Here is a 113,929-nt window from a genome sequence, read left to right on the forward strand (position 1 = left end):
GCAAGGCCGGCAACGGCCGGACAAAGTACGCGCTGCTGTCCACCGGGCCGGTGCCGTAAGTGATCGCCAGGTCGATGTCTTCCCCTGGCGCCGTGGCGTCGATCGGTTGTTCGTAGAGGTGCAAGGTGATGTGCGGATAGCGCGCGTAGAAATCCGTCAGGCGACTCATCAACCACTTTTGCGCCAGCTCGGCAGTCACCGCCAGGCGCAACACCGCCAGCGATGACGGGTCACGCAGTTCATCGCAGGCATCGCCGATCAGCTCGAAGGCTTGCTGCAGGCTTTGCATCAGGCGCCCGGCGGCCATCGTCGGGCGAATCTGCCGGCCCTCACGGATGAACAACGTCACGCCCAATTGTTCTTCGAGCTGGCGAATCTGATGGCTGACTGCGCTGTCAGTGACGCACAACTCCGCCGCCGCCCGGCCGAAATGGGCGTGACGGGCGGCGCATTCGAAGGTTCTGAGTGCGGCCAGAGAAGGCAGTCGTCGCATGGCAAAGGCTCCAATAGGAAGGCGCCCATGCTGCCCCGGCCATGGGTGGGCGTCCAGCGGGACCGCGTTATCGTTCTTCGCGAGCAGGCTCGCTCCCACAGGGGAATGCATTTCAAATGTGGGAGCGAGCCGGCTCCGGGCGGCGTTCCGACGAGGGGGCCTGCACAGCCACCGCATATCCAGCGCCATCACACTCACTTATGGGCAATGACTTCCCCCAAAACCCGGCGCATGTTGCCCCCTCAACCGGAGGGATTCGCCATGCTCAACGCGCTCAAACAGATCAACTCAACCTCGGCCTTTAACCGCTGGGCCGGTTTCGAAGTCACCCGCGCCGAGTTGTTCGCGCAAACCGGCGATCAACTGAAACGGGTGGCGACCGGCGATGCGATTCTGGTTCCGGTCTAGGCTGTCTGGATAAGCCCAAGACCCGTCGGAGGTTCCCATGCAGCTCGAAGGCTCCTGCCATTGCGGCGCGGTATCGTTCAGTTTGACCAGCGCCCACCCCTACCCGTATCAGCGTTGTTACTGCTCGATCTGTCGCAAGACTCAGGGCGGTGGCGGCTATGCGATCAACCTGGGTGGCGATGCCGGCAGCCTTAAGGTGCGCGGTCGCACGCACATCGCGATTTATCACGCACGACTCAAGGACGAAGGCGATAAACGCGCCCACAGCAGCACCGCCGAGCGGCATTTCTGTTCTCTGTGTGGTTCAGGCTTGTGGCTGTTCAGCCCCGAATGGCCGGAGCTGATTCACCCGTTTGCCTCTGTCATCGACACCCCGCTGCCGGTGCCGCCGGAGCACACGCACTTGATGCTCGGTTCCAAGGCGCCGTGGGTGGAAGTCGAGGCAAATCCTGGGGATCAGCAGTTCGACGTCTATCCCGAAGAATCCATCGCCGAGTGGCATGAGCGCCTGGGTTTAAGCCGCTAAGCCGGTTTTAAGATCGTTCCCACGCTCCGCGTGGGAACGATCATCATCTGTCAGTCGAGGTGCGCCCAGGTCATGCTAAACGACGCCCCGCCCCACGGCGAATCCGCCACTTCCACTTGCCCGCCATGGGATTGCGACACCCGCCGCACCAGCGCCAGGCCCAGGCCGAAGCCACCGGTGCGGCGGTCGCGGCTGGCGTCCAGGCGCGAGAACGGCTCGAAGATCTTTTCCCGCCCGTCCACCGGCACGCCGGGCCCGTCGTCGTTGACCCGCACTTCGTAGTCATCACCGTTGCGCACCAACGATACTTCCACCCGCTCATCGGCATAACGAATGGCATTGCGCAGCAGGTTGATCACCGCCCGGGCCATGAAACGCGGTTCGATGCGGACCTGATCGACCTGACACTCGACAATCAGCAATTGCACGCCGGCGGCTTCAGCTTCCAGCGCGACGCTGCCGACCACGCTGTCGAGCCAACTGCTGGCCTGAATGTTTTCCCGAGTGATCACCGTGGCGCCGCGCTCGAGGCTGGCATAGGTGAGCAGCTCGGACACCATCTCTTCCAGTTCGCCGAGGTCGGCGTACATGTCGGCAATCAGTTCACGGTTCTGGGCCGGATCGGATTGCTGCTTGAGTTGATCGAGTTCGAACGACAGCCGGGCAATCGGCGTGCGCAGTTCATGGGACACCGCGTTGGTCAGTTCGCGCTGATTGGCAATCAGGCCTTCGATGCGCGCCGCCATCAGGTTGAAGTGTTCGGCCAGGTCACGAATGTTCGAGCGCTTGGACAGCTGGATCCGCGACGACAGATCGTTATCGCCAAAACGCTCGGCCGCCAGACGCAGCTTTTCCAGATCGCGCCAATGCGGCCGTACCCAGAAAAGCAACACGAAACCGATCATCACCGCGATCATCAGATAAGCCGCGGCAATGTAGAACGGCATCAGACTCGGTTCGGCCGGCAGCTTGATGCTGAGCAGTTGCGAACCGTCGTCAATGCGCGAGATGAACTGCGTGTATTTGTCGCGAATCACCAGCAGGCCCTGGGCCAACTCGGCTTTCTCCTGCTCGGTCAGGGACAATGGGTCGGTCTCGACCAGGCTCAGGCCCAAGCCGTAGTGGGGGCGTACCGCTTCCAGTTGGCGCTCCCGGGCCGAACCGTCCAGACCGCGCAACTGCTCGGCCAGCGACCAGGCCTGGCCACGCACCGCCTCTCGGTTGTAGCTCTGCATCTGACCGTCGAGCAGCGCATCGAACGTGCGTTCGACGGTTTGCAGCCCCAGAACCAGGCCCACCGTCATCACCAGAAACAACCCTAAAAATAACCGCAGCATTTACAACTCCCACGCAAACGGATTGAACAGGTAACCCTTGCCCCAGATGGTCTTGATGCACACCGGTTCGCGCGGGTTGTCCTTGAGTTTGCCTCGAAGCTTGCTGATGTAGACGTCAACGCTGCGGTTGAGACCGTCGAACGCAATGCCACGCAGGCGGTTGAGGATGTCGTCGCGGGACAGGATCTTGCCGGCGGTGCTGGCCAGCAACCACAGCAGTTCAAATTCCATGGTGGTCAGTTCGATGCCCTCGCCCGCCAGCCGCACTTCCCGGCAGCTGCGGTCGATGCTCAGATGGCCGAATTCCAGAGCGCTGCACACGCCGCTCTCCGGCGTCTGGCGACGTTGCAAGGCGCGTAACCGGGCCAGCAGAACCGGCGGTTTGATCGGTTTGATCACGTAGTCATCGGCGCCGGACTCCAGCCCGAGGATGTGATCAAGGTCGTCTTCCTTGGCGGTAAGAATGACGATCGGCGTGTCGGAGACGCTGCGGATCTCGCGGCACACGTGCAGGCCGCTCTGGCCCGGCAGCATCAGGTCGAGCACGACGATTTTCGGTTTGAATTCGAGGAACGCCGCCAATGCGAGGTCGCCGCGATGCACCTGCCGGACCTCAAAGCCATGTTGCGACAGGAAATGCGCAATCAGCCCGGCGAGCTTCTCGTCGTCTTCCACCAGCAGTACTTTGCCAAAACCCAGGTTATCCATAACGCCCGTCTGCCAACCCTTGTGTGAAGTGGTCGGCATTATGGCGCCAATCGGTGACCGGACGGTTATCGCAGGCAGCAAAAACCGGCCACGGGGGCCGGTTTTCGAAGATGTTTCATTCTTTTAAGAGTTTTTAACAATTCAGACGTTTTGATCTTCACGCCGCTGCCGGCACACCGCTGTGGAAACGAAACTCCACGTCCGGCGACTCGATCAGCTCTTGCTCAGCGGCGCGGACCTTGTCGATCACTTGGGCGATGTCCTTGGCGTCTCCGTACTGGTAGGCCAGTTTCAGGTAACCCTGGAAATGTCGGGCCTCGCTTTTCAGCAGACCGAAGTAGAACTTGCCCAGCTCTTCGTCCAGATGCGGCACCAGCGCTTCAAAACGCTCGCAGCTACGAGCTTCGATAAAGGCGCCGACCACCAGGGTGTCCACCAGCTTTACCGGCTCGTGGCTGCGCACCACTTTGCGCAGGCCCGAAGCGTAGCGCCCGGCGGACAGCTGACGCAGCTCGATCTTGCGCTTTTTCATCAGGCGCATGACTTGTTCGTGGTGCACCAACTCTTCCCGGGCCAGACGCGACATCAGGTTGATCAGATCGACGTGGGAGTGATACTTGGCAATCAGGCTCAACGCAGTACTGGCCGCCTTGAATTCACAGTTCTTGTGATCGATCAGCAGGGTTTCCTGATCAGCCAGCGCGGCCTGAACCCAGCCATCGGGGGTGCGGCAGCCGAGGAACTCGTGAATTTCGGGAAGGATCATGGGGCTCACGGATAAGAGGTTGAAATCGAAGGGCGCCGATTATACCGGCCTGCCGGCAGACCACCAGTCGCGACCGTTGATATACATCAAGTCCCGAATAACCAGCCAGCAACTATAGTTGTCCAACGCAGTATTTTTTACTTCATGGAGATCCCGATCATGCAAGCCATTCGCAGCATTCTGGTGGTCCTCGAACCTGAACACTCGGAAAGCCTGGCGCTCAAACGGGCCAAACTGATTGCTGGCGTGACCCAGGCTCATCTGCATCTGCTGGTCTGCGACCGCAAGCATGACCACAGCGGCATGTTGGGCGTGCTCAAGGCCGCGCTGATCGAGGACGGCTACAGCGTCACCACCGAGCAGGCCTGGAACGAAAGCCTGCACGAAACCATTGTCGATGTGCAGCAGGCTGAAGGCTGCGGACTGGTGGTCAAGCAGCATTACCCCGACAGTCCGCTGAAAAAAGCCCTGCTGACCCCGGCGGACTGGAAGCTGCTGCGTTACTGCCCGACACCGGTGCTGCTGGTCAAAACCTCGAAACCCTGGACTGGCGGCGTCATTCTGGCGGCGATCGATGTCGGTAATACCGATGGTGAACACCGCACCTTGCACGCTTGTATTGTCGATCACGGTTACGACATTGCCAGCCTGGCCAAGGCCCATTTGCACGTAGTCAGCGCCCATCCGTCGCCAATGCTGTCGTCGGCCGACCCGACGTTGCAGCTCAGCGAAACCATCGAGGCGCGCTATCGCGAACAGTGCAAATCGTTTCAGGCCGAGTTCGACATTGATGACGAGCACCTGCATATCGAGGAAGGTCCAGCGGATGTGTTGATTCCGTTCATGGTCCACAAGCTGCAAGCGGCGGTGACGGTAATCGGTACCGTGGCTCGGTCCGGGTTGTCAGGGGCGTTGATCGGGAATACGGCGGAGGTGGTGCTGGATGCGGTGGAGAGCGATGTACTGGTGCTGAAGCCGGATACGATCATGGATCATCTGGAGGAGATCGTGACCCAGCATTAAGCAAGATCAAAAGATCGCAGCCTTCGGCAGCTCCTACATGAATCGCATCCCTCTGTAGGAGCTGCCGAAGGCTGCGATCTTTTGACTTTAACAATCAGCCGCCGAACGCGTCCTTGAGAAAACCCGGCGCAATGTAGCGCTGGTAATGCGCCTCGGAGAGCAAAAAGAACTCCCGATCAATGGCATCTCGCAGTTCCGGCAGGTTCCAGTCGCGAAACTCCGGCATCAGCACCATCCCGTAAGCTTCCAGGTTGTTGATGACCCGCGCCCCACGGGCGATCAGCTGATAAGCCCAGCAATATTCCGACTGATGCGGCACAAAACGGATCTTGCGCTGCTCCAGCTGCAGACGCAGGCGCTGGGGATCGAAAATCTCCAGCTTGCTGGCCATCACTTGGGACAGCAGCAGCTCAAGACGCAGCCACACCGCGCGTTTTTCCTCCTCGTTGTAACCATTCCAGTTGATCACTTCATGGTGGAAACGCTTGCAGCCACGGCACACCAAATCACCGTAAACAGTGGAGCAGAGGCCGACGCAGGGGGTCTTGATGGTCTGATTGGGCATAGGTTGGGAGAGCACGGGAAAGCAGAACAGGTCGGCATGTTAGCCCTTTGTCTAACATTGATCACCCCTCAATCTTGAGGGCCTAACTTACCTTTAATTTTTTTTTGCCGTAGAATCAGCCAGCCTTTTAAGGCGCCAATGTCCGTTAGAAGCTGTTTTCAAAGCGTCACGAGCACAGTCGTTCCTTCAGAGCGGTGTTGGCGAAGGGTTTTTCCAGCGGGGAAAAGCCCAACGCCAACCCTCATCAGCTCCCCGTTCTGCAGGCGTAAAACTTTGAAAGCAGCTTCTGTAAGGAATTGTCGGTAATTCTGGCTAAGTGGCCCACAACGCCACGCAGCGCATGAGTACGGCAATTTCGGGATGAGCGTCCCGGACACCCATTTGGGACCACTGATGAGGGTAATAACTGTGCTTGAAGCCTACCGCAAACATATCGAAGAGCGTGCAGCACTGGGTATCGTTCCCCAGCCGCTAAACGCCGAACAAACTGCAGGCCTGGTCGAGCTGCTGAAGAATCCCCCGGCTGGCGAAGAAGCTTTCCTCGTTGACCTGATCACCAATCGCATTCCGCCAGGTGTGGACGAAGCAGCCTATGTAAAGGCCGGTTTCCTGTCTGCCCTCGCTAAAGGCGAAGCAAAATCCCCTCTGATCGACAAGAAACGCGCTGTTGAACTGCTCGGCACCATGCAGGGCGGCTACAACATCGTGACGCTGGTTAATCTGCTGGACGACGCCGAACTGGCGCCAGTCGCCGCCAAAGAACTCAAGCACACCCTGCTGATGTTCGACGCTTTCCACGACGTCGCTGAAAAAGCCAAGAACGGCAACGTTCACGCTAAAGGCGTGCTGCAATCCTGGGCTGACGGCGAGTGGTTCAAAAACCGTCCTGTACTGGCCGACAAGATCAGCCTGCGCGTGTTCAAGGTCACCGGCGAAACCAACACCGACGACCTGTCCCCTGCTCCGGACGCCTGGTCCCGCCCGGACATCCCGCTGCACGCCCTCGCCATGCTGAAAATGGCCCGTGAAGGCATCGTGCCTGACGCCCAGGGCGTCACCGGTCCGATGAAGCAGATCGAAGAGATGCGCAACGCCGGCTTCCCGATCGCCTACGTTGGCGACGTGGTCGGTACCGGTTCTTCGCGTAAATCGGCGACCAACTCGGTGCTGTGGTTCTTCGGCGACGACGTTCCTTACGTGCCGAACAAGCGTGCCGGCGGTTTCTGCTTCGGCAGCAAAATCGCTCCGATCTTCTACAACACCATGGAAGACGCTGGCGCACTGCCGATCGAATTCGACGTTACCAACATGAACATGGGCGACGTGATCGACCTGTACCCGCATGCTGGCAAAGTCTGCAAGCACGGCACTGACGAAGTCCTGACCACCTTCGAAATGAAGACCCCGGTGCTGTTGGACGAAGTTCGTGCTGGCGGCCGTATCCCGCTGATCATCGGCCGCGGCCTGACCGACAAGGCCCGTGCCGAATTGGGCCTGGGCCCTACCGACCTGTTCAAGCTGCCTGAAGCACCTGTCGACACCGGCAAGGGCTTCACCCTGGCGCAGAAAATGGTCGGCAAGGCTTGTGGCCTGCCAGAAGGCAAAGGCGTTCGTCCAGGTACTTACTGCGAACCGAAAATGACCACCGTCGGCTCCCAGGACACCACCGGTCCTATGACCCGTGATGAACTGAAAGACCTGGCGTGCCTGGGCTTCTCGACCGATCTGGTAATGCAGTCCTTCTGCCACACCGCGGCTTACCCTAAGCCGATCGACGTGACCACCCACCACACCCTGCCAGACTTCATCATGACCCGCGGCGGCGTTTCCCTGCGTCCGGGCGACGGCATCATCCACAGCTGGCTGAACCGCATGCTGCTGCCGGACACCGTCGGTACCGGTGGTGACTCGCACACCCGTTTCCCGATGGGCATTTCGTTCCCGGCCGGTTCCGGCCTGGTAGCGTTTGCCGCAGCCACTGGCGTTATGCCGCTGGACATGCCGGAATCGATCCTGGTGCGCTTCAAAGGCAAAATGCAACCAGGCGTCACCCTGCGTGACCTGGTTCACGCCATTCCTTACTTCGCGATTCAGGCTGGCCTGCTGACCGTCGAGAAGAAAGGCAAGAAGAACGCCTTCTCCGGCCGCATCCTGGAAATCGAAGGCCTGGACAACCTGAGCATCGAGCAAGCGTTCGAGCTGTCTGACGCCTCGGCCGAACGTTCGGCTGCCGGTTGCACCATCAAGCTGTCGAAAGAGTCGATCACCGAGTACCTGAGCTCCAACGTCACTCTGCTGCGCTGGATGATCGGCGAAGGCTACGGCGATGCGCGTACCCTGGAACGTCGTGCTCAAGCGATGGAAGCCTGGATCGCCAACCCTGAGTTGATGGTTGCCGATGCTGACGCCGAATACGCTGAAATCATCGAAATCGACCTGGCCGACATCAAAGAGCCTGTGCTCTGCGCGCCAAACGATCCGGACGACGCCCGTCTGCTGTCCAGCGTTGCTGGCGAGAAGATCGACGAAGTGTTCATCGGTTCGTGCATGACCAACATCGGTCACTTCCGCGCTGCCGGCAAGTTGCTGGAACAGGTCAAAGGTCAGCTTCCAACCCGTCTGTGGCTGTCGCCGCCGACCAAAATGGACGCTCACCAGCTGACCGAAGAAGGCTACTACGGCATCTACGGCAAGGCCGGCGCGCGCATGGAAATGCCGGGCTGCTCGCTGTGCATGGGTAACCAGGCACGTGTAGAGCCGAACTCGACTGTTGTGTCGACGTCGACCCGTAACTTCCCGAACCGTCTGGGTGACGGCGCGAACGTCTACCTGGCTTCGGCCGAGCTGGCGTCTGTTGCTTCCATCCTGGGTCGCCTGCCGACCGTCGAGGAGTACATGGAATACGCTGGCAAGATCGACAGCATGGCGGCCGATGTTTACCGCTACCTGTCCTTCGACCAGATCGCCGAGTTCCGTGAAGCTGCTGCGAACGCCAACATCCCGGTCGTTCAAGCCTAACGCTGCAACGCAATAAAAAACGCCGCCCATCGTGAGATGAGCGGCGTTTTTTTATGCCGGCGAAAGATGCCCGTTTGCTTGAAGCGCTTGTTGCACAGCGCCGTCGACGCTTAAGCCACTGAGTATCACCTGCGCGAGTTCCTGCGGCGGTAACTGTGCGAGAACCGCCTTGGCCTGGTGTTTGAGCCGCGCCAGAATCAGCAGTTTGTCCTCGGCTCTCACTTGCATAAAGAACGCTTCCAGCGCCTCGATGCTGGTGCCATCCAGGTCGGGAGACTCCTCCAGACTGAGAATGATCGTATGAATCGGTGGGGATGCATGTCGGGCCAGGCGCAGTGCGCCACCCAGAATGCGCTCCACGTTTGCAAAAAACAGCGCCTCGCTCGGCCTGACGATTAACACACCGGGAATCTCGCTGGCTTGGGGATGGCGTTGTACGTCAACAAAATCATGACCGCCGCCCATTTGCCCCAGCACTTGAATATCTGCCGATGACATCTGTTTCAACATCAGCACCACACTGATCACCACCGCCACCAACAAACCGTCCAGTACTCCCAGCACCAGCACCGCCGCCACGGCGCAGATCACCAGCAGACGGTCACGGCGCCAAATGAAATAACGGCCCAAGGGCTGCAGGCTCAAGCCGCGCGCCAACGCATAAATGACGATGGCCGCCAGCACCGGCTCGGGGGTCAGGGCGATCCAGGGCAACACCGTCAAGACAATGAGCAACACCACCCCCGCCGCGACCGCGCCCGCCAGACGCGATCCAGCACCCGCCGCCTCATTGGCTGCGGTCGCAGAGTAACCGGCGCCCGCCGGCATGCCATGGAACAGGCCCGACAGCAGATTGGCCGCACCGAGTGCCAGCAGATCGCGGTTCGAGGACACACGGTCGCCGTGCTTGAGCGCAAACGAGGTGATCGATCCGTAAGACTCGGCATACAGAATCATCACCATGGCGAACGCCAGTTCGCCCAGGCGCAGCCAGTCGGCAAACGGCAACTCGGGAAGACGAGGCACTTCCAGGCTCAGATCGATCACGCCGATCAGTTTCACCCCATAGGCTGGCAAGTTCAGCCATTGGCCGGCCGCGATGCCGAGCGCCACCACCAGCAAACCTCCCGGCAAACGCCTGACCCGCGCGCACAGCCACAGCACCAGCAAGGACACCGCCGCCACGAGGGCGCCGACCCGGTTCCACTGCGGTAATTGCTCAAGCAGTTGCGGCACGAAACGGATCAGGTTGCCATTGCTCAAGTGCACATCGACGATGCTCGCTACTTGCTTGAGGATGATCGTCACTGCGAGGCCGAAGGCAAAGCCTCGCAGCACCGGTTTGGCAATAAACGACGTCACGCTGCCGAGTTTGAACAACCCGGCCAGCAGGAAAAATCCGCCCGTCACCAGCACCAGACCGATCGCCAGGGCCATGCGCAGGCCCGAGTCACCATTGGCCAACGTGGCTGTGGCGGCGGCCAGAACCGCCGCCGAAGAGGACGTCGCGGAAACGATGGCAAAGCGACTGGTGCCGAACAGCCCGTAGCACAGCAGACCAGCAAATAACGCAATGACACCCGCCTGTGGCGGCAACGCGGCAATGCTTGAATAGGCGACCGCCTCGGGCAACAACAAACCGGCAATCGACAACCCGGCCAAAACGTCCAGCCAGCGGTTTGGCCTGTCGGCACGGGGTTGTGCCAATGCGCCGTGGTCACGAGCCATGAAGCGTCTCCAGAGAAAGATAGACTGGCCGGGGAAAGTCCTCGGCAAACGCTCTATGACGCGTTTATGCCACCTCAAGCTTAATCGCTAAGCGCGCGGAATGTCGGCTCTGGGTCAGGTGTTAAGCGTTTTCAACGCAATAAAAAACGCCGCCCATCGTGAGATGAGCGGCGTTTTTTTATGCCTGCCCCCTGATCGTTCCCACGCAGAGCGTGGGAACGATCAGAGTGGAGGTCAGGCCGTCAGCGAATAGATCAACGCCGAAATCGCCACCAGGCCCACCGCCGTCACGAAGACGTTGGAAGCCTGACCGCGATAACGCGCCATGGCCGGAACCTTGCGGATCGCGTACATCGGCATCAGGAACAGGATCGCGGCGATGATCGGGCCACCGAGGGTTTCGATCATCCCGAGAATGCTCGGGTTCAGCGTGGCAACGATCCAGCAGACCACCAGCATGAAGGCGGCAGTCATGCGATCCAGGGTCTTCGGTGCCGGGCGCTTGCCACTCTTCACGATCAGACCTTTAAGACCTTCGCTGGCGCCGATGTAGTGGCCCAGGAACGACTTGGAAATGGCCACAAACGCAATCAACGGCGCCGCGAAGGCGATGGTCGGGTTGCTGAAGTGGTTGGCCAGGTACGACAGGATCGACAGGTTCTGCGCCTTGGCTTCAGCCAATTGCGCTGGCGACAGGGTCAGCACGCAACTGAACACGAAGAACAGCACCATCACCACCATCAAGGCGTGGGCGCGGGACAGGATCTGCGAACTGCGCTCTTCGGCGTGATCGCCATAACGACGCTTCTGGTCCACCGCGAACGCCGAAATGATCGGCGAATGGTTGAACGAGAACACCATCACCGGAATCGCCAGCCACAGCGTGTGCAGCAGTGCCGACGGTTCTGGCAGCGTCGACGCGGTGGCGAGGATGCCGCCGTTCCAGTGAGGAATCAGGAACACCGCGAGGAACAGCAACGCAACAATGAACGGATAAACCATCAGGCTCATGGCCTTGATGATCGCTTGCTCGCCGCAGCGCACCACCGCCAACAGGCCGAGGATCAGCACGAGCGACAGCACAGCGCGCGGTGGCGGCATGATGTGCAGTTGATGCTCGAGGAAACTGCCCACGGTGTTGGTCAGGGCCACGCTGTAGATCAACAGGATCGGGAAGATCGCGAAGAAGTACAGCAAGGTGATCAGCGCGCCAGCCTTGATCCCGAAGTGCTCTTCCACGACTTTAGTGATGTCCGCGCCTTCGCGTCCGGACAACACAAAACGTGTCAGGCCACGGTGTGCGTAAAACGTCATGGGGAACGCCAGCACCGCCAGGACCAGCAACGGCCAGAAGCCGCCCAGACCTGCGTTGATCGGCAAAAACAGCGTGCCGGCCCCGATGGCCGTGCCAAACAGGCCCAGCATCCAGGTGGTGTCATGGCGATTCCAGCTCTCAAGCGTCGCTGGTGTCGCCGATACATAGCGTTCGTCGACGCTATTGGCCTGATCATTCATCCGGTGGGATCTCCGCATTCCGGTCAGTTGCTACCCGGTCAGGACGAGTCGGAAAAATCCGACAGGCAGCGCCCTGGCCGAAACAGGGGCGCGATTGTCCGGGATTAATGAGCAGAAGCAAAGACTTAGCTGAGGAGTGGTTGTGCGGGTCAGATCCATTGCCGCCCTTTACTAAATAGATGTTTAAATAAATCTATTCAATAAAGGATTGCTGTCATGTAATTTCGATACTCACTGCTGACTGGCAGCCCTTACTTGAGGAGCCCTCTCATGCCACTCGTTCGCGTCGACATCAAGAAGCATCAAGACCCGACTTACGCAAAACGTGTCGGGCAATTGATCTACGCCGCCATGCACAGCGCCATTGGCGTGCCGGAGAACGATAATTTCCAGATTCTTGCCGAGCACGATGAACAGCATTTCATCTTTGACCCGGGATACCTGGGCATCGATCGCACCGATAATCTGGTGGTGATTCAGATCACCTTGAGCGAAGGCCGCACCATCGAGCAGAAAAAACTCCTCTACAAAACCATCGCCGAGAGCCTCAACGCGGAACTGGCGGTGCGCCTGGAAGATGTGTTCATCAATCTGGTGGAGGTCAAGAAAGAGAACTGGTCGTTTGGCAACGGCATTGCTCAATACGCCAGCTGATTTCTACCTTCTATATACCTGTGAGCCGCCAATGCCCCGAGTTTCCCGCAAACAAGCCGAACTCAACCGCGAGATCATCGTCGAGGCCGCCACGCGTCTGTTTCGCGAACGTGGCCTGCACGGGATCAGTGTCGTCGATGTGATGGGCGCGGCCGGCCTCACCCATGGCGGGTTTTATGGTCACTTCGAATCCAAGGAAGCGCTGGCAAAAGAGGCGTGCACCCGGGCGTTCAACCAATCCATGGAGCGCTGGAAGCAGAAAATAGAGGATAACGACGACAGCCTCTCGGCCCGAGAGAGCATCATCGCGCCCTACCTGTCCGCGGCCAATCGCGATAATCCGGGTGAAAGCTGCCCGGTCACCGCGTTTGCCGGCGACATGTGCCATGAAACCGCTGAAAGCGGATTGCACCAGACCTACACCCAAGGGCTGGAGGCATTGCTGCAGATGCTGACCCCGCTGATGGGCGCGGATCAGCCCGAAACCAATCGGCAAAAAGCGTTGGTGGACTATTCGCTGATGGTCGGTGCCCTGACCCTGGCCCGTGCAACCCGGGGTGACGCCTTGTCCGATGAAATTCTCGACGCAGCCCGGACTTTTCTCACCTCGGACACCGCCGTTGACACTCCCGTGACGCCGACTGCATGATCGGCCACATGAATATTCCTGCGCTGAACCTCACCCGCACCACCACGACCGCTTCCGGCGGGTCGTGCGGTGGCTGGCTGAGATAAACACAGCGCAGTGACCCCAAGGCCCCGCCAGCAATGGACGGGGCCTTGTTGTTTCTCCCCTCCGTTCGGCACTTTTCGTACGACACCAAGGAGAAACACCCATGTCATCAGCGCTGTTGATCATCGATATGCAGGTCGGTCTGTTCCACGGCCCGGAAAAACCCTACGACGGTGAACGGGTACTGGCGAACATCCAGCAACTCATTCGTCAGGCCAGGGCGCGCAACGTGCCGATCTTCGCGGTGCGCCATACCGGCCCTCAAGGTTCGCCCATTGAAGTCGGTAGCCCCTTCTGGCAGCTATTGCCCGCACTGGATCTGGATGCCAGCACCGACATCCTGTTCGACAAAACCCGACCCAACGCCTTTTACGCCACCGCGCTGGCGGAGCAACTGCGGGCTAGCGGGATCATTGACGTGCTCATTGCCGGAATGAAAACCCAATATTGCATCGACAGTACTTGCCGGGCAGCGGCTGAACTGGGGTTCAACCCCATACTCGTGGCCGATGCGCATACCTGCATGGACACACCGGCGCTGCCGGCCCGGTCGATCATCGATCACCATAACGCGACGTTGAACGGTGCCTTCGCAAAGGTGTTGAACACCGTGGATATGTAAGCGCTACGGAACGCTCCTACACTGAGGTTGCAGGCAATAAGCCTGCTATCTTTAGTAATGGCTAAACCGTTGCGGAATCAGCAATTTGAAGCAACGTTTTAAAGCTACGTTCGAGCCCCGACTTTCCGATGCCCACAGGAGCCCAGCATGCCCGCGACCGTTCTGGTACTGGTTGAAACCATCAATGATTACCTGCCGATTCTCGAACGTCAGGGTTTTCACCTGATTCTGGCTCCCACACCTGCCGAGCGCGCCGATGCCATCACACGGCATGGCGCGCAGATCGATGCGGTGCTGACCCGCGGCCCATTGGGCCTGTATGCCGACGAAATCGCCGCCCTGCCCAATCTCAAGATCATCTGCGTGATCGGCGCCGGCTACGAACACGTCGACCTGCAAGCCGCCGCCAACCGGGGCATTACGGTCACCAATGGCGCCGGCGTCAATGCCTCTTCAGTCGCCGACCATGCCATGGCGATGCTGCTGTCTCTGGTACGTGACATCCCCCGTTGCGATGCCGCCGTGCGCCGGGGTGAGTGGCCGAAAATCATGCGCCCTTCCCTGGCGGGCAAGCACCTGGGCATCCTGGGGCTCGGCGCGGTCGGGATGGCCATCGCCAAACGCGCCGCCCACGGCTTCGACATGACGGTCAGTTACCACAACCGCCAGCATCGCAGCGATGTGCCGTACAGCTTCCGCTCGACGCCCACGGAGCTGGCGCGGGAATCAGACTTTTTGGTCGTCGCCACCCCTGGCGGGCTGGGCACCAAACACTTGATCAACCGACAAGTACTCGACGCCTTGGGCCCCCAGGGGTTCATCGTCAACATCGCCCGAGCCAGTGTGATCGTCACCGCCGACCTGATCAGCTCGCTTGAGCAGCGCAGGATTGCCGGCGCTGCGCTGGATGTCTTCGACGCAGAACCCCAAGTACCCAATGCCTTCAAGGCGTTGGCCAATGTGATCCTCACCCCGCATGTCGCCGGCTTGTCCCCGGAAGCCACTCAAGGCACCGTGGAGCTGGTAGGTCGCAATCTGGTGGCGTTCTTCTCCGGCAATCCGGTATTGACCCCGATTGCCCTGCCAACGTCGATGAGCATGACCTGACGACCATTCAAACAGGTGTATCAAAAACAATGATTGCCCGGCAACACGCTCACCTATAAGGGCGTTTCGTGGTTGTGGGTGTTGGGTGTGCGCATTAGATTAGCCAATAGTCTCAGGCCTCCAGAATAAGCAGAAGGGATAAGCATGGCGCTTACTGACCAGTCCACCCGTATCCGCACCGGCGAAGAACTCGATGCCAGCCTGATCGATCCGTACCTCAAGGCCCACATTCCGGGCCTGAGTGGTTTGCCGCAGATCAGCCAGTTTCCAGGCGGTGCGTCGAACCTCACCTACTTGCTGGAATACCCCGAACAGGAGTTCGTCCTGCGTCGCCCGCCCTTTGGCCACAAGGCCAAGTCCGCTCACGACATGGGCCGCGAATTTCGCATCCTCAATCAGCTCCGTGAGGGTTTTCCGTACTGTCCGAAAGCCTACGTGCACTGCACCGATGAATCGGTGATCGGCGCCGAGTTCTATGTGATGGAACGGGTCAAGGGGATCATCCTGCGCTCCGAACTGCCGCCGGAACTGGGTCTGGATTCGGCGAAAACCGAAACGCTGTGCAAGAGCTTCATCGACAAATTCGTTGAACTGCACCGGGTCGACTACAACGCCTATGGCTTGGGCGACCTTGGCAAACCCGAAGGCTATGTCGCGCGGCAGATCAAAGGCTGGAGCGATCGCTATGAAAAAGCCCTGACCCCGGACGCGCCGAAGTGGGAAGCGGTCAAAGCCTGGCTCAACGACAAGATGCCGGCCGATCACCCGACCTCCAGCATCGTCCACAACGATTACCGCTTCGACAACGTGATCCTCGACCCGAACAACCCGATGGACATCATCGGCGTGCTCGACTGGGAACTGACCACCCTCGGCGACCCGCTGATGGACCTGGGCAACACCCTCGCCTACTGGATCGAAGCCGGCGACCCGGCCCCGGTGCAATTGATGCGCCGCCAGCCGAGCCACGCACCGGGCATGCTGACCCGCCGCGAGTTCGTCGATTACTACGCCGAGCGTTCAGGCATCCAGATCGACAACTTCGACTTCTACTACACCTACGGCCTGTTCCGCCTGGCCGGCATCGTGCAGCAGATCTACTACCGCTTCTTCCATGGTCAGACCCAGGACAAACGCTTTGCGCAGTTCATTCACATGAACAAACTGCTGGAGCAGATGAGCCTGCAAGTCATTTCCAAATCCAGCCTCTGATCGCCCGGCTCTGATTACATTCCCTGGCCCCAATAACAAGGAAAAACCATGTCCAAGACTCAGTTGTTCGACCTCGACGGCAAAATCGCATTCGTATCCGGCGCCAGCCGCGGCATCGGCGAAGCCATCGCCAAACTGCTGGCCCAACAAGGCGCCCACGTGATCGTCTCGAGCCGCAAACTCGACGGCTGTCAGCACGTGGCCGACGCGATCATCGCCGCCGGCGGTAAAGCCACTGCCGTTGCTTGCCATATCGGTGAAATGGAACAGATCAGCCAGGTCTTCGCCGGCATCCGCGAACAGTTCGGGCGACTGGACATCCTGGTCAACAACGCGGCGACCAACCCGCAGTTCTGCAACGTACTGGACACCGACCTCAGCGCTTTCCAGAAAACCGTCGACGTGAACATCCGCGGCTACTTCTTCATGTCGGTGGAAGCCGGCAAGCTGATGCGCGAAAACGGCGGCGGCAGCATCATCAACGTCGCCTCGATCAACGGCATCTCGCCGGGGATCTTCCAGGGCATCTACTCGGTGACCAAAGCGGCGGTCATCAACATGACCAAAGTGTTCGCCAAGGAATGCGCGCAGTTCGGCATCCGCTGCAACGCTCTGCTGCCGGGTCTGACCGACACCAAGTTTGCTTCGGCATTGGTGAAAAACGAGGCTATTTTGAACACCGCGTTGCAACAGATTCCGCTCAAGCGTGTGGCGGATCCGAGCGAGATGGCGGGAGCGGTGTTGTATCTGGCCAGTGATGCGTCGAGTTACACCACTGGGGTTTCGTTGAATGTGGATGGTGGGTTCTTGTCCTGATCCGATTTACCGGATGAACAAGAGGCAGCCTTCGGGCTAATACCGATCAGTTAAGCCAAAACGCGATCCGTAGCAGCTGGCGAAGCCTGCGTTCGGCTGCGAAGCAGTCGTGAAATCAGACGATGCGGTGTTTCAGGAAGACCGCAAACTCAGGTTTTACGACTGCTTCGCAGCCGAACGCAGGCTTCGCCAGCTGCTACGAATTGTGTCGCTCCTTAACTGATTGGCATTAGCCTTAGGGCTGCCTTCTTTTTTGCCCTAATTGATCGTTCCCACTGCGTGGGAACGATGACGATGACGAATTTTAATTCCATAATTTGCAAATAAGGAATATTTATTCCATTAATAGCCTTCCTGAAAACAAAATCCCAAAAGGACCCCGGCTATGCGCGAACTCGGTATCGGACTCATCGGCACAGGTTTCATGGGCCGCGCCCATGCCTTGGCGTTTCGCAACGTCAGTGCGGTTTTCGAACTGCCCCTCAAGCTCAAACTCGCCGCCCTGGCCGACGCCGATCCGCAGCGTGCCCGCCACTGCGCCGATGCCTGGGGCTTCGACTCCGCTCATAGCGACTGGCAACAACTGATCGATGACCCCAAGGTCAATCTGATCGCTATCACCACGCCCAATCACCTGCATTACCCCATGGCCATGGCCGCCCTCGCCGCCGGCAAACCGGTGTATTGCGAAAAGCCGTTGGCGGTGAATCTGGAACAGGCCGACGCCATGCGACTGGCGGCCAAAGCGGCAGGCGTGGTGACGCGGGTGGGTTACAACTATCAGCACAACCCGATGATCGCGCTCGCGCGGCAGCTGATTGAAAACGGCGACTTGGGTCAGATCATCAGTTTCCAGGGTGAATTCAGCGAAGACTTCATGGCCGATCCCGCGTCGCCCTGGTCCTGGCGTTGCGATGCCGATCATGCCGGTGGCGCACTGGCCGATCTGGGCAGTCATTTGTTGGCCATGGCCCGTTATCTGGTGGGCGATGTCGAGGCGGTGAGCGCCGACACCCAGACCGTGCACCGGCAACGTCCCGCCACGGCTGGCAGCCCGGAACACCGCAGTATCGCCGTCGACGATCAGGTCCATGCCTTGTTGCGGTTTGCGAATGGCGCCCGGGGCACGTTCAGCAGCAGTTGGCTCAAGCACGGCTACAAGAATCACCTGAGCTTTGAAATCAGCGGCACCCGAGGGACGTTGGTGTTCGATCAGGAACGCCTGAATGAGCTGCGTCTGTTTCGTGCCGGTCAGGACGGCTTCCAGCGCTTGCTGGCAGGGCCGAATCTGCCGGGCTATGCGGCGTTCAGTCCAGCCGCAGGGCATCAGTTGGGTTACAACGAACTCAAGACGCTGGAAGTCCATGATCTGGTGATGGCGCTGGCAGGCTTATCTCAGGGTGGAACGGATTTCGAGCAGGCGTGGGAAGTCGAACGCCTGGCGACGGCCATTCGACTGGCAGCGCAGGAATCGCGGTGGGTCAGGATCGAAGAGGTCTGAGCGAAACGCACGAATACCCGCCAGCAGCACAGCTGCTGCTGGCGGTTCAACGTGAGCCCATCGCCCCTTACTGAGTGACGCAACGAGTCAGCGTCGTTTCCCGGGTCACCTGCCCCTCAGCCCGCATATCGCCTTGCACATCGGTGTTTTCAGTGGTCTGGCAGGTGCGCACAGGCGGTGGAGGCGGCGCGGCGGGAGGTGGCGGTGGAGGACTCGCACAACCACCCAGAATCGCTAGCCAGAGTGCGAACGACAGTGTTGCAAAAATGCGTTTCCCAAGACTTTTCATAGGTTGACCCGCGGTAAGTGATCGACATATTTCCGCGACCCAACTGCCTCACCGCGAACCCGCGGACCGGTCACAGAAAAAATACTCTCGTATTCTTTATACGACCGCCGGCAAAACCTGACAGTTCCTAGGACGTCTCGCGACAATGCAATGTGTTGCTCTCAAGTTCATAGCGCAGCTCTTCGATCAACGCTGCCACCGCCTCCGGCGTTCTGAGCTTGGTCACGCTCAACCCACTGACCACCAGATCCACCTGACCCGACACAGGATGATAGAGCTTCACCGTCAGTGAATGATCACCGGTAACACTGCAGTCACAGGCCAACGGCGAAAAGCTCCGCTCCAGTTGCATACGCAATTGCGCCACATAAATCATCCCGCGGTTCCTGTCGCTGTTTTGAAAGGGACGCGATACCCGAAGACCTGTATCGCACCCTTACAGCCTAAGAACTGCCGTGTTCGGCCAGAACATGAATTTGCACCCCTTCGAGTAGTGCATTTGCACCTAACGCTGGGCCTTGGGCCGCCACTCGCTGGAGAACAAACCGCGCTCGCGAGCCCAGACAATCGCCTCGCTACGACTGTGAACGTCGAGTTTGGAATACACCGTCGAGACATGGTTGCGCACCGTGTTCGGCGCGAGTTTGAGCCGCGCGGCGATTTCCTTGTCGGCCAGGCCTTCGCAGATCAGGCCAAGCACATCGCGCTCGCGGGCAGTCAGGTCGGTGAAAGACACACTAGGCAACTGCGGCGAGTTGACGTTTTTCACGTTAGCGAGTTTCTCGATGAGCGTGCGGCTGAACCAGGAGGCGTCCTTCATGACCTCTTCGATCGCCGACACCAACTCCAGCTCTGTGCGTTTACGCTCGGTGATGTCCATAAACACCAGCAGGTAGCAGGGACTGTCCTGAATGTTCACGGTGTCGGCCGAGACCGCGCAATCGATCAGCCCGGCGCCTTTCTTGCGTACCCGAACATCGACACGATCCACGCTTCCGGTTTTTTCCAGTGCCGCAATCAGTCGCGCGCGGGCACCTGTGTCATCGATAAAATCGATCTGCGTTACCGATTTGCCAAGCACTTCTTCACTGGAATACGCGAGCGTATCGAGGAAGGCTTCATTGACGTCCATCACCACCTGATCGCCGGCGTTGCACACCAGGATCGGCACCGGGGTCAGTCGAAAAGCCTTGGCAAAACGTTCCTCGCTCTGGCGCAGTGCGACTTCGGCCTTATGCCGAGGCTCGATGTCGACGAAGGAAAACAGCATGCAGGCTTCGTCGTTCAGCTCAAGGGGCTGGCCGGCGACGATCACCTGTTTGCTGCCCCCTTCGTGTAACTGCAGCTGAGCCTGCATTTGCGGAATGGTCGCCCCTTCGCGCAACCGCTGCTTGGCCAGGTCTTTGTTTTCGGCGCCCTCCAGCACGTCCAGTTCATAAGTCGAATGGCCGATCACCTGATCACGGGCATAGCCAGTCATCTCCAGGAAGCCTGGGTTGACTTTGATGTAGCGCAAATCACTGAGGCGACAGATCACCGCCGGGGCCGGGTTGGCATTGAAGGTTTTTTCGAAACGCTGTTCGGCGCTGGCCCACTCCGTGACATCGTTCATGATCAGCACCAGCGACTCCGGCTCGCCAGCGCTGTCGGCCAACACCATGCTGCGCACGCTGTGAACCCAGGTGCGCTGTTCGTCGTCCGCCGGGGTCACCTCAACCAACACATCACTGAAGGACTCGCCTCGAGCGACGCGGCTGATCGGATAATTGTCGACCTGAACCGGATGATTATTGCGATAACGCAAGGCGAAGCGCTTGGCGTACTCCCTGGCATTCGCCCCCAGTTCGCTGAGTTGCCCGACGCCGTGCATGGCCAACGCGGCGTCATTGGCCCAGAGAAGGGTCTGGTCGAGCTCCAGCAGAATCACCCCATCGGACAGGCCGGCGATGATCTGCTGCAACTGACGGCGATTGGTTTCGGTGGTCAGGACATCCTGGCTCATTGGCTCTCCACGCGTACGGCGGTGCATTCATGCGCCGCCCTGTGAAGATTACGACCGCGGGGGGGTGGGATAGTGCAGATGGCTCACCCTGCCGGGCCTTGCGAACGCGATCCCCTGTGGCGAGGGGGCTTGCTTGCGTTGGGTCGCGCTGACGGGATCAGGCTCATGATCGCAGCCGCACGTTTGCCACTGCGTAGCGAGCCCGAAAATAGCCAGTTCGAGCGCCCAAGTGCACACGGCCGGAGGCGAGGGCGGAAAATTTCCCGGGGTGAGATCTTTGTGCTCGCCTATACTAAAAAGTTGAATAGTGCGAGTGAGTGCGATTAGCAAAGAATTGATAAATATGGAAATTTAAAGGTATGTGTAGCCTTGGAGGTTGCTGGTTAAAAAGCATTTCTCTGTGATGGTTTGGTGTCGTGACGAGGATTTGATATGAACGTCTTGTTGAAAGAACTTCAGGCCTATCATCATGAGGTGGCTATAAAAATCACTCAGATCAAAGAGTTGCTGAGGAAAATGAGACATGAATCCGATGGTGCTGAAGACTGCAAGCTGTTGTTCAAGATGCTGGAAGCCATGCACGGTGATGCAGAGCGACACCACCATGAAAATGAAGAACTAATTCGGCTGGCCTTGCTAGCGACTGAGGCTCCGATCCACCAACGGGTCAAGGATATCGAGCGAGATCATCAAGCATTTGGACGCATTGCTGGACAGTTGAAGATGTTGGAGGACACAACTCAGGAAACGAAAGTCATTGCTGACACTGTCGAGGACTTCATCAAAAAATATTTCGATCATATGGACTCAGAGGAAAATATTTTCTTTCCGGTGGCAGATAAGTGGCTGTCAGACGATCAGTGGCAGGAAATAAAGTGTCAATGGCATTAATTGGAGCTCACCGTATACCTTCAATATTTAGCGACTACTTAGTACTCGACCTCACTAAGTAATTACGCGGATACCCAGTAATTTGCCCCGAGTTTCATTGACTCACCGGGCGTCTTTATATCGACTGCTCCTCGTTGCAAGTCCCATCGCTTTGGCGCACAACGATGCTGCACTGAGTCACTGCACATCCAACAAACCCCGCAACCCCGCCAACTTCTCCGGGTTACGCATGATGAAAATCCGGCTCACCCGCCCCGCGTCATCAAAACCAAACGTCATCGATGCAGTGATGACCCCGTCCGCCTTGATAATCACGCCTTGTGCCCCATTGATTTCGCTGGGCAGCCATTCGCACGTCTGCCAATAGACGTGCAACGACTGGCCAATGAAATCCAGCACGCTGGAAATGCCCGACAACGTCTCACGAATGGCCGAGGCCTTGCCGCCGCTGTCGGCGCAGAGTTCGACGTCTTCACTCAGCATCGCGGTCAAGGAAGCGGTCGAGCCGCTGGCGATGGCGCTATGGAAAGCGCTGAGCAATTGGTCCTGACGCGCCGGTTTCGGCTGAAAGCGCGTTTGTCCGTTGCCCAGGCTGGCTTTGGCCCGGGACACCAGTTTGCGGCACGCCGCCTCTTGAACGCCGACCGTATCCGCGACCTGCGCGTAATCCATGTCGAAAATTTCGTAGAGCAGGTAGGCGGCGCGTTCCTTGGGGGTTAACCGCTCCAGCAGCAACAGGAACGCGGTGGACAGCGATGAGGCCAGTTCATGCCTGTGTTCGGGTGAATCCTGATGGGTGGTGTGAATCGGTTCCGGCAGCCAGGTGCCGATGTAATCAACCCGCGACTTGTGAGCCGAACGCAGCAGATCGATGCAGTGCCGCGTGCACGCCGTGGTCAGCCAGGCGGCCGGCGTGGCAATGGCGGCGCGGTCAGCCTCCAGCCATTTGATGAACAGCTCTTGCACGACATCCTCGGCTTCGGCGCGGGAGCCGAGGATGCGATACGCCAGACCAAGCAAAAAGGGCCGGCGCTGCTCGAACACAGCGGCGGCGTTTTCAGCGGAGTTCATCAATCAGTGCCTCGACACCTGCAAACGATTCCACAGGTTGATCAGGCCGATCTCGGCCGTCAAGGCACCGATTTGCGCGTCATTGAAGTGCTCGCGCAAGTCACCGCGCAGGCTGGCGTAATCGGTCTTTTCATCGAGTACGGTCAGGGCTTCGGTCCAGGCCAGGGCGGCGCGTTCGCAGGCGCTGAAATCGCTGACGTGGCGCCAGACAATCAGGCGGTCCAGCCGCTCGTTGGTTTCATTCGCTTCACGGGCCTCGCGGGTGTGCATCTTCACGCAGAAACCGCATTGGTTGATCTGTGAGGCGCGCAGGTGGATCAGATGCTTCAGGCTTGCAGGCAGGTCGTGATGGTCGAGGGTGACATGCACCTGAGTCAGGCTTTCGAAGACGTGAGGAATGGATTGCAGCAGGTTGATCGGTTGGGTGTTGGACGACATCGTGTGGCTCCACTGTTTGGGGGATTCAACAAAATGACGATCCAGCGTTATGGTTTGTGACGCGCCGACAAAGGCTTTGATCTTTTGGTCGTATCACCATCTCGCGGCGGCTGCCCTAAGCTCAAGTCGAAGAGTGATTTATGCTGTCCCTTACCTGCCAGGAGAGTTGCCATGATGCTGGATACGCTGCATTTCACGCCTTGGTCCGCGTTGGCAGGCGGTGCGTTGATCGGCTTGGCGGCCAGCGTGATGGTCGTAGCCAATGGGCGGGTCGCCGGGATAAGCGGATTACTCGGCAGTCTGCTAGCGCCAGGTGATTCGGGGCGAGGCGAAAAAGCCTTATTCATCCTCGGACTGCTGGCGGCCCCCCTGTTGTGGGCGCTGTTTCAGGTGTGGCCGACCATTGAATTCAAGACCGGTACGGTGGGGCTGATCATCGCCGGATTGTGTGTCGGGATCGGCACCCGTTATGGCTCTGGTTGCACCAGTGGCCACGGGGTGTGCGGTATTTCGCGGCTGTCACCACGCTCCATCGTCGCGACGTTGAGCTTCATGTTCGCAGGCTTTGTGACCGTGTTTGTCCTACGCCATCTGTTGGGGTTTTGAACATGAAAAAACTCACGGCGTTCCTTGCCGGCCTGTTGTTCGGCGTCGGCCTGCTGTTGGCCGGCATGGCCAACCCGGCCAAAGTGCTGGGGTTTCTCGATATAACCGGTATGTGGGACCCCTCTTTGGCGTTGGTCATGATCGGGGCGATTGCCGTGGCCTGGGTGCCGTTTCACTGGGCCATGAAACAATCCACGTCGTTGCTGGGGGCGCCGATGCAGTTGCCGGTCAGTCGTGAACTGGATCGACGCTTGATCGGTGGCAGCCTGCTGTTCGGAGTCGGTTGGGGCATTGCGGGCATCTGCCCCGGGCCGGCGCTGGTGCTGTTGCCGACGGGGCATTGGCAGGCGTGGGTGTTTGCGATCGCGATGCTGGCGGGGATGTTGATATTCAGCAGGTTGCAAGCGCGTCGTTAAGTCGCCTCGCCAAGTCAATGTCTAGAGATCGTAGCTTTCGGCCGCGCAGTCATTGCCGAAGGCTACGATTTTTTGCGTTTCAGGCCGCCAATTCTCCGCTGGCAATCGCCGCCGAAGCCGCCAGCATTGCCCGCAACAACACCGCACACCCGGCCGCCAGGTCATCCGGCGCGGCGTTTTCAATTTCGTTGTGGCTGATGCCACCTTCGCACGGTACGAAGATCATCCCGGCCGGGCCAAGTTCGGCGAGGAAGATTGCGTCGTGCCCTGCTCCGCTGACGATGTCCATGTGCGACAGGCCCAAGCCTTGGGCCGCGCCGCGTACCGCTTCGACGCAACCTTTGTCGAAGTACAGCGGCGGGAAGTCCGCAGTGGGTGTCAGTTCGAAGGTCAGGCCGTGTTCCTCGCAGGTGGTTTCGATGACTTCGCGGACTTCGGCAATCATTGAGTCCAGCCGTGCCGGTTCCAGATGACGGAAGTCCAGGGTCATGCGCACTTCGCCGGGGATGACGTTGCGTGAGCCGGGATAGGCTTGCAGACAGCCGACGGTGCCGCAGGCGTGGGGCTGATGACCGAGGGCAGCGCGGTTGACTGCACCGACGATCACCGAGGCGCCGACCAGGGCGTCCTTGCGCAGGTGCATCGGCGTCGGGCCAGCGTGGGCTTCGACGCCGCGCAATTTCAGGTCGAACCATTTCTGTCCGAGAGCGCCCATCACCACACCGATGGTTTTGCGTTCGTCTTCGAGGATCGGGCCTTGCTCGATATGGGCCTCGAAATAGGCGCCGACGGCATGACCACTGACCTTGCGCTCGCCAGCATAGCCAATGGCGTTCAAGGCTTCACCAACGGTGACGCCCTCGGCATCGACCTTGGCCAGGGTTTCTTCGAGGGTGAATTTTTCTGCGAATACACCGGAGCCCATCATGCAGGGGGCGAAGCGTGAACCTTCCTCGTTGGTCCAGACGACAACTTCCAGCGGCGCTTCGGTTTCCACGCCCAGGTCATTGAGGGTGCGCAGCACTTCGACGCCGGCCAGTACGCCGAAGCAGCCGTCGAACTTGCCGCCGGTGGGTTGGGTGTCGATGTGGCTGCCGGTCATCACCGGTGGCAGGTTGGGGTTGCGGCCGGGACGACGGGCGAAGATGTTACCCACAGCGTCGATGCTGACGGTGCAACCGGCCTCCTCGCACCAGTTGACGAAAATGTCCCGGGCCTGGCGGTCGAGATCGGTCAGGGCCAGGCGACAGACGCCGCCCTTGACCGTGGCGCCGAGCTTGGCCAGGTCCATGAGCGACTGCCACAAGCGGTCGCGATTGATGTGCTGATGGTTGGACTGCAGAACGTCTACGGCAGCGTTCATGATGATCTCCTCAGGCAGTTGTTGTAGGTTTCTTCAGGCATTTCTTGGGTGTCTTGGCGGCCGTCTTCGTCGGAACGCCGCCCGGAGCCGGCTCGCTCCCACATTTGGAATGCATTACCCCAGTGGGAGCGAGCAAGCTCGCGATGAGACCATCCCTCACACCGGAGATTTCGCAACAGACGGGCTGGGGCGCATCGAGCACAACCCGTAATAAATCAGCCCGCCCAGTGCCGAGCCGGTGAACCAGCCATAGCTGTAGAACCAGCTGAACGCATCGCTGCCGAGCGACAGCACCGTCAGCATCACCGGCACGCCGAAGGCGATAAACCCAAACCAGTTCCACGCCGGGTAAACGTCGTCGCGATAGAGGCCGGCCAGGTCCAGTTGCTGTTTCTTGATCAGGAAATAGTCCACCACCATGATCCCGGCGATCGGGCCCAACAGGCTCGAATAGCCCAGCAACCAGTTGGAATACACCGTCTCCAGGCTTAAATCCGAGACGATCAAACCGAGCTTCTTCAACAGCTCATGGGCCATCAGCGCCAAGCCGACCAGGCCGGTGAGCATCACCGCTGTGGTGCGGTTGATGTACTTGGGGGCGACGTTCTGGAAGTCGTTGGTCGGCGAAACGATATTGGCCGCGGTGTTGGTAGACAGCGTGGCGATGATGATCAGCGCCATGGCCAGTGCAACCCAGACCGGACTCTGGATATGGCCAATCAGGGTGACCGGATCGGAGACGGTGACGCCCACCAGTTTTACCGAGGCGGCCGTCATCACTACGCCAAGGGAAGCAAACAGGAACATGGTCAGGGGCAAGCCGATAATCTGCCCGACGATCTGATCCTTCTGGCTTTTCGCATAGCGGCTGAAATCCGGAATGTTCAGGGACAAGGTGGCCCAGAACCCGACCATGGCGGTCAGCCCGGCGGCAAAGTAACTGACCACGCTCGCGCCTTCCGGACGTTTGGCCGGGATCGCCAGCAACTCGGTCATCGACACGTTCGGCATCGCCCATGCCAACAGGCCCACACCCACCAATATCAACAACGGCGCCGAGAGGGTTTCCAGCCATTTGATCGAGTCCGCACCGCGAATCACCACCCACAGGTTCAAGGCCCAGAACACCATGAACCCGATCACTTCACCGGTACCGCCGAGGGATTTCCAACCGTCGAACACCGAGCCCAGAAACAGGTGAATGGCCAGTCCGCCGAACATCGTCTGAATGCCGAACCAGCCACACGCCACCAGCGCCCGGATCAGGCACGGAATGTTGGAGCCGAGGATGCCGAAGGACGAACGCAACAACACCGGAAACGGAATGCCGTACTTGGTGCCGGGAAAGGCGTTCAGGGTCAACGGGATCAGTACGATGATGTTGGCGAACAGAATCGCCAGCAGCGCTTCGCCGACGCTCAGGCCGAAATACGCGGTGAGCACGCCGCCGAGGGTGTAGGTCGGCACGCAGATCGCCATGCCGACCCACAAGGCGGTGATGTGCCATTTGTTCCAGGTTCGTTCGTGCACCTTGGTCGGTGCCATGTCGTGGTTGTAACGGGGGCTGTCGAGGACGTCACTGCCGGCTTCGAGCTCAAACAAGCCGTCGCGCTCGGTCACTTGCGATCTGATCTGTTGCATGGCCGCTCCACTGTTCTTTGAATTATTTTTTTGCTCATCAGGGGCTGGCGGCATCAATAAGCGTGCCGGGCACCCCGTCTGCGCATCGGGCAGTTCCACAAAAACATTGCAACTCACTGATATTTATCAGTTTTTATATATCGCTCCGATCAGTCCCCGGTTACTTGCCTGTTCACTCAGGCCGAATGCCAGGCAAGTTGTCCGAACCGTCAGGACTCAATCTGGTGCATGGGTCTTTTTTTTCAAAGTTGCGCATCAACCATAGACCATCCTCAAGCAGCTGATTTCACATAAGAAATCTCGTTCATTTTGAGAACCTGTCAAGTGCGTCAAAATGGTTCGAGGCCACACCATTTTGGTGATTTTCAGTTTTAATCGTTATTTATCAATGTGTTAAAACAGTAATAAGCTTATAAAAAATATTCTTGCTCATTCCATAAACTCAGACTAGTTTCTATTCCTGACAGCGCTGACAGGAATACACCTGTTTGCGCCGGCTTCATATAAAACATTTAGAACCGGCACAAGTCGGTCATTGCCTGCGAGGAACTCGGAATGTCTCTGTTGATCCGTGGCGCCACCGTTATTACCCATGATGAAAGTTATCGCGCCGACGTCTATTGCGCCGACGGCGTGATCAAAGCCATCGGCGAAAATCTTGACGTTCCGGCGGGTGCCGAAGTGCTCGACGGCAGCGGCCAATACCTGATGCCCGGCGGTATCGATCCGCACACGCACATGCAACTGCCCTTCATGGGCACGGTGGCCAGTGAAGACTTCTTCAGCGGCACCGCGGCAGGACTTGCCGGTGGTACGACGTCGATCATCGACTTTGTGATTCCCAATCCGCAGCAATCCTTGATGGAAGCCTTTCATCAGTGGCGCGGCTGGGCTGAGAAGTCGGCGTCGGATTACGGTTTCCATGTCGCGATCACCTGGTGGAGCGAACAGGTGCGCGAGGAAATGGCCGAACTGGTCAGCCAGCACGGGGTCAACAGCTTCAAGCACTTCATGGCCTACAAGAACGCGATCATGGCCGCCGACGACACCCTGGTAGCGAGTTTCGAGCGTTGCCTGGAATTGGGCGCGGTGCCGACCGTGCATGCGGAAAACGGTGAGCTGGTCTATCACCTGCAACGCAAGTTGATGGCCCAGGGCATGACCGGCCCTGAAGCGCATCCGTTGTCGCGCCCTTCGCAGGTGGAAGGTGAAGCGGCCAGTCGGGCGATCCGCATCGCCGAAACCCTGGGCACGCCGCTGTATCTGGTGCATGTCTCGACCAAGGAAGCCCTCGACGAAATCACCTACGCCCGCAGCAAGGGTCAACAAGTCTACGGCGAAGTCCTGGCCGGGCATTTGCTGCTGGACGACAGCGTCTACCAACACCCGGACTGGCAGACCGCCGCCGGTTATGTGATGAGCCCGCCCTTCCGTCCACGCGGCCATCAGGAAGCGCTTTGGCACGGTCTGCAATCGGGCAACCTGCACACCACCGCCACCGACCACTGCTGTTTCTGCGCCGAACAAAAAGCCGCCGGCCGTGACGATTTCAGCAAGATTCCCAATGGCACGGCCGGTATCGAAGACCGCATGGCGGTGCTCTGGGATGAAGGGGTGAACACCGGGCGTTTGTCGATGCAGCACTTCGTGGCACTCACCTCCACCAACACCGCGAAAATCTTCAACCTCTACCCGCGCAAAGGGGCGATTCGTGTGGGTGCGGACGCGGATCTGGTGCTGTGGGATCCGGAAGGTACTCGGACGATTTCGGCGAAGACTCACCATCAGCAAGTGGACTTCAACATCTTCGAAGGCAAGACCGTGCGCGGTGTTCCGAGCCACACCGTCAGCCAGGGCCGGGTGGTATGGGCCGATGGTGATTTGCGCGCCGAGCGTGGTGCCGGGCGGTATGTCGAACGGCCGGCGTATCCGGCGGTGTTTGATTTGCTGAGCAAGCGGGCTGAGTTGAACAAGCCGACAGCTGTGAAACGCTGAAAGCGGCCTTCGGCCTATCGCGAGCAGGCTCGCTCCCACATTTGAAACGCGTTCCCCTGTGGGAGCGAGCCTGGTCGCGAAGGCGGTAGCCCTGACGACGAAAAACTCAATGCCCATCAGAGGCAGTACCTCAATAACCGTGAGGCCAACACCGTGATCAAGACTCTGAACCACCTCCCGCATCCGCACGAGAATGCGGCCGCCCTCGCCGGCCATTTCACCGATCTGGCGCCACCGCTCAACGACCGCCAGGCCCATCTGGAAGCCTCGCGCTGTCTGTATTGCTACGACGCACCCTGCGTGAATGCCTGTCCGAGCGAGATCGACATTCCGTCGTTCATCCGCAATATCCACCAGGAAAACGTTCAGGGCGCCGCGCAGAAAATTCTCTCGGCAAACATCCTCGGCGGCAGTTGCGCCCGGGTGTGCCCGACGGAAGTGCTTTGCCAGCAAGCCTGCGTGCGCAACAACGACCATGAATGCGCACCGGTGCTGATCGGCCTGTTGCAGCGTTACGCCGTCGACAACGCACACTTCAGCGAACACCCCTTCACGCGTGCGGCATCAACCGGCAAGCGCATCGCCGTGGTTGGCGCCGGTCCGGCCGGTTTGTCCTGCGCTCACCGCAGTGCCATGCATGGTCATGACGTGGTGATTTTCGAGGCCCGGGAAAAGGCTGGTGGTCTCAACGAATACGGGATCGCCAAGTACAAACTGGTGGACGATTACGCGCAGAAGGAGCTTGAATTCCTATTGGAAATCGGCGGGATCGAAATCCGCCACGGGCAGAAACTTGGAGAGAACCTGACCTTAAGCGAACTGCATCAGCAATTCGATGCGGTGTTCCTTGGCCTTGGCTTGAACGCCAGTAAACAACTGGGCCTGGCCCACGAAGAGGCGCCCGGCCTGCTCGCCGCCACCGACTACATCCGCGAACTGCGCCAGGCCGATGACCTGACTCAACTGCCACTGGCTGATCATTGCATCGTGCTGGGCGCCGGCAACACCGCCATCGACATGGCCGTGCAAATGGCTCGCCTCGGGGCACGCGACGTCAATCTGGTGTACCGCCGCGGTGTCGAGGAAATGGGCGCGACAGGTCACGAACAGGACATCGCCAAGGCCAATCAGGTGCGACTGTTGACCTGGGCACAACCTGAAGAAGTGTTACTCGATGATCAAGGCAACGTGCGCGGCATGCGCTTCGCCCGCACCCACTTGGTAGACGGTCGCCTGCAAACCACCGGCGAAACCTTCGAACTGGCCGCTGACGCGATCTTCAAAGCCATCGGCCAGGCCTTCGACGCCAGCGCCCTCGCCGATCCGCTGGCACGCGAGCTCAAGCGTCAGGGTGAGCGGATTCAAGTGGACGAAAACCTGCGCACCAGCATCCCCGGCGTGTACGCCGGCGGCGACTGCACCAGTCTCGATCAAGACCTCACCGTGCAGGCCGTGCAGCACGGCAAACGGGCCGCCGAGGCGATCAACGCCCAACTCATGCTCAACGTGGAGGCTGCGTAAATGGCCGATCTCTCGATTGTCTTCGCCGGCATCAAAGCCCCCAATCCGTTCTGGCTGGCCTCCGCGCCACCGACCGACAAGGCCTACAACGTGGTTCGCGCCTTCGAGGCCGGCTGGGGTGGCGTGGTCTGGAAAACCCTGGGTGAAGACCCGGCGGCGGTCAACGTGTCGTCACGTTACTCGGCGCACTTTGGTGCCAACCGCGAAGTGGTGGGCTTCAACAACATTGAGCTGATCACTGATCGCTCACTGGAGATCAACCTGCGGGAAATCACCCAGGTCAAAAAGGACTGGCCGGACCGCGCGCTGATCGTGTCGCTGATGGTGCCCTGCGTTGAAGAATCCTGGAAATTCATCCTGCCGCTGGTGGAAGCCACCGGCGCTGACGGCATCGAGCTGAACTTCGGTTGCCCGCACGGTATGCCGGAGCGCGGCATGGGCGCGGCGGTCGGCCAGGTGCCGGAGTATGTCGAGCAGGTCACCCGTTGGTGCAAGACGTACTGCTCGCTGCCGGTGATCGTCAAACTCACGCCAAATATCACCGACATTCGCGTCGCCGCCCGTGCGGCCCATCGCGGCGGTGCCGATGCGGTGTCGCTGATCAACACGATCAACTCGATCACCAGCGTCAACCTGGAGCGCATGGTCGCCAATCCCGCCGTGGGCAGCCAAAGCACCCACGGTGGTTATTGCGGTTCGGCGGTGAAGCCGATTGCCCTGAACATGGTCGCCGAAATCGCCCGCGATCCACAGACCCAAGGCCTGCCGATCTCTGGCATTGGCGGCATTAGCAGCTGGCGCGACGCGGCGGAATTCATTGCCCTGGGCAGCGGCTCGGTGCAGGTGTGCACGGCGGCGATGCTGCATGGTTTCCGGATTGTCGAGGAGATGAAGGATGGTTTATCGCGCTGGATGGACAGTCAGGGCTACGCCAGCGTGTCAGAGTTTTCCGGGCGTGCGGTGGGCAACACCACGGACTGGAAGTACCTGGACATCAACTATCAAGTGATTGCCAGGATTGACCAGGAGGCGTGCATTGGTTGCGGTCGTTGCCACATTGCTTGCGAAGACACTTCGCACCAGGCGGTTGCGAGCCTTAAGCAGGCGGACGGCACGCACAAATATGAAGTGATTGACGATGAGTGCGTGGGGTGCAACCTGTGTCAGATCACGTGTCCGGTGCAGGATTGTATTGAGATGGTGCCGATGGAGAACGGGAAGCCGTTTCTGGATTGGAATCATGATCCGCGCAATCCCTACCATGTCAGCCCTTGAGCTCAGCGGCGCCTGAACTGACGCTTTCGCGAGCAGGCTCGCTCCCACATTGGAATGCATTTCAAATGTGGGAGCGAGCCTGCTCGCGAAGGGGCCGGCAGCCACACCGCAAACCTCAAGGCTCCAACCCAATCCCCCGCAAGATCACACTCGTCACCGTCTGCACCGCCCGCTCAAACTGCATGTCCGACAACGGCTGATGATCATTCAGAATATTCACCTGATGATCAAAGTCGGCGTAGTGCTGGGTCGACGCCCAGATCATGTACAGCAGGCTCGAAGGTTCCACCGGCAGGATGCGTTTATCATCCACCCACTGGCGAATTTTCGCTTCTTTCATCTTGGCCCAGTCGTACAGACTGACGTCCAGTTTCTCACCCAGCGTCGGCGCCCCATGGATGATTTCGTTGGCCCAGACTTTGGAGCCATAAGGCCGGCTGCGGGAGTGGTTCATCTTGGCGCGGATGTAGCTGCTGAGCACCACGCGCGGGTCGTCGAACATCTCGAAGCACAGCGCGTCCTGTTTCCACACTTCCAGCAAACCCAACAGCACGGCGCTGTACAGTTCACTCTTGGTGCTGAAGTAGTAATGCAGGTTGGAGCGCGGCAGTTGCACCTCGGCGGCGATGTCGGCCATGGCGGTGCCGCCGAAACCTTTTTCGGCGAAAACCTTTTCGGCCCCCAACAGAATTTTCTCGACGTTACTGCGACGAATCTCGATCTTGTGATTGCCCATGAGGGCTCCCTGACAACAGCGTTGCTCAAGACTAGCATCCGCTCTACCTCGCGGCGACAAGGGAAAACGAAACTTCGTACACCCAGCTTCTCGCAGGTAAACTGACCGCCTTTTCGAACCCGCCTCAGAGGTATTCCACGATGCTGCTCAAGAAAACCCTGACCACCGTCGCCCTGCTCGGCTCGTTGTTCGCCGCTTCATCGGTGTTTGCCCATGCCCATCTGAAAGAGCAGACCCCGGCCGCCGACAGCACGGTGAGCGCGCCGTCGGTGCTGCGCCTGGTGTTTTCCGAAGGTGTTGAAGCGACCTTTTCCAAAGTCACGATCAGCAAGGACGGCAGCAACGTTCCGGTGAAGAGCCTCGCCACCGAAGGCAGCGACAAGAAAACCCTGATCGTCACCCCGGCCGCACCGTTGGCAGCGGGTGCCTACAAAGTCGAATGGCACGCGGTGTCGGTCGATACCCACAAAAGCGAAGGCGCCTATAGCTTCAAGGTTGGCCAGTAATTCATGGCGAGCGCGATGGTGCTGTGCCGCTTTCTGCATTTCACTGTCGTGCTGATGCTGTTCGGGGCGTGGGTCTTCAAGCCTCTGCTGGTCAATGGCGACGCAGGAAATCTGGATCGGCGACTGATGAAAACAAGCCGCTGGCTGGCGGCGGTGGCGTTGATCACTGGCGTTAGCTGGTTGCTGCTGATCACCGCCAGCATGGCCGGTTCGTGGGACGCGGCATTCGATCCTCCGACCTTGCGACTGGTGCTCGGCAATACATTTTTCGGCCAGGTCTGGCGCTGGCACTTGCTGCTCAATGCGTTGTTGGTCGCGCTGCTGATGACGCCCTTGCGTTCAAACCGGCCCCTGCGAATCGGCCTCGCCAGCCTGCTGCTGGCCACCCTCGCCCCGGTCGGCCACGGCGCCATGCTCGACGGCCTCAATGGCCAATTGCTGATCCTCAATCAAATCATTCACCTGACCTGCGTCGGCGCCTGGCTCGGCGGATTGATGTTGTTGGTGATGATCCTGCGGCAGCCGACAGCGCATTCCATCAAAGCGACCTTGCAACGCTTCAGCGGCGTGGGTTACGTATTGGTGGCGGGGTTGGTGATGACCGGGCTGATCAACGTTCGTGTACTGACCGGGCAATTCTGGCCGACGCCGTTGCTGTCCGGGTTTGCGCTGATTCTGTTGATCAAGGTTGTGCTGGTCGCCGCGATGCTGGGTCTGGCGTTGTTCAATCGGCTGCGGATCAACGACTGCGAGCAGCGCCTGACTGCTCTGAAAAGCAGCGTCATCTTCGAATGGTTGCTGGGGATGGGAGCGGTGGCTGCCGTTTCACTTCTGGGCACCATGCCCCCGATGATCGTGAGCTAAACACAATCCAATGTGGGAGCGAGCTTGCTCGCGATGGCGGTAGAACAGACACCACTGCAGTGAATGTCAGACCGCTATCGCGAGCAAGCTCGCTCCCACAGGGGTTCTTCGACATACCACAAAATCGCACCAAGTCATCGTACAACTTCTGATTGACATTCCCCGTAACACTTGCAAATAATCCGCCCCGATGTTGTACGACGACGTATAACAAAAAATAAAAACAACAAGAAACACGGGAGCGTCACTGTGAGCAAGCTCGTCCGCAATTCCTCCGTCTGCACCCCTCGCCCAACCTTCGCACTCCGTCACACCCTGAGCCTGATCGGTTGCAGCAGCCTGGCCCTCGCGCTGCCCATGACCAGTCATGCCGAAGGCTTCGTCGATGACGCCAAAGCCACGCTGAACTTGCGCAACTTCTACATCAACCGCAACTTCACGAACCCGGCCTACCCGCAGGGCAAGGCTGAAGAGTGGACCCAAAGCTTCATCCTCGATGCCAAATCCGGATTCACCCAGGGTCCCGTCGGTTTCGGCATGGATGTGCTGGGCCTTTACTCGGAAAAACTCGACGGTGGCAAAGGCACGGGTGGCACCTCGTTGCTGCCGATTCATGACGACGGCCGCCCGGCCGATAATTTCGGGCGCCTGGGTGTGGCGCTGAAAGGTAAAGTCTCGAAAACCGAATTGAAGGTCGGCGAATGGATGCCGGTGTTGCCGATCCTGCGCTCCGACGACGGCCGGTCCCTGCCGCAAACCTTCCGCGGTGGACAGGTGACGTCCACCGAGATCAGTGGCCTGACGCTCTACGGCGGCCAGTTCCGCGCCAACAGCCCGCGCAACGATGCGAGCATGGAAGACATGTTCATGAACGGCAAATCGGCGGCCTTCACCTCGGACCGTTTCAACTTTGGCGGCGGTGAATATACGTTCAACGAGAAGCGCACCCAGGTCGGCGTCTGGTACGCGCAACTCAGCGACATTTATCAGCAGCAGTATTTCAACCTGAGCCACAGCCAGCCCATCGGTGACTGGACCCTCGGCGCCAACCTCGGCTACTTCATCGGCAAGGAAGACGGCAGCGCCCTCGCCGGCGACCTCGACAACAAAACCGCGTTCGCCATGCTCTCGGCCAAATACGGCGGCAGCACCTTCTTTGTCGGTCTGCAAAAACTCACCGGCGACGATGTCTGGATGCGGGTCAACGGCACCAGCGGCGGCACCCTGGCCAACGACAGCTACAACTCCAGCTACGACAACGCCAAGGAAAGATCCTGGCAGCTGCGCCACGACTACAATTTTGTGGCGCTCGGCATTCCCGGCCTGACAATGATGAACCGCTACATCAGCGGCGATAACGTGCACACCGGCACCATCACCGACGGCAAGGAATGGGGCCGCGAGTCAGAACTGGCTTACACCGTGCAGAGCGGTGCGCTGAAGAACCTCAACGTCAAATGGCGTAATGCGTCGATCCGCAAGGACTTCAGCACCAATGAATTCGACGAAAACCGCATTATCATCAACTACCCGATTTCGTTGCTGTAAGTCGGATCTTTGTAGCAGCTGGCGAAGCCTGCGTTCGACTGCGGAGCAGTCGTAAAATCAGCCGACGCGGTGCATCAGGAAAATCACGTGCGCAGGGTTTACGACTGCTTCGCAGTCGAACGCAGGCTCCGCCAGCTGCTACATCGATCGCGGGGCGACCAGACCCTCCGTCAATTTCAACCGATGACGCGTTGACAACGACCTGAAACCCTAACGATACTTCGACCTAGTCGTACGACAACCTACAACAAATTCAATAACAATGACTGCTTGTTCAGGGACTCCCATGACCATCACTACTCAAGCCCGCGCTCCTTTCAATCGTCTCCTCCTGACCGGTGCCGCCGGTGGCCTCGGCAAAGTCCTGCGCGAAAGCCTGCGGCCCTACGCCAATGTGATTCGCCTGTCGGACATCGCTGACATCGCCCCGGCCATCGATGACCGTGAAGAAGTCGTGCCCTGCGACCTGGCAGACAAGCAAGCAGTCCATCAGTTGGTTGAAGGCGTGGACGCGATCCTGCACTTCGGTGGCGTCTCGACGGAGCACTCGTTCGAAGAGATCCTCGGCGCCAACATCTGTGGCGTATTCCACATCTACGAAGCCGCTCGCCGCCATGGTGTGAAGCGCGTGATTTTTGCCAGTTCCAACCACGTGATCGGCTTCTATAAGCAGGATGAAGTCATCGACGCCCACTCCCCTCGCCGCCCGGACAGCTACTACGGCTTGTCCAAGTCCTACGGCGAAGACATGGCCAGTTTCTACTTCGATCGCTACGGCATCGAGACCGTCAGCGTGCGCATCGGCTCCTCGTTCCCGGAGCCGCTGAACCGCCGAATGATGAGCACCTGGTTGAGCTTCGGCGACCTGACTCAATTGCTCGAATGCGCGCTGTACGCCCCTAATGTCGGCCACACCGTGGTCTACGGCATGTCCGACAACAAGAACGTCTGGTGGGACAACCGTTTTGCCTCCTGCCTGGGTTATGAACCTCAGGACAGCTCCGAAGTGTTCCGCGAAAAAGTCGAATCCCAACCGATGCCGGCCGCTGATGACCCGGCTCGGGTCTACCAGGGTGGTGCGTTTGTCGCGTCCGGGCCGTTCGGCGACTGAACCCGCGCACACCACTTGATCCCAACAACAAAAACCCGAGGGAATGAGTTGTCATGCAAGCCGAATTGATTGTCGATTCCCGCAACGCAGTCGGTGAATGCCCGGTCTGGGTGCCTGAGGAAAACGCCCTGTATTGGGTCGATATTCCTGCTGGCGGACTTCAGCGCTGGAGCGCCGAAACCGGCCATGTCCATGCCTGGACAGCACCGGAGATGCTCGCCTGCATTGCACGTCACAGCAACGGCGGCTGGGTTGCCGGGATGGAAAGCGGGTTCTTTCATCTGCACCCCCACAACGACGGCAGCCTCGACAGCAACCTCCTGGCCCCGGTCGAACACGCCCGCACAGACATGCGCCTGAACGACGGTCGCTGCGATCGTCAGGGGCGTTTCTGGGCTGGCAGCATGGTGCTGAACATGGGCGCCAACGCGGCCGACGGCACGCTTTATCGCTACAGCGCCGGTCAACGCGGGCCACTCGAGGCGCAACTCAGCGGGTTTATCGTGCCCAACGGTTTGGGTTTCAGCCCCGACGGGCGAACGATGTACCTGTCTGACTCTCATCCTCTGGTCCAGCAAATCTGGGCCTTTGATTACGACATCGACAGCGGCACGCCGTCCAACCGCCGGCTGTTTGTCGATATGCATCAATTCCTTGGTCGTCCCGACGGGGCGGCGGTCGATGCCGAAGGCTGCTACTGGATTTGCGCCAATGACGCCGGGCTGATTCACCGTTTCACTCCCGACGGCCGACTGGACCGCTCCCTCGCCGTACCGGTAAAAAAACCGAGCATGTGCGCCTTCGGCGGCAGTCGCCTGGACACCCTGTTCGTGACCTCGATCCGCCCCGGCGGCGACCATGACGAACAGTCTCTGGCCGGCGGTGTGTTCGCCCTCAATCCCGGGGTGAAAGGTTTGCCGGAGCCGAAAGCGATATGACTCCGACATTGCTTGAACTCGAAGACGAATTCACCCACCTCACCCTCGCCCCGCAACTCGGTGGCAGCATCGTCAACTGGAGCGTGCGCGGCACGGGGCTGCCGCTGTTGCGCCACAGTGACGCACACGCGCTGAACACCGCCCTGCCCGGTAAGCTTGGCTGCTTTCCCTTGGCACCGTGGTCGAACCGAATTTCCGAAGGCGGCTTTGAATGCCCCGAGGGCTGGCTGGCCCTGACACCCAACAGCCTCACCGATCCCCTGCCGATTCACGGCAGCGCCTGGCAACAGCCGTGGCAGGTGGTTTCGCAGACGCACGATGAAGTCGTCCTGCAACTCGACAGCACCACGCCCTTCGCCTATCGCGCCCGGCAAAGATTCCATCTGAGCGAAGGCAAGCTGAGCATTGAATTAAAGGTCACCCATCTGGCCGAACGCCCTGCCTGGCATGGGCTCGGTTTGCATCCCTACTTTCCGCGTACCACGGGCACCCAGCTGCAGGCGCAAGCCCGGCACGTCTGGTTGTGTGACGGGACAAAACTGCCGACACAGCTCAGCGCGTTGCCGGCCGAATGGGATTTCCAGTCGCTCAAGGCGCTGCCCGACACATTGGTCGACAACGGCTTCTGCGAATGGGATGGTCACTGCCTGATCCGCCAGCCAGCGCTGGGCTATGAGCTGGAATGCCGGGCCACCGGCAGCGATTACTTCCTGCTCTACTGCCCGGTGGGCCTGGATTTTTTCTGTATCGAGCCGGTGAGTCACCCGGTCAACGCGCATCACCTGCCCGGTCGGCCGGGGTTGCGACTGCTTGAGCAAGGCGAGTCAGCCGAGCTCGGTTTCAGCCTGCACTATCGCTACCCCAGCAACTGACTCAGCACCGCGCGCAACTTGCCGGGTTTCACCGGTTTGTTCAGCAGCGGTGCGTCGAGTCTCTGCAATGAGAGCCGACACTGATCCGTGCGGTCGGCAGTGATGATGACCGCCGGAATTACCTGGTGGTAATGCTCACGCAAATGCCTGACCACATCACAGCCCACCACCCCGTGATCGAGGTGGTAGTCCGCCAGAATCAGTTCCGGCGGTCGCCCCTGCAAGGCGGCCAATGCGGAGAATTCATCAGTGGCCGTGACCACCTCGCAGCCCCACTGCCCGAGCAGCGCGCTCATGCTTTCGAGAATGCTCACTTCGTTGTCCAGCACCAGCAAACGCCGGCCCGGCAATGGATTGCCGGTGCCGGGTTGTGGTGCCGCCAGACTGATCGGCAGCGGAACCTCATGGGAAATCGGCACGTCGATGCTGAACATCGAACCGCGCCCCGGCAACGAATGAACCCCGACTTTATAGCCGAGGATCTTGGCGATGCGCTCAACGATGGCCAGCCCCAAGCCCACACCCTTGCGGTCGGAGGCGCGGCCGACGTCCAGTTGGTTGAACTCGAGGAAAATCGAATCCAGTCGGTCCGCCGCGATCCCGCGCCCGGTGTCCCAGACTTCCAGGCGCAGCATTTCACCCCGGCGTCTGGCCCCCAGCAGGATGCTGCCCTCGTCGGTGTAGCGGCAGGCGTTGCTCAGGAAGTTGCGCAAGATCCGCGTCATCAGGCGCAAGTCAGTGCTGATGGCGTAATCGCCCATGTGCACCCGCAGATTCAACCCTTCGGCTTGGGCCACTGACTGGAATTCCGACACCAACGGCGCGAGCAATTCATCGAGACGGTACAGCGCAATGTCCGGTTTCACCGCTGCCTGATCGAGCCGGGAAATGTCCAGCAAGTCGGTGAGCAAATCCTCCGCCCCTTCCAGCGCTTGATGCGTACGCTCCACCAGCACCTGTTCGACGTCGGGCAGTTTGCGCTCGCGCAGGGTCGAGATCAGCAAACGCGCGGCGTTGAGCGGCTGCAGCAGGTCATGGCTGGCGGCGGCGAGGTATTTGTCCTTGCTGCGATTGGCGGCCTCGGCGGCGTCCCGGGCGTCCCGCAAGGCTTGGGCGATCTGTTTACGCTGGGTGATCTGCTGTTGCAGGTTGCGGTTGGCTTCCAGCAACTCGTCGGTGCGCGCGGTGACGCGCTGTTCCAGTTCGTCGTTGAGTTGCTGCAGGCGCTGCTGGGCGAGTTTGCGTTCGGTGATGTCGGCGACAAAACCTTCCACCAGCCCTTCCTGATCGGGCTTGAGCAACAGGTTCATCAGCACGTCGAGGCTGCTGCCGTCCTTGCGTCGCAACTGGGTTTCATAGCCGTGCAGGCTGCCCTGGTGCCTGAGGATTTCGCCGATATTCTCCAACTCCTGTGCACCACCGATAAACAGGTTGCTCGCCAGATCTGCCAAGGAAAACAGCACCTCCTGGGGATTGTCGTAACCGAGCATCCGCGCCAGTGCCGGGTTGGCGGCGCGCATGCCTTCCAGGAGGCTGGCCTGAAAGATCCCGTGGACCGCGTTTTCGAACAGCCATTTGTAGCGATTGCGCTCGGCTTCCAGCTCGTCGAGGCGCGCAGCCAGTTCCGGGTAATGACTCTTGCGCGCCGAGTGGCTGCCTAATCCCAGTAACCCCGCCAGCGCCCGTTGCTGTTCGTCAGAGGGCTTCGCCATAGACGACCTCGACATCACGCTGACTGGACTCGCGCGGGTTGGTCAGGATGCACGGGTCGTGCATGGCGTGTTGCGACAGGAACGGAATGTCAGCCATGCTGACCCCGTGCAATCCGAGGGTTTCGTGGAAGCCGATGGCGTGTTTCAACGCAATCAGGTGCTCGACCAGACGCCCGCAAATCTGCCGGTGATTCAAGCCACGGCAATCGATGCCAAAGGTCTCGGCGATCACCTTGAAGCGCTCGGGCGCCGAGCTGTAGTTGAACGCCACCACGTGTTCCACCAGCACCGCGTTGCACAAGCCATGAGGCAAGTCGAGAAAGCCGCCCAGGCTGTGGGACATGGCATGCACCGCGCCGAGGATCGCGTTGGAGAACGCCAGCCCGGCCTGCATGCTGCCGAGCATGATTTTCTCGCGCAGGGCAATGTCGTTCGGGTTGGCGATCATTTGCACCAGATTGCCGTTGATCAGGCGCATCGCCTCGAGTGCGTGGGGATCGGTCAACGGCCCGTGCCCGGTGGACACAAACGCTTCGATGGCATGCACCAACGCATCGATGCCGGTACAGGCCGACAGGAACGGGTCCATGCTCAGGGTGGTTTCCGGGTCGATCAGCGACACGTCCGGGACCACCGCCTTACTGACGATGGAGAACTTCATGCGTTCTTGCTGGTTGGAGATGATCACGAATTGCGAGACATCGGCCGAGGTGCCGGCAGTGGTCGGAATCAGGATCAGCGGCGGGCTGGGGACGCGGATGGTGTCCACACCTTCGAATTCGAGGATGCTGCGCCCATGGGCGACGACAATGCCGATGCCTTTGCCGCAATCCATCGGGCTGCCGCCACCGACGGCCACGATCACATCGCAATGATTTTCCCGGTACAGATCGGCGCCGAGCATCACTTCTTCGACCCGCGGGTTGGGCGAGACTGCGCTGTACAGGAAATACTCAATGCCCTGGGCTTGCAGGCTGGCCTCGACATCGGCGACCCAGCCGGCAGCAATCACACCGGGATCGCTGACCAGCAGCACCTTGCGGGCACCAAAGGTTTTGGCGCAATTGCCGACGTTGTGCCGGCAGCCCGCGCCAAAGATGATTTCAGGTGAAACGAATTTACGCAGCTGGCTGAGACTCTGGCTCATTGGAAAGCCTGTTTTTATTGTTTTGGAAGGTAACGTCCACACTAAAGCATCCGGCTGTGAATGCAATCAGACCAATGGGTAGCAAGATCCTGTATCCCCGCAGATCCCTGTGGGAGCGAGCCTGCTCGCGAAGAGGCCGGCACATTCAACATATGCATCGCCTGCCCCACCGCCTTCGCGAGCAGGCTCGCTCCCACAGGGGTTTTGTGCCGTTTGATTCATCCGCGGTAGATCAGTCGCGAAGCCTTCTCGTTACGCAACGTCAGGTGTTCCATGCCCAGCCCCGGTGCGTCGGCTTCCTCGCGAGCCTTGAGAATCACACCGTGATGCGGTGACTTGCTGCACACCGGGTCAGTGTTGGCGGCGTCGCCGGTCAGCATGAATGCCTGGCAGCGGCAGCCGCCCAGATCCTTGTGCTTTTCATCGCAGGAGCGGCACGGTTCCTTCATCCAGTCATCGCCACGAAAGCGATTGAAACCGAAAGAATCAGTCCAGATGTGCTCGATACTGTGCTCGCGCACATTGGGAAACTGCACCGGCAACTGTCGGGCGCTGTGGCAAGGCAACGCCGTGCCGTCCGGGGTGATGTCGAGAAACAGATTGGCCCAACCGTTCATGCAGGTCTTGGGGCGTTCCTCGTAGTAATCCGGGGTGACGAAGATCAGCTTGCACGGGTGGCCCTGCGCTTCAAGACGCTCGCGGTATTCGTTGGTGATGCGCTCGGCACGCTGCAATTGTTCGCGCGTGGGCAACAGGCCAACCCGGTTGAGTTCGGCCCAGCCGTAGAACTGACACGTCGCCAATTCGACGAAATCCGCTTCCAGTTCCAGGCACAAGTCGATGATCTGCGCGATCTGGTCGATGTTGTGCCGATGGGTGACGAAGTTCAGCACCATCGGGTAGCCCTGGGCCTTTACCGCGCGGGCCATGGCGAGTTTCTGGGCGAAGGCCTTGCGCGAACCGGCGAGCATGTTGTTCACCGCTTCGTCGGCAGCCTGGAAGCTGATCTGAATATGGTCCAGCCCCGCGACCTTGAAATCGCGTACTTTCTGTTCGGTCAGGCCGATGCCCGAGGTGATCAGGTTGGTGTAGTAACCCATGTCCCGGGCGGCTTTTATCAGTTCGGCCAGGTCTTGACGAACCAACGGTTCACCGCCGGAAAAACCCAGCTGCGCGGCGCCCATCTCCCGGGCCTCGCGGAACACCCGGATCCATTCTTCGGTGCTCAACTCTTCGCCTGATTGGGCAAAGTCCAGCGGGTTGGAGCAATACGGGCATTGCAGCGGGCAACGGTAGGTCAGCTCCGCCAACAGCCACAGCGGTGGCCCCGGACGCGAGTCATTCGATCCAGAATTGAGCATGGGCCACCTCCAGAAACGCCAGCACATCTTCGTCGATCCCCGGTACGCCGGGGAAATTCGCAGACAGTAAATCAATGATCGCCGCGACGCTGCGCTGGCCGTCCATCAGATCGAGGATCTGCCCGGCACTGGCATTGAGTTTGATCATGCCTTCGGGATACAGCAGCACGTGACAGTCTTGCCGAGGTTCCCATTGCAGGCGAAAACCCTGACGCAGCGACGGTGATTGCTCGCGGTTGATCAGGCTCACAGGGCAATCCCCCGGTGCCAGACGTTCGAGTGGGTGACGGTGTGATATGGCGGGCGCTCCAGCTCGTAGGCCATGCTCATGGCATCGAGCATGCTCCACAGCACGTCGAGCTTGAATTGCAGGATTTCCAGCATGCGTTGCTGGCCTTCGACCGTGACGTAGTGCGCCAGGGTGATGCGCAAACCATGCTCGACATCCCGTCGCGCCTGACTCAGGCGAGTACGGAAATAGTCGTAACCGCCGACGTCGATCCACGGGTAATGGGCCGGCCAGATATCGAGCCGGGATTGGTGGATCTGTGGCGCAAACAGCTCGGTCAGCGAACTGCTGGCGGCTTCCTGCCAACAGGCGCGACGGGCGAAATTGACGTAGGCGTCCACGGCGAAACGGACACCGGGCAGCACCAATTCCTGTGAAAGGATTTGCTCGCGATCCAGTCCCACCGCTTCGCCCAGCCGCAGCCAGGCTTCGATCCCGCCTTCGCTGCCGGGTGCACCGTCGTGATCGAGTATCCGTTGCAGCCATTCCCGGCGCACGTCGCGGTCCGGGCAGTTGGCGAGAATCGCCGCGTCTTTCAGGGGGATGTTCACCTGGTAATAGAAGCGATTGGCGACCCAGCCTTGAATCTGCTCGCGGGTTGATCGGCCGGCGTACATGGCTTGGTGGAATGGATGGTGGATGTGGTAATAGGCGCCTTTGGCGCGCAGGGCCGCTTCGAATTCGGTGGGGGTCATTGCTTTGTCAGTCATTGCGGTTCTCCGGGGAACAACCGTTGGATTCTGCGGTGTCTGGACTGGCCCCATCGCGAGCAGGCTCGCTCCCACATTGGGATTGTGGTGTACACAAAATCTGTGTTCACACCGATCAACTGTGGGAGCGAGCCTGCTCGCGATGAGGCCATCCGCTACAGCTCGATACTCATGCCGTCAAACGCCACTTCGATCCCGCGCCGCTCCAGCAGCGCCCGCTCGGCCGAGTCTTCATCGAGGATCGGGTTGGTGTTGTTAATGTGGATCAGCACCTTGCGCTGGCGGGTGAAGCCTTCAAGGATCTCGAGCATGCCGCCAGGGCCGCTTTGCGACAGGTGACCCATTTCACTGCCCAGGTTCTGGCCGACTTCGCAGACTCGCATCTCGTCGTCGCGCCACAAGGTGCCGTCCAGCAACAGGCAATCGGCGCGTTGCATCCAGCTCAGAACCTCGTCGTCGACCTGTCCCAGGCCAGGCGCGTAGAACAGCGAAGCACCGCTGCGCCGGTCTTCGATAAACAAACCGATGGTGTCGCCCGGCTGCGGATTGCCGCGATTGGGCGAATACGGTGGTGCGTTGCTGACCAAGGGGATCGCGCGAAATCGCAGATGTGCGCAAGCGGAGATGCTGAACGGCTCGCGATCGAGCCCGACCGGTTGCCACTGCAACCCACCGTTCCAGTGCTTGAGCATGGTGAACAACGGGAAGCCGCTGCTCAGGTCTTCATGGACCCGTTCGGTGCACCAGACCGAATGCGGGCAACCCTCGCGCAGACTCAGCAGGCCGGTGCAGTGGTCGATCTGGCTGTCCAGCAGGACGACGCCAGCGATCGCGGTATCACGCACCCGGCGCGCCGGTTGCAGCGGCGCGAAACTCTCGAGTTGCGCGCGAATGTCCGGTGAAGCATTGCACAGCACCCAATCCACACCGTTGTCGCTCAGGGCAATCGAGGACTGGGTGCGCCGTTGGGCCCGCAGGCTGCCATTGCGCATCGCGGCGCACTGGCGGCAGTTGCAATTCCATTGCGGAAAACCACCGCCAGCGGCGGATCCGAGAACGCGAATGTGCATGGGCAATGCTCCAGAAGGCAGGCCCGGCCAACGCAACAGCTGGCCGGGTGAACAATCAGCGGTTGGCGAAATACATCGTCACTTCGAAGCCAATGCGCAGATCGGTAAACGCGGGTTTAGTCCACATGGGTCAATCCTCTTCTTATGCCGGACGATTCCGGTAAAGCCATTAATGCACGGGGGGCCAGGCACCCGAATGCTACTTTCGAACGAGGTGGCGGCGTGCATTGGTAGGGGGTGTTGCGGGGTTTTTTAGTACACACAAAACCAATGTGGGAGCGAGCCTGCTCGCGAAGGCGGCATGACATTCAACATCAATGTTGAATGTGCTGGCCTCTTCGCGAGCAGGCTCGCTCCCACAGGGGGTGTGTGGTGCTTGCTAGATTAGAAGAACCCCATCGGATTGATGTCGTAGCTCACCAGCAGGTTTTTGGTCTGCTGATAATGGTCGAGCATCATCTTGTGGTTTTCACGGCCGACACCGGATTTCTTGTAGCCCCCGAACGCGGCGTGGGCCGGGTACAGGTGGTAGCAGTTGGTCCAGACACGCCCGGCCTTGATCGCCCGGCCCATGCGGTAGGCACGGTTGATGTCGCGGGTCCATAGACCGGCGCCGAGGCCGAACTCGCTGTCGTTGGCAATCGCCAGGGCTTCGGCTTCGTCCTTGAAGGTGGTGATACCCACCACCGGGCCGAAGATTTCTTCCTGGAACACGCGCATTTTGTTGTGTCCCTTGAGCAGGGTCGGCTGGATGTAATAACCCGTCGACAAATCGCCCTCAAGACGCTCGGCCGCGCCGCCGGTGAGCAGCTCGGCGCCCTCCTCCTGAGCAATTTTCAGGTACGAGAGAATCTTGTCGTATTGCTGCTCGGACGCCTGGGCGCCGACCATGGTTTCAGTGTCCAGCGGGTTGCCGCGCTTGATCTTGACGATCTTCTGCATCACCACTTTCATGAAGTCGTCGTAGATCGACTCCTGCACCAGCGCTCGCGATGGACAGGTGCAGACTTCGCCCTGGTTGAAGAACGCCAGCACCAAACCTTCGGCGGCCTTCTCGATGAACTGTGGCTCGGCTTGCATGATGTCTTCGAAGAAGATGTTCGGCGACTTGCCGCCCAGTTCGACCGTGCTCGGAATGATGTTCTCGGCCGCGCATTTCATGATGTGCGCGCCAATCGGGGTGGAACCGGTGAAGGCGATCTTGGCGATGCGCTTGCTGGTGGCCAGCGCCTCACCCGCTTCGCGACCGAAGCCCTGGACGATGTTCAGCACACCGGCCGGCAGCAAATCGGCGATCAGCTCAGCGAAGACCATGATCGACAGCGGCGTCTGCTCGGCAGGTTTAAGTACCACGCAGTTACCGGCGGCCAGGGCCGGGGCGAGTTTCCAGGCGGCCATCAGCAGCGGGAAGTTCCACGGAATGATCTGCCCGACCACGCCCAATGGCTCGTGGAAGTGATAGGCGGTGGTCAGCTCGTTGATCTCGGCGGCACCGCCCTCTTGAGCGCGGATGCAACCGGCGAAGTAACGGAAATGGTCGGCGGCCAGTGGCACGTCGGCATTCAGGGTTTCGCGCACGGCTTTGCCGTTGTCCCAGGTTTCGGTGACGGCGAGGATTTCCAGGTTCTGTTCGATGCGGTCGGCGATTCTCAGCAGCACCAGCGAGCGGTCCTGCGCCGAGGTCTTGCCCCAGGCGTCGGCGGCGGCATGCGCTGCGTCGAGAGCTTTTTCGATGTCGGCGGCGCTGGAGCGCGGGAACTCGGCGATCACTTCACCGGTGACCGGCGAAGAATTGGTGAAGTACTCACCATTGACCGGCGGGACGAACTCGCCGCCGATGAAATTGCCGTAGCGCGGTTTAAACGTAACGACGGCGCCAGGTGTACCAGGTTGTGCGTAGATCATGGTGGGCCTCTGTCTGGGTCGATGCCTGTCGGGCAAACAGGCGATGAACCGATAGTAGAGAGCCCCACGCGTCAGACGAATGCGCCGTTGGCAGGAGGACTCTCGTTATTTGGTAGTAGATTCGCGCCAATCCCACTGTGGGAGCGAGCCTGCTCGCGATGGGGCCATTACATTCAACATAGATGTTGGCTGATGGACCGCTATCGCGAGCAGGCTCACTCCCACAGGGGTTATGCGGTGGATTTGAAGTTAGTGCTTGGCGACCAGGTCTTTCGGCAACTTGAAGGTCCAGAGCATGCCGCCCTGGTTGAAGTCCTTGATGCGCTTGGCCACTTCGCCGCCCCACAGCGGTACGGCGCCACCCCAACCGGAGAGGACCGAGACGTACTGTTCGCCGTCCATTTCCCAGGTCACAGGCGAGCCGAGTACGCCGGAGCCGGTCTGGAATTCCCAGACTTTCTCGCCGGTCTTGGCATTGAACGCCTGCAGGAAACCTTCCGGCGTGCCGGTGAATACCAGGTTGCCCTTGGTGGTCAGCACTCCGCCCCACAGCGGCGCGTAGTTCTTGTGACGCCACACTTCCTTGCCGGTTTTCGGGTCGATGGCGCGCAGCACGCCGATGTAGTCTTCATTCAATGGCTTGATGGTAAAACCGGCACCCAGGAACGCCGCGCCTTTCTTGTAGGCGATGCCTTCGTTCCAGATGTCCATGCCCCATTCGTTGGACGGCACGTAGAACAGCCCGGTGTCCTTGTTGTAGGCCATCGGCATCCAGTTTTTCGCGCCGAGGAACGCTGGGGCTACGAATACCGAACTGCCTTTGGCTTCGGTGCCGGGCGCGCCTGGACGGCTGGCTTCGTTGTAGATCGGCCGACCGTCTTTATCCAGGCCGGTCGCCCAGGTGATCTTGTCCACGAACGGGAAGCCGCGAATGAATTTGCCGTTGGTGCGATCCAGCACGTAGAAAAAGCCGTTACGGTCAGCGGTCGCCGCGGCTTTGATCTCTTTGCCGCCTTCGGTGTAGTTGAACGAGACCAGCTCGTTTACGCCGTCATAGTCCCAGCCGTCGTGAGGCGTGCTCTGGAAGTGCCACTTGATGGTGCCGTCGTCCGGGTTGAGCGCCAGACGCGACGACGAGTAGAGGTTGTCGCCAGGACGCAGGTGCGAGTTCCATGGCGCCGGGTTGCCAGTGCCGAACAGCAGCAGATTGGTTTCCGGGTCGTAGTAACCGCCGAGCCAAGGGGCAGCGCCACCGGTTTTCCACAGATCGCCGGGCCAGGTCTTGCCGGCTTCACCGCCGGAGATGCCGTTTTCTACCGCTTTGCCGTCCTTGTAGACGTAGCCCATGTGGCCTTCAACGGTGGGACGGGTCCACAGCAGGTCGCCGTTTTTCGGGTCGTAGGCTTCGATTTTACCAACCACCCCGAACTCGCCACCGGCGACACCCGTGATCAGTTTGCCGTTGATCACCAACGGCGCGGCGCTGATGGAATAGCCTTCCTTGTGGTCGGCGACTTTCTTGCTCCAGACGACTTTGCCGGTGTCCTTGTTCAAGGCCACAAGCTTGGCGTCGAGGGTGCCGAAGATCACCAAATCGCCGTACAGCGCGACACCACGGTTGATCACGTCGCAGCAAGGGCGGATGTCATCGGGCAGGCGCGCATCGTATTGCCAGAGCTTCTTGCCGGTGCGCGCGTCCACCGCAAACACCCGCGAGTAGGAGCCGGTCATGTACATCACGCCGTCCTTGATCATCGGCTGTGCTTGCTGACCGCGTTGTTTTTCACCGCCGAAGGAGAACGCCCAGACCGGCCGCAAGTCCTTCACGTTGTTGACGTTGAGCGTGTCCAGCGGACTGTAGCGCTGACCCTGGACGCCCAGACCGTTGGTGACGATCTGCTCCGGGTTCTTGGGGTCCTGGAGAATGTCTTGATCGGTGACGCCGGCCAGTGCGGTGCCGGACAACAGCATGGCACTGAGCAGCACGCTCAAGACGAAGGGTTGGCGACGTGCGGGTTGGGTCATGACGGCTACCTCTGCAGTTTTTTGTTATACCCGGGAAATTTTCCCGGTCTGGTGCAGATTCTTGGGCGCCGCCGCCCTTGGGACAATTGCCCGCAGTGCTGAGATTGCTAGTTCCTTAGTACCGGGTCGGATGAGATGAACACCTATAGATCGACACTAGTCCCCTGTGGGAGCGAGCCTGCTCGCGACGAGGCCCTCACATTCAGCATTGATGTCGGCTGATACACCGCCATCGCGAGCAGGCTCGCTCCCACAGGGGTTTTGTGTTGATCATTTGTGCGCGGCGGAATCGACACGGGTCATCTGCCCGCGCTCGTAACGCGGATACAAATGGCTGACGCTGCGGATCAGCTCGTAACGACTCAGGCTGATCCCGGCGAAACGTTCGGGAATGGGACTGCGGATCATCTCGGCCATGTCGCTGCCGTTGGCGGCGCCATCGCGCATGAGCTGGTCGAGCCAGGTCAGGTAGTCGCGCATTTGCTCGAACGGTTGTTGATTGCTGGCCACCGGCCCATGGCCGGGGACGATCAGCGTCCACGGCAAGCCTTGAAGCGTGGCGATGTCCGCCAGCCACACCGCCAAACCCGGACTGTTGGGCGTGGTCAGCGCCCGTTGGTAAAACACCAGGTCCCCGGCAAACAGCACGCCGGTTTTCTGGTCGAGAATAGCCAGATCCGCGCCCGTGTGCCCACCCAGGCCCAGCAGACGCAGATCGTGATTCCCAAAACTTCGCACACCGGGTGTCAGCGTCCGGGTCGGCAACACCACCTCGGTGCCGCGCATCCAGTCGCCCACCAGGCGATACATGTTCTCGGCCATGGCATCGCCCTGCTGGTGCAGCAGCTCAGTAGTGCCGGCCAGCGCCCCAATCGGCACGTCACTGAAGGCCTGGTTGCCGAGTACATGATCAGGATGATGATGGGTCAGCAGCACCTCGATCACCGGTTTGTCGGTGGTCGCAGCAATCGCCTTGCGCATCGCTTCGCCGTAGCGTTTCGACGGCCCGGTGTCGATCACCACCACACCCTGCTCAGTAACGATGAACGCGGTGTTGACGATGTTGCCGCCATTGGCCTTGGCGAAATTGTCGGTGCTGCCTTCCAGCAGCCAGGTGTCTTCGGCGATCTGTCGGGGCTTGAGTGTGTATTCAAGATCGGCCAAGGCCGGCAGGCTCAGACCGATGAACAACAGCAGCATCCAGCGCATCGCGCGCTCCTTTGGGTCAGGGTATGGCCGCATCGAATTGGTTGCCGCTGTTGTCGCGCAGCATCAGGCGCGTCTGCCCCGCCCCTTCGATGTCGAAGGCCAGGTTGGGGTTTTCGCTGACAGCAGGAAACAGCTCAAGACGCGCCAGCAGTTGATCGTTCTGATCCCGCAGTTCGGCATGGTTGATGAAGAATTCCGGGATGCCACTGACCATGCCGTTGTCCATCGGATGCGCCACCTGCAAACGCACGCGACTGAATTCGCCACGGGGATAACGACCGCCCAGCACTTCGCCGATGTGGTCCTCCCAACCTGGCTGGGTACGCACCACACTCGGCGCCGTGCAACCGCCGCCGGCCGCGTCGATCAGCGTCGAGCCGACATGCCACAACCCGTCACGGGTCAGCACCGCCGCGCGCAACGGCGTGGCCTGTTCGATACGGATGCGGATCGACAGCCAGGGCAGCACCCGGTCCAGCGGCTGGAAATCGACAATTTTCGGCAAAGGGTTGAGCTCTGCCCAGGCGAGGATTTTCACCACTTCGCCTTTGAACGAGCGCGCGTCGATTTCCAGTGGCACTTGCCGGGCGTCTTCGGCGAACGGAGGCGCCAGCAGCTTGACCCGCTCGTCGAAAACGAACGGCGCATCGCCGAGCATTTGCTTGTGATAGAAGGCCCACATCACCGAGGGCACCGGGTCTTTGCCCGGGTCGATGTCCACGGCGTGCTCGGCGATGGGTAACCAACAGGCCAACAGACAACCCACTCGCCAGTTCACTATTGATACATCTCGGGCACGTCATAGCGCAGGCCGTAATGACCATAAATGGTCTTGACCGAGCCCTCGCGGATCAAGACTTCCAGTGCCTCTTCCACGGCATAGGCTAGTTGACGGTTGCTTTCATGCACCGCCATGCCGATCTCCCAAAGCTGCTTGCCCATGTTCGGGTAGGCGTTTTCTGCCAGCGCCACTTGCGGGTCCGCCGCTTCATGCACTTGCCAGTCGATCTCGCCGCGCATGGCCATGACGGCGTCGACTTCACCGGCCTTCATGGCGGCAAATGCCTGGGGCACGCCGGGATAGTGGTGGGTTTTGCCGGCAAGCATGCCGTTGAACACCGAGGTCAGGTAGAACGACGGCACACTGTCGACTTCGACGCCGATCGGGTGGTGCTCGAACACGGCGACGCTACCGACTTTGTCCAGCCGGCGGCGGTCATAGGCAACCTGCCATTGTTCGTTCTGGTACGGCCCGAACATCACCACATGGCCGTTTTCCAGCTCACCCAGCTCATTGCGTTTCTGCGCGTAGTCGCGGTCGTACGGCACGCGCATCATCAGGTCGGCCAATTGCAGGTCGTGCAACTGACTGGCACGCCAGATGTAATCGCGCAGGTCGTCATCGAGCTTCTCGCCGGCCGGCGCCCAAATCAAAGTGAGCCGCACGCCGAGGGCCTTGGCCAATGCCTCGGCGAGTTCGACATCCACGCCACGGGCCTGGCCGGCGTCTTCAAAACTGTAGGGGGCGAAGTCCTTGTAGACCGCCACTTTCAGCTCCCCGGCGGCGATCATTTCGTCATAGGTACGGACCTGCGCCTGCACTGCCTGGCAGCACAGCAACACAGCGCTGATCAACACAGCGAGCAGGCGCATGGGTTACTCCTCGACGTGAACGCTGTCCAGATAAGTACGTACCGCCCACAAGGCTTCCTGGCTCAGGTAGTCGGCCATCTTCGGCATGTACACCCGGCCGTCACGCACAGCGCCGTGGCGCACCCGTTCGACGAACCATTCATCACCGGCATCAGCGACATCGAGCAAGCGCAAATCGGGGGCGATGCCACCGGATTTGGCTTCCAGGCCATGACAGGCCGCACAGTTCTGGTTGTACGCCGAGGAGCCGATTTCCAGGGCCTTATCGTGTTCCGGGGAGGTGCGGTAAGGGTTCACCGATGCCCAACCATCGGCATCGACCGATACGCCGGCGTCCTTGATTGGGGTCAGGCCCGGAGTTTCCACCGCTTGCGGCACCACGTTGCCGTGAGCCCAGACGGAACCTGCGCTGATAAAGCCGGCCAGCAGACCGGCAACGAGTAAGGCGTTGCGTTTTGTTGTCATTGTTATGCCCTCTTGGTTGCACGCAAAACCTCTTCGAAGAGGCTATGACCCCCATCTTAGGAAGGGCTTCGCGCAAGCCCCATGCTGCTTTGGTGGGCGCGGTCTAGTTCCTTGGTAGTAGGGCTTGTGGTGCATATCCGAATCAAGTGCCTGAGGGAATTCTTCCCGGCCGAAAGAAGCAGACAGATCAAAAGATCGCAGCCTTCGGCAGCTCCTACAGTTGATCGGTGTACACCGACCACTCAACAGGCCGAGCGTTAGCTCGCCTGCAGCTTTTGATGTTGACGCACCGCCCCTCGAGAGGCCGAGCGCAGGTTCTGCGCAGTGGGCTGATTGACGACAGTCGTGCCACTGCAACAACCCAGAGCGTGATCCGCCACGGGGCCGACACGCCTAGCGCCCCGGTGTCATGGGCAAGACCAGCAACGGCGCGGGACGCGGGCCGTGGAGCTTGTCGACGCCGATCAGGGTCAGGATCAACAGCAACGGCAGGAGCAGCGCTTTGAGAATTCGCATGATCGATCGCCTCCAGAGTGATGGCCGTTGTTGTCCATGCTAAAACCGCGCCACCCCGGGCGAGTTACTACCTTGGTACTGGCTCACTGGTACTTTCTGCATATTTCCTTCTGCCTCACAGCGTTCCTATGCTGGCGCTACCTGTAATGGAGTGCCTTATGCGCCAGCTTGCCCCTTACGCCCTGATCTATCTGTTGGCGATTGCCTGCGCCGCCGGGTTGGCGACCCAGAGCCAGGCCGCCGACGCGCCGTTGCAAGTGCAGATCGGCTACCTGGGCTATCGCCCTGACCCGGGCCCGTTGCTGTCGAACGTCATTCCCGAGCCGGTCGATGCCGGGTTGCGTGGCGCCGAACTGGCAATCACTGACAGCAACAGCACCGGGCGTTTCCTGAACCAGAGCTACAACCTGGTCAGCGCCAACGTTGACAATCCGGATGCCTTGGTCGAAGCGGCCAAGGCTCTACATGAACAAGGTCTGCGCCTGTTTGTCGTCAACGCACCGGCCGCCAGCCTGCGCCAACTCAGCGCCGTGCTACCCGACAGTTTGCTATTCAACGCCGGCAGCCCAGACGACAGCCTGCGCACCACCGACTGCCTGCCGAACGTGCTGCACAGCCTGCCGAGCCGGGCGATGCTCGCCGATGCGCTGGCGCAATTTCTGGTGGTGCGCAAATGGCAACGGGCGCTGCTGATCGTCGGCCCGACCCCGGACGATCAAGCCTATGCGGCCGCCCTGCGCCGCGCCGCCAAACGCTTCGGCCTGAAACTGGTCGCGGAAAAAGCCTGGAGTTTCGACAACGATCAGCGCCGCAGCGCCCAGGCCGACATGCCGCTGTTCACCCAGACCGCCGAGTACGACGTGGTGCTGGTGGCGGATGAACGGGGCGATTTCGGCGAATACGTGCCCTACCAGACCTGGTACCCACGGCCGGTCGCCGGCACTCAGGGTCTGACCCCGGTGGGCTGGCACAAAACCGTGGAGACCTACGGCGCCGCCCAGTTGCAGAAACGTTTCGAAGCCCTGACCGGACGCTGGATGAATGACCGCGATTTTGCGGCCTGGATCGCCGTGCGCAGCATCGCCAGTGCCGTGAGCAAACTGCGTCAGGTCGATCCGGTGGCGATCCGTACGCTTGAGATCAGCGATCAATTACCGCTGGACGGCTTCAAGGGTCGCAAGCTCAGTTATCGGCCGTGGAACGGCCAGTTGCGCCAACCCATTCCCATCGTGCAGCCCCGGGCGTTAGTCAGCACGTCGCCGCAAGACGGCTTCCTGCACCCCTTCAACGAAATGGACAGCCTCGGTTACGACAAGGCCGAAGTCACCTGCCGTTTTCCCTGACCCGATAATTAAAACAACAAGGAATCTGCCATGCGCCGCACCCTGCTTTCCTGCGCCCTGCTGCTCGCCGCCGGGCACGCCGCTGCCAGCACCGCCTGGGTCTCCAACGAAAAGGACAACAGCCTGAGCCTGATCGACCTGCAAACGCTGCAAGTCACCGACACCCTGCCCGTCGGCCAGCGCCCCCGCGGTCTGCTGTTGTCCCACGACAACAAGCTGCTGTACATCTGCGCCAGCGACTCGGACCGGGTCCAGGTGATGGACGTGGCCACGCGCAAGATCATCAAGGAACTGCCCTCGGGCAAAGATCCTGAACAGTTCGCCCTGCACCCGAATAATCGCTGGCTGTACGTTTCCAACGAAGACGATGCGCTGGTGACGGTGATCGACACCGAAACCTCCAAGGTGCTGAGCCAGATCAACGTCGGCGTCGAACCCGAAGGCATGGCCGTCAGCCCCGACGGCAAGTGGGCGGTGAACACCAGCGAAACCACGAATATGCTGCACTGGATCGACACCAGCACCCAGACCCTGGCCGATAGCACCCTGGTGGATCAGCGCCCGCGCTTCGTCGAGTTCACACCCGATGGCTCGAAGCTCTGGGCTTCGGCGGAAATCGGCGGCACGGTGACGATTCTCGACGTCGCCACCCGCAAGATCCTCAAGACCCTGACCTTCCAGATCAAGGGCGTGCACCCGGATAAGGTTCAACCGGTGGGCATCAAACTCAGTGCCGACGGCAAGTACGGTTTCGTCGCCCTCGGCCCGGCCAATCATGTGGCGGTGATCGACGCCAAGACCTTCGAAATTCTTGATTACCTGCTGGTCGGCCGGCGTGTCTGGCAGATGTCGTTCACCCCGGATCAAAAACAACTGCTGGCCACCAACGGCGTCAGCGGCGATGTGTCGGTGATCGACGTCGACAGCCTCAAGGTCACCAAGTCTATCAAGGTCGGGCGTTATCCGTGGGGCGTGGTGGTGACCCCATGAACGCACTCGAAGTCAGCGAGCTGAGTTTCGCTTATGGTGCGAAAGAGGCATTGCGTCAGGTGAATTTCAGCTTGGCGCCCGGCCGTTTCGCGGCACTGCTGGGGCCGAACGGCGCGGGCAAATCGACGCTGATTGCCCTGCTCACAAGGCTCTACGATGTGCAGCGCGGTGACATCCGCATCGGTGGTTGTTCACTGCGCAACGCAGCGCGCCCGGCGCTCAAGCAATTGGGCGTGGTGTTTCAGCAAAGCACGTTGGACCTGGACCTCAGCGTCGAGCAAAACCTGCGTTATCACGCCGCGCTGCATGGAATGTCCCGCCGCCAGACCGGCCTGCGGGTCGACGCCGAACTGGCCCGCCAAGCCTTGACCGAACGCCGTCGCGAGCGGGTCCGCGAACTCAATGGCGGGCACCGTCGCCGGGTGGAAATCGCCCGCGCGTTGCTGCATGAGCCACGCCTGCTGCTGCTCGACGAAGCCAGCGTTGGCCTCGACCCGGCCAGTCGGCTGGCGCTCAATCAACACATTCGCAGTTTGTGCCGCGAGCAAGGTATCAGTGTGCTTTGGACCACTCACTTACTCGATGAAGTACAGCCGAGCGACGACTTGTTGATCCTGCATCAGGGCCGGCTCGTCGCCAGCGGCCAAGCCGACGCCCTGAGCCTGGAGCACGGTGGTGACCTGGGTTCAGCCTTCACTCGACTGACGACCTCAGGAGCCGCGCAATGAATGCCTACTGGCAGTGTTTCAGCGGCATCGTGCTGCGTGAATGGCTGCGCTTTGTGTTGCAGCGCACGCGGTTTCTCAGTGCGCTGGTGCGGCCGTTGCTGTGGCTGCTGGTGTTCGCCGCCGGTTTTCGTGCGGCCCTCGGGATCGCGATCATCGAGCCCTACGACACCTACATTCCCTACGAGGTCTACATCATTCCTGGCCTTGCCTGCATGATCCTGCTGTTCAACGGCATGCAAGGTTCGCTGTCGATGGTCTACGACCGGGAAATGGGCAGCATGCGCGTGCTGCTGACCAGCCCCCTGCCCCGAACCTTCTTGCTGTGCAGCAAGTTGTTGGCCACTTCGCTGATCTCGCTGTTGCAGGTGTATGCCTTTCTGGCAATTGCCTGGGTGTACGGCGTGCAGCCACCGGCCATGGGGCTGTTGATCGCCTTGCCGGCGTTGCTGCTGGTGGCGTTGATGCTCAGCGCGCTGGGCCTGTTGCTGTCCAACGCGATCCGTCAGCTGGAGAACTTTGCCGGGGTGATGAATTTCGTGATCTTCCCGCTGTTTTTCCTGTCGTCGGCGCTGTATCCGCTGTGGAAGATGCGCGAGTCCAGCGAGTGGTTGTACTGGTTGTGCGCCCTGAACCCGTTCACCCATGCGGTGGAACTGGTGCGGTTTGCCTTGTATGAACGCTTCAATCCGTTGGCGCTGGCGGTGTGCGTCGGGCTGACGCTGGTGTTTGCCCTGCTCGCCGTACTCACCTTCAACCCGCAACACGCAGCCCTACGCAAAACCAACTGACAACACAGTTCCAATGTGGGAGCGAGCCTGCTCGCGAAAGCGGAGTGTCAGTCGACATCAATGCTGGATGTGATGGCCTCTTCGCGAGCAGGCTCGCTCCCACAGGGGGATTTGTGTTGAACAGTCCGAAATTACTACTTTAGTACTGGTTTCCCTGTCTATCGTCGCATTCCAATCGCACCGAGACTGGCATGTAATAGGTTCATAACTATAAGGATTGAACCCCATGCCGCGTGCCCGACGTCGTCTGCTACGCCCTTCTCTCGTTGCGCTGTCGCTGAGCCTGTTCCTGGGCGCCGCGCAGGCCGAAACACCGCTGTTCTCCACCGACGGTTATCGCATCGGCCTGTACCGCAGCCCGACCCCGAATCAAGTCCAGGGCGCCGGCATCATCGATACCGCGGCCCTGCAGACCCTGCTGACCCAGACACCGCGTCCGGTGCTGATCGACGTCTACCGCCGGCAGTGGTTGCAAGGACGTTTCATCGAGGACCAGCCCCACGAAAACCTCCCCGGCAGCCATTGGCTGGCCAATACCGGCGACGGTGACCTGACGCCCGACTGGCAGGACTATTTTGCGCGTAAGCTGAGCACATTGACCGCAGGTGATCTCGCGCAACCGCTGGTCTTCTACTGCCGCTCCGATTGTTGGCTGAGCTGGAACGCCGTGAAGCGCGCCGCCGCCATGGGCTATAAGACTCTGTATTGGTATCGCGACGGCCTGGACGCCTGGCAGGCCGCCAACCTGCCCGTAACGCCCGCCCAGCCCGAGCCCTTCCCCTGACCTTTATGCGTGCGAGTTGTTGCCACACCCTAATCAAAATAATGAGGTGAAAGGCTATGTACAAAATTCTGATTGCCGACGATCACCCGCTGTTTCGCGAAGCCATTCATAACGTCATCAGCGATGGTTTTCCGGGCAGCGAGGTGATGGAAACCGCCGACCTCGACAGCGCTCTGGTGCTGACACAGGAACACGACGACCTGGACCTGATCCTGCTCGACCTGAACATGCCCGGCATGCACGGCCTCAACGGCCTGATCAACCTGCGTAACGAGGCGCCGACCATTCCGGTGGTGATCGTCTCGGCCGAACAGGACAAACAAGTCGTGCTGCAAGCCATCACTTACGGCGCGGTGGGTTTCATCACCAAATCCTCGCCACGGGTGCAGATGACCGAAGCCATCCAGCAGATCCTCAATGGCAATGTCTACTTGCCGCCGGACATCATCCGCACGCAAAAATGCGGTACAAGGCGCATGAACGATGCCCCGAGCTTCCCACCTGAACTGCTCCAGGCCTTGACCCGCAAACAGTTGCTGGTGCTCGAACGCATGACCAAGGGCGAGTCGAACAAACAGATCGCCTACACCCTGGAAATCGCCGAAACCACGGTCAAGGCCCACGTCTCGGCGATCCTGCGCAAACTCAATGTGCACAACCGGGTGCAGGCGATCTTGAGTGCGGGCGACATTGATTTCGGGTCTTACTTACGCCGCTGAAACCGAGTCGCCCCTTTCGCGAGCAGACGCCAGTGAAATCAAGGCCTGCCGAGCAAATGACTCATTGCCGTCTTGAGCTTCATCGGCCGCACCGGTTTGTGCATCAGGGTGTGGCCCAGTTCGCGGATCTGCTGTTTGAGTTCGTTGCTGTAGTTGGCGGTGATCATCATTGCCGGAATCGCCGAACCGCGTCGGGCGTTAATCCGGGCCACGGCATCGACGCCGTTCTGATCGTCATTCAGGTGATAGTCGGCGATCAGCAAATCGGCTTCTTCGTGATAGTTGTCCACTTGCCGCGCCAGGTCCTGCTCCGACAGTGCCGTCACCACCAGACACCCCCACCCTTCGAGCAACGTGCGCATGCCGGCGCAAATGGCCGCGTCGTTATCCAGCACCCACACCCGCGCCCCACGCAGACGTTCAAGCATCGGCTCACTCATCAGCAGGCTCGGTAGCGCCTTGGGTGCGGTGGCGCTGAGCGGCACTTCAACCGAGAACATCGAGCCTTTGCCCGGCCATGAACGCACATGAATGCGGTGACCGAGAATCCCGGCAATCTTTTCCACGATCGCCAGGCCCAGACCTAACCCGCGATCCTGATCCGGACGCTGCACATCACCACGCTTGAATTCCTGAAAAATCTCTTCGAGGCGGTTTTCGGCAATGCCCATGCCGCTGTCCCAGACCTCAATCGACAGGCGCTGGTGATGACGCCGACAACCGAGCACTACACGACCGCTGTAGGTGTAGCGAATGGCGTTGCTCAACAGATTTCGAAGAATCCGCGCCAGCAACTGAATGTCGCTGCGCACCAGTGCCGAACAGGGGATGAAATGCAGCTCCAGGCCTTCACTGCGAGCCACCTGGGTGTACTCGGCCGCGAGGTTTTCCAGCAGTTCGCTCAGGGCAAACGGCGCAATGTCGGCCTTGATCACCCCGGCATCCAGTTTGGAAATGTCCACCAGCGTACCCAGCAGGTTCTCCACGTCTTCCAGGGAGTTGCTGACATTGCGCACCAAAATGGCATTGGCCACCGGCTCCCGCCGTTCGAGCAACGCGCTGGTGAACAGCCGCGCAGCGTTAAGCGGTTGCAGCAGGTCATGACTGACGGCAGCGAGAAACTTGGTCTTCGACAGGTTGGCCTGTTCGGCTTCGAGTTTGGCTTCACGCAGGCGAGATTCCGCCCGCCGACGCTCATCGATCTCACGCAGCAACTGGTCATTGAGCGTGGTCAGTTCCGCCGTGCGTTCGCGCACCCGCAACTCAAGATTCTGATAGGCCTGGTGCAGCGCTTCGGCGGTGCGGCGGCGTTCGGTGATGTCGCGGATCAGCACGAAAATCCCCACCACTTCCCCGGTGGCCAGGCGATTGGGTACGTAGGAGCGCAGCATGTAGCGCTCCTGGTTGTTGATGTTGGTTTCAGCGACCTCGAACGTCACGCTCTCACCGGCCAGGGCCCGGGCCACGTAGGCTTCCAGGCGCTGGTAATGCTGTTCGCTGTGGACTTCGCGCAGGCTCTGCCCAAGCATCACGCCCCGAGGCCAGCAATACCATTCTTCATACACCTTGTTGGTGAACTCGTAGACCAGATCGGCATTCAGGTAGGCAATCAGCGCTGGCACATGGTCGGTGATCAGGCGAATCCAGCGCTCGCTTTCACTCAGCGCTTCGGCGTGTTGGTAGCGTTCGGTGATGTCGGTGAAGGTGTTGACGAAACCACCGGTGGGCAACGGATGGGTGCGGATTTCCAGCACCCGGCCATCGTAGAGGCGCTGCTCGCATTCCTGCACGTGCCGCCCGTTCAGATCCCGACTGGCCGGGGTCAGCAGATTCAACTCGCTGTCGCCGATCACTTCGGCAAACGGACGATGGGCCGCCACCGGGGCCAGGCCGCTGAGCTCGAGGAAACGCCGGTTCCACAACTCCAGAATGCCCTCTGCGTTGACCATGGCCACGCCTTGGGACAGGTTGTCGACCGCCCGTTGCAACAAATGCGATTTCTGCGCCACGGCCTGCTCGCGGCGCACGGTTTCGCTGAGTTTGACGTCGGTAATGTCGGTGAACAGGATCACCCGCCCGCCTTCCTGGGTCGGCCGCTCGCTGACCTGCAACCAGCGACCGTCCTGCAGGCGATAGAGCAGGTTTTCGTCGGCATGCCCACGGGGCTCTTCAGTGAACAGCCCGGTGGCGGACATCAGCCGCTTGACCTCGGCCAGGCGCATGCCGGCGTTAATCCGCACCCGGCTATTGCCCCAGAACGCCTTGAAACGGCTGTTGAACAGCACGATTCGCTGATCGGCATCGAACAGCACAAAAGCGTCGGAAATGCTCTCGATGGCATCGATCAAGTGTTGGTGCGCAGTTTCCGCCCGCAGCCGCGCTTCGCTGAGCAAGTGGTTGCCTGACTTGAGTTCGGCCATGGCCTGGTTCAGGGCGTCGGTGCGTTCGCGCACCTGTTCGGCCAGCACCACCGAATGCTGGAACGCCGCGTACGGGTCATTGCCGCGGGTGATGCCGGACTCGATCCGCTCGATCAGCGCGCCATTGATGCGCTGCAATTTGTGGTTGTCGTGGCGCAGGCTGGCGATTTGCGCCTGAAGCTCAGCGATGTCCAGGGGACCGGCCTCGGGCAATGGCAACCCCGGTGAAGGTCTGGTTGATGTGCATGCCATTGAACTGTTCTCCGTAGGTGTTGAAACCCATCACCCGTTGGTCACGCAAAAACGTTCCGATCTGCTCCAGACTGCCGCCGTCTTCCAGTTCCAGACGCCTGAGAAAGCAGTCGCAGCCGATGGTCAGTAATAGATCGCCGAGGCGCTCCTGCAAGCCTTCGAACAGGGTTTGCAGATTCGGCAGCATCGGGCCTGGCGTCATGACGGTGAGGACGATGCCGTTTTCCACCGCGCAGTAGAAACTCAGGCTCAGGTCGGGATGAACCTGCTGAATTGCCCGTACGTAATACTGATCGTTGATCCGCACGGCCAAGGGGTGCGCGGCGAAGATCCGATGATCGAGCTCAGCCACCGGCACACCGATGTGCCGGGCGTACTCCTCGGCGGCCGGCTCGGCATTGAGTTCAAAGACCCGGCGCGAGGCGCTGTCGGCCCCGGTGACCACCAGTTTTTCCGCCCGAGGCAGGATGTGGTGAGTGGTGAAGACTTCGAAGTCGAGCCAGGTGTTGACCAGCACCACCACCGCCGCGCCGCTGTGAAACTCGCCATTAAAATAGACGTGGGTGTGGGTCAGCCGGTTGTCGTCACCAGCCGAGCCGCCGAAATGCGGGATATCGCCCAGTGCCGCGCTCAGGGCGGCAAGGACCATTTCTTCGCGACTGGACAGGCCATCGAGCAAGGTCAGGGCAAAGCTGTTGCCCTTGATCGGTGCCAGGGTGTTGCTGCGACAGCCACTGACCAGGCGCTCGACCATTTGCTGGGCGTCGATCAGGCTGAAACGCTCCATCTCGCAGATCAGTTCGGCGTCGATGGAAAAATGCCGGTGGTCGAAGCCCACCGCAGTCACGCAATTGCGACCGTAGCCCAGGGGTGTGATTTCCCCGGCGCTGGTGCAGCCCACCAAACGAATACCGCCGAAGCTTTGTTGCAAGGCCTGACCCAGCGCCTGCAAGTCGTACTCGGCGGAACAGAAAAACAGCACGAAGCCCAAGTGCGGATGCAACAACTGTCGCGCCAGCTCCTGAGCCACTTGCTGGGCATCGGTGGCCAGGGACATTGCACTGACCACACCTTCACTCTGGACCTGCTGCATTATCGCCTCCCGCAGGTGCGCCTGTATGAGGTTCGAGTGTACGAAGCCTGTGAGCTGCGACGTATGCTACTTGGGTAGCGGGTAGCCGCTTCGATGGGATGAGAGTCGGATAACCATTCAGGCGCGATCCACACTCCGTAGCAGCTGTCGAGCCTGCGAGGCTGCGTTCGGCTGCGCAGCAGTCGCAAAACCTGAGTGCGAGGTTTTCCTGAAACACCGCATTGTCTGATTTCACGACTGCTGCGCAGCCGAACGCAGCCTCGCAGGCTCGACAGCTGCTACGGAGCCGAGCTTAGGCTTCAAAAGCGGCTACGAGCTCACTCAGCACGATGGACTTACCAGGTCAGCACCGCCCCCACCGCAAAGGTGTCGGTGTCTTCGTCCTGGGCATTGGTATCGTGGCCGTTGATTGCGAACTGGTTGTACTCGGCCACCAGCTTGAGGTTGTCGTTGACGTCATGGAACAGCGCAATGCCGCGGGTCTCGTAGTCCGCGCCGCTGCCGACCACGCCGTTGCCGTCGTCGTTGGTCTTGCCGTAAGACAACGCCAGGCGGTTCTTGCCCAGTTTGTAGGAGCCCTGCAGCAGGTAACCGTCACTGTCGACATTGCGCAGGACCGGCTCGCCGGCGTTGTTGGTAAAGAACGGGTTGATGCCCTTGGCCTGGAAGCCGGAGCCGGTCAGCGACAGCCCACCCATCTTCGCCTGCACGCCATAGCCGACGCCTTTGGAGGTGACGGACTGGACGGTGGAATCGGTATTGTCCGACGTCTGGTAGCTGCCGTTGACCCAGCTATAGATCTTTGCCCCGGCGAGGTCGAACTGATAGGTGATCTCGCTCTCGGTACGCGGGTTTTCCTGGTAAGCCTTGCCTGTCGGACTGCTGTCGTTGGTGTCCACCGGGTCCATGATCCCCACGGCCACCCGCAATCCCTCCATCACCGGCGTGCGGTAGGTGATCTGTGAAGTCGGGAACGGATACGGATAGCCCGTGCCGATGTTGCCGAACGACACCCCGCCACCGTCCACCAGCCCCAGGGTATCGCTGACCTGGCCGTAACCGGCGAGCATTTCATCCAGCAGAATGTTGGAGCGGGCGAACAGGCCGAAGTCCTTGCCGATCAGCACCTCGCCCCACTCCGGGTTGGCCACGGTGCCGTAGAACTGCCGCACGTCGATGGCGGTGTCGGTGCCGTTGGTTTCGCTGTCGTTGATGGTCACCCAGAAGGAGGACCGGGCGCCGAGCTTGAGGTCATCGACCTGCTTGCTCATGTTGAAGCCCAGATAGTTGGGCAGAAAACCCATCTTCACCCGCGCCTGTCGCCGGTCGAACTGGTCGCCGGCACGGTCCACTTTGCTGTTCACATAGAAGGCGTTGATGTAGCCGTCGGTGGAAAACGTGGTCTGATCCTTGTCGTACAGCACGATCTCGGCTTCGGCCATCGTGCTCAAACCGAGGGTCGAGAGGCTGGCGATGAAGGCAGGCAAGAAACGATGCTTGAAGTTCTTATTGTTGTGCATGACGCGCTCCGCAGCGGGGGGACTGGATGTCGGAGGCGATTATCGAAAGCTGACCGGCGGCGTCATACGCTGCCTTGGAGGCGGATGTCAGGTGCTTTGGAGTGGCCGGTGATGCGCGGCAAGTTGGGTGTAAGACCGTCCGTCGACGAGGCCCGGAACTTAGGGTGTACGCCTGTGGAACGGACTGGCGTCCACAGGAACCGGTACTCGTTAGACGCCCGCTCTAAACAGCATGTAAGCGGCGACCACAACACAGATGCTGGCGAAGCTGATTTGCAATCCTCGGGCCGGGACTCGCGCGCAAAGCTTTCGGCCAATGATCATGCCGACGATGCTCGCGACGATAAACGCCACGCCCAAACCGTCGATTCGCACCCCGGCGTGAAACGCGCCGATCACACCGATGGCGGAAATCAGGCTGATCACCATCAACGACGTGGCGACGATTCCGCGCATCTGCACATCGGTCAGTTGCTTGAACGCCGGGACGATCAGGAAGCCGCCACCGACCCCGAGCAGCCCGGAGACCACACCGGTCACAGCGCCCAGAGCCGCGAGGGTCGCGGTGCACTTGGCGGTCCAGGAAAAGCGTCCGGTCTGCTGATCGAGCATGCAGTTCTTCTGGCCCCAGTTGGCGTGGCCGTGGTCGCTTGGACCTTCGTCCTGGCGCTCACGACGCAGCATCCGCCAGGCCACCATGACCATCAGCAGGCTGAACAGAATCATCAGGATTTTTTCCGGCAACTGATGGGCGAAGTAGATGCCGATCGGCGAAAAAATCGCCCCCAGCAGGGCGATCAGCAACGCTGCGCGGTAGCGCACCAGGCCATGGCGCAACCCGTCAATGGCGCCGACAGCCGCCGCACTGCCCACCGCGAACAGTGCGACCGGCGCGGCTTGCGTCATGGTCCAGCCCAACCCCAACACCAACGCCGGCACCGCAAGAATGCCGCCACCGGCTCCGGTCAAACCGAGTACCAACCCCATCACCACGCCAAAAAAACTCGCCAGCAACATAAAACACTCGTGATCTGCGAAAAAAGCCGGGAACGCCCGGTATCGATGACTGACAGGATAGAGCTCGCGCAGCTTTTTTCCTTCTTTGAATTGAATCGGGCTGGCCAGCGCAGGGAAAATGAAACTACCCTCATGACTTGTCCAGAAAGAAACGGCCACCATGTCCGCCTTGATTGAAGCTTTTTTAGACCCTGCCTCGTCGACCTTCAGCTACGTCATCTACGAGCACGATGGCGGGCACTGCGCCATCGTCGACCCGGTGCTCGACTACGACCCCGCTGCCGGGCGAACCGCCACCACCCAGGCCGACAAGATCATCGCCTTCGTTCGCCAACATCAGCTGCAGGTGCAATGGCTGCTGGAAACCCACGCCCATGCCGATCACCTGTCCGCCGCACCGTATCTGCGTCGGGAACTGGGCGGGAAGATTGCGATTGGTCAGTCGATCAGCAAGGTTCAGGGCGTGTTCAAGGCCCTGTTCAACCTTGAGCCGGAATTTCGCAGTGACGGTTCGCAGTTCGACCATCTGTTCGCGCCGGACGAATCGTTCATGATCGGCAACCTCAAGGCCACGGCCCTGCATGTTCCCGGCCACACGCCAGCGGACATGGCCTATCTGATCGACAGCGATGTGATTCTGGTGGGCGATACGCTGTTCATGCCGGACGTGGGCACCGCGCGCTGCGACTTTCCCGGCGGCAACGCCAACCAGATGTTTGCCTCGATCCACAAACTGCTGGCCTTCCCGGCCAGTGTCCGACTTTACGTCTGCCACGATTACCCGCCCGCAGACCGCGAACATCAGTGCATGAGCACAGTGGGCGAGCAGCGCAAAAGCAACATTCACATCCATGACGGTATCGACGAAGCCGCATTCGTCGCCATGCGCACCGGGCGCGATGCCGGGTTGGGTATGCCGACGCTGTTGCTGCCGGCGATTCAAGTGAATGTGCGGGCGGGGAATTTGCCGCCGGCCGAGGACAATGGCGTCACCTACCTGAAAATCCCTCTGAATAAACTCTAACGTTTGATCGTTCCCACGCTCCGCGTGGGAATGCATCCCCTGACGCTCTGCGTCACTTCCCGAAGCGGAACGCGGAGCGTCCCTGGCGGCATTCCCACGCGGAGCGCGGGAACGATCAATCTGCCCTAGGCGAGGGTCAGGCCGTTGGCCGGCAACGGCAGCGCCGTTTTATAGCGCACCTGCTTGAGCGCAAAGCTCGAGCGGATGTTGGCGACGCCGGGGACTTTGGTGAGGAAGTCCATCATGAAGCGCTCCAGCGACTGAATGGTCGGCACCAGCACCCGGATCAAATAGTCCGGGTCGCCGGCCATCAGGTAGCACTCCATCACCTCCGGGCGATCCGAGATCGCTTCCTCGAAATGCTGTAACGCTTCCTCCACCTGTTTTTCCAGGCTGACATGAATGAACACGTTCACATGCAGCCCCAGCAGCTCGGCATCCAGCAGCGTCACTTGCTCACGAATCAGGCCCAATTCTTCCATCGCCTTGACCCGGTTGAAGCACGGGGTTGGCGACAGGTTGACCGAGCGTGCGAGGTCGGCGTTGGTGATGCGCGCGTTCTCCTGAAGGCTGTTCAAAATGCCGATATCGGTACGGTCCAGTTTGCGCATGAGACAAAACCACCTGTTTTTTATGTTTATGCAGATTTTTTATCCTCAAATGATCGCCAACGCAACGAAACAGAGAGAAATATTCTTCTTGGCCCGGCCTATGATTGTTGTAGGACAAGATTTCTTTCATCGAAGAATGACCGTCAGCTCACTACAAGAAATTCACAAGATCGAGCGTAGAAGCCATGAACCAAGCGTACGAACCGCTGCATCTGCACGTTCCCGAACCATCGGGCCGTCCTGGCTGCAAAACCGACTTTTCCTACCTGCGTCTGACCGACGCCGGCACGGTGCGCAAACCCCCAATTGACGTTGAACCGGCCGACACCGCTGATCTGGCCAAGGGCCTGATTCGCGTGCTCGATGACGAGGGCAATGCCCTCGGTCCATGGGCGGAAGGCGTGCCGGCCGAGATCCTGCGTAAAGGCATGCGCGCCATGCTCAAGACGCGGATCTACGACAACCGCATGGTGGTCGCCCAGCGTCAGAAAAAAATGTCGTTCTACATGCAGAGCCTTGGCGAAGAAGCCATCGGCAGCGGCCAGGCCCTGGCGCTGAACGTCGATGACATGTGCTTCCCGACGTACCGCCAGCAAAGCATCCTGATGGCGCGGGAAGTGCCGCTGGTGGACCTGATCTGCCAGCTGCTGTCCAACGAGCGTGATCCGCTCAAGGGACGTCAGCTGCCAATCATGTATTCGGTCAAAGACTTCGGCTTCTTCACTATTTCCGGCAACCTCGCCACCCAATTTGTACAAGGCGTGGGCTGGGGCATGGCCTCGGCGATCAAGGGCGACACCAAAATCGCCTCGGCCTGGATCGGCGACGGCGCTACCGCTGAATCCGACTTCCATACCGCCCTCACCTTCGCCCACGTTTACCGTGCGCCAGTGATCCTCAACGTGGTCAACAACCAGTGGGCAATCTCCACGTTCCAGGCGATTGCCGGTGGTGAAGCGACTACCTTTGCCGGTCGTGGCGTCGGTTGCGGCATTGCCTCCCTGCGGGTCGATGGCAACGATTTCGTCGCGGTCTACGCCGCCTCTGCCTGGGCCGCCGAACGCGCCCGCCGCAACCTCGGCCCGACCATGATCGAATGGGTCACCTACCGCGCCGGTCCGCACTCAACTTCTGATGATCCGTCCAAATACCGTCCTGCCGACGACTGGAGCTACTTCCCGCTGGGCGACCCGATTGCGCGCCTGAAGCAGCACCTGGTGAAAATCGGTCAGTGGTCCGAAGAGGAACACGTCGCCGTCAGCGCCGAACTGGAAGCCGAAGTGATTGCCGCGCAGAAAGAAGCCGAGCAGTACGGCACCCTCGCCGGCGGCCAGATTCCAAGCGCCGCGACCATGTTCGAAGACGTCTATAAAGAGATGCCGGAGCACTTGAAGCGCCAGCGTCAAGAGTTGGGGATCTGACATGAACGATCACAACAACAAAATCGAGTTGGAAACCGCCATGACCACGACCACCATGACCATGATCCAGGCCCTGCGCTCGGCCATGGATGTGATGCTTGAGCGTGACGACAACGTCGTGGTGTTCGGCCAGGACGTCGGCTACTTCGGCGGCGTGTTCCGTTGCACCGAAGGCCTGCAGACCAAGTACGGCACCTCCCGGGTGTTCGATGCGCCGATCTCCGAAAGCGGCATCGTCGGCGTTGCCGTGGGCATGGGTGCCTACGGTCTGCGCCCGGTGGCCGAGATCCAGTTCGCCGACTACGTTTACCCGGCGTCGGACCAGATCATTTCCGAAGCCGCCCGCCTGCGTTATCGCTCGGCCGGCGAGTTCACTGCCCCGATGACCTTGCGCATGCCTTGCGGCGGCGGCATCTACGGCGGCCAGACCCATAGTCAAAGTATCGAGGCGATGTTTACCCAGGTCTGCGGCTTGCGCACGGTTATGCCGTCCAACCCTTACGACGCCAAAGGCCTGCTGATCGCCTCCATCGAAAACGATGACCCGGTGATCTTCCTCGAGCCAAAACGCCTGTACAACGGCCCGTTCGACGGCCACCACGACCGCCCTGTAACGCCGTGGTCGAAACACCCGGCCGCGCAAGTACCGGACGGTTACTACACCGTGCCGCTGGACGTCGCCGCCATCACCCGTCCGGGCAAGGACGTGACCATCCTGACTTACGGCACCACCGTTTACGTGTCGCAAGTGGCGGCTGAAGAAACCGGCATCGACGCTGAAGTCATCGACCTGCGCAGCTTGTGGCCGCTGGATCTGGAGACCATCGTCAAGTCGGTGAAGAAAACCGGCCGCTGCGTGATCGTTCACGAAGCGACCCGCACCTGCGGCTTCGGCGCCGAACTGGTCGCCCTGGTGCAAGAGCACTGCTTCCACTACCTGGAAGCGCCTATCGAACGCGTCACCGGTTGGGACACTCCCTACCCGCACGCACAAGAGTGGGCGTATTTCCCTGGTCCGTCCCGAGTGGGCGCGGCTTTGCATCGGGTTATGGAGGTCTGAATGGGCACGCACGTTATTAAAATGCCGGACATTGGTGAAGGCATTGCAGAAGTTGAATTGTCGGTTTGGCACGTCAAAGTCGGCGACATGGTCGTCGAAGATCAGGTACTCGCCGATGTCATGACCGACAAGGCGATGGTCGACATTCCTTCGCCGGTGAACGGCAAAGTGATTGCGCTGGGCGGTGTGCCCGGCGAAGTCATGGCGGTTGGCAGCATCCTGATCAGCATTGAAGTCGAAGGCGCGGGCAACGTTAAAGAGTCGGCTCAGCCTGCACCTGTAAAAGAAGTGCCGGTTGCGGCACCGAAAGTTGCCGTCGCAGTTGAAAGCAAACCGGTTGCCGCTGCAGCGCCGGGAGCTGCCGTATGCCAGGGCCCAATGGTTGCTCGCGAAGCGGATGAACGTCCGCTGGCCTCACCGGCCGTGCGCAAACATGCGCTGGACCTCGGTATCCAGTTGCGCCTGGTGCGTGGCACCGGCCCTGCAGGTCGGGTGCTGCACGAAGACCTCGATGCCTATCTGGCCCAGGGTCAGCAGCCGCAATCCACCGCTGCCGCCGCTTACGCCCAGCGCAACGACGAAGAACAAATCCCGGTCATCGGCATGCGCCGCAAGATCGCCCAGCGCATGCAGGACGCCACTCAGCGCGCCGCTCACTTCAGTTACGTCGAAGAAATCGACGTCACCGCCGTTGAAGAACTGCGCGCTCATCTGAACGAAAAACACGGCGCGACCCGCGGCAAGCTGACCTTGCTGCCGTTCCTGGTCCGCGCGTTGGTCGTTGCCCTGCGCGACTTCCCGCAAGTCAACGCCCGTTACGACGACGAAGCCCAGGTCATCACCCGCCTCGGCGCGGTGCATGTGGGCATCGCCACCCAAGCCGACATCGGTTTGATGGTGCCAGTGGTCCGTCACGCCGAAACCCGCAGCCTGTGGGACAGCGCTCAGGAAATTTCTCGCCTCGCTACCGCTGCCCGCAATGGCAAGGCCAGCCGCGATGAATTGTCCGGTTCGACCATCACCCTGACCAGCCTCGGCGCCTTGGGCGGTATCGTCAGCACCCCGGTGCTGAACTTGCCGGAAGTGGCGATCGTGGGCGTCAACAAAATCGTCGAACGCCCGATGGTCGTCAAAGGCCAGATCGTGATTCGCAAGATGATGAACCTCTCCAGCTCCTTCGATCACCGCGTGGTCGATGGCATGGACGCGGCGCAATTCATCCAGGCCATTCGTGGCTTGCTCGAACAACCCGCAACCTTGTTTGTGGACTAATTTTTAGTGGAGCAGGCATGCAAACTTTAAACACCACGCTGCTGATCATCGGCGGTGGCCCTGGCGGTTATGTGACGGCGATTCGTGCCGGTCAACTGGGCATCTCGACCATTCTGGTTGAAGGCGAATCGTTGGGCGGCACTTGCCTGAACATCGGCTGCATTCCGTCCAAGGCGTTGATCCACGTCGCCGAACAGTTTCACCAGACGCAGCACCACAGCCAGCACTCGGCGCTGGGCATCAGCGTGTCGGCGCCGACGCTCGATATCAGCAAGAGTGTCGAGTGGAAGGACGGCATCGTTGATCGCCTGACCACGGGCGTTTCGGCGCTGCTGAAAAAGAACAAAATCCAGGTTATTCAAGGTTTTGCGAAAGTCATTGACGGTAAAACCGTAGAAGTCGGCGACACGCGCATTCAGTGCGAGCACCTGGTGCTGGCCACCGGTTCGAAAAGTGTGAACCTGCCGATGCTGCCGATTGGCGGCCCGATCATCTCTTCTACCGAAGCCCTGGCGCCGACGTCTGTGCCGAAACGGCTGATCGTGGTCGGTGGCGGTTACATCGGTCTGGAGCTGGGGATTGCCTATCGCAAGCTCGGTGCCGAGGTCAGCGTGGTCGAGGCTCAGGATCGCATCCTGCCGGCCTACGACGCCGAACTCACACAGCCTGTGCATGACGAACTGAAAAAACTCGGCATAAAGCTTTACTTGAAGCACAGCGTCCAAGGCTTTGATTCTGTTAGTAATACACTGCAAGTTCTTGACCCGGATGGCGACATCCTGAACCTGGAAACCGATCAGGTACTGGTGGCCGTCGGCCGCAAACCGAACACCCAGGGTTGGAACCTCGAAGGTTTGAACCTGGACATGAACGGCTCGGCGATCAAGATCGACAACCGCTGCCAGACCAGCATGCGTAACGTGTATGCCATTGGCGACGTGAGCGGCGAACCGATGCTCGCGCACCGGGCCATGGCTCAGGGCGAGATGGTTGCCGAACTGATCAGCGGTAAATCCCGCGAGTTCAACCCGACTGCCATCGCTGCCGTGTGCTTTACCGACCCGGAATTGGTGGTGGTCGGCAAGACCCCGGACGACGTCAAGGCGGCTGGTCTGGACTGCATCGTTTCCAGCTTCCCGTTTGCGGCCAATGGTCGGGCGATGACGCTGGAATCGAAAAGCGGCTTCGTACGGGTCGTGGCTCGGCGTGACAATCATGTGATTGTTGGCTGGCAGGCGGTCGGTGTGGGTGTTTCGGAGTTGTCGACTGCTTTTGGCCAGAGCCTGGAAATGGGCGCCCGACTGGAAGACATCGCCGGCACCATCCACGCGCATCCGACACTCGGCGAAGCGGTACAGGAAGCGGCGCTGCGGGCCCTTGGCCACGCGTTGCACCTGTAACGACGAACGCAAAACCCTGTAGCAGCTGTCGAGCACCGCGAGGCAGCGTTCGGCGACGAAGTCGTCGTAATTCGCCCCACGCGGTCTACATAAAAGAACGCGATGGCCGGTTTTGCGACGACTTCGTCGCCGAACGCTGCCTCGGGGTGCTCGACAGCTGCTACATCGGGTGCATCGATGGTCGCAGAGATCGAATTGCGGGCTGCGTAACAGGCCCGGAATGAAGTATTGTTGTCCCCATCCAGAAAAACGTCAGAAGCCTTGAACCGTTTCGGCGGTTGTTAAGTGATAGAGGGTGTCATGGGTAACGAAAGCATCAATTGGGACAAGTTGGGTTTTGACTACATCAAGACAGACAAGCGCTATCTGTCGCACTGGCGTAATGGCGAGTGGGACAAAGGCACCCTGACCGAAGACAATGTGCTGCACATCAGCGAAGGTTCCACTGCCCTTCACTATGGCCAGCAATGCTTCGAAGGGCTGAAGGCCTATCGTTGCAAGGACGGTTCGATCAACCTGTTCCGCCCGGACCAGAATGCCGCACGCATGCAACGCAGCTGCGCGCGCCTGCTGATGCCACAGGTGTCCACCGAACAGTTCGTCGAAGCCTGCAAGGAAGTGGTCCGCGCCAACGAGCGTTTCATCCCGCCTTACGGCACCGGCGGCGCGCTGTACCTGCGTCCGTTCGTGATCGGCGTGGGTGACAACATCGGCGTGCGTACCGCCCCCGAGTTCATCTTCTCGATCTTCGCCATCCCGGTCGGTGCCTACTTCAAGGGCGGCCTGACCCCGCACAACTTCCTGATCTCCAGCTACGACCGCGCCGCCCCACAAGGCACCGGTGCAGCCAAGGTCGGTGGTAACTACGCGGCCAGCCTGATGCCAGGTTCCCAGGCCAAGAAAGCCCACTTCGCCGACTGCATCTACCTGGACCCGATGACCCACACGAAAATCGAAGAAGTCGGCTCGGCCAACTTCTTCGGGATCACCCACGACAACAAGTTCGTGACCCCGAACTCGCCGTCGGTCCTGCCAGGCATCACCCGTCTGTCGTTGATCGAGCTGGCAAAGTCGCGTCTGGGCCTGGAAGTGGTCGAAGGCGACGTGTTCATCGACAAGCTGTCCGACTTCAAGGAAGCCGGTGCTTGCGGTACTGCCGCGGTGATCACCCCGATCGGCGGCATCAGCTACAACGACAAACTGCATGTGTTCCACAGCGAAACCGACGTCGGCCCGGTCACCCAGAAGCTCTACAAAGAGCTGACGGGCGTACAGACCGGCGACATCGAAGCGCCAGCGGGCTGGATCGTCAAGGTTTGATTTGACGGGGCCTGATCCCAAGCGGCACATAACCCATCCATCGCTTTGGCGATGGGTGGGTTTTTTATTGCACAAAGAATGGCTATTCGGGGTTCGTACCCATTCCATAGCTCACTTGTTAAACTAGCCCATTTTTCAGAGCCGTAAGGCTAGGGGCTGCGCCGTGAATTTAGAAACTTTGACGATGCATTGGAAATCGGAAGTTTCAAACAAGAAAAAACCGGGAAGTCGCATCGGCCTGATCACCAATATTCTTAAACGAACCAGAAAGAGCAACACACTTAGGTACTTGTTTATATTTAGACTTGCGCAGTATTTAAATGCTCGAAAAGGTTTGTTCCGCGTTTATGCGAAACGACTGGAAAGAAAGAGCAATCTAAAGTACGGGGTTGACATAAATATTGATGCCCAAATAGGGCCCGGCTTTCGTATCGGCCATTTGCCTGGGATCGTCATCACTGGCCATGTTCAGATCGGCCGAAATTTCTTTATCCGTCAAAACACCACCATTGGCATAAAAACCATGGGATTACCTGAGTACGACCTCAAGATCGGCGATAACGTAAGTGTCGGGGCAAATAGTTGCATCATCGCGGACACCCTCTCAATTGGTGATAACGTAACTATCGGGGCCATGTCCTTCGTCAATAAAAACATTCCTGCAGGCACTACTTTTTATAACGCCCGATAATCGTGAGGTCCCTGGGGGTATCCCGGTCTATCTGAGCAAACAACCACTCCACAAACACCCGTGTCTGCGCCGTCACGTCCGGCGCAACACCGTAGTAATAACGCGGCAACGGCATTCGCAACTCGGGCAACGGGCAGATCAGGCGACCGCTCGAGAGGTGGGTGCCCAGCAAAGAGGTCGGGCACAAGGCAATGCCCTGTCCATCCACGGCGGCCTCAAGCACGAGGTGCATGTGGTCAAACTGCCGGGTGACCTGAGTGGCGGACTGGCCTTGACCAAAATGCAGGGCCCAGTTGTGCCAATCTTCGCGACGCGCCTTGGCGGTCAGTAACGTGTGCCGGCTCAGGGACGCGAGGTCTTCAAGGCCCTGGCGGTGAATCAGCGAGGGCGCCGCGACCAGCAACAGTTCGTCTTCGAAGAGGGCTCGCGCCTCAATTGCCGGTGCCCAGTCGTCACGACCACGGCGAATGACAATGTCGAACCCGTCGCGCGCATGATCGGGTGCCTGGGTTTGGGTCATCACTTGCGGTTTGATGTCCGGGTGCTGCGCAATGAAATCCTCCAGTCTGGGCGCTAGCCAAAGCATCGCAAAGGATGGACGGACATTGATCTTCACGGTCGGCAGCGAGGCGTGCTGCTTGAGTTCAGCCGCGGCGTTGGCGATCTGCGCCAGCCCGGCACTGACCTGCTCATAAAAGCGCTGACCTGCCGGCGTCAGCACCGATTGACGGATACGCCGCTCGAACAGCAGCACACCCAGGTGCTCCTCAAGCAATTTGATGTGCCGGCTGACGGCACTGTGACTGACATGCAGCTCCTCGGCCGCCAGGCTGAAACTTTGATGGCGAGCAGCAACGGCGAAGGCGCGAACAGCATTAAGCGGCGGTAGTGGATTTATCATGCGTCTAATTTAGTCACATATGCAGCGCAATTAAAACGTTTGTCACGCCCACGGCGTCACGCCAATCTGCTCGCACGCAGCCAGCGCCACCTGACGGAGCAAGACATGAACAGCTATGGACTCTTTCTACTGTTTGCCACCCTGACCATTTTGAGTCCAGGGCCTGGCGTGGTCCTGACCCTGTCCAATGCGGTGCGCCACGGCTGGACGGGGGCCGTGCCAGGCATTCTGGGGATCGCGTCGGGTGCGTTTATCGTCGCCGCCATCAGCGCCACCAGCGTCGGCCTGATCCTCAGCACCTCCGCCAACGCCTTTACCGCCTTGAAATTCGCAGGGGCCGCCTATTTGTTGTACCTGGGTTACAAAAGCTGGCGCTCGGCTGGTTTCAACACGCTGCTTGAAACGCGCCCCTCAAGCCCGGGCTATCGCTTCCTTGAAGCGGCTTCGATCCAGTTTTTGAACCCCAAGGCAGTATTTTTCTTTCTGGCGGTGTTCCCGCAATTCATCGACACCTCAGCGCACTTCTCTACCCAGTTTTTTAAACTGGTCGCCTCCTATGGCGTACTGGTGATCCTCGTGCATGGCAGCTATGCCATGCTCGCCAATGCCGCCAAAGGCTGGTTGTCGAGCCCGAAGGGTTCCTGGCTGGCGGCGAAAGTCTCGGGGGTGACCTTCGCCGGTTTCGGCGTGCTGATGGCCTCGGCCAGTCGCTAAGGTGCCGAACTGGCGTTCGCGCGACGCCGGGGCTCGGTGAATGCGGGTTGTGCTGTCGTTACCTGAACCGGCAGTTCAACAGCGAACCGGCTGCTGAGTTCCTTTCGCCCCGTCGCCGTCAACGCCAGCGCGCGGCTGTCCAGGTCCTGAGTCACCCATTTGCGCTTGATCGCCATTTGCAGCAACGCCGCCCCCAACGAACCGCCCAGATGCGGCCGACGCATGCTCCAGTCCAGGCATGGGCAAGCGAAGCGGCGGCGCAGCGTGCTCAAGTCCTTGACCTCGATACCCAACCCTTCAAATAACGCCTCGCCGCTGTCGCTCAGCTGATAAACCTGTTCATCGGTTTGCAGCAGCCACCCCGCTTCGATCATCCGGTCATGCAGCAGCACCGCCAACGTGCCGGCCATGTGGTCGTAGCACGTGCGGGCGAATTGCAGGCGATCCGGGGTACGCGAATTGAAGGTCGGCGCAGCGTTCTGGCCGATCACCATCAACGCTTCCAGCGCCTGGGCGACGCGCTTGTCCGTCAGGCTGTAATAGCGATGTCGGCCCTGCACGTGCAGCCGCACCAGCGCCAATTCCTTGAGTTTGGCCAGGTGCGCGCTGGCGGTGGAGGCGCTGACTTCGGCAATCGCCGCCAACTCGGTGCTGGTGCGGGCGTGGCCGTCCATCAGCGAACAGAGGATTTTCGTCCGTGCCGGTTCCGCGATAGCCGCGGCCACGTGAGAAACGCCGATGTCGTGCTGTTCTACGTTCATATTTCGCTCCCGGACGAATCAAGGCCCTTTCGGACTGGAGATAGTAGCAACACTTTTCCAACCACGAACAAGGCTGCGACCCATGGACCCGATCATCGCTGCGACTCACGCCGACCCTTATCCCTATTACGCGCAACTGCGCTCGGAGGGCGGGCTGGTTTTTCACCCAGGACTGAACGTGTGGGTGGCGAGTAGCGCCCGAGCCGTTGCTGCCGTGGTGGCGCATCCTGACTGTCATGTCCGGCCGTCCCACGAACCGGTGCCCAAGGCGATTGTCAGCGGGATGGCCGGCAAGGTCTTTGGTCTGTTGATGCGGATGAATGAGGGCGAACGGCAGCGTTGCCCAAGGTCGGCAATTCAGCCAGGGTTGGCGTTGGTTGATGTCCATGAAGTCAATGCACTGGTCGGCGCTCGCCTGATCACCCCGGGCGCCGATGGGTTGTACAAGGCGATGTTCCGCGGGCCGGTTTGCGTGGTGGCTGCATTGCTGGGCTTCTCTCCGGCTCAGGGTCGGGTTATCAGCGAGCTGACGGCGGACTTCGTCGCGTGCCTGTCGCCCCTGAGCGATCAAGCGCAACTGGAGGCGGCGCACGGTGCGGCGGAACAATTGAGCGGCTATTTCATTGAACTGCTGGATGACCCGTGCAATCAGAGCGCCCTGCTCGCCGGGATCCGCCAGCGCTTCGCGGCAACCTCTAGCGACTCCGAAATGCTGATCGCCAACCTGATCGGGCTGTTTTCCCAGACCTATGAAGCCACCGCTGGTCTGATTGGCAATGCGCTGTTGGCGTTGATTCGAAACCCGGCGCTGCACAGCGAATCGACACCCGTTGACGACTTGATCGCTGAAGTTCAGCGCTTCGACCCGTCGGTGCAGAACACCCGCCGGTTTGTCGCTGCGCCTTGTGAAATCGAGGGGGTAAGCCTGAACCCCGGCGACGTGATTCTGGTGCTGCTGGCTTCGGCTAATCGTGATCCGCAGCTCAATGACCATCCCGACGTCTTTCTTCTGGATCGTCCAGACCGGCGTAGTTTCACCTTTGGTGCGGGGCGGCATCAATGTCCGGGGCAGATATTGGCTCAGAGCATTGCCAGCGCTACGTTGAAGGAGATTCTGACGATGAAGCCTGCTTTGGATCGCCTGACCTGGCATTACCGGCCTTCGCTGAACGGGCGTATTCCGCTGTTTAGCGATTTGCCGTAAGACCGTGTCAACTGATCGTTCCCACGCTCTGCGTGGGAACGATCAAACGCGCCATCAATCAATGTGACCAACACGCTCCGCATCCGGCCAGAACAGTGCCGCCTGCCCCCGATGCTCACCGTGCTGATCGATCAGTGTCCAGATTTTGCCTTCATGAATCATGAAGGCATTGCCATTCCGATCCACCCGATAACCGCTGTAGCCATGAGCAATCCCGTTGGCCGTGACCTGTTCCAGCAACGTCTGGCGCATGGCCCGGTCCAGTGGCGAAGCGCTGAACCGTGATGGCATGCCGAGGAACTGCGAGCGATCGTATTTGAAACAGGCCAGCGTTTGTTCGTTGGCGTAGAAGAAGCACGGATCGGCTTCGGTGCCATGGGCCAGCAGGCTGTAAGGCGCATGCGCGTGTAACCAGTGCAAGCGCTCAGGTCCGGTCAGCGACTCAGGGGCTGGCAGGCTGTGGCCGGTCCAGCGTCGGTAAGCTTCGTCCAGTAGTTGAACAGCAGCTGCATATTCGTTGATTGACGACACGCGCCCTCCCACGCAAAGGCGTTGGTTTTAGATGCGCCGTAGCCTATCGAAACCCTGCTGAAAAATCCGCATCCACACCAGTCACGCCAGTCGATCCGCAACAAAATCGATAAAGGCTTTCAACTTGGGCAGTGATTTACGCGAGCGTGGATACACCATCTGTACCGGCTTGGGCGGCGGCGCATAGGCGTCCAGGATCCGCACGAGTTCGCCATTGGCCAAGGCAGCCGACACCAGGAAATCGGGCTGCATCAAAATCCCCTCTCCGGCCACGGCCGCCTGCAGCAGCACTTGACCGTCATTGCTTTTCAACACCGCCCCTTCAGGCCAGGGCACCTCGCTGGCGCCGCTTTTCAAAGGCCAGGCAAAACGGTTGTTCCAGGAGGTGTGGGTGAGGATTCTGTGTCGGTGCAGGTCTTCGGGGGATTGGGGTTCCTGCCATTTTTCCAGGTACCGGGGCGATGCGCAGATCACCATTCGATACGGTGGCAATGGCTTGGCCAGCAGATTCACGCCGATCAGTTCGGAAATCCTGAACGCCAGATCGAATGACGTCTCGTACAGGTCCACCACTTCATTGCTCAGAATCAACTCGACCTGGATCTGCGGATAACACTGCATGAACTCCGACACCAGAGGACCGACCAATGCCACGCCGAGGGTCATCGGTGCGGTGATTCTCAACAGGCCACTGGGCTCCGGGCTCGACGCCTCCACCCGGCTGAACGCGTACTTCACCTGTTCCAGTGCCCGCTTGGCCTCTTCATAAAACAACCGCCCTTCCCCGGTGATGGATTGGCGTCGGGTGGTGCGTTGAATGAGCTGGGTGTTGAGGGTTTTCTCCAGGCTCTGGATATGCCGTCCAACCATGACCGCCGACATCCCGACGTCACTGGCCGCATCGGCGAAGCTGCCCGCCTCGACCACGGCGACGAAAACTTCCATTTGCCTGAGTTTGCTCATGACCATGCCTTGCGAAGAGAGGAAAGTGAAAGCTCGATTAAGTACATCAGGTTAAAGGAGTAATAACCGGCAATGCGTTTATCGCGAAGGGCTTTCTCCATAGAGTCATATTATTAAAACGAACAACGAGGCTCCATTGATGCAAACCCTTCTGGACACGTCACTGAGTTCTTTTGCGCGGGCAGAGCTCCTGCAAGGCCCCACGCCCATTCAGCGCGCCGAACGCCTCGAACAACTGCTGGGCTTGAAGTCGCAGGGAGTCGGCCTGTTTCTCAAGCGCGACGATCATATGCTGATTGGCGGTGGCGGTAACAAACTGCGCAAACTCGAATTCCATATCGGCGCAGCGCTGGCGGCCGGAGTCGACACGGTGATCACCGTGGGCGGCATTCAGTCCAACCACGCGCGCCTGACCGCTGCGGTGTGTGCTCGCCTGGGCCTTGCCTGTGAACTGATCCTGACCCGCGCGGTACCTAAAACCGATGTGGATTACGAACTCAACGGCAACGTTCTGCTCGACCAGTTGTTCGGCGCACAGTTACAGGTGCTTGCCGGGGGCAGCGACTCACTCGCCGTGGCCGAAACACGGGCCACGCAACTTCGGGATTCGGGGCGCAACGTGCTGGTGATTCCCACGGGAGGCTCAACACCTCTGGGCAGTCTCGGGTATGCGCGCTGCGCAGCGGAGATCGCACAGCAAGAGACGGAACTCGGCCTCAGCTTCAATCAGGTCGTGGTGCCCAACGGCAGCGCCGGCACCCACGCCGGGCTCGCGGCGGGCTTCCAGTTGCTGGGCCGAGGCACCTCGATCGTCAAGTCCTATTCGGTTTTGTCCGATCGAGACAGTTCAGCGGCCAGAACCCGGCAATTGACCCAAGACGCATTGGCGCTGCTGGGCAGCAACACCGTCGTTCAGGCTGAAGAGATCGCCATTGACGGCAGTCAGTTGGGCGACGGTTACGGTCTGCCAACACCAGCCATGCAGGAAGCAGTTCGCCTGATGGCTCGCGCCGAAGGTCTGTTGATCGACCCGGTCTACTCCGGCAAAGCGTTCGCCGGGCTGTTGGCCGATCTCAGACTAGGACGCTACCGTTCCGGGGACAACGTGCTGTTCGTGATGACCGGCGGAATACCGGGTCTTTATGCCTACCGGGAAACCTTTCAGTCTTAGCGATCAATCGTCGCGGCCCTTTGGCCAACGGGATAACCAAACCGCTGACGTTAGTCGCCTTCGTATCATCACAGGCACAGACGACGGGTCAGATCATTCAGAAGCCATCGGCCTGCTTTCCCTAAAGAGCGATTTTGCATGTGCGCTGCGTAGATCGTCAGTGTGTCTGGTGTGCGCTGAAGTTCGGCGGTTAACTCAAGCGGTACGAGGCGTCCTGAAGCCAGATGATCCGCAATCAGATGCTCTGGCATTCGACACCAACCGAACCCGGCGAGCAAAAAATCCAGCCGCCGTGCCAGATCTACAAACCGCCACTGGTAACTGCCCGTCACCCCATAGCTAGGGCCGTCGGGAGAAACCGGATCGGAAAGTACCAGTTGCACATAAGGCTTCAGGTCTGCACTTGTTGCCCGACGGCCTAACATAGCCAAGGGATGCCCGCTGGCTACTACTGGCCTCAAGTCGACGCTGAGCAGCGGCAGTGCGGTGACATCGTCAGGCACTGTCGGAATCAATGTGCAAAGCGCCAGTGCCGCATCGCCGTTGCGCAATCGGCGCTCCGCGCCGCCTAAGCCTTCTGTAGAAAAACTCACTGCCAGATGCGGAAAAGCTTCACGGATAGCGCGCAGGCTTTCGATGAGCGGTGCGCTAGGGACTAAAGGGTCTATGGCGAGAGCCAACTCCGGCTCAACCCCGGCTGCCGTACTGGCGGCCATTGCTTCAAACTGGGCAGCGCTTGCCAGCACTGCGCGCGCTTGAACCACTAGCACTCTACCTACCTCAGTGAGCGTTGGACGATGGCCGCTCCGATCAAACAGCCTCACACCTTGAACTGACTCAAGTGTGGCAATCGACTGGCTAATGGCAGATTGAGCACGCCGCAGGTGACGTCCCGTTGCCGAGAAACTGCCTGTATCAGCAATGGTTACCAGGATCCGCAACTGATCCAAGCTGAGATTTCCGATCATGACCCATCACTTAAACAGATGGACTCAATCATATTTACATCACTCCTGCTTAGAGATCGCATTGGGTAGAGTGTGTCGCACATCGCCTAAAGCGACAACGCAAAACCTACCGCCGCGTCACCGCGCAGGAGTTACATCCATGTCCAGGCTTCTCAGCATTGAAACCAGCTCACGTGGGGATGCTTCAATCTCCCGGCAGCTCACTCGCCGATTTTTGGCTGCGTGGGAAGCTGCACACCCTAGGGGCGCGATCAAAATACGGGATCTAACGGACACTCCGCTTACGTTCGTGACGGCCCCCTGGTTACAGGCTTACTTCACCCCAGAAACCCAACATTCGCCTGAAATGAAAGCCGTGTTGCAGCTGTCCGATGAGCTTGCGGCCGAGTTGCTGGAAACCGATCACCTGGTTATTTCAACGCCGGTCTACAACTATAACGTCCCTGCGGCGCTCAAGGCGTGGGTGGATCACGTGGTACGGAAAGGCCTGACCTTGGGCTTTGATGGTAAAGGGCTGGTGACCGGTAAAAAGGCAACGGTGCTGCTCGCCTCGGGAGGTGTATACACCCACGACTCCCCGATTAGAGACCGTGACATTGCGACCCAATATTTGAAACTGATCCTGAATGTCCTTGGTATCACTGACGTCACCTTTATTGCGGCCGGCGGCGCTAAAGCTGTAGATCTCGGAGAAATCGGCATGCACGATTTTCTGGATACATTTGATCATCAAATTCAAAAGTCGCTGGTTTAGACAGCATCCAGATAGAAGGCGCTGGCGAAAAAATAGTGGCGAGGTGGCTTGATCAATGTTCAAAAAAAACCGCTCTTTCTGTGAGCAGATAGTGCGGTTCTTGTCATTTCAGCTAATACGCCAATCAATCATCGCGCGTCAGCACTTCCAGCAGTTCAATCTCGAAAATCAAATTCGAATGCGGGGGAATACCCCCATCGTCCGCTCGCCATAGGCCAAACGCGCAGGCACCCACAGCTTGCGCTTGCCACCGACCTGCATGCCCATAATTCCCTGATCCCACCCTTTGACCACCCGACCCGTGCCAATCACGCACTGGAAAGGCTTACCACGGCTATAGGAAGAGTCGAACTCGGTGCCATCTTCCAGCCAGCCACGGTACTGCGTGGTGATCAGCGCGCCTTTGACGGCGGCTTTGCCGTCGCCTAGTACAAGGTCGATTACCTGTAGTTCGTCATTCATTGCATGTACTCGCGTGTTCGTTTGCCCGAAAGGCTTATTGGGCGCCGTTTTCCCAGATTTGCGGTCGAATGGCAACCATTGCGATCACCTGGCGAGGGGGTTAAACCTGTTTCCCGCAGTGACCGTGAACTAAGATAAGCAACACCTACCCGCACGGATCAACACGCCATGACGGCAATTTCTGAATGAATCTGGTCTGGACCAGCGCAACCATCGGCTCACTGATGCTAGCCCTGATCGTCGCGTTGATCTGTCGCGAGCGCTCGCTACAAAAGCAGCTGGCCGAGTATCGCGTGCTGATCACCAGCCTGACTGACGGGCAAAACATCCGTCAGGACGGTGACGCCGAACGCTTCAAGCGCAGCCAGTACTTCGCCCGTATCGGCACGTGGGACTGGGATGTCGACACCGACAAGCTCTACTGGTCGGACGCGATCTACGGCATGTTTGGCTTCAAGATCGACGAAGTAACGCCCTCCTACGCACTGTTTTGCTCATGTGTTCATCCGGATGACCGGGCCAAGGTCCGGGCCGGGGAATTGCGCTGCCTGGAAACCGGCGACAACCATGACGAGGAATATCGGGTGGTCTGGCCCGACGGTACGATCCGCTGGCTTCGGGAAACCGGCAATGTGGTCAAGAACGACCACGATGCAACGATCAAGATGATGGGTGTGGTACGCGATATCACCGAGGAAAAAGCCTCCGCCAGCTACCTGCAACACCTGGCCCACTTCGACCCGCTGACCGGTCTGCCCAATCGTCTGGTGCTCGAAGAGCGTCTGTCCGAAGCGCTGGAACAGGCGCGCATCAGTGCCACGAGAGTTGCGCTGGTATTTGTCGACCTCAATGGTTTCAAGGCAATCAACGACCATTACGGCCATGCCGCCGGCGACCGGGTACTGATCACCACCGCCACTCGACTGAAGAAAATCCTGCGTTCAACCGATACCGTCGCCCGGATCGGTGGCGACGAGTTTGTGGTCATCCTTCAAGGTCTGTCTCAGGGCAACAGCCTGCAAGACGAAGCCCGCAGCATCTGCCAGAAAATCTTCGTCGAACTGTCGCCACCGGTGACCATCGGCAATGATCAACGGCACATCGGCACCAGTCTGGGGGTCGCGGTGTTCCCGGACCATGCGCCGAGCATGGACCGGTTGATTCATATTGCGGATCTGGCGATGTATGAGGCGAAGCGCAGTGGGAATAATCAGTATCGGTTGGGCACCGAAAGCCCCGTACGCGCTCACAGCGAATAGCCCTTCGACGGTTTAACGCTCCACTGGCGTGATATCCACAATCGTCCCATTGGTAATCATCACCATCATGTACTTGTCATTGATCTGCACCCACTGCGCCTGAGCCTTCGGGGCTTTCAGGCCTTTCTGCTTCCAGTTGCTCAAAGCTTTTTCGCTGCGCTGGTAAACGTCCGGGGCGCGATCACCCATCACCAGTTGGCGGGAGTTGTTAACCCCCGGCTGGACGGTTTTTTGCGGTGGGTCATCCGCTTGAACAATGGGACTGATACCGGCAACGCCGGCGGCGATGGCCAAGGCGGCGATGAGGGATTTGCTGTTCATGGGGTGATCCTCCTGTGATGTCGCGGTACCAGAACTCCGACTGCATAGGCAGCGAATCATTCCTTACGGACTACATTGATCCGTTTCACACATCAATGCATGCCAACAATGCAATTAACATATCGATCACCCTGCTCCACTATCCGCCCTAATAAGAACCGTGCACCGCGTCCAGGCGGTGCACGTCATAAAAGCGGTGGAGTACATGTCTATGACAACATCAACCCAACAGCCCGCGACTTCCGGTCGCTCCCGGGCCAGCGCGATTTTCCGGGTCACCTCGGGCAACTTCCTCGAACAATTCGACTTTTTCCTGTTCGGCTTTTACGCCACGCAGATCGCTGCCGTGTTCTTCCCGGCCAGCAGCGAGTTCGCCTCTCTGATGATGACCTTCGCGGTGTTCGGCGCAGGCTTTCTGATGCGGCCGTTGGGCGCCGTGGTGCTGGGCGCCTACATCGATGATGTGGGTCGGCGCAAAGGGTTGATCGTCACCCTGTCGATCATGGCCAGTGGCACGATTTTGATTGTGCTGGTGCCCGGCTATGAAACCATCGGGCTGTTCGCCCCGGCCATCGTGTTGATCGGCCGCTTGCTGCAAGGCTTCTCGGCCGGCGCAGAAATGGGTGGCGTCTCGGTGTACCTCTCGGAGATCGCCACGCCCGGCAACAAAGGCTTCTTCACCAGTTGGCAGTCGGCCAGCCAGCAAGTGGCGATCATTGTCGCGGCAGCATTGGGCTATGGCCTGAACCAGTGGATGGCGCCGGCGATGATTGCCGACTGGGGCTGGCGAATTCCGTTTTTCGTCGGCTGCATGATCGTGCCGTTCATTTTTTTCCTGCGCCGCAACCTTGAGGAAACCGAAGCGTTCGCCGCCCGTAAACACCGCCCGAGCATGGGCGATGTGTTCCGCACGTTGGCGCAGAACTGGGTGATCGTGTTCGCCGGGATGATGATGGTGGCCCTGACCACCACCGCGTTTTACCTGATCACCGTGTACGCACCGACCTTCGGCAAGACCGTGCTGCACCTGAGCACGTCTGATGCACTGCTGGTGACTTTGCTGGTGGGCGTTTCGAACTTCTTCTGGCTGCCGATTGGTGGCGCACTGTCGGACCGCATCGGCCGTCGTCCGGTGCTGATTACCATGGCCCTGCTGACCTTGGCCACGGCGTATCCGGCGCTGACGTATCTGGTGCAGGCGCCAAGCTTCATCAACATGCTGTTGGTGCTGCTGTGGTTGTCGTTCATTTACGGTTTGTACAACGGCGCGATGATTGCCGCGCTAACGGAAATCATGCCGGTCGAAGTTCGGGTTGCCGGTTTCTCCCTGGCTTATAGCCTGGCCACGGCGGTGTTCGGTGGTTTCACCCCGGCGATGTCGACCTTCCTGATCCAGTACACCGGCGACAAGGCTGCGCCCGGTTACTGGATGAGTTTTGCCGCGCTCTGTGCCCTGTGCGCGACGTTGTATCTCTATCGCCGTTCGACCGGTCGCTTGCAACCGTCGATGTCCTGACCCCTTTGAGAGCACATGACCATGAAGAAACTATTCAATTTTGCTGCCCTGATTTTGCTGGCCAGCCTGGGTCTGAGCACCGTCGCCCAGGCCGAAGAAATCCGCGTGATGACCTCCGGCGGTTTCACCGCGGCCTACAAAATCCTCGGCCCGAAATTCGCCGCCTCCACCGGCAACACGTTAGATACTGCCCTCGGCCCCTCGATGGGCAAGGCGCCGGAAGCGATCCCCAATCGTCTGGCTCGCGGTGAAAAGGCCGACGTGGTGATCATGGTCGGCTACGCCCTCGATGACCTGATCAAGCAAGGCAAAGTCGATCCCGCCTCACGGGTCGAGCTGGCGGACTCGCGGATCGGTCTGGTGGTACGTGAAGGGGCGCCGAAACCGGACATCAGCTCTGTCGACGGCCTGAAAAAGACCTTGCTCGACGCGAAGTCCGTGGCCTATTCCGACAGCGCCAGTGGCGTGTACATCGAGGAACAATTGTTCAAACGGCTGGGCATCGAAGACCAACTCAAACCCAAATCGACGATGGTTGCGAAAATCCCGGTGGGCTCGGTGGTTGCCACCGGTGACTATCAACTGGGCTTTCAGCAGGTCAGCGAGTTGCTGCCGGTGCCGGGCGTGAGTTTTGTGGCGAAGATTCCAGAGTCGGTGCAGTCGGTCACGCGTTTCGCCGCCGGCATTCCGGTCGGTGCGCAACACCCGGCGCAAGCCAAGGCGTTGCTGGATTACCTGGCCTCCACCGCCGCTCAACCGGAGGTGAAAGCCACCGGGCTGGACTCAGTCAGTCGCTGACCTGGACTTTCATTTCCACCACCAGCCGTTCCAGTTCCAGCGCCGCCGGGGTCAATGTGCGCCCCCGGCGCTTGATCAAACCGACACTGCGCATCACCTGCGGATCGGTCAGCGGCACCCGCGTCAGGATCGGGTGGTCCGCCGCCGGCATCGCCATCAAGGGCACCGCTGCCACGCCCAACCCCGCTTCGACCAAACCAATCATCGTCGTCACATGCCGGGTTTCGCAGATGCTCGACCGCTGCGGCACGATGCCCGCGAGCGCCTGATCCAGCAGAAAGCGATTGCCGGACGTCTTGTCCAGCGAGATGTAGTCCTGCTGATAAAACTCATCCCACGTCACGCTGGCGCGTCCGGCCAAGGGATGATCGCGCCGGCACGCCACCACATAACCTTCCTGCACCAGCGGCTCGAACTCCACTTCCGCCTCCAGGGTGCCCATGAAACTCAGGCCGAAATCCGCCTCGCCGTTGACCACCGCACTCAGCACTTCATGGGCGCTGGAATCGAGGACCTTGACCTTGATCCGTGGAAACTGCCGATGGTAGTGGGCGATCACTCGCGGCATGAAGTAGTAAGCCGCTGAAGGCACGCAGGCCACGGTGACGTGACCGAGGCGGGTCGAGGCGACTTCGCTGATGCCCAATAGCGCCACGTCCAGATCGTCCAACAGACGCTCGACACTCGGCATAAAACCGCGTCCGGCCTGGGTCAGGCTGACCTTGCGTGTGGTGCGTTCGAACAACCTCACACCGAGGGCGTCTTCGAGTTTTTCGATGCGCCGGCTCAGCGCCGGTTGGGAAATGCGCACCGCGTCGGCCGCCTTGCGAAAGCTGCCCTGCTCCACCACAGCGCGAAAGGCTTGCAGGTCGTTCAGGTCGAAGTTGATGGCCATGGTGCGCACTCGGGAACGGACAGATTGATCAGCCTATCGCATAAATGTAACTAATTAATGCAACATATAACTACATTTTCGTCGCCCTACAGGCCGCCATCGCGAGCAGGCTCGCTCCCACAATGGATCTGCGGTGGACACAGTATCTCTGCACCCCACAAACAAATGTGGGAGCGAGCCTGCTCGCGATGGCGGTGTGTCAGTCAGCAGAACTGTATGTTCATGGCTGACGCAACAAGCATCAGCCTTTATCCTTGTCACCCCCGCCATACCGAGTGAATGGAGTTTTTGTCATGCCCCATGAAGGCAACCTGTTGCAAGCCGCTGTCGTGTTTCTGTTCGCGGCGGTGCTCACCGTTCCCTTGGCCAAGCGCCTGCAACTGGGGGCGGTGCTGGGTTATCTGTTTGCCGGGGTGATCATCGGGCCGTCGGTGCTGGGCTTGATTGGCAATCCGCAAAGCGTCAGCCACATTTCCGAACTCGGGGTGGTGTTGCTGCTGTTCATCATTGGTCTTGAACTGTCGCCGCGACGTTTGTGGGTCATGCGCAAATCGGTGTTCGGCGTTGGCCTGGCGCAAGTGCTGCTGACGGGCTCGGTGATTGGTGTGCTGGCGTTGTTCGTGTTTGGCCAACCGTTGAACAGCGCGATCGTGCTGGGCTTGGGCCTGGCGCTGTCGTCCACGGCGTTCGGTTTGCAAAGCCTGGCCGAGCGCAAGGAACTGACCAGTCCCCACGGACGCTTGGCATTCGCGATTCTGTTGTTCCAGGACATCGCCGCCATCCCGCTGATTGCCATGGTGCCGTTGCTGGCGGGCGGCGATCACTCCAGCAGCGCTGGCGAAGGCCTCAATCACGGCTTGCGCGTGCTGGGCAGCATCGCGGTGGTGGTGATCGGTGGGCGGTACCTGCTGCGACCGGTGTTCCGGGTGGTGGCGAAGACCGGTTTGCCGGAAGTCTCGACCGCCACTGCGTTACTGGTGGTGATCGGCACGGCGTGGCTGATGGACCTGGTTGGCGTGTCCATGGCGCTGGGGGCGTTCCTTGCTGGGTTGTTGCTGGCGGACTCCGAATACCGCCACGAACTGGAAGCGCAAATCGAACCGTTCAAGGGATTGCTGCTGGGGCTGTTTTTCATCAGTGTCGGCATGGGTGCCAACCTCAGTCTGCTGCTGAGCGCGCCGATCACGGTGCTGGGCCTGACCCTGCTGCTGATCGCAATCAAACTGCCGCTGCTGTTTGTTGTCGGGCGACTGGCCGGTGGCTTGGGCAAGGTCAGTGCGATTCGCCTCGGCATCGTGCTCGCGGCCGGTGGTGAGTTTGCGTTTGTGGTGTTCAAGATCGGCCGCGACCAGGGACTGTTCGAACCAAATCTGTACGACTTGCTGGTGCTGACCATCACCTTGTCCATGGCGGTGACGCCGCTGCTGTTGCTGTTGTGCGCGCGACTGGTCAGCCCCAAAGTTCAACCGGTGGTGGTGCCGGAGAAATTCCGCGAGATCGATACCGACACGCCACGCGTGGTGATCGCCGGCATGGGCCGTATGGGACAGATCGTTGCGCGGATTTTGCGCGCGCAGAACATCAAATTCGTCGCCCTCGACACCTCGGTGGAAACCATCGAACTGTCGCGCAGCTTCGGCGGTGTGCCGGTGTTCTACGGCGACCCGATGCGCCCGGAGATCCTCAGTGCGGCCAAGGTCGAGCAGGCGGAATACTTTGTCATCGCCACCGACGACCCGGACACCAACATCAAGACCGCCGAGTTGGTGCACAAACTCTACCCGCACCTCAAAATCATCGCCCGGGCCCGTAACCGGCAGCATGTGCATCGGCTGGTGGACCTTGGCGCCGAGGCCATTCGGGAAACCTATTATTCGAGTCTGGAAATGAGCCGGCGCACGCTGGTCGGCCTGGGGCTGACCCAGGCTCAGGCCGATGCGCGGATCAAGCGCTTCAAGCATCACGACGAGCAGGTGCTGGAGGCCCAGCATGCGGTTTATGACGATGCGGCGAAGGTATTGCAGACGGCGCAGGAAGCCCGGGCGGAACTGGCGAGATTGTTTGAGTCGGATCAGTTGGGGGAGCAGGAATCGGGTAAGGCTTGAGATCCAGCCCCTCACCCTAACCCTCTCCCCAAGGGCGAGGGGACTGATCTGGGAGTTCTTTAGAGATACTGCGACCTGAATTATCGAGTCGAACTCAGGATTTGAAAGCAATGGAGATCTGCCCCCTTTCCCCCTTTCCCCCTCTCACCCGTGGGGAGAGGGGGCTGATCTGGGAGTTCTTTAGAAATACTGCGACCTGAATTATCGAGTCGAACTCTGGATTTGAAAGCAATGGAGATCTGCCCCCTTTCCCCCTCTCCCCCGTGGGGAGAGGGCTGGGGTGAGGGGATGGATCTAACTGACACACAACCATTCGAGCAAACCCATCCTATGACCAACACCAACCAACCCGCCCCCGCCCTGAAAGAAATCTTCAACCCCGACCGCCTCAAGCACATCGCCACCGAGATGACCTCCGTCTACCCCGCGTTCAATGCCAAGGCCTTCCTGAAACTGGCCAACGACGGGCTAGCCGAATTATCAATCATGCAGCGCATGGCCCGGGTCAGCGAGTGCCTGCATGCGGTGTTGCCGTTGAGTTATGAACAGACGCTTGAAGTGCTGCGCGCCCTCGCTCCGCGGCTGAACAGCGGCTTCGTCAGCATCTCATTACCGCATTACGTCGCGACGTACGGCGGACATGCTTTCGAACAATCCATGGACGCCCTCAAGTACTTCACTGCGTTCGGCTCCTCGGAGTTCGCGATCCGCCATTTCCTGCGCAGCGACATCGAACGCTCCCTGGCGGTCATGCACGATTGGTCCCTGGACGACAACGAACACGTCCGCCGCCTGGCCAGCGAAGGCAGCCGACCGCGCCTGCCATGGTCGTTTCGACTGGAACAGATTCAGGCTGACCCAACATTGGCGGCCGCGATCCTCGATAACCTCAAGGCCGACGACAGCCTCTACGTGCGCAAGTCCGTGGCCAACCACCTCAACGACATCACCAAGGATCATCCTGAATGGGTGCTGGACCTGATCGAAGGCTGGTCGCTGGACAACAAGCACACCGCATGGATCGCCAAACACGCCCTGCGCAGCCTGATCAAACAGGGCAACCAACGAGCGTTGGCGATCATTGGCGCGGGCGGCAAGCCTGAGGTCAAGATCATCGATGTGAAGGTGGAACCGGCGGTGATTCGTCTGGGTGAAAAAATCACCCTGTCCTTCGCCATGAAATCCACGATCCAGGACAGTCAGCGACTGGTGATCGACTACGCGATCGATTACGTCAAAGCCAACGGCAGCACGTCGGCGAAGGTGTTCAAGCTCAAGGCGCTGACGCTTCCCGGCAAGGCGACCGAGTCCATCGTCAGGAGTCAGCAGATCAAAGAACTCACCACCCGCCGGCATTACGCGGGTCATCACGCCGTGCACATTCTGGTGAATGGCGAGCGCCTGGCCAGCACCGGGTTCGAGATTATCGCTGACGCTGATTGACCGTATTGCCGGATCGACCGGGCAGCATGCGCGTCAAGGTGTTGTCACGGACCCAATAGTGATGGAACAACCCCGCTGCCGCGTGCAAGCCGATCAGCCAGTAACCGGCGCTGCCGAGCAATTCGTGCCAGTACTTGAACTGCTTGGCCAGGTCCGGATCGACCGCCACCGGCGAAGGCAGGAAGAACTCGAAATAAGGCATCGGCTTGCCACCTGCCGACAGCATCAGCCAGGCCAATAACGGCGTGGCGATCATCAGCCCGTACAACGCCAGGTGCATCAGGTGCGAAACGCCCGTCTGCCAGCCGGGCAGCGCCGGCGTAATCGGTGGACGCGGGGTGATCCGCCCGAGCAAGCGCACCCACACCAACACAAAAATGCTCAGCCCGAACAAGCCGTGCAACCCAAGAAACAATCCCTTCAAGGCGTGCCCCTTTGGCAACAACCCTTTGATTTCGATGCAGGCATACACGCCGACAAACAGCGCAAGCATCAGCCAGTGCAAGGTGATCGAGAGTTTTCCATACCGGTGAGCGAGTGCATTGCGGGTCATAACAGGCCTCGTGAACGTTATTGTGGCTGCCGAGTCATTCGCGCAGCCCGGTTCCGCTTTGTTGCCGAACCGATCGGCGCCACCCTGCCCGCCCAGTCTTAAGGCAATCTGAAGACAGGGCCGATCGGTCTTTGGCCACCTTCAGACTCCGTTAAGAAATGCCTCCGATACTTCTCCCATACTTACCCGGGGAGGCGTCTTCCAATGCCCGATTTCAACTGGAACATTCCTCTGCCCCTGCATTTCGGACAAGCCGAAACCCCGCAGATGAGTTTGGCCAGAGCCCTGCCGGACGAGCTCCTGCGTCCGGTCTTCGAAGCCTTTATCCAGCAACGTTTCCGTAAGGCCCACGGGGCCGACATCCGTCATTTCATGCCGGAGCTGTTTGGCATGAACAACGCGTCAGGTGAACTCTGTGCAGTGGCCGGCGTGCGTCTGGCGAGTAGCGAACCGCTGTATCTGGAACGTTACCTGGACGAACCGATCGATCCGCTGATCAGTGCCGCGGCCGATTGTGCAGTAGACCGCAGCGGCATCGTCGAAGTGGGCAACCTGGCTGCCAGCGACACCGGCAGTGCGCGAATGAGCATCATCGCCATCACGTACCTGCTGGCGATGGGTGGCCTGGAATGGGTGGCGTTCACCGGCAACATCGGCCTGGTGAACAGCTTTCATCGCCTGGGCCTGAAGCCCGTCACCCTCTGCGCTGCCGATCCCGAGCGGCTGGGCGACGACCGCCACAGCTGGGGCAGTTACTACGAGAGCAAGCCCTGGGTGCACGTTGGCAACATCCGCGCCGGCTTCATCCATTTGCGCAACATCGGGATGTTCAACCGACTGGGGTTGCCATCGTCCATCGAGGAATCCAGCCATGTCGCCTGAAATGGAGCGTTTCAAACAGACGCTGCGCAGCCATGCCCAGCGTAAGTCCAATGCCGTCGCCGTGTGGGGCGATCAACTGAAACTGGACTACGCCACGCTGTACGCAGAAGTGATGTATCGCCAGCAGCGTCTGCGCGATGAAAACGTCAAGGTGGTTGCACTGGCCCTGGACAATGGCGTCGAAGCCATGCTCTGGGACCTGGCTGCGCTGTTCGAAGGCCTGACCTGCCTGACGTTGCCACCTTTCTTCAGCCCGGCTCAACGCAAACATTGCCTGAAGCAAAGCCAGTCCGCCCTGGTGATTGCCGAGCCAGCACTGGAAACTGAACTGCAAATGGCCGGCTACGAAAAAACCGGCGAGTTCTGGCGCCGCATCTTCAGCGGCCCAAGTCGGATGCCCGAAGGCACCGCCAAACTGACCTTCACCTCGGGCACCACTGGCACCCCCAAAGGCGTGTGCCTGAGCGCCGAAAGCATTCTGCGGGTCGCCCGCGAACTGGATCAAGCCAGCAAACCCACCGATCCACAGCATCACCTCGCACTTCTGCCGCTGGCGATCCTGCTGGAGAATATCGGCTGCTATGCGGCGCTGTACGCCGGCGCGACGCTGAGCCTGCCCAGTCAGAAAGCCCTGGGTATTCAGGGTGCCAGCGGTGTGGATGCGTCGCGACTGCTCGGATGCCTGGCCACTCGCGCGCCCGAGAGCCTGATCCTCGTGCCGCAATTACTGCTGCTGCTGGTCAACGCCGCCGAGCAAAAAGCCTTCAACCCCCACGCGTTGCGTTTTGCCGCGGTGGGTGGCGCACGGGTCAGCGAAGAATTGCTGCATCGCGCGCAACGGATCGGTCTCCCGGTTTACGAAGGCTACGGACTGTCCGAGTGCGCGTCGGTGGTGTGCCTCAATCGGCCAGAAGCGCGCCGCCCTGGCAGTGTCGGCCGGCCCCTGCCCCACGTGGACATTCGCCTGGCTGACGACGGCGAAGTGCTGATCAAGGGCTCGACCTTGCTCGGTTATCTGGGCGAAGCGCCGCACACCGATGAATGGTGGCCCAGCGGCGATCTTGGCGAGTTCGACCCCGAAGGTTTTCTCTACCTCAAGGGGCGCAAGAAACATCAATTTGTCACCAGCTACGGCCGCAATGTGAACCCGGAATGGGTCGAGGCTGAATTGACCCAACGTCGTCATATCGCCCAGGCCTTTGTCTACGGCGAAGCGATGCCGAGCAACCACGCGCTGCTCTGGCCCCATCGCCCGGACTGCACCGACGAAGAACTGGCCGCCGCCGTGGCCCACGCCAACGAGGCCTTGCCCGATTACGCCCAGGTCCATCACTGGACGCGTCTGGATCAACCGTTCACACCCGTCAACGGTCTGCTGACCGCCAATGGCCGACCACGCCGGGACGCCATCGTCGAGCGTTACCGGGCGCAACTGACTGAAGCTGACTTTTCAGAGGAATCTGCGTCATGAGCTTTTTCGACACACTGCAAGAAGCCACCCATCAAGAACGCCACGAGCTGTTCAACCTGCCGATCATTCTCGACGCCCTCGAGGGCAAGGTCAGCCTGGAAAGCTACCGGGCGTTCCTGGCGCAAGCCTATTACCACGTACGTCACACCGTGCCCTTGATGATGGCCTGCGGCGCACGCCTGCCGGCGCGCCTGGAATGGCTGCGTAAAGCGGTGTGCGAGTACATCGAGGACGAATACGGCCACGAACAATGGGTCCTCGACGACATCGAAGCCTGCGGCGGCGACAAGGACGCGGTGTGCGATGGTCGTCCGTCCTTGCCGATCGAATTGATGGTCAGCTTCCTCTACGACCTGATTGCCCGGGACAACCCGGTCGGCCTGTTCGGCATGGTCAACGTGCTGGAAGGCACCAGCATCGCCCTGGCCACCCATGCTGCCGACAGCATTCGCGAACGCCTGGACCTGCCGCAAAGCGCTTTCAGTTACCTCAGTTCGCATGGCTCGCTGGATATCGAGCACATGCAGACCTATCGCCGACTGATGAACACCCTCGATGATCCGGCCGACCAGGCCGCTGTGATTCACGCATCCAAGGTGGTTTATACGCTGTACACCGACATGTTCCGCGGCTTGCCGCGCAACGGGGAGAACCTGCATGCACCTGTCTGAGGCTCGCGTGGTATTGACCGGTGCCAGCGGCGGTATCGGCCTGGCAATCGCAACCGCCCTGTGCTCCAGTGGCGCCCGAGTATTGGCGGTGGCTCGGCATCGGGAACCGTTGGAGCCTTTGCTCGAACGCTATCCGCAGCATTTGTACTGGGTCGGCGCCGACCTGACCTTTCTCGCCGACCGCCGCAAAGTACTGGCCGCAGCCGAAGCCATCGGCGGTATCAACCTGCTGATCAACGCCGCCGGGGTCAATCACTTCGCCATGCTTGAACAGCTCGATGACAGCGACATCAACACCATGTTGGCGGTGAACATCAGCGCGCCGATCTGCCTGACCAAGTTATTGCTGCCGCTGCTCAAGCAAGCTGAAAGCGCGATGGTGGTGAACGTCGGTTCGACCTACGGCTCCATCGGCTACCCCGGTTACGCCAGCTATTGCGCCACCAAGTTTGCCCTGCGGGGGTTTTCCGAAGCCCTGCGCCGGGAACTGGCCGACACCCGCGTCGGCGTTTTGTACGTCGCGCCACGTGCCACCCGCACCAGCATGAACAGCCCGGCGGCGCAGGCCTTGAATGACGCACTCAAATCCAATGTCGACGACCCGCAAAAAGTCGCCTCGGCGGTGATGCACGCCATTGCCGGTGACCGCCGCGACTTGTACCTGGGCTGGCCGGAACGCTTTTTCGTACGCCTGAACAGTCTGTTGCCAAACCTGGTGGATCGCGGCCTGCGCAAGCAGTTGCCACTGATCCGTCGCCTGAGTCAGAAGCCCGATAACGAGAATCTCAAGCCATGAAAAAACTCTTTGCCTGCTTGCTGATGGGCGCCTTGAGCCAAAGCGTCTGGGCGCTGGACGCCGCCGATCAGCAACGTCTCAATGGCATCCAGCAAAGTTGGGCGCACATTCAATACGAAGTGCCCGAGAATCAACGCACCGTGGCGTTTGAAAAACTCGCCGGCCAGGCCTCGGCGTTCACTCGCGACCGCCAATCGGTAGCCGAAGCCTGGATCTGGTCCGGCATCGTCAACAGCAGTTGGGCCGGCGCCCAGGGCGGGCTCGGTGCACTGAGCAAGGTCAAGGATGCGAAAGCTGATCTGGAGAAAGCCCTGGCCCTGGACCCAAAAGCCCTGCAAGGCTCGGCCTACACCAGCCTCGGGGCGCTGTATGATCGCGTACCGGGCTGGCCCATTGGCTTTGGCGACTCAGACAAGGCCGAACAGTTGCTCAAGCAGGCCTTGCAACTCAACCCGAACGGCATCGATAGTCTGTACTTCTGGGGTGATCACCTCTACCGTCAAAAACGCTACAGCGAAGCCCGGGCTGCGCTGCAAAAAGCCTTGCAGGCAGACCCAAGGCCCGGTCGGGAAACCGCCGACGCCGGGCGGCGCAAAGAGATCGAAGCCTTGCTGGTGGACGTGAACAAGAAACTCGACTGACAGGAGTCCGTGTGCGCTTATTACTGGTTGAAGATGACGTGGCCCTGGGCGAAGGCATCCATCAGGCCCTGGGCCGCGAAGGTTATACCGTTGATTGGTTGCAGGACGGCAGCAGTGCCTTGCATTCGTTGCTCAGCGAAAACTTTGATCTGGCGGTGCTCGACCTCGGCCTGCCGCGCATGGACGGGCTGGAAGTGCTGCGCCGCCTGCGTGACAGCGGTTCCAATCTGCCCGTGCTGATCCTCACCGCGCGGGATGCCACCGAAGACCGTATCGCCGGGCTGGATGCCGGCGCCGACGACTACCTGATCAAGCCCTTTGATCTGGCCGAACTCAAGGCGCGCCTGCGGGCCTTGCTGCGGCGCAGTGCCGGCCGCGCGCAGATGCTGATCGAACACGCCGGCATCAGCCTCAACCCCGGCACCCAGCAAGTCAGCTATCTGGGCGAGCCGGTCGCGCTGACGCCCAAGGAATATCAGCTACTCCACGAATTACTCTCGCCACCGGGCCGGGTCATGACCCGCGATCACTTGATGCAGTTGCTTTACGGCTGGAACGAAGAAGCCGAAAGCAACACCCTGGAAGTGCACATCCATCATCTGCGCAAGAAATTCTCCACCGATCTGATCCGTACCATTCGCGGTGTCGGTTATCTGGTGGAGGAGCGTCGATGACGTCAATCCGGCGCCGTACCCTGACGCTGATCATCGGCCTGATGCTCGCGGGTCTGGCGATGATCAGCATGTTCAACCTGCACGACAGCAATCATGAAATCGCCGAAGTCTACGATGCCCAACTCGCGCAGAACGCCCGGCTGTTGCAGGGTGTGATGCGCATGCCCATGGCCAGCAAGCAACACGCTGACCTGTATCAGGCCTTCAACAAGGCGTTGGGCGAGGCAGAGCCAAGAGTCGACGGCCATCCCTATGAAACCAAACTTGCCTTTCAGGTGTGGAATCGTCAGGGCGAAGTGCTGGTGCACACAGCCAGCGCGCCCTCCTTCACTGCGCCGCTGTCGGTGCCTGGTTTCAGCGACGTGGTGGACTTGAGTGACCGTCACTGGCGCGCGTTTGTACTTGAAGATAAACAGAATGACCTGCGGATCTGGGTCGGTGAACGTGAAGACGTGCGTTCGGACCTGGTGGAGCGAATTGTGCGCCATACCCTGTGGCCCAATGTGCTGGGCAGCCTGATTCTGGCTGCCTTGGTCTGGCTGGCCATTGGCTGGGGCCTCAAGCCCCTGGCCGACATGGCGGCGACGCTGCGGGCTCGGCACAGCGGCTCTCTGGAACCGCTGCAACTGACCCCGCTGCCCAGCGAGCTCGAGCCGATGCAAGCGGCGCTCAATCGCATGCTCGCGCAGATTCAGGAAGTGCTCGGCCGCGAGCGGCGCTTTATCGCCGACGCCGCCCATGAAATGCGCACCCCCCTGGCGGTGCTGCGGGTGCATGCGCAAAACCTGTTGGAGGCCGGCACCGAACAGGAGCGTCGGGAATCGCTGGCGTTTCTGATTTCGGGCGTGGACCGAGCCAGCCGGTTGGTCAACCAATTGCTGACCATGGCGCGCCTCGAGCCCACAGCCGTAACACCGGTGCTGCACACGATCGACCTGACTCAAACGGTGCGCGACAGCCTGGCTCAGCTAACACCCTGGTTACTGAGCAAGAACCTTGAGCTGGCCTTCGACGTCATTGACCGTCCCTTTACCGTGATGGCAGACGCGGCGGCCATCGACATCGCCCTGAACAACCTCATCAGTAACGCGGCAAACTTCTCCCCGGAACATGGTGTTATCACCGTGCAGTTAAGTCAGGCGGACGGTTTCTATTCGCTGAGTGTCGAGGATCAGGGACCGGGCATCGACGAAGGGGAACGCGGGCGCTTGTTCGAACGCTTTTACAGTCGCGGTAACGCCCAGGGGGCGGGGTTGGGACTGACGATCGTCAACACCATTGCAACTCGGCTGGGTGGACGCATTACCCTGGTCAACCGGCCGGAGGGCGGATTGCGGGCGACGCTGTCGATTCCGGACGGCCAACGGCTCAGTCCATTGCAGCGAACCACCCGCGAGCTGCCGCCCAAGGATTGAGTTGTTGCGGTCCCAAGCGGCTAAACAATCTGTGGCGTGGGAGCTTGTCGGTTCACGTTTTAGCGCTCGCCAAATAATGCGCAACCAAAGCATTGGCATGCCCATGCCCCATACCGTGTTCAGTCTTCAGCCACGCCACCATTTCCATGTGCTTCTTTGCGCTCACCGTTCCCAGCAGATCCAGCCAGTGGCTGATTGGCTGCCCGTACTTTTTCTCGATTGACGGAAAGTACGACGCCGGGCCTTTTGTTTTTGTATCGTCGGTCATGCTGCAAGCTCCCTTTATCGCGACGGAGTGTCGGATAACGCTCCTTGTCGTCATCCAATAGACTGGACGCCAAACGCTATCCCAGCAACAACCCCTGCTCCGCCTCACACAACGCCACTACGTAATCCCACAACACCCGCAACCGCACGGATTTGTGCAGCTCGCGCCGCGTGCTGATCCAGTAGCTGCGCTGAATACTCTCATCCGGCAACAACGGCACCAGGCCGGGATCAGCGCTGGCCATGTAACACGGCAGCACGGCGATCCCCAGCCCGGAACGCGCGGCCTGTTGTTGGGCGATGACGCTGGTGCTGTGAAACACCACCTGCGGATTGCGACAGAAGCTGTTGAGAAACACCAATTCCTGGCTGAACAGCAAGTCATCGACGTAACCGATCCAGGCGTGGCGACCGAGGTCTTCGCGGCTGCGCAGCGGTGGTGAGCGGTCCAGATACTCCTGGCTGGCGTACAGCGCCAATCGATAGTCAGTCAGTTTGCGTGTGACCAGCATGTCGGCGGCCGGGCGCTCGAGGTGGATGCTGATTTCCGCTTCGCGGTTGAGGATGCTGACGAAACGCGGCACCGCCACCAGTTCCACTTCGAGCCCCGGATAACGTTCGAACAGGCCGTTCATGCGGCTGGCGAGGAACATGATGCCCAACCCCTCTGTCACGCCGACGCGGATCTTGCCCAGCGGCGCCGTGGATTGGGTGATTTCTTCCTGCGCCAGCAACGCGACGTTTTCCATGGCTTCGGCGTGTTTGAGCAACGCTTCGCCCGCCGGCGTCAGCTCATAACCCTGGGCATGCTGGACAAACAACGCCGTGCCGAGGCTCTTTTCGATGGCCTCGATGTGCCGGGCCACGGTGGCGTGGGTGGTGTTCAAACGGCGGGCGGCGGTGAGCAGACGCCCGCTGCGCTGCAATTCGAGAAAAAACCGCAGGTCATTCCAGTCGAACATGAACCGTCCTTGAGGTGAGGCTGTTTAAAAACGCACAGCGGCTGCGCAAAAACTAACATTCTTTTGACGAAAGCTAACAACTAGGATGACCAACAACAAGAACAACAACATGAGGTCACGGATGCAGACTTCCCTGGATGAATACGACTACATCGTGGTCGGGGCCGGGCCGGCCGGTTGTTTGCTGGCCAATCGGTTGTCGGCCAACCCGCAACATCGCGTGCTGCTGCTCGAAGCTGGCGGCCGCGACAACTATGCGTGGATTCACATCCCCGTGGGTTACCTGTTCTGCATCGGCAACCCGCGCACCGACTGGTGCTTCAAGACCGAAGCGCAACCCGGCCTGCAAGGTCGCGCCCTGAGTTATCCGCGTGGCAAAGTGCTCGGTGGCTGTTCCTCGATCAACGGCATGATCTACATGCGCGGCCAGGCCGGCGACTACGACCGCTGGGCGGCTCAGGGCAATCCCGGCTGGAGCTGGCAAGACGTGCTGCCGTTGTTCAAAAAGAGCGAAAACCATTTTGCTGGCGACTCGGCGTTTCACGGCGCCGCCGGTGAATGGAGAATCGAACGTCAGCGACTGTCGTGGCCGATTCTCGATGCTTTCCAAAGGGCCGCCGAGCAAAGCGGCATCGCCAGCATCGATGACTTCAACCAGGGCGACAATGAAGGCTGCGGCTACTTCCAGGTCAACCAGAAAGCCGGTATTCGCTGGAACGCGGCCAAGGCGTTTCTCAAACCGATCCGCAACCGCCCCAATCTCACCGTACTGACCGATGTCGAAGTGGATCGCGTGCTGCTGGATAACGGCCGTGCGTCGGCGGTCAGTGCGCGTTGGCAGGGTGAGACGAAAACCTTCAAGGCACGCAAGGAAATCGTACTGTGCGCAGGTTCCGTCGGCTCACCGAGCATCCTGCAACGTTCCGGGATCGGCCCTCGCCCGCTGCTGCAACGATTGGGGATCGGCGTTGCTCATGAGCTGCCCGGCGTGGGTGGCAATCTGCAGGATCACCTGCAACTGCGCCTGATCTACAAACTGGAGAACGCCCGCACCCTTAACCAGATCGCCGGCAGCCTGTGGGGCAAGATGGGCATGGGCCTGCGTTACCTGTATGACCGCAGCGGCCCGCTGTCCATGGCGCCGAGCCAGCTCGGGGCCTTCGCCCGTTCGGGACCGGAGCAAACATCGGCGAATCTCGAGTACCACGTTCAACCGCTGTCGCTGGAGCGTTTCGGCGAGCCGTTGCATGCGTTCCCCGCCTTCACGGCGTCGGTGTGCGATCTGCGCCCGCAAAGCCGTGGTCGCATCGAGATCCGCTCCACCGATCCGCAGGAAGCACCGCTGATCCAGCCCAATTACTTGAGCCATCCGGAGGACTTGCGGGTGGCAGCAGACGCCATTCGCCTGACCCGCCGCATCGTCGCCGCCCCGGCCCTGCAAGCGTTCAAACCGGTCGAGTACTTGCCCGGCGACAGCTTGCAGAGCGAAGAGCAATTGCACGAAGCCGCCGCCCGCATCGGCACAACGATTTTCCATCCTGTCGGCACCTGCCGCATGGGCAACGACACGGACGCCGTGGTCGATGCCGAGCTGCGCGTCCATGGCATCCCGGGCCTGCGCATCGCCGACGCCTCTATCATGCCGCGCATCACCTCGGGCAACACCTGTTCGCCTACGCTGATGATTGCCGAAAAAGCCGCACAACTGATCCTGGCCACTCCTGTAAACACTATCCCTGTGGGAGCGAGCCTGCTCGCGAAAGCGGTGGATCATTCAACATTGATGTTGACTGACACGACGCCTTCGCGAGCAGGCTCGCTCCCACAAGGATTGCACTAGATTCGCGGACGTTGGAATGACCCCTGCAAGGAACACGCAACATCAGTGGAACAAAAAAAACAATCACTGTGAGGGATACCGATATGTCAGAACATGTTCAGCCCCTGGAAGCCGTGCGCAGCGCGGGCACCAGCCAGGAAACCCAGAAAGTCATCTTCGCCTCGTCGCTCGGGACGGTCTTCGAGTGGTACGACTTTTTCCTCTATGGCGCCCTCGCGGCGGTAATCAGCAAACAGTTTTTCGCCGGGGTCAACGACACCACGGCGTTCATCTTTGCGCTGATGGCCTTCGCTGCCGGCTTCATCGTGCGGCCGTTCGGCGCTTTGGTGTTCGGCCGGTTGGGGGACATGATCGGACGTAAATACACCTTCCTTGCAACCATCATCCTCATGGGCCTGGCGACTTTCTGCGTCGGGTTGCTACCGACCTACGCGAGCATCGGCATCGCCGCGCCGATCATTCTTGTGGTGCTGCGCATGCTTCAGGGCCTGGCCCTGGGCGGTGAATACGGCGGCGCTGCCACTTACGTGGCCGAACACGCACCGACGGGAAAACGCGGCTTCCACACCAGCTGGATTCAGTCCACCGCAACCCTCGGCTTGCTGCTGTCGCTGCTGGTGGTGCTCGGTTGCCGCTACTTCACCGGTGACCAGTTCGAAGTCTGGGGCTGGCGGATTCCGTTTCTGTTTTCGATCATTCTGCTGGGCATCTCGACCTGGATTCGCATGAGCCTGCACGAGTCGCCGGCGTTCGTGAAAATGAAAGAGGAAGGCAAGCTCTGCAAGTCGCCGCTGCGCGACTCCTTCGGCAAATGGGAAAACCTGAAAGTCGTACTGATCGCCCTGTTCAGCATCAACGCCGGGCAAGCCGTGACTTTCTACGCGGCGCAATTCTACGTGCTGTTCTTCCTCACCCAGTTCCTGAAAATGGACCCGGCGCTGGCCAACAGCCTGCTGATCGTCAGTGTGATCATCGGCGCCCCGTTCTTCATTTTCTTCGGCTGGCTGTCGGATAAAGTCGGGCGCAAACCGGTGCTGATGATCGGCCTGCTGCTGGCGACTGCACTGTACTTCCCGATCTTCAAGTCCATCGCCCACTACGCCAACCCGGCCATTGACCAGGCCAGCCGTCAGGCACCGATCACCGTGCTGGCGGACCCGGCCACCTGCACCTTCCAGTTCGACCCGGTGGGCAAGGCGAAATTTGACAGCCCTTGCGACAAGGTCAAAACCTTCCTGGTGAAACAGGGCCTTCCTTACAGCAGCGAAGCTGCACCGGCCGGCAGTGCCGTGCAGGTGAGCGTCGGGGAAGTGAAACTCGATGGTTACGATGAGGCGGCCTTGCGTGGCGCCGTGACCCTGGCGGGGTATCCGTCAAAAGCCGACACCCAGTTGATCAACAAACCGATGATCGTGGCGCTGATCGTCGCGCTGATCATCATTTCCGCCATGTGCTACGGCCCGCTGGCAGCGCTGATGGTCGAACTGTTCCCGACCCGCATCCGCTACACCTCGATGTCCCTGCCGTACCACATCGGTAATGGCTGGTTCGGCGGTTTCCTGCCGACGGTGTCGTTTGCCTTGGTGGTGTACACCGGCGACATCTTTTACGGGCTGTGGTACCCGGTGGTGATTACCGGCGTGAGCCTGGTCGTCGGGCTGATCTGTTTACGTGAAACCAAGAACGTGGACCTGGATACCAACTGACAGCACGTGCAAAAAAACGCCCCGCAATGCGGGGCGTTTTCGTTAATCTGACTCTACGCTCGACGCAACCATCGCCCCGCCACTCACCAGACCGAGGCACCATGATCATTTCATCCGCATCCGACTATCGCGAGGCAGCACGTCGCAAACTCCCGCGTTTTTTGTTTGATTACATTGATGGCGGGGCTTATGCAGAGCATACGCTGAGGGCCAATAGCGCTGATCTGACGGGCATCAGCCTGCGTCAGCGCATTCTGAAAAATGTCGAAACCTTGAGTCTTGAAACCACCCTCTTCGACCAACCGCTTTCAATGCCCATCATCTTGGCCCCAGTCGGCCTGACGGGCATGTTCGCCCGTCGTGGTGAGGTGCAGGCGGTTAAAGCGGCGGAAAATAAAGGCATCCCGCTTTGCCTATCAACAGTTTCGGTGTGCTCGATCGAGGAAGTCTCGGCACAAAGCCAGCAATCCATCTGGTTTCAGCTGTATGTGTTGAAGGACAGAGGTTTCATGAAGAATGCACTGGAACGGGCGAAGGCCGCCGGTGTGAAAAACCTGGTGTTTACCGTGGACATGCCCACGCCCGGCGCCCGATACCGGGACGCACACTCGGGCATGTCAGGTCCTTTTGCATCATCGCGACGAATGCTTCAGGCCATGACCAAACCCGACTGGGCATTCAACGTCGGCGTCATGGGGCGACCACACGACCTGGGCAATATCTCGAAGTACCTGGGCAAAGCCGTCACCCTCGAGGACTACATGGGCTGGTTGGCCAATAACTTCGACCCTTCGATCAGCTGGAGCGATCTGGAGTGGATTCGTGAGTTCTGGAAAGGCCCGATGATCATCAAAGGCATTCTCGATCCTCAGGATGCCCGGGACGCGGTCAGCTTTGGCGCGGATGGCATTGTCGTGTCGAACCACGGTGGAAGACAGCTGGACGGCGTGCTCTCCACCACCCGGGCATTGCCGCCCATCATGCAAGCTATCGGTAATGATTTGACGGTACTGGTCGACTCGGGCATCCGCTCGGGGCTTGATGTTGTGCGGATGTTGGCGCTAGGCGCAAAAGGCGTATTACTGGGGCGTTCCATGGCCTATGCACTGGCCGCCGATGGTCAACGCGGGGTGGAGAATATGCTGGATATCTTCGCCAAGGAAATGCGCGTCGCCATGACCTTGACCGGGGTGACCTCGATTAGCCAGATTGATGAATCCACGCTGGTGGATGGTGTTCGATGAGTTGAGCGCAAGGTTGGGGTACATATCCGTTTCTGCGGTGATGGCTGCTGGCGGTTTCGCTTTTACAGCGAGTCACTTGGAAAAGCCCCAAGTAACCAAGGGCTCCTACCCCGCCATTCGGTGCCTCGCCTAGGCTCGGCATGCCCTCACTCCGGCATTGCTCCGGGAAAGGGGCAGCAGATCAAGATCAAAAACCAAAGCAACGGCAACAGCAACAGCAACGGCAACAGCAACAGCAACAGCAACAGCAACAGCAACAACAACAACAACAACAACAACAGCAACAGCAACAGCAACAGCAACGGCAAGATCAACAGCTTCGCGAGCAAGCCCGCTCCCACATAAAGCAGATCGGCATACAGCTTTTGCTTCTCACCACTCAACAGGCCGAGCGTTAGCTCGCCTGCAGCTCTTGATCTTGATGCCCCGCCCCCTCGTGAGGCCGAGTGGAGGTTCTGCGCAGTGGGCAACCCGGCATGGATGCCGGGTTAGCCGCCCCCGGCCATGGATGGCCGATGGCGGCGGGCCCACGGAGCAGGACCGGAGCGAGGGCATGCCGAGCCTAGGCGAGGCACCGAACGTCAGGGGCAAAGCGCTTTGGTTACTTTCCGCCGGGCCGCGCAGGCTCTTCGAAAGTGACCCGCCGTAAGGGCGGAACCCTAAGCCGCCGTGACCGCAGAAACGGATATGTACACAATCAACAAAAAATAGATCCACCGCCCTCTCGCTACACATGTGTGCCTGGAAAGCGCCCCTCACTCAACGTCTTTGAGAATTTCAAAGGTCACTTGGTCGGGATAAAACGCCATGTAGCTGCGAATCTGCTCTACCGACACTTTGGGGTCTTCATAGCTCCACACCGCGTTAGCGCCCTCATGTCCCGGGATTTGCAGACTGAAATAGCTGGCATCGCCCTTGTAGGGGCAATAACTCGTGTGATCGGTGCGGGCAAAGTACTTTTCATCGATATCCTCCCGCGGTACGTAATACACCGGAGGATAGTTGGCCTCGAGCAACACCAGCGCCCTTGCCGACGCGGCCACCTGGATACCGTGAAACTTTACAAGCAGGCAGCCCGGCTGCTCTGCGATGGTGATGACAGGACTAGGACCGGTGCTTTTCATGAAATACGTTCCTCATGACGGAGATGGGCTGCGCTGCAGCCCCAAAACCTGAGACCACGACTTTCAGGTATAACCCAGATTTTGCACTCACGACGGCTTCGCAGCCGAACGGGAGAGAGCCCCTCGTCGGCCGCGGCCCGCTGCGAGCGCGTCAGCGGCATGTGCGCCGCCACAAACTCAATAAATACCCGCAGTTTCGGCGGCACCTGCCGCCCGGAGGGCCAGAGCAGATTGAACTGGCCCGTCTCACAGGTAAAATCCTCAAGCACTTCCACCAGACGGCCATCGGCCAACGCCTCGCGAACCACAAAATCTGCAGCATAGGTAATGCCCAGGCCCTGCACGGCGAGGTCCATGCCCCCTTCCACCGAATTGCAGATCATGGAGCGCGGCAGTTCCAGTTCAACAGGCTGATCATCGCGTTTGAACGGCCAGGTCTGCAGTTTGCCGGATTGGGGAAAGCGAAAATGAATGCAGGCATGCTGGTGCAAGTCTTCAGGTGATTGCGGCGTGCCCTTGCGGGCGAGGTACGCGGCCGATCCGACGGTGAGCATGCGGAAAGTACCCAGCGGCCGTGCTGACAACCCGGAATCCTTGGGCGCGCCGCTGCGGATCACCGCGTCGAAACCCTCGGTGACGACATCGGTCAGGCGGTCGGTGAATTCAAGATCCAGCTGGATATCGGGATAACGCGACTGAAACGCCCCAAAGATCGACAAAAAAGGTTTGGCAATCATCGGCAGGCTGATGCGCAGCGGCCCTTGGGGAACCGACACATTTTGCGATAGCTCCTCGCCGGCCACTTCCAGCTCCGACAGGATCCGCCGGCAGCGCTCGACAAACTGCGCACCTTCGGCGGTCAAGGTGATGCTGCGGGTGCTGCGGTGAAACAGCCGCACACCAAACTTCGCCTCGAGCCGTGCAATGCTTTTGCTCACCGCAGAGGCCGAGATGCCCAGGGCTCTTCCCGCGCCGACAAAGCTGCGGGCTTCGGCGGCGGCGACGAATACGCCGATGGCGTTCAGGCTTTCCATGACGGCTCCATTGAGGATTCTGGAGTCCATTCTAAACAGAGCTAAAGCCCATTTTTCCGCTAATTGCGCCTGATGAAGGCCGCCAGTGAAGGCATTCGCACCGTGGTGATTTGTCCGAGCAACATTTACGGCGTGGGCCACGGCCTGACCGATCATAGCTTTCAACTGCCTTTCCTGATCGCTCGCGCCCGTGAAACCGGCGTCCTGCGCATCGTCGGCAAAGGTCTCAACCGCTGGTCCAACGTGCACATCGATGATGTGGCCGAACTGTTTGTGCTGGCCCTGAAAAAGGCCCCGGCCGGAGCGTTCTACTTCATCGAGAACGGTGAGGCGTCGTTCGCCGATATTGGCGCGGCCCTCGCTGAACGCATGGAGCTGGGGCCGGTCCAGTCGTGGTCGGTGGAAGAAGCCGAACAACACTGGGACCCGATGCACGTGCATTACACCTTCGGCTCCAACAGTCGGGTGATCGCCAAGCGTGCCCGCGCGGAACTGGGCTGGGTACCGCGTCACGGTTCGATTCTGGACTGGATCAAGAACCAGATGCCGCTTTAAGCGGGGCAAACACTCGAAGTCGGTGAAACATCGTCTACGATCAATAAGACCGTTGACCTCCCTACTGCCCAGACAGGCAGTCGTGGCATGGCGTGGGGATTTGAGTCTCAGACACTTGAGGGTCTCACCATGCCCGCCACACAGTTTTCCCTCGACCAGAAAATCATCACCCTCGACGCCCGTCCGGATCGTCTCGACCTGCGCGATCACATTTTTACCCCGCGGGTCCAGTCACTGCCGCCCTCCTGGCCCGCCGACAAAGACATTGCCTCCGAACTCTCGGGCTACCTGGACAAAAACATGGTGCTCTACCAGGGCAACGAAGGCGCGTGCACCGGGTTCGGGCTGGCGGCGGTGGTCAACTTTCTGTTGTGGCGGCGAGACAGGGCCTCCACCAAAACGAGTCCGCGCCAGCTTTATCATCTGGCCAAACTCTATGATGAATGGCCTGGCGAAGATTACGTGGGTTCCAGTTGTCGCGGCGCGTTGAAGGGTTGGCACAAACACGGCGTCTGCGCACAGGAACTGTGGCCCTATACCGTCAAGCCGGACGGATCGGTTCCGGCCTTTGAAGCACCGGCGGAGAATTGGGCGATGGATGCCATGACGCGACCGCTGGGGGTTTACTACCGTGTCGAGAAGGACGATGTCACCGCCATGATGGCGGCGCTGTATGAGGCCGGCGCGCTTTTCGTCTCTGCCAATGTGCATCAGGGCTGGGCACTGATGCGACCCAAAGGCAAAAAACAGCCGGCGGTGGAATTCCAGAGCATCTCTCAGTTGCCCGTCATCAAATGGCCGGCAGCCAGTGAGGGCGGTCACGCCTTTGCCTTGATCGGGTACACCAGTCAGGGGTTCATCGTGCAGAATTCCTGGTCAACCGCTTGGGGATTTTCCGGCTTCGCCATCCTGACGTTCGAAGACTGGCTGGCCAATGGCACCGACGCCTGGACCGTGGCCCTCGGGGTACCGATCGAACGCGGCGCGTTATCGCAAAACGCACGCCCTTCAGGCGCACGGACTGGCGCTCAATCACCGTTTCGTAGCGCGCTGTCCAGTTCCAGCGCCAAGCGCGAAGGGTTTTCCCTATTCACGGCCAGCACCAGCGAGCCCGATCGCAAAGGGCCGCCGCTGTTGACCAAGGATCAGGCTTACGGCCTGACCATCGTGATGGAAAACAACGGCAGCATCGGCCCTCGTCTCACCGACGTGGAAAACGTCCGGGCGGGCGTCAAGCGCATCGTCTACGAGGCGCCTCGCGCCTGGTATGACAAGCTGCCGGCGGCCAACAAACCCGCCGTGCTGCGCATCGCCGTCATTGCCCACGGCGGGCTCAATTCCGAGCAGGATTCGATCAATCGCATTTGTGCGATGGCGCCCTACTTCCTTGAAAACGGTGTCTATCCGCTGTTTGTCACCTGGCGCACCGGGGCCCTCGAGACGCTGGCAGATATCGTCCAGGACACCCTTCCCGGACTATTTCCCGAAGCCGGCAGCATCAGCGATGCATTGAAGGCGATCAAGGACAAAGCCGTGGAAGGCTTCGATCGCACGCTGGAACTGGCGACCAAAAAACCCGGCGGCGACCAGTGGAGCCAGATGAAACAGAACGCCGAAGCCGCCGCAGTCGCCGGTTTTACCCCGCGTGGGCTGGTGGAAATGGCGGAGAACCTGAAAAACCTGGTCGCCGACATCGGCAAGAAGAACGTCGAGCTGCATTTGATCGGCCATTCCGCAGGCTCCCTGATCAATGGCCACTTGATTCAACTGCTGTGGGCCAGGGGTTTGCCCACCCAAACCTCGACGCTGATGGCCCCGGCCTGCACCCTCGATTTCGCCAACCAGACCTACCGCAAAGTCATCGAAGGTGGAGGCCTCAAGCGCAAGGACTTCCACATCCACCTCATGTCCGACAGTCGTGAACAGGATGACAACGTCATCGGCGTGTACCACAAATCCCTGCTGTACCTCGTTTCCCGTGCCTACGAAGAACTGCAACGCATGCCGCTGCTGGGCATGGCCAAAAGCCTGGACAAGCAGTGCCAGGACTTCAGCAATCCCGATCTGGCGGAGTGGAACATTGCCGCCAAAAACATGACCGAACAGTGGAACCAGTTTTACTTCGGGAAAACCATTCCGACCGGGTTTGCCGCAACGGGTCGCGGGCTTCCCGAAGCGTTCGCTCAAACCCTGCATATCTTCAACGATCCGAAAATGAACTATGGCGCGGGGACCAAAAAGGACACCTCCCACGGAGGCTTCGATAATGATGTGAACGTGATTACCGCCGCGTTGCTGACCATTCTCAGGCGAGAGCCCGGCGCGAAGCTGGATCAACCGGTGGTTAACCTGAACTACTGAGGAGCCTGCGCAATGAATCGCAACGCACCGACTGTACATCCATACAGATAAAGATTGCCCCATCGCTCATCAGCCGCCATTCTGTCCGCCTCTCGACAGTTGATGAGCGATGGTGGTTATGCGGCTGTACCTCTGTGAAAAACCTTCCCAGGCCAAAGACATTGCGGCCGTCCTCGGCGCCAGGCGTCGTGGCGACGGCTGCTGGCTGGGAACGGACGTCACGGTGACCTGGTGCATCGGCCATCTGCTGGAAACCGCGCCGCCCGACGCCTATGACGCGCGTTACAAGCGCTGGGTGCTGGCGGATCTGCCGATCATTCCAGAGAAGTGGAAGATGACCGTCAAACCGCGTACTGCCAGCCAGTACAAAGCGGTCAAACGGCTGCTCGGCGAGGCCAGCGAACTGGTGATCGCCACCGACGCCGACCGTGAGGGCGAGATGATCGCCCGGGAACTGGTGGAGCATTGCCGCTATCGCGGGCCGATCCAGCGGTTATGGCTGTCGGCGCTGGACGATGCGTCGATCCGCAAGGCGCTGGCAGCCCTGAAGCCGGGGGCCGAGACCTTTAGCCTTTACCATTCGGCACTCGGGCGCTCCCGGGCCGACTGGCTGATCGGGATGAACATGAGTCGGCTGTTCACGCTGCTGGGGCGTCAGTCCGGTTATCAAGGCGTATTGCCGGTCGGTCGGGTGCAAACGCCGACCTTGCGCCTGGTGGTGGATCGCGACCGCAGCATCGCCGATTTCGTGCCGGTCGCCTATTGGGCCATCGATGTGCAACTGCTGCACGACGGCACCGCGTTCACCGCCCAGTGGCGTGCGGCTTCCGACGTTTGCGACGATCAGGATCGCTGCCTGAATCAGGCGTTGGCGCAAAATGCAGCGGCAGCAATTGGCAGTGCGGCGAGTGCCCGGGTAATCAAACTGCGTACCGAGCGGATGCGCGAAGTGGCACCCCTGCCCTTCGATCTGGGCACCTTGCAGGAAGTCTGCTCGAAGAAGCTCGGGCTCGGCGCCCAGGAAACTCTCGACATCGCCCAGGCCCTGTACGAAACCCACAAGGTCATCACCTATCCTCGCAGCGACTGCGGTTACCTGCCCGTGAGTCAGCACAGCGAAGCACCGGGCATTCTTGCTGCGCTGAGGCAGGCTGATCCGGCGCTGAACGCCTTGAACGATTTCCTGGAGCCTCAGCGCCGCTCACGGGCCTGGAACGACGCCAAGGTCAGCGCTCACCACGGCATCATCCCCACGGCGGCGGCGAAAAACCTCGAGCGACTGGCAGGCAAGCAGCGGGCGGTCTATACCCTGATCCGCGCGCGTTACCTGGCGCAGTTTCTGCCCAACCATGAATACGACCGGACCCAGGCCGACTTCGACTGCGCCGGTGAAGCCTTGCGTGCCGTCGGCAAGCAGATCGTCGAGCCCGGCTGGAAACGCGCCCTGCCCGAAGCCCTCGCCCCGGCCAAGGGCCGCGAAGCACCGGCGCCGCAAACGCTGCCGGCATTGGCCGAAGGACGTGACTGCGCGGTGGCCGACGTGAAGCTCAAGGACCTCTGGACGCAACCGCCCAAACCGTTCACCGAAGGCGATCTGATCAAGGCGATGAAGAACGTCGCCAAACTGGTGGAAGATCCCCTGCTCAAGCAGAAACTCAAGGACACCACCGGCATCGGCACTGAAGCGACCCGCGCCTCGATCATCCAGGGCCTGCTCGACCGTGGTTATCTGATCAAGAACGGCAAGGCCCTGGCCGCCACCCCGGCCGCGTTCAGCCTGATCGATGCCGTGCCGCGTGCCATCGCCGACCCCGGGACCACAGCAATCTGGGAGCAGGCGCTGGACATGGTGCAGAGCGGCGAGATGAGCCTGGAAGAATTCGTCACCAAACAGGCCGCGTGGATGAGCAAACAGGTCGCCCGTTGCGCCGGCCTGAGCCTGACCATCAGCGGACCGGCAAGCCCCGCCGGGCGCGGTGCCACGCCATGGAAAAACAAACGCAAGCCCGCCAAACGCAAGCCCTCGACGGGCACTAAACGCGCAGCAAAACCGGCGAGCAAGGCTTGAGGGCACTTCGAACGAACCAAAAGGGTCTAGTGTTCTTCAAGCCCAGTGACAGCTCCATTTTCTGATAAGGCATCGACCATGATTATCGTGCATCACCTGAACAACTCCCGTTCCCAGCGGATTCTCTGGTTGCTGGAAGAATTGGCCATCCCTTACGAGCTGAAATGCTATCAGCGCGACCCGCAGACCAACCTGGCACCGCCGGAATTGAAAGCGATCAATGCCCTGGGTAAATCACCGGTCATTGAAGACGGCGCGCAGAAGCTGATCGAGTCCTCGGCGATCATCGACTACCTGATTCGCCGCCATGGCGACGGTCGCCTGCAACCCGATCCGTCCACCCCAGCCTATGACGAATACGTGCAGTGGCTGCATTTCGCCGAAGGTTCAGCAATGTTGCCGCTGATGTTGAACCTGTACGTGGGACGCCTCGGGGAAGCCGGCGCGCCGTTGCATCCACGGATCAATTCGGAGGTGGCCAACTACCTGGCCTACCTCGACACGGCTCTGAGCCAGTCCGATTACCTGCTGGGCGATGAGTTCAGCGCCGCCGACATCCAGATGAGTTTTATCGGCGAGATCGCCAGAGCCCAGGGCAAGCTCGGCAACTATCCTCATGTAGCGGCCTGGATTGAACGCTTTCAGGCTCGCCCGGCCTATCAAGCCGCACTGGAAACAGGTGGGAAATACGATTTTGCCCCCCACTGAGTGATCACGCCTGGGCCAGGGATGGCCTGCACCTCAGGAGCTATCAACATGCCCTTGATCGAACTGCACGCCGCCCAGCGCGACGAGCTGGAAACGATTGAAAACCTGATGCAGTTCTACATGTATGACTTCAGCGAGTGGCTGCCGCTGAAGCTCGGTGAGCATGGCTTCTTCAACGCTCAGCCCAAACCGGGTTACTGGCGCAACCCCGCAACCAGGCCGTTTCTGATCAAGGTCGACGGAGAATTGGCCGGTTTCGTGACGGTAGATGACGAAACCCATCTTCACGGCGCCGAGTACAACATCGGCTACTTCTTTGTCAGTCGACGCTTTCGTGGCCAAGGCGTCGCGAAGTTTGTCGTTTCCACCCTCTTGAGCCGGTTCCCCGGTCAATGGCAAATTTTCCACCTCGACGCGAATCAGCCTGCGCAGCGGTTCTGGACCCGGGTCTTGTCTGATCTCACCCATGGCGAGTTCACCCTGCATCAGCTGCCGGTAGACGGTTATCCCTGCACCGTTTACCGATTCCAGACATCGTTGCCATCGTCCTGACTGGCGCTTTCCCATTCCGCTTTTTAATTCCAAACGACTTTGTCCGACAATATGTAGTGACCAAAAATAATCACTACAAAACCGTTGACGCCTCCGATTTGCCCTTGCATGATGCAGACGTCTCCCCGATCGGGAGTACAGGCAACACGTTTGAGCAAGCTCGTCTGACCGCCGAGCTGTTTTTCCCGGATACACGCTGCCCACAAGGCAGATTGAAGAAGCTGACCTGGCCTGAACGTCCAGTACAAGGACGAGAAGCGCTGGCGATCAATCCTCATGAAGCTTGTGGCCGACCCTGAAAACGTCGGCAGTGGCCAGAAGGTTTTCGCCGCTTCTCCTCGTTGTGACGCTATTGCGTAGCAGTTATTCAACACGACTACATGCAGCAGACGCGGGACCCCGTCAATTTGGCGGCTGACCGCTGACGTCCTGGTTTCGGTGCCAGGGATCAACTAACCGATGGGCTACCTGTATTAGCGAATCAACTTTGAAAGATCACCAAATGGTCAAGGGGCTTACTATGAATCTGAACAATCAACCCACTATCGATGAACTGGCTCATCTGTTCGCTGCGCAAAAAGACAGCCATGACAGCCATATTCTGTGGATCAGCAAGTCGGGCCAGGTGCATATCGACTGCCTGTCGCCTCACGCCCATGAAGCGGAGTTCGACAAGAACAACCAGAACCTGCTCGCCCGACTGAAGATGTACCGTCGCGGCCAAGGCTATGTCGGCAAGAAAGCCGCGGCTGACAAGGACTTCATCGGTCATGTTCTGCAAACGCTGAAACAGGCATGGGCCTCGATGCAGAACCAGAACGAAGTTCGGGTGATTGACCGGTTCTACTGATACCTCCACACCCCATCCATAAAAAGGCCCCGCTCGTTACATCGAGCGGGGCCTTTTTGTTTGTCTCGTGCGCTCCAAACAACGCTATCGTTAACCGTGTGCACTGGATCATTGGAGGATTGTGATGAACATACAACTGACAGGCTTGCTGTTACTCGTAATGGCCAGTGCTGCCCATGCAAACAGCATCACCGGCGTGCCGTTGTTCGATGCGGACTGCCCCGGCAAAATCATCGTCCACGCGGATCAGGACGGACCGGTGCTGATCAACAGCAAGGAAGCAGAGACCAAAGCCATCGACGATCGCCGATTCGAAGCCAGGGGTTCGGGCGTCGTGATCTCGATCCTCCTCTCCGATGACGACTCGGTCACGGTGTCCTCTACTGGCAAGGCGCCCAATGGGGTGTGCCAATTAGTAGAAGACTGATGCCGTCGACTCACCTGCAGCCGCACCCAACACCAGTTCCATAAAAGCCACCGACGCTGCGCTGTGATAGTTGTTTTTGCGTCGGAGCAGCGCGGCTCCTCGTTTGGGCGCATCCCCTAATAACGGGATTTTGCGCAACGCCCGGTCCTCGGTGGCGATGGGTTCCGGAAGGATGGTGGCGATGGCGGTGTGCCGAATGACTTCCAGCAAGGTGCTCACCGAGTTGACCTCGATTACCACCTTCGGCGTGATCTGCTCCTGGGCAAAGTACTCATCAATACGGGTGCGGGTAACGAAGTCCGGAGCCAGTAGCGCAAATTCCAGTTGCGCGACCTCTTGCGCGGACAACGCGACCCGGCTTTCGTATAACGGGTGATCGCGCCCCACCATGACACCCAAGGTCTCGGTAAACGCCGGGATCGACTCGATGTCGGCATTTCTGACCTGGGTAAACGCGATGGCGATGTCCAGTGAGTCATCCACCAGCCCGGCCTCGATGTCATCCATCGACAGCTCGAAAATCTGTAGATGGATGTTCGGATACCGCGCCACGTAATCGCGCACCAGCGGCCCCACCAGGTACGCCATGAACGTTGGGGTCATGGCCAGCCGCAGGGTGCCGCGGGACAAGTCCTTTACGTCATGCAGCGCACGTTTGCCTGCCTCCAGTTCCACCAGCACCCGACGAGCACATTCAATGTAGGCCTCGCCCGCATCGGTGGGCTTCACCGTGCGCGAGGTTCGGTCGAACAGGCTCACGCCCAGGGTTTCTTCCAGTTGCCGGATCTGTTGGGACAGGGTCGGCTGCGAGACGTGATGCGCCTCGGCGGCGCGGGTGAAACCGCCGTGATCGGCGACCGCCAGCAAATAACGCAGGTGTCGGAGCAGCATTGCAATTCCCATCTATAGGCTGTGCTTATGCGCTGCATTGTATATCGGTCTTGGACGCTATGGATCGATCAGCAGAAGATTGCTCCACACCCAAGCAACCTCACTCCCGACAGGAGAAACACCATGCAACAGTCCCACGCT

General features: G+C 59.9%; 109 protein-coding genes and 2 pseudogenes (2 of these 111 only partly in view). 63 read left to right on the forward strand and 48 right to left on the reverse strand.

Translation table 11 applies throughout. The annotated features are described in order from the left end of the window. Window positions 1-493, reverse strand: the 5' portion of a protein-coding gene (locus tag JFU47_RS28525; protein ID WP_201187467.1) for a LysR substrate-binding domain-containing protein. Its footprint begins 392 nt before the window's first position; the window shows 493 of its 885 coding nt (coding positions 1-493); its start codon is at window positions 491-493; its stop codon lies beyond the left edge, outside the window. Between the two features lie 261 nt (window positions 494-754). Here JFU47_RS28525 and JFU47_RS28530 point away from each other — a divergent pair, with 261 nt between their 5' ends. After that, the gene (locus tag JFU47_RS28530) at window positions 755-901 is read left to right on the forward strand and encodes a hypothetical protein (RefSeq protein WP_201187469.1); all 147 of its coding nucleotides are present in this window, start codon (window positions 755-757) and stop codon (window positions 899-901) included. Window positions 902-938: 37 nt separating this feature from the next. Beyond that, window positions 939-1,427, forward strand: coding sequence for a GFA family protein (locus tag JFU47_RS28535; RefSeq protein ID WP_201187471.1), 489 nt, complete (start codon window positions 939-941; stop codon window positions 1,425-1,427). Window positions 1,428-1,477: 50 nt separating this feature from the next. Here JFU47_RS28535 and JFU47_RS28540 read toward each other — a convergent pair whose 3' ends face one another. From JFU47_RS28540 to miaE, 3 genes are all read right to left on the reverse strand, one after another. Next, window positions 1,478-2,764 (reverse strand): ATP-binding protein, encoded by a 1,287-nt coding sequence (locus JFU47_RS28540; protein ID WP_201187473.1) that lies wholly within the window; start codon window positions 2,762-2,764, stop codon window positions 1,478-1,480. Beyond that, a complete protein-coding gene (locus JFU47_RS28545; RefSeq protein WP_140679439.1) occupies window positions 2,765-3,472 on the reverse strand; it encodes a winged helix-turn-helix domain-containing protein in 708 nt (235 codons plus the stop codon). A gap of 157 nt (window positions 3,473-3,629) precedes the next feature. After that, a complete protein-coding gene (gene miaE, locus JFU47_RS28550) occupies window positions 3,630-4,238 on the reverse strand; it encodes a tRNA-(ms[2]io[6]A)-hydroxylase (protein ID WP_046032069.1) in 609 nt (202 codons plus the stop codon). A gap of 159 nt (window positions 4,239-4,397) precedes the next feature. Between miaE and JFU47_RS28555 the strand changes: the two genes are divergently transcribed. Beyond that, a complete protein-coding gene (locus JFU47_RS28555) occupies window positions 4,398-5,261 on the forward strand; it encodes a universal stress protein (protein WP_140894519.1) in 864 nt (287 codons plus the stop codon). 94 nt (window positions 5,262-5,355) lie between these two features. Here the strand turns inward: JFU47_RS28555 and JFU47_RS28560 are convergent, their stop codons facing one another. Continuing rightward, window positions 5,356-5,826, reverse strand: a complete 471-nt coding sequence (locus tag JFU47_RS28560; RefSeq protein ID WP_123364374.1) for a DUF1289 domain-containing protein — start codon at window positions 5,824-5,826, stop codon at window positions 5,356-5,358. Window positions 5,827-6,234: 408 nt separating this feature from the next. Here JFU47_RS28560 and acnB point away from each other — a divergent pair, with 408 nt between their 5' ends. Then, complete coding sequence (gene acnB / locus JFU47_RS28565) at window positions 6,235-8,844, forward strand: bifunctional aconitate hydratase 2/2-methylisocitrate dehydratase (protein WP_123364375.1); 2,610 nt, start codon at window positions 6,235-6,237, stop codon at window positions 8,842-8,844. Window positions 8,845-8,895: 51 nt separating this feature from the next. Here the strand turns inward: acnB and JFU47_RS28570 are convergent, their stop codons facing one another. Next, a complete protein-coding gene (locus tag JFU47_RS28570) occupies window positions 8,896-10,572 on the reverse strand; it encodes a SulP family inorganic anion transporter (RefSeq protein WP_201187475.1) in 1,677 nt (558 codons plus the stop codon). Window positions 10,573-10,806: 234 nt separating this feature from the next. Next, window positions 10,807-12,087, reverse strand: coding sequence for a serine/threonine transporter (locus JFU47_RS28575; RefSeq protein ID WP_201187477.1), 1,281 nt, complete (start codon window positions 12,085-12,087; stop codon window positions 10,807-10,809). Between the two features lie 270 nt (window positions 12,088-12,357). On the opposite strand from JFU47_RS28575, the gene JFU47_RS28580 reads away from it, so the two are divergent. From JFU47_RS28580 to JFU47_RS28610, 7 genes are all read left to right on the forward strand, one after another. Continuing rightward, window positions 12,358-12,741 carry a tautomerase family protein gene (locus JFU47_RS28580; RefSeq protein ID WP_140679121.1) on the forward strand — a complete coding sequence of 128 codons (384 nt, stop codon included), beginning with the start codon at window positions 12,358-12,360 and terminating at the stop codon, window positions 12,739-12,741. Between the two features lie 31 nt (window positions 12,742-12,772). Beyond that, window positions 12,773-13,390, forward strand: coding sequence for a TetR/AcrR family transcriptional regulator (locus JFU47_RS28585; protein ID WP_140679123.1), 618 nt, complete (start codon window positions 12,773-12,775; stop codon window positions 13,388-13,390). A 187-nt stretch (window positions 13,391-13,577) separates the two neighbouring features. Further along, window positions 13,578-14,096 carry a cysteine hydrolase family protein gene (locus tag JFU47_RS28590; protein WP_140894521.1) on the forward strand — a complete coding sequence of 173 codons (519 nt, stop codon included), beginning with the start codon at window positions 13,578-13,580 and terminating at the stop codon, window positions 14,094-14,096. Between the two features lie 147 nt (window positions 14,097-14,243). Further along, window positions 14,244-15,203 (forward strand): 2-hydroxyacid dehydrogenase, encoded by a 960-nt coding sequence (locus JFU47_RS28595; protein WP_201187479.1) that lies wholly within the window; start codon window positions 14,244-14,246, stop codon window positions 15,201-15,203. A gap of 144 nt (window positions 15,204-15,347) precedes the next feature. Next, a complete protein-coding gene (locus JFU47_RS28600) occupies window positions 15,348-16,415 on the forward strand; it encodes a phosphotransferase family protein (protein ID WP_201187481.1) in 1,068 nt (355 codons plus the stop codon). A 48-nt stretch (window positions 16,416-16,463) separates the two neighbouring features. After that, window positions 16,464-17,231: an SDR family oxidoreductase gene (locus JFU47_RS28605; protein ID WP_008149805.1), complete on the forward strand. Its 768-nt coding sequence runs from the start codon at window positions 16,464-16,466 to the stop codon at window positions 17,229-17,231. Window positions 17,232-17,616: 385 nt separating this feature from the next. After that, window positions 17,617-18,732: a Gfo/Idh/MocA family protein gene (locus JFU47_RS28610; protein ID WP_201187483.1), complete on the forward strand. Its 1,116-nt coding sequence runs from the start codon at window positions 17,617-17,619 to the stop codon at window positions 18,730-18,732. Window positions 18,733-19,148: 416 nt separating this feature from the next. Here the strand turns inward: JFU47_RS28610 and JFU47_RS28615 are convergent, their stop codons facing one another. After that, window positions 19,149-19,397 (reverse strand): DUF1652 domain-containing protein, encoded by a 249-nt coding sequence (locus tag JFU47_RS28615; RefSeq protein ID WP_140679133.1) that lies wholly within the window; start codon window positions 19,395-19,397, stop codon window positions 19,149-19,151. Window positions 19,398-19,526: 129 nt separating this feature from the next. Next, entirely contained in the window at window positions 19,527-21,023 is a 1,497-nt protein-coding gene (locus tag JFU47_RS28620; RefSeq protein ID WP_201187485.1) for a helix-turn-helix transcriptional regulator, read from the reverse strand. 432 nt (window positions 21,024-21,455) lie between these two features. Here JFU47_RS28620 and JFU47_RS28625 point away from each other — a divergent pair, with 432 nt between their 5' ends. Continuing rightward, window positions 21,456-21,914 (forward strand): hemerythrin domain-containing protein, encoded by a 459-nt coding sequence (locus JFU47_RS28625; RefSeq protein ID WP_201187488.1) that lies wholly within the window; start codon window positions 21,456-21,458, stop codon window positions 21,912-21,914. Window positions 21,915-22,091: 177 nt separating this feature from the next. Here JFU47_RS28625 and sigJ read toward each other — a convergent pair whose 3' ends face one another. Together sigJ and JFU47_RS28635 are read right to left on the reverse strand one after the other, a co-directional pair. After that, complete coding sequence (gene sigJ, locus JFU47_RS28630) at window positions 22,092-22,985, reverse strand: RNA polymerase sigma factor SigJ (protein WP_201187490.1); 894 nt, start codon at window positions 22,983-22,985, stop codon at window positions 22,092-22,094. A 3-nt stretch (window positions 22,986-22,988) separates the two neighbouring features. Continuing rightward, on the reverse strand, window positions 22,989-23,423 hold the full coding sequence (locus JFU47_RS28635) for a carboxymuconolactone decarboxylase family protein (RefSeq protein ID WP_201187492.1): 435 nt from the start codon (window positions 23,421-23,423) through the stop codon (window positions 22,989-22,991). A gap of 171 nt (window positions 23,424-23,594) precedes the next feature. On the opposite strand from JFU47_RS28635, the gene JFU47_RS28640 reads away from it, so the two are divergent. Next, the gene (locus tag JFU47_RS28640; protein WP_201187494.1) at window positions 23,595-24,029 is read left to right on the forward strand and encodes a YeeE/YedE family protein; all 435 of its coding nucleotides are present in this window, start codon (window positions 23,595-23,597) and stop codon (window positions 24,027-24,029) included. A gap of 2 nt (window positions 24,030-24,031) precedes the next feature. Further along, window positions 24,032-24,445: a DUF6691 family protein gene (locus tag JFU47_RS28645; protein ID WP_201187496.1), complete on the forward strand. Its 414-nt coding sequence runs from the start codon at window positions 24,032-24,034 to the stop codon at window positions 24,443-24,445. Window positions 24,446-24,524: 79 nt separating this feature from the next. Here JFU47_RS28645 and JFU47_RS28650 read toward each other — a convergent pair whose 3' ends face one another. After that, window positions 24,525-25,808: a Zn-dependent hydrolase gene (locus tag JFU47_RS28650; protein ID WP_046048888.1), complete on the reverse strand. Its 1,284-nt coding sequence runs from the start codon at window positions 25,806-25,808 to the stop codon at window positions 24,525-24,527. 156 nt (window positions 25,809-25,964) lie between these two features. Then, complete coding sequence (locus JFU47_RS28655; protein ID WP_201187498.1) at window positions 25,965-27,449, reverse strand: NCS1 family nucleobase:cation symporter-1; 1,485 nt, start codon at window positions 27,447-27,449, stop codon at window positions 25,965-25,967. Window positions 27,450-28,004: 555 nt separating this feature from the next. Here JFU47_RS28655 and hydA point away from each other — a divergent pair. The 3 genes from hydA (at window position 28,005) to preA (ending at window position 32,240) form a co-directional block, all read left to right on the forward strand. Beyond that, on the forward strand, window positions 28,005-29,444 hold the full coding sequence (hydA, locus tag JFU47_RS28660) for a dihydropyrimidinase (protein WP_129444838.1): 1,440 nt from the start codon (window positions 28,005-28,007) through the stop codon (window positions 29,442-29,444). Between the two features lie 153 nt (window positions 29,445-29,597). Next, on the forward strand, window positions 29,598-30,965 hold the full coding sequence (locus tag JFU47_RS28665) for an FAD-dependent oxidoreductase (RefSeq protein WP_201187500.1): 1,368 nt from the start codon (window positions 29,598-29,600) through the stop codon (window positions 30,963-30,965). After that, a complete protein-coding gene (gene preA / locus JFU47_RS28670) occupies window positions 30,966-32,240 on the forward strand; it encodes an NAD-dependent dihydropyrimidine dehydrogenase subunit PreA (protein WP_201187503.1) in 1,275 nt (424 codons plus the stop codon). It begins immediately after the preceding gene. Window positions 32,241-32,355: 115 nt separating this feature from the next. Here preA and JFU47_RS28675 read toward each other — a convergent pair whose 3' ends face one another. Further along, a complete protein-coding gene (locus JFU47_RS28675) occupies window positions 32,356-32,976 on the reverse strand; it encodes a TetR/AcrR family transcriptional regulator (protein ID WP_008149783.1) in 621 nt (206 codons plus the stop codon). A 140-nt stretch (window positions 32,977-33,116) separates the two neighbouring features. Here JFU47_RS28675 and copC point away from each other — a divergent pair, with 140 nt between their 5' ends. The 6 genes from copC (at window position 33,117) to JFU47_RS28705 (ending at window position 38,815) form a co-directional block, all read left to right on the forward strand. Then, window positions 33,117-33,482 carry a copper homeostasis periplasmic binding protein CopC gene (gene copC, locus JFU47_RS28680; RefSeq protein ID WP_201187505.1) on the forward strand — a complete coding sequence of 122 codons (366 nt, stop codon included), beginning with the start codon at window positions 33,117-33,119 and terminating at the stop codon, window positions 33,480-33,482. A 3-nt stretch (window positions 33,483-33,485) separates the two neighbouring features. Next, window positions 33,486-34,346, forward strand: a complete 861-nt coding sequence (copD, locus tag JFU47_RS28685; protein WP_201187507.1) for a copper homeostasis membrane protein CopD — start codon at window positions 33,486-33,488, stop codon at window positions 34,344-34,346. 249 nt (window positions 34,347-34,595) lie between these two features. Next, window positions 34,596-35,894 (forward strand): OprD family outer membrane porin, encoded by a 1,299-nt coding sequence (locus tag JFU47_RS28690; RefSeq protein WP_201187509.1) that lies wholly within the window; start codon window positions 34,596-34,598, stop codon window positions 35,892-35,894. Between the two features lie 286 nt (window positions 35,895-36,180). Next, window positions 36,181-37,005: an NAD-dependent epimerase/dehydratase family protein gene (locus tag JFU47_RS28695; protein WP_201187511.1), complete on the forward strand. Its 825-nt coding sequence runs from the start codon at window positions 36,181-36,183 to the stop codon at window positions 37,003-37,005. A gap of 53 nt (window positions 37,006-37,058) precedes the next feature. After that, complete coding sequence (locus tag JFU47_RS28700; RefSeq protein ID WP_201187513.1) at window positions 37,059-37,943, forward strand: SMP-30/gluconolactonase/LRE family protein; 885 nt, start codon at window positions 37,059-37,061, stop codon at window positions 37,941-37,943. Next, on the forward strand, window positions 37,940-38,815 hold the full coding sequence (locus tag JFU47_RS28705) for an aldose 1-epimerase (protein WP_201187515.1): 876 nt from the start codon (window positions 37,940-37,942) through the stop codon (window positions 38,813-38,815). The genes JFU47_RS28700 and JFU47_RS28705 overlap by 4 nt, the downstream gene beginning before the upstream one ends. On the opposite strand, the gene JFU47_RS28710 is transcribed toward JFU47_RS28705, so the two are convergent. From JFU47_RS28710 to JFU47_RS33330, 14 genes are all read right to left on the reverse strand, one after another. Beyond that, entirely contained in the window at window positions 38,800-40,527 is a 1,728-nt protein-coding gene (locus JFU47_RS28710) for a hybrid sensor histidine kinase/response regulator (protein WP_201187517.1), read from the reverse strand. The genes JFU47_RS28705 and JFU47_RS28710 overlap by 16 nt on opposite strands. Then, window positions 40,511-41,674: an alcohol dehydrogenase-like regulatory protein ErcA gene (ercA, locus tag JFU47_RS28715; protein ID WP_140679169.1), complete on the reverse strand. Its 1,164-nt coding sequence runs from the start codon at window positions 41,672-41,674 to the stop codon at window positions 40,511-40,513. The genes JFU47_RS28710 and ercA overlap by 17 nt, the downstream gene beginning before the upstream one ends. Before the next feature lie 218 nt (window positions 41,675-41,892). Then, complete coding sequence (pqqE, locus tag JFU47_RS28720; protein ID WP_201187519.1) at window positions 41,893-43,035, reverse strand: pyrroloquinoline quinone biosynthesis protein PqqE; 1,143 nt, start codon at window positions 43,033-43,035, stop codon at window positions 41,893-41,895. Then, entirely contained in the window at window positions 43,013-43,285 is a 273-nt protein-coding gene (gene pqqD / locus JFU47_RS28725) for a pyrroloquinoline quinone biosynthesis peptide chaperone PqqD (protein WP_140679173.1), read from the reverse strand. Before pqqD ends, pqqE begins: the two co-directional genes overlap by 23 nt. Next, window positions 43,282-44,034 (reverse strand): pyrroloquinoline-quinone synthase PqqC, encoded by a 753-nt coding sequence (pqqC, locus tag JFU47_RS28730; protein WP_201187521.1) that lies wholly within the window; start codon window positions 44,032-44,034, stop codon window positions 43,282-43,284. The genes pqqD and pqqC overlap by 4 nt, the downstream gene beginning before the upstream one ends. A gap of 155 nt (window positions 44,035-44,189) precedes the next feature. Beyond that, window positions 44,190-45,104, reverse strand: a complete 915-nt coding sequence (gene pqqB, locus JFU47_RS28735; protein WP_140679177.1) for a pyrroloquinoline quinone biosynthesis protein PqqB — start codon at window positions 45,102-45,104, stop codon at window positions 44,190-44,192. Between the two features lie 55 nt (window positions 45,105-45,159). Further along, complete coding sequence (pqqA, locus tag JFU47_RS28740; protein WP_003253598.1) at window positions 45,160-45,231, reverse strand: pyrroloquinoline quinone precursor peptide PqqA; 72 nt, start codon at window positions 45,229-45,231, stop codon at window positions 45,160-45,162. A 257-nt stretch (window positions 45,232-45,488) separates the two neighbouring features. Continuing rightward, window positions 45,489-47,009: an acetaldehyde dehydrogenase ExaC gene (exaC, locus tag JFU47_RS28745; RefSeq protein ID WP_201187523.1), complete on the reverse strand. Its 1,521-nt coding sequence runs from the start codon at window positions 47,007-47,009 to the stop codon at window positions 45,489-45,491. Between the two features lie 249 nt (window positions 47,010-47,258). Further along, entirely contained in the window at window positions 47,259-49,034 is a 1,776-nt protein-coding gene (locus JFU47_RS28750) for a PQQ-dependent methanol/ethanol family dehydrogenase (protein WP_140679181.1), read from the reverse strand. 270 nt (window positions 49,035-49,304) lie between these two features. Beyond that, window positions 49,305-50,243: a quinoprotein relay system zinc metallohydrolase 1 gene (locus JFU47_RS28755; protein WP_201187525.1), complete on the reverse strand. Its 939-nt coding sequence runs from the start codon at window positions 50,241-50,243 to the stop codon at window positions 49,305-49,307. Window positions 50,244-50,259: 16 nt separating this feature from the next. Further along, the gene (locus JFU47_RS28760; protein WP_201187527.1) at window positions 50,260-51,021 is read right to left on the reverse strand and encodes a quinoprotein dehydrogenase-associated SoxYZ-like carrier; all 762 of its coding nucleotides are present in this window, start codon (window positions 51,019-51,021) and stop codon (window positions 50,260-50,262) included. Beyond that, window positions 51,021-51,896, reverse strand: coding sequence for a substrate-binding periplasmic protein (locus tag JFU47_RS28765; protein ID WP_201187529.1), 876 nt, complete (start codon window positions 51,894-51,896; stop codon window positions 51,021-51,023). The genes JFU47_RS28760 and JFU47_RS28765 overlap by 1 nt, the downstream gene beginning before the upstream one ends. Window positions 51,897-51,899: 3 nt before the next feature. After that, on the reverse strand, window positions 51,900-52,361 hold the full coding sequence (pedF, locus tag JFU47_RS28770) for a cytochrome c-550 PedF (RefSeq protein ID WP_123364413.1): 462 nt from the start codon (window positions 52,359-52,361) through the stop codon (window positions 51,900-51,902). 393 nt (window positions 52,362-52,754) lie between these two features. Next, on the reverse strand, window positions 52,755-52,877 hold the full coding sequence (locus JFU47_RS33330; RefSeq protein ID WP_008149743.1) for a hypothetical protein: 123 nt from the start codon (window positions 52,875-52,877) through the stop codon (window positions 52,755-52,757). Between the two features lie 158 nt (window positions 52,878-53,035). On the opposite strand from JFU47_RS33330, the gene JFU47_RS28775 reads away from it, so the two are divergent. From JFU47_RS28775 to JFU47_RS28800, 6 genes are all read left to right on the forward strand, one after another. Further along, window positions 53,036-54,220: an ABC transporter substrate-binding protein gene (locus tag JFU47_RS28775; RefSeq protein WP_201187531.1), complete on the forward strand. Its 1,185-nt coding sequence runs from the start codon at window positions 53,036-53,038 to the stop codon at window positions 54,218-54,220. Window positions 54,221-54,250: 30 nt separating this feature from the next. After that, window positions 54,251-55,210, forward strand: a complete 960-nt coding sequence (locus JFU47_RS28780) for a YVTN family beta-propeller repeat protein (protein ID WP_140679191.1) — start codon at window positions 54,251-54,253, stop codon at window positions 55,208-55,210. After that, complete coding sequence (locus JFU47_RS28785; RefSeq protein WP_201187533.1) at window positions 55,207-55,938, forward strand: ABC transporter ATP-binding protein; 732 nt, start codon at window positions 55,207-55,209, stop codon at window positions 55,936-55,938. Before JFU47_RS28780 ends, JFU47_RS28785 begins: the two co-directional genes overlap by 4 nt. Then, on the forward strand, window positions 55,935-56,726 hold the full coding sequence (locus JFU47_RS28790; RefSeq protein WP_008149735.1) for an ABC transporter permease: 792 nt from the start codon (window positions 55,935-55,937) through the stop codon (window positions 56,724-56,726). Before JFU47_RS28785 ends, JFU47_RS28790 begins: the two co-directional genes overlap by 4 nt. Window positions 56,727-56,952: 226 nt before the next feature. Continuing rightward, window positions 56,953-57,510, forward strand: coding sequence for a PQQ-dependent catabolism-associated CXXCW motif protein (locus JFU47_RS28795; protein ID WP_201187535.1), 558 nt, complete (start codon window positions 56,953-56,955; stop codon window positions 57,508-57,510). 56 nt (window positions 57,511-57,566) lie between these two features. Beyond that, complete coding sequence (locus JFU47_RS28800; RefSeq protein WP_008149733.1) at window positions 57,567-58,229, forward strand: response regulator transcription factor; 663 nt, start codon at window positions 57,567-57,569, stop codon at window positions 58,227-58,229. Between the two features lie 38 nt (window positions 58,230-58,267). On the opposite strand, the gene nahK is transcribed toward JFU47_RS28800, so the two are convergent. From nahK to JFU47_RS28820, 4 genes are all read right to left on the reverse strand, one after another. After that, window positions 58,268-60,862 (reverse strand): hybrid sensor histidine kinase/response regulator NahK/ErcS', encoded by a 2,595-nt coding sequence (gene nahK / locus JFU47_RS28805; RefSeq protein WP_201188520.1) that lies wholly within the window; start codon window positions 60,860-60,862, stop codon window positions 58,268-58,270. Beyond that, the gene (gene nosP / locus JFU47_RS28810) at window positions 60,831-61,994 is read right to left on the reverse strand and encodes a nitric oxide-sensing protein NosP (protein WP_140679200.1); all 1,164 of its coding nucleotides are present in this window, start codon (window positions 61,992-61,994) and stop codon (window positions 60,831-60,833) included. Before nosP ends, nahK begins: the two co-directional genes overlap by 32 nt. Window positions 61,995-62,329: 335 nt before the next feature. Continuing rightward, window positions 62,330-63,514 carry a porin gene (locus JFU47_RS28815; protein WP_140679202.1) on the reverse strand — a complete coding sequence of 395 codons (1,185 nt, stop codon included), beginning with the start codon at window positions 63,512-63,514 and terminating at the stop codon, window positions 62,330-62,332. Window positions 63,515-63,724: 210 nt separating this feature from the next. Continuing rightward, complete coding sequence (locus JFU47_RS28820; protein WP_201187537.1) at window positions 63,725-64,531, reverse strand: sulfite exporter TauE/SafE family protein; 807 nt, start codon at window positions 64,529-64,531, stop codon at window positions 63,725-63,727. A 160-nt stretch (window positions 64,532-64,691) separates the two neighbouring features. Here JFU47_RS28820 and JFU47_RS28825 point away from each other — a divergent pair, with 160 nt between their 5' ends. Continuing rightward, a complete protein-coding gene (locus tag JFU47_RS28825) occupies window positions 64,692-65,555 on the forward strand; it encodes an MBL fold metallo-hydrolase (protein WP_201187540.1) in 864 nt (287 codons plus the stop codon). Window positions 65,556-65,680: 125 nt separating this feature from the next. Here the strand turns inward: JFU47_RS28825 and bkdR are convergent, their stop codons facing one another. Continuing rightward, window positions 65,681-66,166 (reverse strand): Bkd operon transcriptional regulator BkdR, encoded by a 486-nt coding sequence (gene bkdR / locus JFU47_RS28830; RefSeq protein WP_046048920.1) that lies wholly within the window; start codon window positions 66,164-66,166, stop codon window positions 65,681-65,683. Window positions 66,167-66,351: 185 nt separating this feature from the next. On the opposite strand from bkdR, the gene JFU47_RS28835 reads away from it, so the two are divergent. The 6 genes from JFU47_RS28835 (at window position 66,352) to JFU47_RS28860 (ending at window position 73,330) form a co-directional block, all read left to right on the forward strand. Beyond that, window positions 66,352-67,587, forward strand: coding sequence for a 3-methyl-2-oxobutanoate dehydrogenase (2-methylpropanoyl-transferring) subunit alpha (locus JFU47_RS28835; RefSeq protein ID WP_201187542.1), 1,236 nt, complete (start codon window positions 66,352-66,354; stop codon window positions 67,585-67,587). A 1-nt stretch (window position 67,588) separates the two neighbouring features. Beyond that, a complete protein-coding gene (locus tag JFU47_RS28840) occupies window positions 67,589-68,647 on the forward strand; it encodes an alpha-ketoacid dehydrogenase subunit beta (RefSeq protein ID WP_123364425.1) in 1,059 nt (352 codons plus the stop codon). Beyond that, on the forward strand, window positions 68,648-69,919 hold the full coding sequence (locus tag JFU47_RS28845; RefSeq protein WP_201187544.1) for a dihydrolipoamide acetyltransferase family protein: 1,272 nt from the start codon (window positions 68,648-68,650) through the stop codon (window positions 69,917-69,919). A gap of 17 nt (window positions 69,920-69,936) precedes the next feature. After that, window positions 69,937-71,319: a dihydrolipoyl dehydrogenase gene (lpdA, locus tag JFU47_RS28850; protein ID WP_201187546.1), complete on the forward strand. Its 1,383-nt coding sequence runs from the start codon at window positions 69,937-69,939 to the stop codon at window positions 71,317-71,319. Window positions 71,320-71,619: 300 nt separating this feature from the next. Further along, window positions 71,620-72,639, forward strand: coding sequence for a branched-chain amino acid aminotransferase (locus JFU47_RS28855; protein WP_201187548.1), 1,020 nt, complete (start codon window positions 71,620-71,622; stop codon window positions 72,637-72,639). A gap of 163 nt (window positions 72,640-72,802) precedes the next feature. Then, window positions 72,803-73,330, forward strand: a complete 528-nt coding sequence (locus tag JFU47_RS28860) for a serine acetyltransferase (RefSeq protein WP_201187550.1) — start codon at window positions 72,803-72,805, stop codon at window positions 73,328-73,330. On the opposite strand, the gene JFU47_RS28865 is transcribed toward JFU47_RS28860, so the two are convergent. Next, on the reverse strand, window positions 73,308-74,231 hold the full coding sequence (locus JFU47_RS28865) for a LysR substrate-binding domain-containing protein (RefSeq protein ID WP_201187552.1): 924 nt from the start codon (window positions 74,229-74,231) through the stop codon (window positions 73,308-73,310). The genes JFU47_RS28860 and JFU47_RS28865 overlap by 23 nt on opposite strands. Window positions 74,232-74,336: 105 nt before the next feature. On the opposite strand from JFU47_RS28865, the gene JFU47_RS28870 reads away from it, so the two are divergent. Beyond that, window positions 74,337-74,945, forward strand: coding sequence for a LysE family translocator (locus tag JFU47_RS28870; RefSeq protein ID WP_201187554.1), 609 nt, complete (start codon window positions 74,337-74,339; stop codon window positions 74,943-74,945). Here JFU47_RS28870 and JFU47_RS28875 read toward each other — a convergent pair. Beyond that, window positions 74,942-75,706 (reverse strand): ArsR/SmtB family transcription factor, encoded by a 765-nt coding sequence (locus JFU47_RS28875; protein ID WP_201187556.1) that lies wholly within the window; start codon window positions 75,704-75,706, stop codon window positions 74,942-74,944. The two genes, JFU47_RS28870 and JFU47_RS28875, sit on opposite strands and share 4 nt — an antisense overlap. 82 nt (window positions 75,707-75,788) lie before the next feature. Here JFU47_RS28875 and JFU47_RS28880 point away from each other — a divergent pair, with 82 nt between their 5' ends. Continuing rightward, on the forward strand, window positions 75,789-76,910 hold the full coding sequence (locus JFU47_RS28880) for a cytochrome P450 (RefSeq protein ID WP_201187558.1): 1,122 nt from the start codon (window positions 75,789-75,791) through the stop codon (window positions 76,908-76,910). A gap of 54 nt (window positions 76,911-76,964) precedes the next feature. On the opposite strand, the gene JFU47_RS28885 is transcribed toward JFU47_RS28880, so the two are convergent. Both JFU47_RS28885 and JFU47_RS28890 read right to left on the reverse strand, forming a co-directional pair. Next, window positions 76,965-77,441 (reverse strand): MEKHLA domain-containing protein, encoded by a 477-nt coding sequence (locus JFU47_RS28885; protein WP_201187560.1) that lies wholly within the window; start codon window positions 77,439-77,441, stop codon window positions 76,965-76,967. 81 nt (window positions 77,442-77,522) lie between these two features. After that, on the reverse strand, window positions 77,523-78,404 hold the full coding sequence (locus JFU47_RS28890) for a LysR substrate-binding domain-containing protein (RefSeq protein WP_201187562.1): 882 nt from the start codon (window positions 78,402-78,404) through the stop codon (window positions 77,523-77,525). A gap of 139 nt (window positions 78,405-78,543) precedes the next feature. On the opposite strand from JFU47_RS28890, the gene JFU47_RS28895 reads away from it, so the two are divergent. Next, on the forward strand, window positions 78,544-79,575 hold the full coding sequence (locus tag JFU47_RS28895) for a D-cysteine desulfhydrase family protein (protein ID WP_201187564.1): 1,032 nt from the start codon (window positions 78,544-78,546) through the stop codon (window positions 79,573-79,575). A 68-nt stretch (window positions 79,576-79,643) separates the two neighbouring features. Here the strand turns inward: JFU47_RS28895 and JFU47_RS28900 are convergent, their stop codons facing one another. Beyond that, the gene (locus JFU47_RS28900; protein WP_123366089.1) at window positions 79,644-80,543 is read right to left on the reverse strand and encodes a LysR family transcriptional regulator; all 900 of its coding nucleotides are present in this window, start codon (window positions 80,541-80,543) and stop codon (window positions 79,644-79,646) included. Between the two features lie 139 nt (window positions 80,544-80,682). On the opposite strand from JFU47_RS28900, the gene JFU47_RS28905 reads away from it, so the two are divergent. Next, complete coding sequence (locus JFU47_RS28905) at window positions 80,683-81,297, forward strand: FMN-dependent NADH-azoreductase (RefSeq protein ID WP_201187566.1); 615 nt, start codon at window positions 80,683-80,685, stop codon at window positions 81,295-81,297. Window positions 81,298-81,421: 124 nt separating this feature from the next. On the opposite strand, the pseudogene JFU47_RS28910 reads toward JFU47_RS28905, so the two are convergent. Then, a pseudogene (locus JFU47_RS28910) lies at window positions 81,422-81,759 on the reverse strand (FKBP-type peptidyl-prolyl cis-trans isomerase). Window positions 81,760-81,944: 185 nt separating this feature from the next. Here JFU47_RS28910 and JFU47_RS28915 point away from each other — a divergent pair. Next, the gene (locus JFU47_RS28915) at window positions 81,945-83,018 is read left to right on the forward strand and encodes a sensor domain-containing diguanylate cyclase (protein ID WP_201187569.1); all 1,074 of its coding nucleotides are present in this window, start codon (window positions 81,945-81,947) and stop codon (window positions 83,016-83,018) included. A 12-nt stretch (window positions 83,019-83,030) separates the two neighbouring features. Here JFU47_RS28915 and JFU47_RS28920 read toward each other — a convergent pair whose 3' ends face one another. Next, a complete protein-coding gene (locus tag JFU47_RS28920) occupies window positions 83,031-83,339 on the reverse strand; it encodes an RcnB family protein (protein WP_123368255.1) in 309 nt (102 codons plus the stop codon). Between the two features lie 211 nt (window positions 83,340-83,550). Here JFU47_RS28920 and tcuC point away from each other — a divergent pair, with 211 nt between their 5' ends. Next, window positions 83,551-84,855 (forward strand): MFS transporter, encoded by a 1,305-nt coding sequence (gene tcuC / locus JFU47_RS28925; RefSeq protein WP_201187571.1) that lies wholly within the window; start codon window positions 83,551-83,553, stop codon window positions 84,853-84,855. A gap of 21 nt (window positions 84,856-84,876) precedes the next feature. After that, the gene (locus JFU47_RS28930) at window positions 84,877-85,653 is read left to right on the forward strand and encodes a substrate-binding domain-containing protein (RefSeq protein ID WP_140894416.1); all 777 of its coding nucleotides are present in this window, start codon (window positions 84,877-84,879) and stop codon (window positions 85,651-85,653) included. Here JFU47_RS28930 and JFU47_RS28935 read toward each other — a convergent pair. Continuing rightward, complete coding sequence (locus JFU47_RS28935) at window positions 85,643-86,548, reverse strand: LysR family transcriptional regulator (RefSeq protein ID WP_123368257.1); 906 nt, start codon at window positions 86,546-86,548, stop codon at window positions 85,643-85,645. The genes JFU47_RS28930 and JFU47_RS28935 overlap by 11 nt on opposite strands. 293 nt (window positions 86,549-86,841) lie before the next feature. Between JFU47_RS28935 and JFU47_RS28940 the strand changes: the two genes are divergently transcribed. Next, window positions 86,842-88,653, forward strand: coding sequence for a monovalent cation:proton antiporter-2 (CPA2) family protein (locus JFU47_RS28940; protein WP_201187573.1), 1,812 nt, complete (start codon window positions 86,842-86,844; stop codon window positions 88,651-88,653). Window positions 88,654-88,983: 330 nt separating this feature from the next. Further along, the gene (locus tag JFU47_RS28945) at window positions 88,984-90,096 is read left to right on the forward strand and encodes a DNA alkylation repair protein (protein ID WP_201187575.1); all 1,113 of its coding nucleotides are present in this window, start codon (window positions 88,984-88,986) and stop codon (window positions 90,094-90,096) included. Here the strand turns inward: JFU47_RS28945 and JFU47_RS28950 are convergent. Next, complete coding sequence (locus JFU47_RS28950; protein WP_201187577.1) at window positions 90,077-90,649, reverse strand: cytochrome b; 573 nt, start codon at window positions 90,647-90,649, stop codon at window positions 90,077-90,079. The two genes, JFU47_RS28945 and JFU47_RS28950, sit on opposite strands and share 20 nt — an antisense overlap. Before the next feature lie 204 nt (window positions 90,650-90,853). Between JFU47_RS28950 and JFU47_RS28955 the strand changes: the two genes are divergently transcribed. Genes JFU47_RS28955 through JFU47_RS28985 form a run of 7 tightly spaced genes read left to right on the forward strand, consistent with a single transcriptional unit; the run spans window position 90,854 to window position 97,199 of the window. Continuing rightward, window positions 90,854-91,531 (forward strand): thermostable hemolysin, encoded by a 678-nt coding sequence (locus JFU47_RS28955; protein ID WP_201187579.1) that lies wholly within the window; start codon window positions 90,854-90,856, stop codon window positions 91,529-91,531. Next, window positions 91,521-93,002 (forward strand): AMP-binding protein, encoded by a 1,482-nt coding sequence (locus tag JFU47_RS28960; RefSeq protein WP_201187581.1) that lies wholly within the window; start codon window positions 91,521-91,523, stop codon window positions 93,000-93,002. Before JFU47_RS28955 ends, JFU47_RS28960 begins: the two co-directional genes overlap by 11 nt. Further along, on the forward strand, window positions 92,999-93,673 hold the full coding sequence (locus JFU47_RS28965; RefSeq protein WP_201187583.1) for a TenA family transcriptional regulator: 675 nt from the start codon (window positions 92,999-93,001) through the stop codon (window positions 93,671-93,673). The genes JFU47_RS28960 and JFU47_RS28965 overlap by 4 nt, the downstream gene beginning before the upstream one ends. Next, window positions 93,660-94,469, forward strand: a complete 810-nt coding sequence (locus JFU47_RS28970) for an SDR family oxidoreductase (RefSeq protein ID WP_140679283.1) — start codon at window positions 93,660-93,662, stop codon at window positions 94,467-94,469. The genes JFU47_RS28965 and JFU47_RS28970 overlap by 14 nt, the downstream gene beginning before the upstream one ends. After that, window positions 94,466-95,110 carry a tetratricopeptide repeat protein gene (locus JFU47_RS28975; RefSeq protein ID WP_201187585.1) on the forward strand — a complete coding sequence of 215 codons (645 nt, stop codon included), beginning with the start codon at window positions 94,466-94,468 and terminating at the stop codon, window positions 95,108-95,110. Before JFU47_RS28970 ends, JFU47_RS28975 begins: the two co-directional genes overlap by 4 nt. Window positions 95,111-95,121: 11 nt before the next feature. Next, a complete protein-coding gene (locus JFU47_RS28980) occupies window positions 95,122-95,784 on the forward strand; it encodes a response regulator (RefSeq protein WP_123368266.1) in 663 nt (220 codons plus the stop codon). Then, window positions 95,781-97,199, forward strand: a complete 1,419-nt coding sequence (locus tag JFU47_RS28985; protein WP_201187587.1) for an ATP-binding protein — start codon at window positions 95,781-95,783, stop codon at window positions 97,197-97,199. The genes JFU47_RS28980 and JFU47_RS28985 overlap by 4 nt, the downstream gene beginning before the upstream one ends. Before the next feature lie 52 nt (window positions 97,200-97,251). Here JFU47_RS28985 and JFU47_RS28990 read toward each other — a convergent pair whose 3' ends face one another. Together JFU47_RS28990 and JFU47_RS28995 are read right to left on the reverse strand one after the other, a co-directional pair. Further along, the gene (locus tag JFU47_RS28990) at window positions 97,252-97,467 is read right to left on the reverse strand and encodes a DUF4287 domain-containing protein (RefSeq protein ID WP_140679290.1); all 216 of its coding nucleotides are present in this window, start codon (window positions 97,465-97,467) and stop codon (window positions 97,252-97,254) included. A gap of 76 nt (window positions 97,468-97,543) precedes the next feature. After that, window positions 97,544-98,428 (reverse strand): LysR family transcriptional regulator, encoded by an 885-nt coding sequence (locus JFU47_RS28995; protein WP_123368268.1) that lies wholly within the window; start codon window positions 98,426-98,428, stop codon window positions 97,544-97,546. A 121-nt stretch (window positions 98,429-98,549) separates the two neighbouring features. On the opposite strand from JFU47_RS28995, the gene JFU47_RS29000 reads away from it, so the two are divergent. The 3 genes from JFU47_RS29000 to lldD all read left to right on the forward strand — a co-directional run bounded on the left by JFU47_RS29000 (window position 98,550) and on the right by lldD (window position 103,218). After that, window positions 98,550-100,268 (forward strand): GMC family oxidoreductase, encoded by a 1,719-nt coding sequence (locus JFU47_RS29000; RefSeq protein WP_201187589.1) that lies wholly within the window; start codon window positions 98,550-98,552, stop codon window positions 100,266-100,268. Window positions 100,269-100,351: 83 nt separating this feature from the next. Continuing rightward, window positions 100,352-101,974 (forward strand): MFS transporter, encoded by a 1,623-nt coding sequence (locus tag JFU47_RS29005; RefSeq protein WP_140679293.1) that lies wholly within the window; start codon window positions 100,352-100,354, stop codon window positions 101,972-101,974. Between the two features lie 101 nt (window positions 101,975-102,075). Beyond that, window positions 102,076-103,218 carry an FMN-dependent L-lactate dehydrogenase LldD gene (lldD, locus tag JFU47_RS29010; protein WP_201187591.1) on the forward strand — a complete coding sequence of 381 codons (1,143 nt, stop codon included), beginning with the start codon at window positions 102,076-102,078 and terminating at the stop codon, window positions 103,216-103,218. Window positions 103,219-103,364: 146 nt separating this feature from the next. On the opposite strand, the gene JFU47_RS29015 is transcribed toward lldD, so the two are convergent. From JFU47_RS29015 to JFU47_RS29025, 3 genes and pseudogenes are all read right to left on the reverse strand, one after another. After that, a complete protein-coding gene (locus JFU47_RS29015; protein ID WP_201187593.1) occupies window positions 103,365-103,601 on the reverse strand; it encodes a hypothetical protein in 237 nt (78 codons plus the stop codon). Between the two features lie 372 nt (window positions 103,602-103,973). Further along, a complete protein-coding gene (locus JFU47_RS29020; RefSeq protein WP_123368272.1) occupies window positions 103,974-104,342 on the reverse strand; it encodes a DUF427 domain-containing protein in 369 nt (122 codons plus the stop codon). A 149-nt stretch (window positions 104,343-104,491) separates the two neighbouring features. After that, window positions 104,492-105,376: pseudogene (locus JFU47_RS29025) on the reverse strand (LysR family transcriptional regulator); the annotation flags it as partial. Window positions 105,377-105,448: 72 nt separating this feature from the next. On the opposite strand from JFU47_RS29025, the gene JFU47_RS29030 reads away from it, so the two are divergent. The 7 genes from JFU47_RS29030 to JFU47_RS29060 all read left to right on the forward strand — a co-directional run bounded on the left by JFU47_RS29030 (window position 105,449) and on the right by JFU47_RS29060 (window position 112,897). After that, window positions 105,449-105,931 (forward strand): NAD-dependent epimerase/dehydratase family protein, encoded by a 483-nt coding sequence (locus tag JFU47_RS29030; RefSeq protein WP_242485187.1) that lies wholly within the window; start codon window positions 105,449-105,451, stop codon window positions 105,929-105,931. Between the two features lie 129 nt (window positions 105,932-106,060). Next, the gene (locus JFU47_RS29035) at window positions 106,061-108,292 is read left to right on the forward strand and encodes a C1 family peptidase (RefSeq protein WP_201187595.1); all 2,232 of its coding nucleotides are present in this window, start codon (window positions 106,061-106,063) and stop codon (window positions 108,290-108,292) included. A gap of 118 nt (window positions 108,293-108,410) precedes the next feature. Next, window positions 108,411-110,360 (forward strand): DNA topoisomerase III, encoded by a 1,950-nt coding sequence (locus tag JFU47_RS29040; RefSeq protein ID WP_201187596.1) that lies wholly within the window; start codon window positions 108,411-108,413, stop codon window positions 110,358-110,360. 78 nt (window positions 110,361-110,438) lie between these two features. Then, window positions 110,439-111,068, forward strand: a complete 630-nt coding sequence (locus tag JFU47_RS29045) for a glutathione S-transferase family protein (protein WP_201187597.1) — start codon at window positions 110,439-110,441, stop codon at window positions 111,066-111,068. Between the two features lie 48 nt (window positions 111,069-111,116). Further along, window positions 111,117-111,620, forward strand: a complete 504-nt coding sequence (locus JFU47_RS29050; RefSeq protein WP_201187598.1) for a GNAT family N-acetyltransferase — start codon at window positions 111,117-111,119, stop codon at window positions 111,618-111,620. Between the two features lie 520 nt (window positions 111,621-112,140). Continuing rightward, complete coding sequence (locus JFU47_RS29055; protein WP_008151464.1) at window positions 112,141-112,470, forward strand: hypothetical protein; 330 nt, start codon at window positions 112,141-112,143, stop codon at window positions 112,468-112,470. Between the two features lie 124 nt (window positions 112,471-112,594). Next, the gene (locus tag JFU47_RS29060; RefSeq protein WP_111452523.1) at window positions 112,595-112,897 is read left to right on the forward strand and encodes a hypothetical protein; all 303 of its coding nucleotides are present in this window, start codon (window positions 112,595-112,597) and stop codon (window positions 112,895-112,897) included. Here the strand turns inward: JFU47_RS29060 and cynR are convergent. Further along, window positions 112,883-113,788, reverse strand: coding sequence for a transcriptional regulator CynR (gene cynR / locus JFU47_RS29065; protein ID WP_201187599.1), 906 nt, complete (start codon window positions 113,786-113,788; stop codon window positions 112,883-112,885). The genes JFU47_RS29060 and cynR overlap by 15 nt on opposite strands. 123 nt (window positions 113,789-113,911) lie before the next feature. On the opposite strand from cynR, the gene cynS reads away from it, so the two are divergent. Beyond that, a protein-coding gene (gene cynS / locus JFU47_RS29070; protein WP_201187600.1) for a cyanase crosses the window boundary here: on the forward strand, window positions 113,912-113,929 show its start. The gene runs 450 nt beyond the window's last position; 18 of the gene's 468 nt are visible here — the first part of the coding sequence; it begins with the start codon at window positions 113,912-113,914; its stop codon lies beyond the right edge, outside the window.

Origin of the sequence: Pseudomonas sp. TH39(2020), assembly GCF_016650715.1 — a bacterium.
GTDB lineage: Bacteria > Pseudomonadota > Gammaproteobacteria > Pseudomonadales > Pseudomonadaceae > Aquipseudomonas > Aquipseudomonas mandelii_C.

Bases quoted from the DNA above. Each gene is read 5' to 3' on its own strand.
- JFU47_RS28530 (WP_201187469.1), top strand. From the start codon at position 755: ATGCTCAACGCGCTCAAACAGATCAACTCAACCTCGGCCTTTAACCGC.
- JFU47_RS28535 (WP_201187471.1), top strand. From the start codon at position 939: ATGCAGCTCGAAGGCTCCTGCCATTGCGGCGCGGTATCGTTCAGTTTG.
- JFU47_RS28540 (WP_201187473.1), bottom strand. From the start codon at position 2,764: ATGCTGCGGTTATTTTTAGGGTTGTTTCTGGTGATGACGGTGGGCCTG.
- JFU47_RS28545 (WP_140679439.1), bottom strand. From the start codon at position 3,472: ATGGATAACCTGGGTTTTGGCAAAGTACTGCTGGTGGAAGACGACGAG.
- miaE (WP_046032069.1), bottom strand. From the start codon at position 4,238: ATGATCCTTCCCGAAATTCACGAGTTCCTCGGCTGCCGCACCCCCGAT.
- JFU47_RS28555 (WP_140894519.1), top strand. From the start codon at position 4,398: ATGCAAGCCATTCGCAGCATTCTGGTGGTCCTCGAACCTGAACACTCG.
- JFU47_RS28560 (WP_123364374.1), bottom strand. From the start codon at position 5,826: ATGCCCAATCAGACCATCAAGACCCCCTGCGTCGGCCTCTGCTCCACT.
- JFU47_RS28570 (WP_201187475.1), bottom strand. From the start codon at position 10,572: ATGGCTCGTGACCACGGCGCATTGGCACAACCCCGTGCCGACAGGCCA.
- JFU47_RS28575 (WP_201187477.1), bottom strand. From the start codon at position 12,087: ATGAATGATCAGGCCAATAGCGTCGACGAACGCTATGTATCGGCGACA.
- JFU47_RS28580 (WP_140679121.1), top strand. From the start codon at position 12,358: ATGCCACTCGTTCGCGTCGACATCAAGAAGCATCAAGACCCGACTTAC.
- JFU47_RS28585 (WP_140679123.1), top strand. From the start codon at position 12,773: ATGCCCCGAGTTTCCCGCAAACAAGCCGAACTCAACCGCGAGATCATC.
- JFU47_RS28590 (WP_140894521.1), top strand. From the start codon at position 13,578: ATGTCATCAGCGCTGTTGATCATCGATATGCAGGTCGGTCTGTTCCAC.
- JFU47_RS28595 (WP_201187479.1), top strand. From the start codon at position 14,244: ATGCCCGCGACCGTTCTGGTACTGGTTGAAACCATCAATGATTACCTG.
- JFU47_RS28600 (WP_201187481.1), top strand. From the start codon at position 15,348: ATGGCGCTTACTGACCAGTCCACCCGTATCCGCACCGGCGAAGAACTC.
- JFU47_RS28605 (WP_008149805.1), top strand. From the start codon at position 16,464: ATGTCCAAGACTCAGTTGTTCGACCTCGACGGCAAAATCGCATTCGTA.
- JFU47_RS28610 (WP_201187483.1), top strand. From the start codon at position 17,617: ATGCGCGAACTCGGTATCGGACTCATCGGCACAGGTTTCATGGGCCGC.
- JFU47_RS28615 (WP_140679133.1), bottom strand. From the start codon at position 19,397: ATGATTTATGTGGCGCAATTGCGTATGCAACTGGAGCGGAGCTTTTCG.
- JFU47_RS28620 (WP_201187485.1), bottom strand. From the start codon at position 21,023: ATGAGCCAGGATGTCCTGACCACCGAAACCAATCGCCGTCAGTTGCAG.
- JFU47_RS28625 (WP_201187488.1), top strand. From the start codon at position 21,456: ATGAACGTCTTGTTGAAAGAACTTCAGGCCTATCATCATGAGGTGGCT.
- sigJ (WP_201187490.1), bottom strand. From the start codon at position 22,985: ATGAACTCCGCTGAAAACGCCGCCGCTGTGTTCGAGCAGCGCCGGCCC.
- JFU47_RS28635 (WP_201187492.1), bottom strand. From the start codon at position 23,423: ATGTCGTCCAACACCCAACCGATCAACCTGCTGCAATCCATTCCTCAC.
- JFU47_RS28640 (WP_201187494.1), top strand. From the start codon at position 23,595: ATGATGCTGGATACGCTGCATTTCACGCCTTGGTCCGCGTTGGCAGGC.
- JFU47_RS28645 (WP_201187496.1), top strand. From the start codon at position 24,032: ATGAAAAAACTCACGGCGTTCCTTGCCGGCCTGTTGTTCGGCGTCGGC.
- JFU47_RS28650 (WP_046048888.1), bottom strand. From the start codon at position 25,808: ATGAACGCTGCCGTAGACGTTCTGCAGTCCAACCATCAGCACATCAAT.
- JFU47_RS28655 (WP_201187498.1), bottom strand. From the start codon at position 27,449: ATGCAACAGATCAGATCGCAAGTGACCGAGCGCGACGGCTTGTTTGAG.
- hydA (WP_129444838.1), top strand. From the start codon at position 28,005: ATGTCTCTGTTGATCCGTGGCGCCACCGTTATTACCCATGATGAAAGT.
- preA (WP_201187503.1), top strand. From the start codon at position 30,966: ATGGCCGATCTCTCGATTGTCTTCGCCGGCATCAAAGCCCCCAATCCG.
- JFU47_RS28675 (WP_008149783.1), bottom strand. From the start codon at position 32,976: ATGGGCAATCACAAGATCGAGATTCGTCGCAGTAACGTCGAGAAAATT.
- copC (WP_201187505.1), top strand. From the start codon at position 33,117: ATGCTGCTCAAGAAAACCCTGACCACCGTCGCCCTGCTCGGCTCGTTG.
- copD (WP_201187507.1), top strand. From the start codon at position 33,486: ATGGCGAGCGCGATGGTGCTGTGCCGCTTTCTGCATTTCACTGTCGTG.
- JFU47_RS28695 (WP_201187511.1), top strand. From the start codon at position 36,181: ATGACCATCACTACTCAAGCCCGCGCTCCTTTCAATCGTCTCCTCCTG.
- JFU47_RS28700 (WP_201187513.1), top strand. From the start codon at position 37,059: ATGCAAGCCGAATTGATTGTCGATTCCCGCAACGCAGTCGGTGAATGC.
- JFU47_RS28705 (WP_201187515.1), top strand. From the start codon at position 37,940: ATGACTCCGACATTGCTTGAACTCGAAGACGAATTCACCCACCTCACC.
- JFU47_RS28710 (WP_201187517.1), bottom strand. From the start codon at position 40,527: ATGGCGAAGCCCTCTGACGAACAGCAACGGGCGCTGGCGGGGTTACTG.
- ercA (WP_140679169.1), bottom strand. From the start codon at position 41,674: ATGAGCCAGAGTCTCAGCCAGCTGCGTAAATTCGTTTCACCTGAAATC.
- pqqE (WP_201187519.1), bottom strand. From the start codon at position 43,035: ATGCTCAATTCTGGATCGAATGACTCGCGTCCGGGGCCACCGCTGTGG.
- pqqC (WP_201187521.1), bottom strand. From the start codon at position 44,034: ATGACTGACAAAGCAATGACCCCCACCGAATTCGAAGCGGCCCTGCGC.
- pqqB (WP_140679177.1), bottom strand. From the start codon at position 45,104: ATGCACATTCGCGTTCTCGGATCCGCCGCTGGCGGTGGTTTTCCGCAA.
- exaC (WP_201187523.1), bottom strand. From the start codon at position 47,009: ATGATCTACGCACAACCTGGTACACCTGGCGCCGTCGTTACGTTTAAA.
- JFU47_RS28750 (WP_140679181.1), bottom strand. From the start codon at position 49,034: ATGACCCAACCCGCACGTCGCCAACCCTTCGTCTTGAGCGTGCTGCTC.
- JFU47_RS28755 (WP_201187525.1), bottom strand. From the start codon at position 50,243: ATGCGCTGGATGCTGCTGTTGTTCATCGGTCTGAGCCTGCCGGCCTTG.
- JFU47_RS28765 (WP_201187529.1), bottom strand. From the start codon at position 51,896: ATGCGCCTGCTCGCTGTGTTGATCAGCGCTGTGTTGCTGTGCTGCCAG.
- pedF (WP_123364413.1), bottom strand. From the start codon at position 52,361: ATGACAACAAAACGCAACGCCTTACTCGTTGCCGGTCTGCTGGCCGGC.
- JFU47_RS33330 (WP_008149743.1), bottom strand. From the start codon at position 52,877: ATGCGAATTCTCAAAGCGCTGCTCCTGCCGTTGCTGTTGATCCTGACC.
- JFU47_RS28775 (WP_201187531.1), top strand. From the start codon at position 53,036: ATGCGCCAGCTTGCCCCTTACGCCCTGATCTATCTGTTGGCGATTGCC.
- JFU47_RS28780 (WP_140679191.1), top strand. From the start codon at position 54,251: ATGCGCCGCACCCTGCTTTCCTGCGCCCTGCTGCTCGCCGCCGGGCAC.
- JFU47_RS28785 (WP_201187533.1), top strand. From the start codon at position 55,207: ATGAACGCACTCGAAGTCAGCGAGCTGAGTTTCGCTTATGGTGCGAAA.
- JFU47_RS28790 (WP_008149735.1), top strand. From the start codon at position 55,935: ATGAATGCCTACTGGCAGTGTTTCAGCGGCATCGTGCTGCGTGAATGG.
- JFU47_RS28795 (WP_201187535.1), top strand. From the start codon at position 56,953: ATGCCGCGTGCCCGACGTCGTCTGCTACGCCCTTCTCTCGTTGCGCTG.
- JFU47_RS28800 (WP_008149733.1), top strand. From the start codon at position 57,567: ATGTACAAAATTCTGATTGCCGACGATCACCCGCTGTTTCGCGAAGCC.
- nosP (WP_140679200.1), bottom strand. From the start codon at position 61,994: ATGCAGCAGGTCCAGAGTGAAGGTGTGGTCAGTGCAATGTCCCTGGCC.
- JFU47_RS28815 (WP_140679202.1), bottom strand. From the start codon at position 63,514: ATGCACAACAATAAGAACTTCAAGCATCGTTTCTTGCCTGCCTTCATC.
- JFU47_RS28820 (WP_201187537.1), bottom strand. From the start codon at position 64,531: ATGTTGCTGGCGAGTTTTTTTGGCGTGGTGATGGGGTTGGTACTCGGT.
- JFU47_RS28825 (WP_201187540.1), top strand. From the start codon at position 64,692: ATGTCCGCCTTGATTGAAGCTTTTTTAGACCCTGCCTCGTCGACCTTC.
- bkdR (WP_046048920.1), bottom strand. From the start codon at position 66,166: ATGCGCAAACTGGACCGTACCGATATCGGCATTTTGAACAGCCTTCAG.
- JFU47_RS28835 (WP_201187542.1), top strand. From the start codon at position 66,352: ATGAACCAAGCGTACGAACCGCTGCATCTGCACGTTCCCGAACCATCG.
- JFU47_RS28840 (WP_123364425.1), top strand. From the start codon at position 67,589: ATGAACGATCACAACAACAAAATCGAGTTGGAAACCGCCATGACCACG.
- JFU47_RS28845 (WP_201187544.1), top strand. From the start codon at position 68,648: ATGGGCACGCACGTTATTAAAATGCCGGACATTGGTGAAGGCATTGCA.
- lpdA (WP_201187546.1), top strand. From the start codon at position 69,937: ATGCAAACTTTAAACACCACGCTGCTGATCATCGGCGGTGGCCCTGGC.
- JFU47_RS28855 (WP_201187548.1), top strand. From the start codon at position 71,620: ATGGGTAACGAAAGCATCAATTGGGACAAGTTGGGTTTTGACTACATC.
- JFU47_RS28865 (WP_201187552.1), bottom strand. From the start codon at position 74,231: ATGATAAATCCACTACCGCCGCTTAATGCTGTTCGCGCCTTCGCCGTT.
- JFU47_RS28870 (WP_201187554.1), top strand. From the start codon at position 74,337: ATGAACAGCTATGGACTCTTTCTACTGTTTGCCACCCTGACCATTTTG.
- JFU47_RS28875 (WP_201187556.1), bottom strand. From the start codon at position 75,706: ATGAACGTAGAACAGCACGACATCGGCGTTTCTCACGTGGCCGCGGCT.
- JFU47_RS28880 (WP_201187558.1), top strand. From the start codon at position 75,789: ATGGACCCGATCATCGCTGCGACTCACGCCGACCCTTATCCCTATTAC.
- JFU47_RS28890 (WP_201187562.1), bottom strand. From the start codon at position 78,404: ATGAGCAAACTCAGGCAAATGGAAGTTTTCGTCGCCGTGGTCGAGGCG.
- JFU47_RS28895 (WP_201187564.1), top strand. From the start codon at position 78,544: ATGCAAACCCTTCTGGACACGTCACTGAGTTCTTTTGCGCGGGCAGAG.
- JFU47_RS28900 (WP_123366089.1), bottom strand. From the start codon at position 80,543: ATGATCGGAAATCTCAGCTTGGATCAGTTGCGGATCCTGGTAACCATT.
- JFU47_RS28905 (WP_201187566.1), top strand. From the start codon at position 80,683: ATGTCCAGGCTTCTCAGCATTGAAACCAGCTCACGTGGGGATGCTTCA.
- JFU47_RS28915 (WP_201187569.1), top strand. From the start codon at position 81,945: ATGAATCTGGTCTGGACCAGCGCAACCATCGGCTCACTGATGCTAGCC.
- JFU47_RS28920 (WP_123368255.1), bottom strand. From the start codon at position 83,339: ATGAACAGCAAATCCCTCATCGCCGCCTTGGCCATCGCCGCCGGCGTT.
- tcuC (WP_201187571.1), top strand. From the start codon at position 83,551: ATGACAACATCAACCCAACAGCCCGCGACTTCCGGTCGCTCCCGGGCC.
- JFU47_RS28930 (WP_140894416.1), top strand. From the start codon at position 84,877: ATGAAGAAACTATTCAATTTTGCTGCCCTGATTTTGCTGGCCAGCCTG.
- JFU47_RS28935 (WP_123368257.1), bottom strand. From the start codon at position 86,548: ATGGCCATCAACTTCGACCTGAACGACCTGCAAGCCTTTCGCGCTGTG.
- JFU47_RS28940 (WP_201187573.1), top strand. From the start codon at position 86,842: ATGCCCCATGAAGGCAACCTGTTGCAAGCCGCTGTCGTGTTTCTGTTC.
- JFU47_RS28945 (WP_201187575.1), top strand. From the start codon at position 88,984: ATGACCAACACCAACCAACCCGCCCCCGCCCTGAAAGAAATCTTCAAC.
- JFU47_RS28950 (WP_201187577.1), bottom strand. From the start codon at position 90,649: ATGACCCGCAATGCACTCGCTCACCGGTATGGAAAACTCTCGATCACC.
- JFU47_RS28955 (WP_201187579.1), top strand. From the start codon at position 90,854: ATGCCCGATTTCAACTGGAACATTCCTCTGCCCCTGCATTTCGGACAA.
- JFU47_RS28960 (WP_201187581.1), top strand. From the start codon at position 91,521: ATGTCGCCTGAAATGGAGCGTTTCAAACAGACGCTGCGCAGCCATGCC.
- JFU47_RS28965 (WP_201187583.1), top strand. From the start codon at position 92,999: ATGAGCTTTTTCGACACACTGCAAGAAGCCACCCATCAAGAACGCCAC.
- JFU47_RS28970 (WP_140679283.1), top strand. From the start codon at position 93,660: ATGCACCTGTCTGAGGCTCGCGTGGTATTGACCGGTGCCAGCGGCGGT.
- JFU47_RS28975 (WP_201187585.1), top strand. From the start codon at position 94,466: ATGAAAAAACTCTTTGCCTGCTTGCTGATGGGCGCCTTGAGCCAAAGC.
- JFU47_RS28985 (WP_201187587.1), top strand. From the start codon at position 95,781: ATGACGTCAATCCGGCGCCGTACCCTGACGCTGATCATCGGCCTGATG.
- JFU47_RS28990 (WP_140679290.1), bottom strand. From the start codon at position 97,467: ATGACCGACGATACAAAAACAAAAGGCCCGGCGTCGTACTTTCCGTCA.
- JFU47_RS28995 (WP_123368268.1), bottom strand. From the start codon at position 98,428: ATGTTCGACTGGAATGACCTGCGGTTTTTTCTCGAATTGCAGCGCAGC.
- JFU47_RS29000 (WP_201187589.1), top strand. From the start codon at position 98,550: ATGCAGACTTCCCTGGATGAATACGACTACATCGTGGTCGGGGCCGGG.
- JFU47_RS29005 (WP_140679293.1), top strand. From the start codon at position 100,352: ATGTCAGAACATGTTCAGCCCCTGGAAGCCGTGCGCAGCGCGGGCACC.
- lldD (WP_201187591.1), top strand. From the start codon at position 102,076: ATGATCATTTCATCCGCATCCGACTATCGCGAGGCAGCACGTCGCAAA.
- JFU47_RS29020 (WP_123368272.1), bottom strand. From the start codon at position 104,342: ATGAAAAGCACCGGTCCTAGTCCTGTCATCACCATCGCAGAGCAGCCG.
- JFU47_RS29030 (WP_242485187.1), top strand. From the start codon at position 105,449: ATGAAGGCCGCCAGTGAAGGCATTCGCACCGTGGTGATTTGTCCGAGC.
- JFU47_RS29035 (WP_201187595.1), top strand. From the start codon at position 106,061: ATGCCCGCCACACAGTTTTCCCTCGACCAGAAAATCATCACCCTCGAC.
- JFU47_RS29040 (WP_201187596.1), top strand. From the start codon at position 108,411: ATGCGGCTGTACCTCTGTGAAAAACCTTCCCAGGCCAAAGACATTGCG.
- JFU47_RS29045 (WP_201187597.1), top strand. From the start codon at position 110,439: ATGATTATCGTGCATCACCTGAACAACTCCCGTTCCCAGCGGATTCTC.
- JFU47_RS29050 (WP_201187598.1), top strand. From the start codon at position 111,117: ATGCCCTTGATCGAACTGCACGCCGCCCAGCGCGACGAGCTGGAAACG.
- JFU47_RS29055 (WP_008151464.1), top strand. From the start codon at position 112,141: ATGAATCTGAACAATCAACCCACTATCGATGAACTGGCTCATCTGTTC.
- JFU47_RS29060 (WP_111452523.1), top strand. From the start codon at position 112,595: ATGAACATACAACTGACAGGCTTGCTGTTACTCGTAATGGCCAGTGCT.
- cynR (WP_201187599.1), bottom strand. From the start codon at position 113,788: ATGCTGCTCCGACACCTGCGTTATTTGCTGGCGGTCGCCGATCACGGC.